This is a genomic window from Phaeodactylibacter luteus (genome assembly GCF_007993045.1).
GTDB lineage: Bacteria > Bacteroidota > Bacteroidia > Chitinophagales > Saprospiraceae > Phaeodactylibacter > Phaeodactylibacter luteus.
Window position 1 is genome coordinate 1 of sequence record NZ_VOOR01000021.1, and the last position, 105,161, is coordinate 105,161.

83 protein-coding genes and 1 other RNA gene are annotated in these 105,161 nt (G+C 54.2%); 64 read left to right on the top strand and 20 right to left on the bottom strand.

All coding sequences use genetic code 11. From position 1 onward, the window contains the following. Window positions 1-51: 51 nt before the first annotated feature. The 7 genes from FRY97_RS11250 (at window position 52) to FRY97_RS11280 (ending at window position 8,536) form a co-directional block, all read left to right on the top strand. A complete protein-coding gene (locus FRY97_RS11250; RefSeq protein WP_147167633.1) occupies window positions 52-930 on the top strand; it encodes a pirin family protein in 879 nt (292 codons plus the stop codon). A 582-nt stretch (window positions 931-1,512) separates the two neighbouring features. After that, window positions 1,513-2,385: a dTDP-4-dehydrorhamnose reductase gene (gene rfbD / locus FRY97_RS11255; protein ID WP_147167634.1), complete on the top strand. Its 873-nt coding sequence runs from the start codon at window positions 1,513-1,515 to the stop codon at window positions 2,383-2,385. Between the two features lie 190 nt (window positions 2,386-2,575). Then, entirely contained in the window at window positions 2,576-3,637 is a 1,062-nt protein-coding gene (locus FRY97_RS11260) for a VOC family protein (protein ID WP_147167635.1), read from the top strand. A 6-nt stretch (window positions 3,638-3,643) separates the two neighbouring features. Beyond that, the gene (locus tag FRY97_RS11265; protein WP_246141693.1) at window positions 3,644-4,045 is read left to right on the top strand and encodes an SET domain-containing protein; all 402 of its coding nucleotides are present in this window, start codon (window positions 3,644-3,646) and stop codon (window positions 4,043-4,045) included. A 110-nt stretch (window positions 4,046-4,155) separates the two neighbouring features. Next, window positions 4,156-4,851 (top strand): hypothetical protein, encoded by a 696-nt coding sequence (locus FRY97_RS11270; protein WP_147167636.1) that lies wholly within the window; start codon window positions 4,156-4,158, stop codon window positions 4,849-4,851. Window positions 4,852-4,855: 4 nt separating this feature from the next. Beyond that, window positions 4,856-5,365: a hypothetical protein gene (locus FRY97_RS11275; protein ID WP_147167637.1), complete on the top strand. Its 510-nt coding sequence runs from the start codon at window positions 4,856-4,858 to the stop codon at window positions 5,363-5,365. A 24-nt stretch (window positions 5,366-5,389) separates the two neighbouring features. Next, on the top strand, window positions 5,390-8,536 hold the full coding sequence (locus FRY97_RS11280) for a hypothetical protein (protein ID WP_147167638.1): 3,147 nt from the start codon (window positions 5,390-5,392) through the stop codon (window positions 8,534-8,536). A gap of 74 nt (window positions 8,537-8,610) precedes the next feature. On the opposite strand, the gene ssrA is transcribed toward FRY97_RS11280, so the two are convergent. Then, window positions 8,611-8,989: a transfer-messenger RNA gene (gene ssrA, locus FRY97_RS11285) on the bottom strand. A 194-nt stretch (window positions 8,990-9,183) separates the two neighbouring features. On the opposite strand from ssrA, the gene FRY97_RS11290 reads away from it, so the two are divergent. From FRY97_RS11290 to FRY97_RS11310, 5 genes are all read left to right on the top strand, one after another. Further along, window positions 9,184-10,152: a ketoacyl-ACP synthase III gene (locus FRY97_RS11290; protein ID WP_147167639.1), complete on the top strand. Its 969-nt coding sequence runs from the start codon at window positions 9,184-9,186 to the stop codon at window positions 10,150-10,152. Between the two features lie 615 nt (window positions 10,153-10,767). Continuing rightward, entirely contained in the window at window positions 10,768-11,973 is a 1,206-nt protein-coding gene (locus tag FRY97_RS11295) for an NAD(P)-dependent oxidoreductase (RefSeq protein WP_147167640.1), read from the top strand. A 208-nt stretch (window positions 11,974-12,181) separates the two neighbouring features. Then, a complete protein-coding gene (locus FRY97_RS11300; protein ID WP_147167641.1) occupies window positions 12,182-12,412 on the top strand; it encodes a hypothetical protein in 231 nt (76 codons plus the stop codon). Window positions 12,413-12,843: 431 nt separating this feature from the next. Further along, the gene (locus FRY97_RS11305; protein ID WP_147167642.1) at window positions 12,844-13,611 is read left to right on the top strand and encodes a hypothetical protein; all 768 of its coding nucleotides are present in this window, start codon (window positions 12,844-12,846) and stop codon (window positions 13,609-13,611) included. Window positions 13,612-13,679: 68 nt separating this feature from the next. Then, window positions 13,680-16,244: a hypothetical protein gene (locus tag FRY97_RS11310; protein ID WP_147167643.1), complete on the top strand. Its 2,565-nt coding sequence runs from the start codon at window positions 13,680-13,682 to the stop codon at window positions 16,242-16,244. Between the two features lie 180 nt (window positions 16,245-16,424). Here the strand turns inward: FRY97_RS11310 and FRY97_RS11315 are convergent, their stop codons facing one another. Next, window positions 16,425-17,375, bottom strand: coding sequence for a phosphoribosylaminoimidazolesuccinocarboxamide synthase (locus FRY97_RS11315; RefSeq protein WP_147167644.1), 951 nt, complete (start codon window positions 17,373-17,375; stop codon window positions 16,425-16,427). A 210-nt stretch (window positions 17,376-17,585) separates the two neighbouring features. On the opposite strand from FRY97_RS11315, the gene FRY97_RS11320 reads away from it, so the two are divergent. The 4 genes from FRY97_RS11320 (at window position 17,586) to FRY97_RS11335 (ending at window position 23,709) form a co-directional block, all read left to right on the top strand. Continuing rightward, complete coding sequence (locus FRY97_RS11320) at window positions 17,586-20,903, top strand: hypothetical protein (protein ID WP_147167645.1); 3,318 nt, start codon at window positions 17,586-17,588, stop codon at window positions 20,901-20,903. Window positions 20,904-21,480: 577 nt separating this feature from the next. Continuing rightward, entirely contained in the window at window positions 21,481-22,203 is a 723-nt protein-coding gene (locus FRY97_RS11325; protein ID WP_147167646.1) for a 5-oxoprolinase subunit PxpA, read from the top strand. Further along, entirely contained in the window at window positions 22,193-22,834 is a 642-nt protein-coding gene (gene pxpB / locus FRY97_RS11330; RefSeq protein WP_147167647.1) for a 5-oxoprolinase subunit PxpB, read from the top strand. Before FRY97_RS11325 ends, pxpB begins: the two co-directional genes overlap by 11 nt. 2 nt (window positions 22,835-22,836) lie before the next feature. Continuing rightward, window positions 22,837-23,709 carry a 5-oxoprolinase subunit C family protein gene (locus FRY97_RS11335; protein ID WP_147167648.1) on the top strand — a complete coding sequence of 291 codons (873 nt, stop codon included), beginning with the start codon at window positions 22,837-22,839 and terminating at the stop codon, window positions 23,707-23,709. Here the strand turns inward: FRY97_RS11335 and FRY97_RS11340 are convergent. After that, window positions 23,672-25,357 carry a right-handed parallel beta-helix repeat-containing protein gene (locus FRY97_RS11340; RefSeq protein WP_147167649.1) on the bottom strand — a complete coding sequence of 562 codons (1,686 nt, stop codon included), beginning with the start codon at window positions 25,355-25,357 and terminating at the stop codon, window positions 23,672-23,674. The two genes, FRY97_RS11335 and FRY97_RS11340, sit on opposite strands and share 38 nt — an antisense overlap. An 18-nt stretch (window positions 25,358-25,375) precedes the next feature. Between FRY97_RS11340 and FRY97_RS11345 the strand changes: the two genes are divergently transcribed. Beyond that, complete coding sequence (locus FRY97_RS11345; protein WP_147167650.1) at window positions 25,376-25,690, top strand: hypothetical protein; 315 nt, start codon at window positions 25,376-25,378, stop codon at window positions 25,688-25,690. Between the two features lie 160 nt (window positions 25,691-25,850). On the opposite strand, the gene era is transcribed toward FRY97_RS11345, so the two are convergent. From era to FRY97_RS11360, 3 genes are read right to left on the bottom strand one after another with little or no spacing between them, the layout of a single operon-like run. Next, the gene (era, locus tag FRY97_RS11350) at window positions 25,851-26,741 is read right to left on the bottom strand and encodes a GTPase Era (RefSeq protein ID WP_147167651.1); all 891 of its coding nucleotides are present in this window, start codon (window positions 26,739-26,741) and stop codon (window positions 25,851-25,853) included. Window positions 26,742-26,759: 18 nt separating this feature from the next. Further along, the gene (locus tag FRY97_RS11355; RefSeq protein ID WP_147167652.1) at window positions 26,760-27,353 is read right to left on the bottom strand and encodes a hypothetical protein; all 594 of its coding nucleotides are present in this window, start codon (window positions 27,351-27,353) and stop codon (window positions 26,760-26,762) included. Window positions 27,354-27,367: 14 nt separating this feature from the next. After that, a complete protein-coding gene (locus FRY97_RS11360; protein ID WP_147167653.1) occupies window positions 27,368-28,342 on the bottom strand; it encodes a sterol desaturase family protein in 975 nt (324 codons plus the stop codon). 526 nt (window positions 28,343-28,868) lie between these two features. On the opposite strand from FRY97_RS11360, the gene FRY97_RS11365 reads away from it, so the two are divergent. Continuing rightward, entirely contained in the window at window positions 28,869-29,885 is a 1,017-nt protein-coding gene (locus tag FRY97_RS11365; RefSeq protein WP_147167654.1) for a hypothetical protein, read from the top strand. A 78-nt stretch (window positions 29,886-29,963) separates the two neighbouring features. Here FRY97_RS11365 and FRY97_RS11370 read toward each other — a convergent pair whose 3' ends face one another. Beyond that, a complete protein-coding gene (locus tag FRY97_RS11370; RefSeq protein ID WP_147167655.1) occupies window positions 29,964-30,398 on the bottom strand; it encodes a cytochrome B in 435 nt (144 codons plus the stop codon). Between the two features lie 175 nt (window positions 30,399-30,573). Here FRY97_RS11370 and FRY97_RS11375 point away from each other — a divergent pair, with 175 nt between their 5' ends. The 17 genes from FRY97_RS11375 to aceK all read left to right on the top strand — a co-directional run bounded on the left by FRY97_RS11375 (window position 30,574) and on the right by aceK (window position 51,616). After that, window positions 30,574-32,940, top strand: coding sequence for a S9 family peptidase (locus FRY97_RS11375; RefSeq protein WP_147167656.1), 2,367 nt, complete (start codon window positions 30,574-30,576; stop codon window positions 32,938-32,940). A gap of 25 nt (window positions 32,941-32,965) precedes the next feature. Continuing rightward, on the top strand, window positions 32,966-33,862 hold the full coding sequence (locus FRY97_RS11380; RefSeq protein ID WP_147167657.1) for a hypothetical protein: 897 nt from the start codon (window positions 32,966-32,968) through the stop codon (window positions 33,860-33,862). A 42-nt stretch (window positions 33,863-33,904) separates the two neighbouring features. Next, entirely contained in the window at window positions 33,905-34,459 is a 555-nt protein-coding gene (locus tag FRY97_RS11385; RefSeq protein WP_211356854.1) for a GNAT family N-acetyltransferase, read from the top strand. Window positions 34,460-34,540: 81 nt separating this feature from the next. Continuing rightward, complete coding sequence (locus FRY97_RS11390; protein ID WP_147167658.1) at window positions 34,541-35,269, top strand: metallophosphoesterase; 729 nt, start codon at window positions 34,541-34,543, stop codon at window positions 35,267-35,269. Window positions 35,270-35,538: 269 nt separating this feature from the next. Next, window positions 35,539-35,676, top strand: a complete 138-nt coding sequence (locus FRY97_RS23145; RefSeq protein ID WP_246141695.1) for a DUF4177 domain-containing protein — start codon at window positions 35,539-35,541, stop codon at window positions 35,674-35,676. A gap of 126 nt (window positions 35,677-35,802) precedes the next feature. Then, entirely contained in the window at window positions 35,803-36,276 is a 474-nt protein-coding gene (locus tag FRY97_RS11400) for a DUF4112 domain-containing protein (RefSeq protein ID WP_147167660.1), read from the top strand. A gap of 118 nt (window positions 36,277-36,394) precedes the next feature. Continuing rightward, entirely contained in the window at window positions 36,395-39,373 is a 2,979-nt protein-coding gene (locus FRY97_RS11405; protein ID WP_147167661.1) for a SusC/RagA family TonB-linked outer membrane protein, read from the top strand. A gap of 13 nt (window positions 39,374-39,386) precedes the next feature. Beyond that, entirely contained in the window at window positions 39,387-40,856 is a 1,470-nt protein-coding gene (locus tag FRY97_RS11410; RefSeq protein WP_170254604.1) for a RagB/SusD family nutrient uptake outer membrane protein, read from the top strand. After that, window positions 40,843-41,397, top strand: coding sequence for a hypothetical protein (locus tag FRY97_RS11415; RefSeq protein ID WP_147167663.1), 555 nt, complete (start codon window positions 40,843-40,845; stop codon window positions 41,395-41,397). Before FRY97_RS11410 ends, FRY97_RS11415 begins: the two co-directional genes overlap by 14 nt. Before the next feature lie 3 nt (window positions 41,398-41,400). Next, on the top strand, window positions 41,401-42,324 hold the full coding sequence (locus FRY97_RS11420; RefSeq protein ID WP_147167664.1) for a hypothetical protein: 924 nt from the start codon (window positions 41,401-41,403) through the stop codon (window positions 42,322-42,324). 67 nt (window positions 42,325-42,391) lie between these two features. After that, window positions 42,392-44,716, top strand: coding sequence for an ELWxxDGT repeat protein (locus FRY97_RS11425; RefSeq protein WP_170254605.1), 2,325 nt, complete (start codon window positions 42,392-42,394; stop codon window positions 44,714-44,716). 536 nt (window positions 44,717-45,252) lie between these two features. Continuing rightward, window positions 45,253-46,368 (top strand): cytochrome-c peroxidase, encoded by a 1,116-nt coding sequence (locus FRY97_RS11430; RefSeq protein ID WP_211356855.1) that lies wholly within the window; start codon window positions 45,253-45,255, stop codon window positions 46,366-46,368. 84 nt (window positions 46,369-46,452) lie between these two features. After that, a complete protein-coding gene (locus tag FRY97_RS11435) occupies window positions 46,453-47,049 on the top strand; it encodes a hypothetical protein (RefSeq protein ID WP_147167666.1) in 597 nt (198 codons plus the stop codon). 121 nt (window positions 47,050-47,170) lie between these two features. Further along, window positions 47,171-48,370, top strand: coding sequence for a TolC family protein (locus FRY97_RS11440; RefSeq protein WP_170254606.1), 1,200 nt, complete (start codon window positions 47,171-47,173; stop codon window positions 48,368-48,370). 213 nt (window positions 48,371-48,583) lie between these two features. Beyond that, on the top strand, window positions 48,584-49,132 hold the full coding sequence (locus FRY97_RS11445; protein WP_147167668.1) for a heme-binding domain-containing protein: 549 nt from the start codon (window positions 48,584-48,586) through the stop codon (window positions 49,130-49,132). A gap of 1 nt (window position 49,133) precedes the next feature. Further along, complete coding sequence (locus FRY97_RS11450; RefSeq protein ID WP_211356856.1) at window positions 49,134-49,862, top strand: VIT1/CCC1 transporter family protein; 729 nt, start codon at window positions 49,134-49,136, stop codon at window positions 49,860-49,862. Between the two features lie 11 nt (window positions 49,863-49,873). After that, entirely contained in the window at window positions 49,874-51,616 is a 1,743-nt protein-coding gene (gene aceK / locus FRY97_RS11455; protein WP_147167669.1) for a bifunctional isocitrate dehydrogenase kinase/phosphatase, read from the top strand. On the opposite strand, the gene FRY97_RS11460 is transcribed toward aceK, so the two are convergent. Then, on the bottom strand, window positions 51,613-52,017 hold the full coding sequence (locus FRY97_RS11460; protein ID WP_147167670.1) for a DUF983 domain-containing protein: 405 nt from the start codon (window positions 52,015-52,017) through the stop codon (window positions 51,613-51,615). The genes aceK and FRY97_RS11460 overlap by 4 nt on opposite strands. 343 nt (window positions 52,018-52,360) lie before the next feature. On the opposite strand from FRY97_RS11460, the gene FRY97_RS11465 reads away from it, so the two are divergent. The 3 genes from FRY97_RS11465 to FRY97_RS11475 all read left to right on the top strand — a co-directional run bounded on the left by FRY97_RS11465 (window position 52,361) and on the right by FRY97_RS11475 (window position 55,740). Then, window positions 52,361-53,221, top strand: a complete 861-nt coding sequence (locus FRY97_RS11465; RefSeq protein ID WP_147167671.1) for a DUF1641 domain-containing protein — start codon at window positions 52,361-52,363, stop codon at window positions 53,219-53,221. Between the two features lie 30 nt (window positions 53,222-53,251). Continuing rightward, window positions 53,252-54,445, top strand: coding sequence for an NAD(P)/FAD-dependent oxidoreductase (locus tag FRY97_RS11470; protein ID WP_170254607.1), 1,194 nt, complete (start codon window positions 53,252-53,254; stop codon window positions 54,443-54,445). Window positions 54,446-55,113: 668 nt separating this feature from the next. Continuing rightward, window positions 55,114-55,740, top strand: coding sequence for an outer membrane beta-barrel protein (locus FRY97_RS11475; RefSeq protein WP_147167673.1), 627 nt, complete (start codon window positions 55,114-55,116; stop codon window positions 55,738-55,740). A 547-nt stretch (window positions 55,741-56,287) separates the two neighbouring features. Here the strand turns inward: FRY97_RS11475 and cysM are convergent. From cysM to FRY97_RS11490, 3 genes are all read right to left on the bottom strand, one after another. Then, window positions 56,288-57,172, bottom strand: coding sequence for a cysteine synthase CysM (gene cysM / locus FRY97_RS11480; protein WP_147167674.1), 885 nt, complete (start codon window positions 57,170-57,172; stop codon window positions 56,288-56,290). 110 nt (window positions 57,173-57,282) lie between these two features. After that, window positions 57,283-59,112 carry a UbiD family decarboxylase gene (locus FRY97_RS11485; RefSeq protein WP_147167675.1) on the bottom strand — a complete coding sequence of 610 codons (1,830 nt, stop codon included), beginning with the start codon at window positions 59,110-59,112 and terminating at the stop codon, window positions 57,283-57,285. A gap of 68 nt (window positions 59,113-59,180) precedes the next feature. Continuing rightward, window positions 59,181-59,828: an START domain-containing protein gene (locus FRY97_RS11490; RefSeq protein WP_170254608.1), complete on the bottom strand. Its 648-nt coding sequence runs from the start codon at window positions 59,826-59,828 to the stop codon at window positions 59,181-59,183. Between the two features lie 148 nt (window positions 59,829-59,976). Between FRY97_RS11490 and thyA the strand changes: the two genes are divergently transcribed. From thyA to FRY97_RS11570, 16 genes are all read left to right on the top strand, one after another. Continuing rightward, complete coding sequence (gene thyA, locus FRY97_RS11495; RefSeq protein ID WP_147167677.1) at window positions 59,977-60,882, top strand: thymidylate synthase; 906 nt, start codon at window positions 59,977-59,979, stop codon at window positions 60,880-60,882. 268 nt (window positions 60,883-61,150) lie between these two features. Next, window positions 61,151-62,572 (top strand): c-type cytochrome, encoded by a 1,422-nt coding sequence (locus tag FRY97_RS11500; protein WP_147167678.1) that lies wholly within the window; start codon window positions 61,151-61,153, stop codon window positions 62,570-62,572. Between the two features lie 42 nt (window positions 62,573-62,614). Continuing rightward, window positions 62,615-65,941 carry a TAT-variant-translocated molybdopterin oxidoreductase gene (locus tag FRY97_RS11505; RefSeq protein ID WP_147167679.1) on the top strand — a complete coding sequence of 1,109 codons (3,327 nt, stop codon included), beginning with the start codon at window positions 62,615-62,617 and terminating at the stop codon, window positions 65,939-65,941. 66 nt (window positions 65,942-66,007) lie between these two features. Continuing rightward, window positions 66,008-67,417: an NrfD/PsrC family molybdoenzyme membrane anchor subunit gene (gene nrfD / locus FRY97_RS11510; protein WP_147167680.1), complete on the top strand. Its 1,410-nt coding sequence runs from the start codon at window positions 66,008-66,010 to the stop codon at window positions 67,415-67,417. Between the two features lie 32 nt (window positions 67,418-67,449). After that, window positions 67,450-67,980: a DUF3341 domain-containing protein gene (locus tag FRY97_RS11515; RefSeq protein ID WP_147167681.1), complete on the top strand. Its 531-nt coding sequence runs from the start codon at window positions 67,450-67,452 to the stop codon at window positions 67,978-67,980. 22 nt (window positions 67,981-68,002) lie between these two features. Beyond that, the gene (locus FRY97_RS11520) at window positions 68,003-68,932 is read left to right on the top strand and encodes a c-type cytochrome (RefSeq protein WP_147167682.1); all 930 of its coding nucleotides are present in this window, start codon (window positions 68,003-68,005) and stop codon (window positions 68,930-68,932) included. A 53-nt stretch (window positions 68,933-68,985) separates the two neighbouring features. Then, window positions 68,986-70,275, top strand: a complete 1,290-nt coding sequence (locus FRY97_RS11525; RefSeq protein ID WP_147167683.1) for a hypothetical protein — start codon at window positions 68,986-68,988, stop codon at window positions 70,273-70,275. 130 nt (window positions 70,276-70,405) lie between these two features. Beyond that, window positions 70,406-71,581, top strand: coding sequence for a cytochrome c oxidase subunit II (locus FRY97_RS11530; RefSeq protein ID WP_147167684.1), 1,176 nt, complete (start codon window positions 70,406-70,408; stop codon window positions 71,579-71,581). Between the two features lie 84 nt (window positions 71,582-71,665). Beyond that, complete coding sequence (locus tag FRY97_RS11535) at window positions 71,666-73,522, top strand: cytochrome c oxidase subunit I (protein WP_147167685.1); 1,857 nt, start codon at window positions 71,666-71,668, stop codon at window positions 73,520-73,522. A 93-nt stretch (window positions 73,523-73,615) separates the two neighbouring features. Further along, window positions 73,616-74,512, top strand: coding sequence for a heme o synthase (cyoE, locus tag FRY97_RS11540; RefSeq protein ID WP_246141697.1), 897 nt, complete (start codon window positions 73,616-73,618; stop codon window positions 74,510-74,512). Window positions 74,513-74,517: 5 nt separating this feature from the next. Beyond that, window positions 74,518-75,099 (top strand): cytochrome c oxidase subunit 3, encoded by a 582-nt coding sequence (locus tag FRY97_RS11545; RefSeq protein ID WP_147167686.1) that lies wholly within the window; start codon window positions 74,518-74,520, stop codon window positions 75,097-75,099. 64 nt (window positions 75,100-75,163) lie between these two features. Next, window positions 75,164-76,105: a cytochrome c oxidase subunit 3 gene (locus FRY97_RS11550; protein ID WP_147167687.1), complete on the top strand. Its 942-nt coding sequence runs from the start codon at window positions 75,164-75,166 to the stop codon at window positions 76,103-76,105. A 47-nt stretch (window positions 76,106-76,152) separates the two neighbouring features. Beyond that, a complete protein-coding gene (locus tag FRY97_RS11555; protein WP_147167688.1) occupies window positions 76,153-76,590 on the top strand; it encodes a cytochrome C oxidase subunit IV family protein in 438 nt (145 codons plus the stop codon). A 143-nt stretch (window positions 76,591-76,733) separates the two neighbouring features. Next, complete coding sequence (locus FRY97_RS11560; protein ID WP_147167689.1) at window positions 76,734-77,366, top strand: hypothetical protein; 633 nt, start codon at window positions 76,734-76,736, stop codon at window positions 77,364-77,366. Window positions 77,367-77,373: 7 nt separating this feature from the next. Then, window positions 77,374-77,952, top strand: coding sequence for a DUF420 domain-containing protein (locus FRY97_RS11565; protein ID WP_147167690.1), 579 nt, complete (start codon window positions 77,374-77,376; stop codon window positions 77,950-77,952). 89 nt (window positions 77,953-78,041) lie between these two features. Beyond that, the gene (locus tag FRY97_RS11570; RefSeq protein WP_147167691.1) at window positions 78,042-78,314 is read left to right on the top strand and encodes a hypothetical protein; all 273 of its coding nucleotides are present in this window, start codon (window positions 78,042-78,044) and stop codon (window positions 78,312-78,314) included. 608 nt (window positions 78,315-78,922) lie between these two features. On the opposite strand, the gene FRY97_RS11575 is transcribed toward FRY97_RS11570, so the two are convergent. Further along, entirely contained in the window at window positions 78,923-79,561 is a 639-nt protein-coding gene (locus tag FRY97_RS11575) for a porin family protein (protein ID WP_170254609.1), read from the bottom strand. 439 nt (window positions 79,562-80,000) lie between these two features. Continuing rightward, window positions 80,001-80,420 (bottom strand): DUF423 domain-containing protein, encoded by a 420-nt coding sequence (locus FRY97_RS11580; RefSeq protein WP_147167693.1) that lies wholly within the window; start codon window positions 80,418-80,420, stop codon window positions 80,001-80,003. Between the two features lie 146 nt (window positions 80,421-80,566). Between FRY97_RS11580 and FRY97_RS11585 the strand changes: the two genes are divergently transcribed. The 6 genes from FRY97_RS11585 to FRY97_RS11610 all read left to right on the top strand — a co-directional run bounded on the left by FRY97_RS11585 (window position 80,567) and on the right by FRY97_RS11610 (window position 87,847). Further along, window positions 80,567-82,984 (top strand): hypothetical protein, encoded by a 2,418-nt coding sequence (locus FRY97_RS11585; protein WP_147167694.1) that lies wholly within the window; start codon window positions 80,567-80,569, stop codon window positions 82,982-82,984. Between the two features lie 456 nt (window positions 82,985-83,440). Further along, the gene (locus FRY97_RS11590) at window positions 83,441-83,650 is read left to right on the top strand and encodes a hypothetical protein (protein ID WP_147167695.1); all 210 of its coding nucleotides are present in this window, start codon (window positions 83,441-83,443) and stop codon (window positions 83,648-83,650) included. After that, window positions 83,643-84,101, top strand: coding sequence for a PIN domain-containing protein (locus FRY97_RS11595; protein WP_147167696.1), 459 nt, complete (start codon window positions 83,643-83,645; stop codon window positions 84,099-84,101). Before FRY97_RS11590 ends, FRY97_RS11595 begins: the two co-directional genes overlap by 8 nt. Before the next feature lie 172 nt (window positions 84,102-84,273). Then, window positions 84,274-84,954 carry a hypothetical protein gene (locus FRY97_RS11600; RefSeq protein WP_147167697.1) on the top strand — a complete coding sequence of 227 codons (681 nt, stop codon included), beginning with the start codon at window positions 84,274-84,276 and terminating at the stop codon, window positions 84,952-84,954. Between the two features lie 530 nt (window positions 84,955-85,484). Continuing rightward, window positions 85,485-86,696: an acyl-CoA dehydrogenase family protein gene (locus FRY97_RS11605; RefSeq protein ID WP_147167698.1), complete on the top strand. Its 1,212-nt coding sequence runs from the start codon at window positions 85,485-85,487 to the stop codon at window positions 86,694-86,696. Continuing rightward, complete coding sequence (locus tag FRY97_RS11610; RefSeq protein ID WP_147167699.1) at window positions 86,696-87,847, top strand: phosphotransferase family protein; 1,152 nt, start codon at window positions 86,696-86,698, stop codon at window positions 87,845-87,847. Before FRY97_RS11605 ends, FRY97_RS11610 begins: the two co-directional genes overlap by 1 nt. Window positions 87,848-88,205: 358 nt before the next feature. On the opposite strand, the gene FRY97_RS11615 is transcribed toward FRY97_RS11610, so the two are convergent. The 3 genes from FRY97_RS11615 to FRY97_RS11625 form a co-directional block, all read right to left on the bottom strand. Beyond that, complete coding sequence (locus tag FRY97_RS11615) at window positions 88,206-88,790, bottom strand: YceI family protein (RefSeq protein ID WP_147167700.1); 585 nt, start codon at window positions 88,788-88,790, stop codon at window positions 88,206-88,208. Window positions 88,791-88,865: 75 nt separating this feature from the next. Beyond that, window positions 88,866-90,182: a hypothetical protein gene (locus tag FRY97_RS11620; protein ID WP_147167701.1), complete on the bottom strand. Its 1,317-nt coding sequence runs from the start codon at window positions 90,180-90,182 to the stop codon at window positions 88,866-88,868. 92 nt (window positions 90,183-90,274) lie between these two features. Further along, window positions 90,275-90,865, bottom strand: coding sequence for a YceI family protein (locus FRY97_RS11625; RefSeq protein ID WP_147167702.1), 591 nt, complete (start codon window positions 90,863-90,865; stop codon window positions 90,275-90,277). A gap of 240 nt (window positions 90,866-91,105) precedes the next feature. On the opposite strand from FRY97_RS11625, the gene FRY97_RS11630 reads away from it, so the two are divergent. After that, a complete protein-coding gene (locus tag FRY97_RS11630) occupies window positions 91,106-93,538 on the top strand; it encodes a S9 family peptidase (RefSeq protein WP_147167703.1) in 2,433 nt (810 codons plus the stop codon). Window positions 93,539-93,598: 60 nt separating this feature from the next. Here the strand turns inward: FRY97_RS11630 and FRY97_RS11635 are convergent, their stop codons facing one another. The 4 genes from FRY97_RS11635 to FRY97_RS11650 all read right to left on the bottom strand — a co-directional run bounded on the left by FRY97_RS11635 (window position 93,599) and on the right by FRY97_RS11650 (window position 101,435). Continuing rightward, window positions 93,599-94,732: a hypothetical protein gene (locus FRY97_RS11635; protein ID WP_147167704.1), complete on the bottom strand. Its 1,134-nt coding sequence runs from the start codon at window positions 94,730-94,732 to the stop codon at window positions 93,599-93,601. Window positions 94,733-94,815: 83 nt separating this feature from the next. Then, on the bottom strand, window positions 94,816-97,092 hold the full coding sequence (locus FRY97_RS11640) for a gliding motility-associated C-terminal domain-containing protein (RefSeq protein ID WP_147167705.1): 2,277 nt from the start codon (window positions 97,090-97,092) through the stop codon (window positions 94,816-94,818). Window positions 97,093-97,285: 193 nt separating this feature from the next. Continuing rightward, window positions 97,286-99,847 carry a DUF6923 family protein gene (locus FRY97_RS11645; protein WP_147167706.1) on the bottom strand — a complete coding sequence of 854 codons (2,562 nt, stop codon included), beginning with the start codon at window positions 99,845-99,847 and terminating at the stop codon, window positions 97,286-97,288. Between the two features lie 73 nt (window positions 99,848-99,920). Beyond that, a complete protein-coding gene (locus FRY97_RS11650) occupies window positions 99,921-101,435 on the bottom strand; it encodes a lipopolysaccharide biosynthesis protein (RefSeq protein WP_147167707.1) in 1,515 nt (504 codons plus the stop codon). 145 nt (window positions 101,436-101,580) lie between these two features. Here FRY97_RS11650 and FRY97_RS11655 point away from each other — a divergent pair, with 145 nt between their 5' ends. From FRY97_RS11655 to FRY97_RS11665, 3 genes are all read left to right on the top strand, one after another. After that, complete coding sequence (locus FRY97_RS11655) at window positions 101,581-102,672, top strand: DegT/DnrJ/EryC1/StrS family aminotransferase (RefSeq protein ID WP_147167708.1); 1,092 nt, start codon at window positions 101,581-101,583, stop codon at window positions 102,670-102,672. Between the two features lie 577 nt (window positions 102,673-103,249). Further along, window positions 103,250-104,392 (top strand): hypothetical protein, encoded by a 1,143-nt coding sequence (locus tag FRY97_RS11660; protein WP_147167709.1) that lies wholly within the window; start codon window positions 103,250-103,252, stop codon window positions 104,390-104,392. Window positions 104,393-104,443: 51 nt separating this feature from the next. Beyond that, the coding region (locus tag FRY97_RS11665) for a sulfotransferase (protein ID WP_147167710.1) at window positions 104,444-105,161 on the top strand (718 nt) is incomplete at its 3' end.

Below are 105,161 nucleotides of genomic sequence, written 5' to 3' on the forward strand. Positions count from 1 at the left end.
TAATATCTTTAGGGTAACACCCCATTGTAAAAGCACTCAACAAAACATGACATGGCCAACAACAAACTCATCGTAGACGAACGCCAGAAAGACCTTGGCAACTTCATGGTCGGCCGGCTGTTGCCCTTCCGCAAGAAACGGCAGGTAGGCCCCTTTACGTTCATCGACCACATGGGGCCTGCCCGGATCGGCGATGGCAGTTATGTGGATGTGGACCAGCATCCGCATATTGGCCTAAGCACGCTCACCTATCTTTTTGAAGGAGAAATTGAACACCGGGATAGCATAGGGAGTGTGCAAGTCATCAGACCGGGAGATGTAGGATTCATGACTTCAGGCAGGGGCGTGACGCACACCGAAAGGACCCCACAAGATGGGCGGGGGAAGATGTCCACCCTGCACGGGTATCAGATCTGGGTAGCCTTGCCTAAAGCGCAGGAAGAAATGGAGCCCCGGTTTGATTATTACCCAAGCACAGATATCCCTTCCTGGACACAAGGACCGCTGCAGATCAAGCTGGTAGCCGGAGAGGCTTTTGGCCAATCGGCTCCACTGAAGGGCTACTCCCCCCTTTTCATGGTGGATATTTTCACAGAAGAAGAAACGACGCTGGACCTGAGCGGGCACCTCAAAGGCGAAGTCGCATTTGTTATCGTAAAAGGATCGATCACCAGCCAAGGGCAAAAGGTGGAGGCGGGCCAAATGCTGATCAGCAAAACGGACGAGGAATGTGAGGTTTGCCTTGATGCCAACTCGCAAATCCTGCTCTTCGGAGGCGAGCCGCTACCTGAGGAGCGGTTCTTAATGTGGAACTTTGTTTCGCACAGCAAGGAGCGCCTGAAGCAGGCCAGAGCCGAATGGGTAGATAAGCAGTTTCCCAAGGTGCCGGGGGATGAAACCTACATCCCCTTTCCTGATTTTATACGATGAAATGCGCATTATTTGGATATGGTGCAGCATGTACCGCTAGGGGCAATAGCTAGGTCACCTAAAGCCGCAGCCTTTACCCTGCGCCGTTAGGTGCGGAATGTGATCTTGTCAACATTAAGCGAACCCTGTTTGACCAGGAACGAGCAACAAACATAACCAATACACGCCAAAGCACAAGGCAATATTTTTAGCCGCCCGCGATCAAAAACAAACCATCGATGTTAACAACGCAGGGGTAATTTCTTTCCCTTTCTAATCCTCATATTGATCATCGGCACCCTGCCGTTAGGCGGGGGCGGCCCCCACAAAAACGGGCGCAAACCAGATTGTCGTTTTTTTTTGGGGGCCTGCCCCTGCCCGATGGCAGGTGCCGCTATGCTACGGGGCTCGCTCTTCGCTCGGCCTTATCAGGCCTGCCGCCCCTTCGCAGCGCTAGGCCAATGCCAGGCTAGAGCCCCAAAAGCATAAACGCCTGCGACATTTTGGTTCACGCCCACAAAAACGGGGTTAGGCTGGCGCCCACAGCCGCTGCCTGCCCCACAAGTTTTGTTATCTTTGGCCCATTCAAATCAAAAACCGCCCATGGCAAAAATACTCGTCACCGGTGCGAACGGGCAGTTGGGCAAAGAATTTCAGGTGCTGGCTACCACCGCCCCCGGGCATCAGTTCCTCTTTGCGAACCGTGCTATCCTGGATATTACCCAAGCTGCTGCTGTAAGCCGGCTGTTCAAGGAGCAGGCGCTCGATTACTGTATCAACTGCGCTGCATACACTGCGGTGGACAAGGCGGAGTCTGAGCCTGCGCTAGCAAAAGCCATCAACGAGGACGCGGCCCGCAACTTGGCAGAGGCCTGTGCGGCCCACGCTGTGCGGCTCATTCATTTTTCCTCCGACTACGTCTACCATAACGGCCTCAGCCGCCCGCTGCGCGAAGACGACCCCACCGAGCCCAAAGGCGTCTATGCACAGACCAAGCTGGCCGGGGACGAAGCTGTGCTCAGTGCTCATGACGCCACGATGGTGCTGCGCACCTCCTGGGTCTATTCTTCTTTTGGGCACAACTTCGTCAAGACGATGCTCCGCCTGGGAAAGGAGAAGGATGAGCTCAGGGTTGTGGACGATCAGATCGGCAGCCCGACCTATGCCCGTTCACTGGCGGATGCCTGCCTCCGGCTTATCGCTACCGATCAGCTCGGGGGGCTGCCCAGGGAGCTGTGGCATGGGGTCTATCATTACAGCAATGAAGGGCAGTGCAGCTGGCATGGGCTGGCCTCAAAGGCCTTGCAGCTGGCCAGCGTGCCCTGTACGGTGCGGCCTATACCTACGGCCGGTTACCCCACGCCTGCCCGCCGCCCGCCTTACAGCGTGCTGGACAAGAGCCGTTTCCGGGAGGCCTTCCGTTTTCCTATCCCGCATTGGGAGGACGATCTGAAGCGCATGCTGGCCCTGCTCTAGGGCAGCAGGCAAAACCGCTTGCAGATTTTCCGCCCCCTTGCCCGTGCCATCCAAATTTTTTCTGTTAATTTCCCCCTCCCGGACAGGGGGTGCGTGCTATTGTGCTCATCCCATTATGGAGACCAAGCATTTGAAACGCCAGCCTGCTGCGGCCGGGCTGTGCACCAAACATTAGAATACTACGAGCGATATGAGTTATGTCATCAGCGGGATTCAGCAAATTGGGGTAGGTGTCAAAGATGCGGACGAGGCCTGGAAGTGGTACCGCCGTTTTTTTGGAGCAGATGTGCCCGTCTTTACAGAAAAAGCAGAAGCTGGGCTGATGCTCCCTTATACCGGGGGGCAGCCCCGCAGCCGTTATGCCATCCTGGCCCTCAATATGCAGGGCGGCGGCGGTTTTGAAATCTGGCAGTACACCAGCCGCGAGCCACAGCCTTCCTCCTTCGATATTCAACTAGGCGATTATGGCATCTTCTCCGGGAAGATCAAGAGCCCGGACGTGAAGCGTACTTATGAGTACTATCAGAGCCAGGGCGTGGCCTGCCTTTCGGAGATACACAGGGTAGGGCAGGGGCCCCTCAATTTCTTTGCCCGCGACCCCTACGGCAATATCTTCCAAGTGGTAGAAGCTGCCGATTGGTTCCAAGACCGCAAGCAGTTGACTGGGGGCGTATACGGGGCGGTCATAGGCGTGTCTGATATCGGTAAAGCCCTGACCCTCTACCGGGATGTGCTCGGCTACGATGAAATGGTATACGACGAAACCGGCACTTTCGAGAGCCTTAAAGCGCTGCCGGGCGGTACGGTGCCGGTGCGCCGGGTATTGCTCCGGCACAAAGCTGAACGGGCAGGCGCTTTTGCCCCTTTGCTGGGGCGCAGTGAGCTAGAACTGGTACAGGTCACCGGCGGGCGCGAGCCCCGGAAAATATATGATGGCCGTTTTTGGGGCGACCTGGGCTTCATCCACCTCTGTTTTGATGTCAATGGCATGGACGAGCTGAAGGCCCGCTGCGAAGCCCATGGCTATCCCTTTACGGTAGACAGCAGCAACAGCTTTGATATGGGCGAGGCCGCCGGCCGCTTCAGTTATATTGAAGACCCCGACGGCACCCTCATTGAATTCGTGGAGACCCATAAAGTCCCGATTATGAAAAAGCTCGGCTGGTACCTCAACCTCAAAAAGCGGAAGCCCACCAAGCCTCTGCCAAGGTGGATGATCAAGGCGATGAGCCTGAGCCGCGTTAAAGACTAAAGCCTCATGCCCCTGCAGCGCCTCGAATCCGTGTTCTATGCCCCGAGCCCTTTAGGCGGGCGTGGGGTCTTCACAGCAGCCCCTATCCCTGAAGGGGCCATCATCGAGATTTGCCCGGTCATTGTCATGCCGCGCGAGCACCTGAAATACCTGGACGAAACCGGGCTGTACGATTATTACTTCCTGTGGGGGGAAGAGGACGAGGAATGCGCAGTGGCCCTGGGCTATGGTTCCCTCTACAACCACTCTTATGAGCCCAATGCTATGTACCTGCCCGATTTTATGGGCAGCACCTTGCTTTTCACTGCCCTGAAAGATATCGAAGCGGGCACGGAGATCACCGTCAATTATAACGGCGACCCTGAGGATGACGAGGAGGTCTGGTTTATGGCCGGCAGGGACCGGTAGCGGGGGCAGCAGCTGAGAATCGAGCAGGAAGGGGCTTGCAATTGGCGGCTTTTCCTTACCTTAGGTGGGAAAGCAGGGCTAGTGCCCTTTCGGAAAAAACTCCCAACCCCATGCCTACCCAAAATGAAGCATTGATTGCCCTCTTGCAGGATGCGCATACGACCTGCCAAAACCACTTGAGCACTGCGCAGGAAACCGAAGCGCTAGGGGCAGATGAAATTGAAGCGGCCAGGTCGGAGCTGGCATCGGTTTTCCGCGACTTTAGCGAGCCAGCCCTATGGGTGCAGGAGGCTGCCTACGACAAAACAGCCCTCTTGCACAAGCTCATCGCCCTGAAGCGCGCAGCGGAAGGCCCCACAACGCCTTTTCTGGAACACATGGACAAGCTGATCCGCTATTTGCGGGAGGAGCTCCTCTCGGCCATACAGGACAACCTGCAGGCTACGGACACCTCCGCCTGGAACCTCAAAATGCTCGACGAGCTGTTGAAGATCCGGCGGGTGCTCCGGGACACCAAGCGCAAGTTTATAGAAGCCGGGCACCCTCTTGATACGGACGAAGCCTTTCTTGCTGTACAGGACCGGTTCACGGGCCTTTTGGCGGATTACCGCAAGCTATTGCGCGAAAATGCCGTACAGGCCAATGAGGCGGACATCGGCATTATGCAGCTGCTCTACAGCCTGATACAATCTGCGGCTACCGTAGCGGCTTTTGTAGAAGCGTACACCACCCTCAATGATGTGGTGGCCGAGCATTGCAGCCGGGCAGCGCCCCTGCCCGAGCCCGAGCCCGAAGAAAAGTCTTGAAACCATGAAAAAGAGCACCCTTATCTCGGCCTTGCTACTGACAGGGCTATTGGCTTACACTTGCAGCAATCAAAATAATAGCAAAGCCTCTGAAAACAGGGCGCCCGAGGAAGCAGGGCGCGCGCCCGGACTGGAAGAGCTTGTAGATTCGATGGTAGTTACAGCCCCCCTTCCGGCCTGGAACCTCGCTGCGCTCGATCAGCTGTCCGATTTGCGCGTGGCCTGGCGGGAGGCTGAAGGGCGCCTGGCTGCGGCCGACTCCCTTTGGCTTTCGGATATGGCTATAGCCGCAGACCGCGATTTCTCTCTCGCCCACCTGCGGGCCTACCGGGAGCAGGTGCTAGGCGAAGCTTTAGCGGTAAACGAGTCCCACACCTTATTCTTGGAGACATTGACAACACTGATGGAGGATGCCCAAACGCCACAAGAGCTGCAGGCGCTCTGCCAGGTCTTGAATGCATGGCTGCTCGAGCAGGGCGTTCAGGCGCTCCCGCAAGACACCCTACTTCAGTAAGCAGATGCCTTAAACCTATTACAGATGATGGAAAAGAACCCCATAATACTGATTGTAGCCCTGTCCCTGATAGGGCTGGCCCTGCCCGGGCAAAGCCTCTTGGAGGACGCCCACCGGCTGGTGGCTGCGAAAAAGCAATTGTTGCAGCAGCCCTCACAGCTCGATACGCTGGGCATCAAGCGGTCTGAGGCTTACGCCGAAATGCTTGCTATCCTACAGCTTTACGACGCCAAATTTGATGCTCCAGCCCCTTCGGCAGCACAGCTGCAGGCCCTGCCGCAACGCTATTCGGGCAACGCGCTGCTGTCGGATTGGCTTCCGTTGAAGGCGCTTTCTGACGCATCCCAAGCGTTCGATAGCCTCACCCTTGCTGCTTATCGGAGCAAAGATGCGCTGCTGCAGCACGCCCCCCGGCAGCGCATAACACAGCTGATGAAAGGGGTGTACGGCGGCAGCCCGGCGGAATACCTTTCCGTTTCTCGTTCGCTGCAGCGGTACAGTGTGCCCCCCGTTGAGAGCCGGGTACAGCTGCAGGTAGCAGCAGAAGAGAGCAACCAAAACATACAGGCGGGGCTGGTCAATACGCAAGCGCTGCTCGAAGGCGTGTTCCGTTTCGTATTGGAGCGGGCACAGCAGGAGGTGGCCGTCAACTTTATGGACCGCTTCCTGGAAGACGACCTGCCGCCGGTCAAGGTCTTGTTCCCTACCGTTTTCGAGCAGGTCAGCAGCACCGGCTTCAGCTACTCTCACAGCTACCTGGACCGCATCCGCACCGCATTTTATGAGGATTTGCAGCTGCTCAGCGTACGCCTGCCGGTCATTCTGTTGGATGATGAGCGGTTTCAGTCCCTGCAGGCAGACCCCCTGCTTTATAACCTCCTGACTGTTTACACCATTGTCGGGATGGCGCAGCAGGATATGCCGCCTGAGGAAATTATTGCTATTACCCACCGGACGATATACGAGAACTACGGAGAACAGGAAAAGGCCCTCAACCTGGCCCTGGCCAAAAACGGCCAAGAGCAGGCCGGCTATCAGGAGCTGGTAGGGCAGGCCCGGGCGGTGGTCAATCAGCTGGTGGGCATATACCTGAGCTTGAACGAAGCAGAATTTGTACTGGAAGACAGCCTGCAAGCCATCACTGCCCGTTCGGGGGCGCCTGAAGTGCCTGCATTCGACAATCTGTTCCAGCCAGCTTATCAGCTGGATGCCCTCTTGGGCGAGAGCTCGGACGAGGACCCCTACCGCCTCAATTTTCTGCCTTTCCTCCTGGAAGGGCGCTTAGATAGTGCCTATCTGATGGGCCTGAGGGAACTGGCCTCTTACGACCGCTATTTCGCAGAAGACCATACCCCTGAGGAGTACAGAGCAGCCGGGCTGGAGCTGGCGCGCAAGCTGAATGGCACTTGGTACGGGGAGCAGACCCTGCTCAGCCTGCTACGCGACTGGGCAGCTGATTTGCAGCAGTACCACCGCAGCCTCAACGACTGGAAATATGAGGTGCTGCCCGGAGAGCTGCAAGCTGCGGTCTATGGGCAGTTGGAAAACCGCAGGCAGGCCCTGAAGGCTAGCATTGCGCAGGCCCGCGCTTATTGGGCAGGGCGGGACAGCCTCTCTTATCAGCAGGGCCTCGCTTTTGGTGTGCTCGCCAATATTGTGGCAGACCAGTATGACCCCAATAGCCCAGCAGTGCGGGTGCGCCGGCTGAAGGACCCTGCTCTCACCCCGCTGGCCTTGCTGCGGGAATGGGAGGAAAAGCTGAATGGGGCGGAGTCCCGGTTCCTAACGCTCAACCGGCGCATTGCTGGCGATTCGGTCAGTTTCCCGCCTGCCCACCCGGTGCAGATGTACCTGATGAGCCAGGAAACAGCAACGCCCTATGCAGGCATCCTTTTGCAGATCAACACCCTGCAAGAACAGCTGCAGGGGTTGAGCCGTCAGTTGGAAGACATAGATCGGCAGCATGCGGCCTTGGAGAAGAAGCTGCTCCGCAATGCAGAGCCTATGCTCTTCCTTACGGAATCCCTTTCTCATTTGATGTACTGCCTGCGCTCTGCTTCTCCGGATCACTACTGGGTGCAGCCTGCAGAGGTGGACAGTGCGCTGAACGACCCCGAGCTGCGGCCCGCTTTTCTGGGGCTGATGTATCAGCGCATGCAGCAAGTGCGCCACAGCGGCCGCATCTCCCCCGATGGCCTGGCGCAGTTGGTACAGTTGACTGTGCAGGACTTGCCAAAGCTGGAGGTAGCGGCAGATACCGCCTCGGCAAGAGATTCCCTGGCTTTTTTCCGGAAGGCATCCTTTGTCGTGCGCACCCTTAACCGGGTGCTTGAGCTCCCGCTGCTGGCCAGCCCCAGCGGGCGGCTGGAGCCCTTGACGGCGCAGCGCCCTGCATTATCGGGCATACCTGCTGTAGCAGACAAAGCGCTTGACCTGGTCTTCTACCTCAATCAAAAGGACCATCAGCAAGCTATTGGCGCTACCCTTGGGCTTTTCAGTGCTATTTTGCCTGCCTTGCAAAATGACCAGGCCGGGCAGCAGGAAATGGGGCAGTTCCTGACCTTCCTCAATGAATATGGCTACTTCGTAGCAGGACTGGTAGATGCAAAAACATCTTATGAGGTGCAAAGCCTTTTGGAGGGGATTTCGGACCCGCCGGGCAGTTCCCGCCTGAAGCGGAAAAAGAAAGTGACGGTAGCGGTGAACGCCTACCTGGGCGCTACAGCAGGGCAAGAGACTTGGTCCCGTACTTCCACTGGAGAAGAGGAGACTTTTGAGAACATCATGCCCACTATGCCCATTGGGTTTTCCATCAGCCGCCGGCTGGGCAAGCCACGTACACGCATATTTGAAGACGCCTCCCGCCCGCCCAAGCAAGTAGGCGGGCACTCTGCTACGCTTTTCCTAGGCTTATTGGACATGGGCAGCCTGTTTTCTTATGTACCAGGGGGCACCGCTTTCGGGGATACGGAGCTGACAGTCAAAAATGTGTTCAAGCCCAGTGCGCAGCTGCACTATAACTTCCCTAAGGTGCCATTTTATGCTGGGGTAGGAGCACAGTACGGGCCACATTTCCGTGATATGGACGGTGAGCAGCTCAGCCTGCAGTCTACGCGCTTTTTCATCAGCTTGGGCGTGGATGTGCCGATCAAGACCCTCTTTGTCCGTTAGGCCCGGGCTTAGCTTCCGGGCAAAAAAAAAGGGCTGCACACTAGCAATTCTGCTGCGTGCAGCCCTTTCAAGGCTGGTGGAGACGGCGAGAGTCGAACTCGCGTCCAGCGAAAGCACTCATAAGCCTTCTACATGCTTAGTACCGCATTGAGGTTTTCGAGTTTGGGGAAGGTCGCGTTACCCACCTGTGTCCAAACCTTAGCTCCTTAATTTCGCAGCCTGCACGGAGCGGGGCAGCCTGCTATCCTGAAGGGTTGGTTGATATGCGGCACGCTGTGTATCAGGAGTCAAGCGTACGGCACAAAGGCTTTCTAAGACCTAGTCTTAGGCAGCCATGGCATACTGAGTATTGCCATGTGAAATTGTCAATAGCCATTTGTTAACGGAGTGAACTATCGTGCTCCGGCATGCTTACTTATCAGTTGACTTCCCTGTCGATTCCATTACGTCCCCAATGGTTGGAAAGCTGCTGAAGGTTAGCTTTCAAAGAACTTACAATAGGGTAAACACCTGCAGCCCCCCTAATGGTTCGCCCGAAGGAAATATTTTTAAAAAAGCGGGGAAGGTCTATTTTTGCACCGCCTGTTCAGCAAGCAGGCTGAAAAAGTAAAGGGGGATATTCCCCCGTCTTTCTGAATATCCAGCACATGCAAGCAAAACTTACTGCGCTCAGCGGCTACGCCCCTGAGCAGGTAGTGGACAACCACTATTTTGAAAATTTCATCGAGACTTCCGATGAATGGATCCGTACCCGCACGGGCATACGCGAAAGGCGTTTTGCCAAAAGGAATGAGTACACTAGCGATATAGCCGAAGGCGCCGCCCGCGCCCTTGCCCGGGATTGGGGCCAAGACCTCGCTGATGTAGACTTTATCTTGTTGGCCACGGTCTCCCACGATCATGTGATGCCGAGCGTAGCTGCCATCCTGCAGCACCGCTTGGGCATACGCCAAGCCGGCGCGCTCGATATTGCCGCTGCCTGTGCTGGCTTCGCCTATGGCATTGGCCTGGGCAAAGCCATGGTAGAGTCGGGCATGCACCGGAAAGTCTTGGTCATTGGGGCGGAAGTGCTCTCCAAAGTGCTCGACTATTCCGACCGTACATCCTGTATCTTGTTCGGAGATGGCGCGGGCGCTGCTTTGGTAGAGGCAGCCGAAGAGGGCAATATAGGGGCGTGCATGCAAGGTGCAGAAGGGGAAGGGGGGCAAGACCTTTACCTGTCCCATCAGTCTACCATGATCAACGGGGAGCCGGTCAAGGCGAGCGGCCGCATCTACCAGAATGGCCGGAAGGTGTTCAAATGGGCCGTCAGCCGGATTTCCGCAAAAGTGCAGGAACTGCTAGCGCTCAACCAAATGACAGTGGACGATATCGACTGGTTTGTGCCTCACAGCGCAAATATGCGCATCATAGAGGCCATCTGCAAAGGCAGCGGCGTGCCTATGGAAAAGGCATTGGAAAGCGTCTCCATCTATGGCAACACCTCGTCTGCTTCTATCCCTTTGGCCCTACATGAGGGCGTGCGCGCAGGCAAAGTCAAATCTGGGGACAAAGTGCTTATGATGGGTTTTGGCGGAGGCCTGTCTTATGCCGGTACCATCGTGACCTGGCCATAGCATTTTTTCAAAACCAGCGCTAAAAATTGCCCCGGGCAGCCTAAGCGGTACTTACAACTGCTCGCCTTCTTGGGCACTGCCAAGGGGGCGCAGACCATATTGTCGTTTTTGGGGCCTCCCCCTGCCAGAAAGCAGGGGGCGCTATGCTTCGGGGCTCGCTATCCGCTCGGCCCTGCCGGGCTTATACCCCTCCGCAGCGCTAGTCCGGTTCCACCCTGATGCCGGTAAGGCCTAAACGCTTGCGGCATTTTGATGTAGGCACTGCCAAGGGCGGGCGGGGGATGGCGGCAAGCAAAAAGGCCCGTTGGCCGCTTTGGGGCCAGCCCCATCAGGAGGTGCCGGTTGCTGAATCCTTTTGTATTTTTTTGGAACCTGCCCAATTTGGCTATTTTTACCCCAGCCAAAATCAACGCGCTCTGTACCACACGCCATTCTTGACGGAATAGCGGCAGGGCTTTCGAAAAACCAAGCTAATCGAACCGCGCTGAAGCAGACCGGTCAGGGGCAGCCCTGCTGTGGGGGGCTGGGATAAAGCCTTCCGTAGGGCAAGCCCGACAATGCTTAGCGGTGAGCGGCTTTGGGGGCTCCTTTATGTCACCAAAACTGTCAAGAACCATGAAAATCGGTATCATCAGAGAAGGGAAAGTACCGCCCGATTCCCGCGTGCCTTTGATCCCCGAACAATGCGCTCAAATCCTTCAGGAATACCCAGATGTTGCCATCACCGTCGCGCCTTCCCCCAACCGGTGCTATCCGGATGAGGCCTACCGCCACAGGAGCGTCCCTTTGCGGGAAGACCTGAGCAGCTGCGAGGTGCTCATGGGCGTCAAGGAAGTGCCCATCAGCCAGCTTATCCCCAATAAGACCTACTTCTTTTTTTCTCATACCATAAAAGAACAGCCCTACAACCGGGATCTGCTCCGTGCAGTGCTCGATAAAGGCATCCGCCTTATCGATTACGAAGTGCTCACCGACAGCCGGGGCAAGCGGCTGATCGCGTTCGGCAAGTTTGCAGGCATGGTGGGCGCTCATAATGGGATTATGGCTTATGGGCAGCGGACGGGCTTGTTTTCCCTCAAACGGATGAAAGACTGCCTCGACTATGCTGAAGCCCGTAGCATCTATAAAACTATGCAATGGCCAGCCATGAATGTCGTCTTGACCGGCGCAGGCCGGGTAGGGCAGGGCGCTGCTCTGGTTTTGCGGGACATGGGGCTGCAGGAAGTTGCCCCAGAGGAGTTCCTGCACACAACAGCCCGGCAAGCCCGTTTTACCATCCTCAATTGCAAGGATTACGCCGGGCGCAAAGACGGGGGGCCTTTCGACAAAAACGACTTTTATAGTAACCCAACCGCCTACCAAAGCCTTTTTGCCCCTTATGCAGCCGTAGCCGATGTGATGATCAATGGCATCTATTGGGACAATGATGCCCCTGCTTTTTTTACGAAAGCAGAAATGAGGGGAGAGGGCTTCAACATCAAGGTCATTGCAGATGTCACCTGCGATATCGCCCCGGTTTCGTCTATCCCTTCTACCCTGCGCCCGTCCACGATAGCGGAGCCGCTGTTTGGGTACGACCCCGTAGCGGAGGCAGAAACGGAGCCCCACCTCCCCAATGTTGTCGATATGATGACGATAGACAACCTCCCCAACGAGCTGCCCAGGGATGCGTCCAAGGCTTTTGGCCAACAGTTCATAGACCATATCCTGCCGGAGCTTTTGAAAGCCGAAAGCGCCGTTATCGAGCGGGCGACTGTGGCTGCTGCCGGGCAGCTGGGGCCCCATTTTCAGTACCTGAAGCCTTACGTGGAAGGGAAGTAAAGAGCAGATCAGCGGAGCTTTAGGCAACGGGCGGTGTACGGCTTATGGTACACCGCCCGTTGGTGTTGGGGGGGATTGCTGTAGCAGAGTGTTAAAAAAATGTTAAAAAAATAAAATAACAAATAAAATAACAAATAAGATAACAAATAAAATAACAAATAAAATAACAAATTGCATACATTGTTAACACATCTAAAAACACCACGTTATGAAAGGCTTACTATTAATTTTTAGCCTGTTTGCAACCATTTCACTTCCATTTTCATCTTCCAGTACTGAGGGGGCTGACCTCAAACCTGAAAAGGAAGAGACCAGGATAGTCATTGTAAGCGACAATGGCTTTTACAGCGTTGGCTGGTATGATGTCAATGATGGGGCTGATTGTACGATTTATGTTTACGATAGCGGCCATACTGTAGGTTATGGAGATGATTGCTGATCCTGATCAGTACAAAAATTGATCATTTTCACAGGTGCTTACTATCCCCAATCGGGGCTGGTAAGCACCTCAGAGTGCTTGTTTGGAGTAGGTTCGTTTTGAAAATCAAGGGTTGATGTCCAGCTGTTGGGGCGTGAACCAAATTGTCGCAGGCGTTTATGCTTTCCGGGCTTTAGGCTGGCTTTGGCCTAGCGCTGCGCAGGGGGGGCGAAGGCCAGACCCGACGCCTGTAGGGCGAGGGGCCGAGCGGACAGCGAGCCCCGCAGCATAGCGGCACCTGCCCGCTGGCAGGGGCAGGCCCCATCAAAAAAAACGACAATCTGGTTGGCGCCCAGCTATTGTTCCTATGTGGCCGGTAGGGTTCTGGCGGACGATAAAGCATTGATTGGCATAGGGGCGAGCTCCGAACGTGCGCTTAATTGACTTGAAAGATGAAACACCTGAAACTCACGCTCATTACTTTTTTGTTAGGGGTGATGGCATCCGGGCCACTTGCAGGGCAGGGAGCCCCCTTAATAAGCATCGTGTACGAAGACAAAGATTATTTCAATCTCTGTGAGTCCATAGATATGCCCGGAGGGAGCAAACCATTAGCTATAGTGGACTTTACGTATGCCCTGCACATTTATCCTACCTATTCGGTGCGTACCAACGAGGCTTACCGTTTGCGGTCATCGGCAGAAGGGCAGTCTATTGCACTGCTCCCATCTTTGGTTTTTAAGGACTATCGTGGCAAGAAGGTATGGCAGCACCACTTGCTGCATGCCCGTGGAGAGGCAGAGCAGAAAGCTCTTGCGCCAAACCTTCCTGGGCGATGGCAAATAGACGAGGCTGAGCGTAAGGAGATATTGGGGATCAGCTGCCAATTGGCCGTGCTACAAACCCCAGGCTGCCAATTGAGAGCTTGGTTTACACCTGATATCCCCTTTCCTGACGGTGCCACTGTTCAAACTACCGGCCTCCCTGGCCTTACCCTTAAGCTTGAGGTGGGCACCGGCGGAAAAGGTTACGAAGCTGTCCGGCTCCTGCTTTCTTCCCCAGAGCCTTTGCCGCTGCCCAATTTCACCCCTTCGGGCCTTTCTGGCTCGGAAGCAGCCCTGCAAGCCAGGCAAGATGATCAGACGCCTAAAATTGACGGTAGCACGGTAGTGGGGCAATGGCTCCCAATGCCAACCCTGCTTGATCGTTTTGAAGAATGAGGGCACAGGGGCTTTGGTTGGTATTAGGGTTTGTCTTTTTGGGGTTAAAAGGGCACACACAGCAGGTTTTGCAAATAGACGTCCAATTGTCAAATGGCGAGGCTGCTGAGGCTGCTGCTGTACAGTTGTTGGATAGGGAACGGAAAAACCTTGAAGATTTTTGTTTGTACGAAAAAAGGAGTAGCTGCTTTTTTCAGCTCAACGAAAAAACCGCCTACGAGGTACGCGTCCGCTATTTTGGCTATCGGGATACAAGTGTTCAGGTCACAACACTAGTTCAGGATACGCTAAAGTACCATTTTATTCTTGAGCCTATCGCCTATGAGCTTCCTGGCGTTTCGGTTGTCGATAAGCTTATCGGCCTCAAGCGGGCTGGAGATACCCTAAAGTACAATTTGCATGCGTATACTTTAGGTACAGAACAAACACTTGGCGAAATATTGCAGCGCTTGCCAGGGATTGAAGTGGACGAAAACGGGGATGTACTTTTCATGGACGAGAAGGTGGATGCCCTGTTGTTGGATGGCAAGGACCTCGTTAGAGCAGCGCACCAACTAGCCGTCGATGGCGTGCAGGCAGAGGTCGTTGAGGGGGTAGAAGTGATTGAGCGTTTCAGCCGTGGGGCAGATCAGTTAGCTGGAGCTGAAGGTGATGGGCAGACTGCAGTGAACATTCGCCTAAAACCAGAAGCCAAAGGCGCGTGGCGGGGGAATGTGAAAGCTATGGCTGGGCACCCCCAACGTTTGCTCGTTTCGGGTACGCTTTTTCGGGTTACATCAAAAGACGGCATGGCGGTATTCCTTCGGCAGAACAACACCGCCGAAGCGTTGACTCCTGATACTTCTCCCTTTGGCAGGCGCCTAACTTCTAGAGAAAGGAAGGTAAAAAACATTGGTTTTGAACTCTACCCACAAGAGATGGCCATTGCAGGCCATGGGATAACAACAGATGGGCTTCTCCGCAATGACGATTATTTACTGTCGATAAATAAAGATGGAAGCCTAGGCACAAGGGTGGATCAGCAGTTGCATTTGACAGCAGTAGCTGGCAGCCGTCTCAATCAAAGAGAGGAGCGGAGGGTATACTTCAATGGAGGTGTGGAGGAAGAGCGATCGGCAGCTATTCGTTCTTCTTATTGGAGAGGAGGTTTGGAGAATGCCTGGGCCTTTAAAGTCAGAGAGGGCCAAGTATTCGAGGCTTCCATTCAAGGTGCTGTTGAAGCAGAATTATACCGGCAATCTGACCGTGGGGCGTTTGCCGGGGAGCCTTTTGAGCAAAGCCAAAAAATAAGGACAGGTGATTGGCATCTTAGCCCCGAGCTGCGCTACGTATCTCGAGCCAAACATGGGGTCGTCTTTGAGTCTAGTCAGGCGCTTGGCATTCGTAGCCATACAAGCGCAACGGGCTTCAATTCGGGGAGCCTTTTACCAGCATTGGATTCCTCTTTTACTTTTCATCAGACAGCAGTTTTAGCTCAGCAGTGGTCTGAATCAATGTTGTCCTTGCGCTGGGAAAAAGGCAGCCATTCCCTGAAATGGGCCGGAGGTGCACGTTGGCAAAAGGGGCAGTTCAAAGCTAGTGCCCGTGCAGCGGAGCCACTAGGGAGCCCCTTATCTGATGGGCAAACGTTATTGGCCCGGTCCTTCATGCACGCGCTTCGCAGTGAGCACGAATGGAGGAAAACTGATTTAAGGGTCAAGCTCGGGCAGGTTTACTTCGGGCAAGGCAAAGCAGCAGGAGGAGGAGAGGAGCCGGCCCATACCTTTTTGCCCGCTATATTATTTAGGTGGAAGTATAAAGGTGCTCACCGGGTAGGGGGCAGCTTTGAAAGGAAGCTGTTCTGGTTCGGGAGCAGTCAGCTTTTTAAGCCTCATTTGGCTGCAGAGCCTCAAGTCCGTTTTTCCTCTGCATTGCAAAATGGGCATGTACAGTTGCAAAACCAATGGGCACTTACTTTTTCAAGGGATTTTTCGGCATCTGGCTTGAAATATATTGTCAACTTTGGTTTCTCCCAATTAGATGGGGCCATCGCGGTGGCGTCTATCCCCACTAACGGGATCATCCTAAATGAATGGCGGCAGACTCAGCGCACGCATCAGTACAGCTTACAAGCTTTTACGATCTGGCAAAGCGATAAATCAAGGCTTATTGCCAACACATTCATCGCCAAGGATAATGGCTGGGCAATCTTTGGAGCTCAGGAGGCCCCTTTGGCCCGTACGCTGGTCCGGTCAGGAGGGAGCTGGACTTGGACAAAGTGGCAAAAATGGGAGCTGATAAGCCGATTTGATTTCCAGTTGGTCCGGCAAAGCATCTTAGGGCAGGAGCTTAGCTTTAAAACTTTTGAAAGCTCGCTGAAAACGGTCTACAGGTATAATAGTTGGAGTGCGAGTACAGCCTTTGCACATCGTTGGCAGGGCGCAGGGGGCAACCGGACAAGCTGGCTGGCTTGGGATGTTGACCTTTCTTTCAGGATGAATGCAAACTGGAAGTTGGCAGTTCAAGGCCGTAATTTGCTCAATTTAGCAAACCGCGAAAGGATGGAAGCCACCTACATGCCTAATGGCTCTATCGAACGGGCCTACCCTGTGTTCCCCGGATACGCTGTCGTTGGTTTCACCTGGTACTTTTAGCAGCAGTAGCGGGATGGGGCCTGCCCCTGCCTCGCGGCAGGTGCCGCTATGCTGCGGGGCTCGCTATCCGCTCGGCCCTATCGGGCTTCCCACCCCTCCGCAGCGCTAGGCCGGTCTCCCCCTAAGCCGATGAAGCCTGAATACTTGCGACAGTTTAGTATGCGGCCCTTTGGCACAGGCTTACCCTTGGGCTAAATAGCTCATCACATTCCCTTCAATACGCCGGGCTATGGCGGAGGTGTCCGCCCGTTCGAAAGGCTGGCCGGTAATGTGCTCAAAGAGCTCAATGTAGCGCTCAGAAACCTCCTCTACGAAAGCATCTGGCATATCTGGCATCGTCTGCCCTTCAAGCCCCTGAAAGCCATTGGCCATCAGCCATTCCCTTACGAACTCCTTACTGAGCTGCTTTTGGCGCTCCCCGCGCTGCTGACGCTCCTCATACCCTTCTGCATAAAAGTAGCGGGAACTGTCTGGGGTGTGGATCTCATCGATGAGGAAGATTTCTCCGGCTTTGAGCCCAAATTCATACTTGGTGTCCACCAAAATAAGCCCCTGCCGGGCTGCCATAGCCGTACCGAGCTCGAAGAGGGCCCGGGTATATTTTTCGAGCTGCACATAGTGGGCTTCGTTTACAATCCCCTGCGCCAGGATATCCTCGCGGCTGATGTCTTCGTCATGCCCCTCTTCTGCTTTGGTAGCCGGGGTGATGATCGGCTGGGGGAAGGGGTCGTTCTCCTTTAAGCCTTCCGGCATGGGCACGCCACAAATTGCCCGTTTGCCAGCTTTGTACTCCCGCCAGGCATGGCCTGCTAAGTAACCCCGGATGACCATTTCTACCTTGAAGGGCTCGCATGCGTGCCCGATAGCCACGTTGGGGTCGGGCGTGGCTTCTAGCCAATTGGGGACGATGTCTGCGCTGGCACGCAAAAAATGCGCTGCAATCTGGTTGAGGACTTGCCCTTTGTAAGGGATAGCCCGTGGCAGCACATGGTCGAATGCGGAAATACGGTCTGAAGCGACCATGATCAGGCGGCCGCCCACGGTGTACACATCGCGTACTTTGCCCCGGTAAAAGGCGGTTTGCCCGGGCAACTGAAAGTTGGTTTCTGCTATAGCGTTGGCAATCGGCATGAGAATCTGTATTTTGCTGTAAAAGTACCGCCTGCAGTTTAAAATGGCCGCATAAGGGCAAGGGCTTTTGTTATTGAATTTTTGCGTATCGCAACGGGCCTTGCCATTTTCGGGCTCATCGTCTGGCCAGAAAAAAGCGGGAAGGGCTTACCTTCAGTCCATAAATGGGCAATGCCCAACCCCATCATCATTATCAAAATATCGATTGGTATGAAAATGAAATTTAGCTTCCTTCTCTTCTTTGCCTGTTGCTTATGGCTTTCTGCCTCCGCTCAGGTTCAATCTTATCCGGCAGAGGCCGGGCAAGCCCAGTTCCTCGGCACAAGCCGCCCCCTCTCAGTGCTGGCCGGCGAGCATGCCTTCACGCGCACCAGCAAAGCGAAGCTCCGGCAAGTGGTCCCTAAAACCATCCCCAACTTCACGCAGCGGCAGCGTGTGCCGCGCCATGCAGAAGCCTCTGCCCGGCCCTTTGGCCCCGACCCCTTAGCGGTAGAGGCGGGGCAGCGCTCACAAAACCTCTTGGTCGAGCCCCGCATCGTCGCGGAAGGTGTAGACCGGGACTTGGTGGGCGGCGTCTCTCCTCCCGACCCCTGTGGCGACCACAACGGCGAGCATTACATCCAAATGGCCAATGCCAGCGGCGGGGCGATCCTCACTATTTACGATAATGAGGGCAACCTGACTTTCACACTGCCTTCCTTGAATATGCTGTGGTCCCAATTTGGCGCTAGCGGATTGGGCGACCCCATCGTCCTTTGGGATCAGGCGGCCGGCCGCTGGCTGATTTCTGAGTTCCAGGATTTTGGCGGCAACTCTTTGCTTGTGGCCGTTTCACAAACGGCTGACCCCACTGGCAGCTGGTACGCTTACCGCTTCCAAACGCCTTCCTTCCCGGATTACCCCAAATACTCCATCTGGCACAACGCCTACCTGGTAACTACCAACGAAGGCGGCGATAACATCCCCATCTATGCTCTTGAGCGGGCCGCTATGTTGGAGGGGGAAGAAGCTGGCGTGCAGCGCCTGGGCATCCCAAAGTTCAGCGGCGGCGGCTTTCAGGTGGCCACCCCAGTTGACTGGGACGGCAATACCCCTCCACCGCCTGGCAGCCCTGGCCATGTGGTGCGCATGTACGATGACGCCTGGGAGGGCGGACAAGATAAAGTAGAGATCTGGGATATCGTGCTCGACTGGAACAACCCCGATAACAGCTTTGCTTCTGGCCCTACCGATCTCATTGGGGGGGCGTTTGATTCCAACATTTGCCCCAATGGGGCTTTCTTCGATTGCATAGAGCAGCCCAATGGGCAGCGCGTCGACGGGCTGCAGGAAATCATTCTGCACCGGGTGCCTTACCTCAACTTTGGCTCCTATGAGTCCATTGTCCTCCATTTTGCAGTGGATGTGGATGGGGCCGACCGTGCTGGCCTGCGATGGATGGAACTGCGCCGCGACAGCCCTGAAGCTCCTTGGAGCCTATACCAGGAGGGGACATTCAGCAAAGACGATGGGCTGAGCCGGTTTGCAGGTGGCATCGCAATGGATTTCAACGGCAATATTTTCATGGCTTACTCCGTAGGCGGGCCGGGCCGCGACCTTTCCCTGCGCTACACTGGCCGCCTGGCAAACGACCCCCTAGGGCAAATGACCATCGAAGAATATGAATTTGCAGAAGGCTTGAGCTCACAGCAGGGCGCCCGGTGGGGCGACTATGCTTCTATGTCAGTAGACCCCCTGACCGGAAACAGCTTTTGGTTCACCGGCGAATACATGCGCGCCAATGGCGACTGGGGCACAAAGATCATGTCTGCTACCATTCGCCGCGATTCCAATGACGTAGGCGTAGCAGCCCTTGCTGCTCCCCGGAATTCTGGCTACCTGACCGCTACGGAGGAGGTACAGGTAGTGGTCCGTAATTATGGCTACAAACCGATGTCAGATATTCAGGTTTTCTACCAGTTCGAAGATGGCCCTTTGGTGGAGGAGCTCATTACAGATACGATCCCTGCAGACAGCACCTATCTGCATACCTTTGCCCCTACCGTTGATTTATCTGCCTTGGGCAATTACGAGTTTACGCTCATCACCGCCCACCCCCTGGATACCGCGCTGTTCAACGACACCCTTCGCACTGTGGTCACACAGCTGCCGCGCAACGATGTGGGCATAGCGAATATACAATGGCTGGGCAGTGTCGTTTGCGATTCCTCTGTCTTGACTACCCTGTCCATTATCAACGAAGGCGTGGATACCCTCACCTCTGCTTTCATTTCTTATGGGCTGAACGGTGAGGTGCAGCCCGATATCAATTGGTCTGGCAGCTTGGCGCCGGGGCAGACCGCAGACATCGTAGTAGAGGTTGGGCCGCTGCTGGATGGGCCAAATGAGCTGGCGTTCAGCGTTGGCTTCCCCAATGGGGTAGTGGATGAAAACCCTGCCAACGATAGCCGGGAACTGACCTTTGAGGCAGCGCTCTCCGGGCAAGGGGTAAGCTTCCTGCTCAATACCGACGTTTACCCAGAAGAGACGACTTGGGCCCTGGTGGACGAGAACGGGCAGGAGGTGGCTACAGGCGGGCCTTATTTCACGGATCTCGTATTGGAAACGGCTGATTTCTGCTTGCGCGATGGCTGTTATACCCTCCGTTTGTTTGACAGCTTCGGAGATGGGCTTATCGGCCCTCCCCCCGGCAATGCACAGATTGTAGATGAAGAGGGCAACGTCTTGGCGCTTTTAGGCGAAATCAATTTTGGGGCCTCCACAACCCTCCCTTTCTGTCTCCCCTTTGAGTGTACCCTGGCATTGGAAGCTTCCGCAGAGAACGAGTCGGAGCCGGGGGCAGAAGATGGCCGCATTATATTGAGCGCAGACAATGGCATAGGCGATTTTGAATACAGCATCGACGGGGGCGCTTCATTCCAGAGCAGCCCGGTTTTCAACAACCTTGCAGGTGGTACTTATACTTGCCTTGTGCAAGACCTCAATGGCTGTACCGCTGAGGCCGAGATATTGGTGCCCACCTGCGCGATTCAACTGACGGCAGAAGTCACTCCGGATACCGATGAGGACGAGAGCCCTACAGGCAGTATCCTGGTCAATGTTTCTGGTGCTCAGGGCGGTATTTCTTACCAGCTAGACAATGGGCCGGTACAGGAGTCCAACCTTTTTGAAGGCTTGGCCCCCGGTAGTTATGTGATTACGGTACGTGACGATTTGGGCTGCGAACGGGAGCTGCTGGTAGAGGTGGATTTTGTTTCTGATGCCCGCTCTGTATTCTATGGCACTTCGGTAAAGATTGCCCCCAACCCCACCGAGGGGTTTGTGGAGGTCTCCATTAAGGGCTTGAAGGGCGTTAGCTTCTTGCCTTACCGGATTGTCACAGCTCAGGGGCAGGTGGCACGTCACGGGCAGCTCGTGACTTATGGAGAGACGACCCGAGGGCCGGTCTCTTTCTTTAACCTGCCTGCGGGCACCTATTACCTTTGGTTTGATGGCCTACAGACACTTTACCCTGTTGTCAAGAAATAACCGGGTTTGATCTTGAGATAAGTAAGGGGGGGGCGCAGAGGTATAACTGCTGCTCCCCCTTACTTTTTATAAGCTGATCAGAAGCTGCTGCGAGTGCCAGGCCCGTTTCCTGAAACATTGCCCGAGGCACATCGCCATAGCGAAGGGGAAGAACTCAGCACGTATTGGGCTTGTTAGCCATTGTCGCCCCATGCTTTATGAGCATAGCCCCTCGCTAAATTTTAATTTAGCCCGCTAAACTCAACTATATCGGCTTCGATAGAACCCTGCCGGCCATGCTGGCAGAGCAAGCGGGCATAAACCCTTGATATTCAAAAGAGCCTGTTTGGGGTTCTGGCCTTCTGGGCGGAAAATTGCAGTTTTTTGTTTTTAAGCTAGTTTACAAGGGCGGGGCCTGCTCCTGCCAGCGGGCAGGAGCCGCTATGCTACGGGGCTCGCTATCCGCTCGGCCCTATCGGGCTTATACCCCTGCGCAGCGCTAGGCCGATGGGCAATTTTTTTGGCTCTTAACTACTTATCTTATTTTTGGGGGGCACACACGCTTTATGAGCCTTTCAACCTTCAGAAAATCAAGACGATGGCTATTTCTTTTGATTTGAACGCAGACGTTGGGGAGTCTACCCACGAGCATCCGGTGGGGCAGGATGAAGCCCTGATGCCCTACCTGACTTCTTGCAATATTGCCTGTGGCTTCCACGGTGGCGACCCGGTTTTTCTGCAAGAGGCCATCCGTTTGGCCATTAAGCATCATGTCCGCATCGGTGCTCACCCTTCTTATCCAGACCGGGCCAACTTTGGGCGCAGCCCTATGGCTTTGCCGGAGGGAGAGCTCATTGCGCTCGTGCAATATCAGGTCAGTGCCCTTGGGGGGATGGTGGAGGCAGCCGGCAGCCGGTTAGCTTACGTAAAGCCCCACGGCGCGCTCTACCACGCTGTATCTTTTGAGGAGGAAGTGGCCCTGCCATTTCTGGAAGCGCTGCGGTCATTGCCCCGGGCGCGCCTGCCGGTGATGGGGCTGGCTGGCAGCCCGCTAGAAGGCTGGGCTGCCGCTGCAGGTATAGGCTTTATCCCGGAAGGTTTTGCCGACCGCCGCTATACCCCGGAAGGCCGGCTTGTGCCCCGTACAGCACCAGGTGCGGTATTGTCTGAGCCAGAGGAGGCGGTACGGCAAGTCCAAGCGCTGCAAGGGCAGGGCATAGAAAGTTATTGTGTTCATGGCGACAACCCGGCCGCGCTGTCCATCCTTCAGGCTTTGCATAGCGCACAGGAAAGGGGCAATCCGCTTCCTGATGGCGATTGAGATCACCCCCTATGGCCAAAGGGCACTGCTCATCAATTGGCCGCAGCGCATTTCTGCTGCCCTGAACGGGGAAGTCCACCAAATGGCAGAGCTGATCTGCCGTTGGGCCGGCGTGGAGGGCTGTACCCCTGCTTATTGTACCCTGTTGGTCCGCTTTCACCCACGGCAAAGGCAATTGCATGAACTGTCAGCGGCCATTCATCAGGCTTACAGAGAGCTGGGCAGCACTGTGCCACGGCCTTCCCGGGAGGTGGCCATCCCCGTAGATTATTCCATGGCCGCTGCCCCCGATATGGCAGAGGTCATGCGCCTGACCGGGCTGGCTCACCGGGAGGTGGTCGCCCTGCATACCGAGCAAACTTATCAAGTTTTTATGCTGGGCTTCCTGCCCGGCTTCCCTTACCTTGGGCCTTTGCCCAGCGCTCTGCACTGCCCAAGGAAGGCCATCCCCCGTCAGTCGGTGCCGCCCTTGTCTGTAGCTATTGCCGGTGGGCAGACCGGAATATACCCGGTAAGCGCCCCCGGTGGCTGGCAGTTGATCGGAAAAGCTCAGCTGCCGGTCTTCGACCCTGCTGCTGACCCCCCGTTTTTGCTAAAGCCCGGCGACCGGGTGAAGTTTAAAGCAGTTTAGAGATGGAGGTGACTATCCTTTCTACGGGCTTGCAGACCAGCTATCAAGATGGTGGCCGGCCGGGCTACGAAGCCTTTGGCGTGCCTGTCGGAGGGGCGTTGGATGCCCGCTCTGCTATGCTGGCCAATCAGCTAGTCGGCCATGCACCGGGCGCGCCCTTGTTGGAGATAACCGTGCAGGGCCCCCGGCTGTACTTTTCAGCTCCGGCTCAGGTAGCTCTCACGGGCGCAGATTGCCCCTTGCTCCTCAACGGGGTGCGCATGCCTGCCTGGCATACCGTGGATGTGCCTGCGGAAGGGGTGTTGTACATTGGCCGTGCCCGGCAAGGCTGCCGGGCTTATCTGGCTATCCGAGGGCATTGGGAAGTGCCGCGTTGGCTTGGCAGTGTCTCCCGCCTGCCTGGGGCTGAAGGGCTGCTCCCGGCTGTTGAGCGGGGCAGCACAATCCGTATAACCCCAATGCCAAGGATGGCCCCCCGTGCCATCCCTGTCTACCTGCAGCCCCGTTTCCATAGCCCAGCAGCCCTGCGCCTGTTGCCTGGGCCAGAGCATGGTATTTGGGCTGAGGCTGTGCTTCGTCCCTTTTGGGCTTCGTCCCACCGGGTGAGCAAGGTGGCAGGCCGTATGGGCTGCCGGTTGGAGTCGAGCCTTCCCTGGCCAGCCGGTGTGGAAGAGCTTATTTCTTCGCCAGTGCTGCCGGGCACCCTCCAGGTTACACGCAGCGGGCAGCCGATATTGCTGTTGGCGGATGCTCAAACGACAGGGGGCTACCCTCGGCTTGGGCAGCTGCACGAAGCCGATATACCGCTGGCTGCTCAGTTAGGCCCTGGCGCCACTTTTACTTTTCACCCGGAGGGCTGGCCCAGCCAAAAGTGACGTAGGCCCCTTTTTTCAGGGCTTGCCCATATTCATTGACGATGCCCTCTCCGATAAACTCGAATGCTAGTCTTTGCTGCTCTGCGCCCTGCTGGGGTTGGGCCGTCAGGGTCACGGGGAAGGTCCCTGTCTTTGGGGTGACCCGGCTAAACCCCTCCCCCCCGGTAAGCCGCCAATTGCCATTGGGGGCGAGTAGTAGGAAGGTGAATTGCCCATCTGCGGTGTCCCTGAGCACGGCTATTGGCCGGCGGAAGTCATAGGGCCCCCATTTTCCGGTCAGGATGAATGCCTGCCCACTGCGCAGGGGCGGAGCGAGGTGGAAGGGCGGCCTGCCCGGCAAGGGCGCTGGCCGGTAGCCATCCTCTTCCATTGCCCTCCATTGCTCGGCTTCCAGCGTACCTGCAAGGCTTTTGATACGGGGGTTGCTGCGAGCAAATGGCGCAGCCTGCCCTAAGCTGCCTGGCCCAATCCGGTTTTTGACGAGCACCAGCCCTTCATTGGGTGCAGGGGCGGACAAAAGCACTTCAAAGCCCCAAAAGAGGTTGTCGTCGTTGATGGCCAAGCCGCTGCAAAGGCCTGCTGAGAGGGGGTACTGCACAGCTGTAAACCGATTGTGCTGCAAGTGTTCTTCCCGGCAGCCATCGAGCTGCACGCCTGTGCCGCCTTCCTGAAAGGTATTATAGCGCAGGGTATTGCCTTGGGCCGAGCGCAGGGCGATGCCTGTGCCACAATTCTGGAAGCTATTGGCAGCCAATAAACTCTGAGCGGTGCTGTCGCCTGTGATGCCATACTGGCAGTTGTGCAGTTGATTGGCGGCAGCGATATGCTCTTGCCCATTGAGGGCGATGCCGCTGCCGAGGGCAAAGGAGCAGTCGTTGCCATAAATGATATTGCGGCTACAGCTGCCGGTGAGGGCGATGCCTTGTTGGTTGTGGGTGGCGGAGTTGTAGGCCAGGGTGTTGCCATGGGAAGGCCCGCTCAGCAGTATGCCTGCGCTGAGGGGTGCGCCAACGTTCCAGTCGAGCAGATTGTGGCGGATGTGGTTGTTGCTGCTCTGTTGAAGCCCAATGCCGATGCCTGAATTAAAGCGGATGTCGTTATCGGAGAGCTGCCCGTTGTGGCAGTCTTCGAGCAGCAGGCCATGCTGCCCGCCTGTCACGGTAAGGTGTTGGAGGGCAGGGGCTTGACAGTTGTATAGGTAAACAGCAGCGGCTTTCTCAGGCCACGCTTTGCCGCCCTGTGCGGGCAAGGCAGGGCGGTAGTTGTAGCTGAGGTTGGAGTGTTCGATGGTGAGGCTGTCGCAGTTTTCGGCCAAGATGGCCATCTGATAGCCTCTGGCGTTCAGGTTGCGAAGGGTGATATTTTTGCTGTTGCGCACCCTTATGGCCAGGCCGCTGAAGCTGTCGGGCAAGCTGTCGTTGGCCGATCCGATGAGGAGGGCGCCCCCGAAGTCAACGGTGATGCCGTCGCCTTCGATGGTGAGGACGGGCTGGCTGAGGCTTCCGCTGCGGGCCAGCAGGGTATCTGCCTGGAAGGTCATAGATTGGTTGATGGCCATGCCGGGGCTGAGCAGGGGAGGGCTATCGGTTTGGCAGGCGGCAAGCAGTAGGGTGAACCCAAAGAGGGGAAAAAGGTTTTGTAAAGACATTTAAAAAACGCTTTTGTGATGTACGTTTCGATTTCAATTGGAGAAGAGGATTTAGAGCTGATCATGGGCAAAGCTTATGGCTCTGCTTACCCGGCGGCTTTGCAGTCGGCCCACTGCCCCCGCTGCCGGCTGCCGGATAATGCTGAGCTGCTGCCAGAACGGCTTTGGCTGAACCCGGCAGGCGATGTATTGGTGCAGGGGGCTTGCCGGCAGTGCGGTGGGGCTGTAGAGAAGCTGATAGAGACGGGCATAGACCCTGTACAGTTCGATCAGGCTATGGCCATACGCGATTACAAGATAGAGATTTCTAAAGATTATGAGGTGAAAGTGTGAACAGGCACTTGCCTGGCCGCGCGAGCGATGCGGAAGGGTGCGGCCCTATGGCCGCAGACAGCGCGGGCAGCGCTGGCCGGGCCCTGTAGCGTAGCGGCCCCGCTGCCGGGGTGCTGCCTTGGGCGGGGTGCGCCCTAATCAACCAAGAACGGCTTGTGCATCAATAGCCAAAGTGTTTGAGTGAGCGCTCGTCGTTGCGCCAGTTTTCTTTGACTTTGACGTGGAGCTCCAGGAACACTTTGCTTTCGAGCCACTCTTCCATGTCTTTGCGTGCTTCCATGCCGAGCTTGCGGATGGCGCCGCCGCCTTTTCCGATGATGATGGACTTTTGGGTTTTACGGGCGACGAAGATTTCGGCTCCGATGCGGATGAGGGGGTCGCCGTTTTTGGTCGTATCTTCTTTGAAGGAAGTGACGATGACTTCGCAGGAATAGGGGATTTCCTGTTGGTAAAGGAGGAGGATTTTTTCGCGGATGATCTCGCTGATGAAGAACCGTTCGGGCCGGTCGGTGAGCTGATCTTTGGGGTAGTAGGCGGGCCCTTCTGGCAAGTGCTGCAGGATGACCTGAAGGAGCCGATCGGTATTGGTCTGCTGCATGGCAGATACGGGGAGGGTTTCTGTGAAGGGGATGCGCTGATTCCACTCTTGGATGAGCTGCAGCAGGGCTTCATCGGCGAGGGTGTCGATTTTGTTAATGACAAGGAAGAGGGGGACCTGCACTTCGCGGAGGCGCTGCAGGATGGGGTCTTCGTCTTCGTATTTTTCGGCAGGCTCGGTAACGAAGAGCATGATATCGCCATCTTCGAAGGTGGAGTGGGCGAAGCGGTTCATGGCTTCCTGCATGAGATAGGAGGGGGTATCGATGATGCCCGGCGTATCAGAGAAGACGGCCTGGAAGTCGTCTCCGCTGACGAGCCCGATGATGCGGTGGCGGGTGGTCTGCGGTTTATTGGTGATGATGGACATGCGCTCCCCGACGAGGGCGTTCATGAGGGTAGACTTGCCGACGTTGGGCCGGCCGATGATGTTGACGAATCCAGATTTATGCATGCAGGTGCGGTTGTTGCGTTAGGCTTCTTCGGGCAAGTAGCGCCGGAGTTCGCCGTTGACCAGGGCGTCCACTGCCTTGAAAAAGAGTTGGGGCTTGTGGGGCCGCCAATTGAGGCTGTTAAATTCTTCCCCAAAGTTAACAAACTGTTGCAATTGGGTCTCTTTCATTTCATCAGCTACGTGGGGCAGGGTATTGACTACACAGACCCAACCGCCTTCATCGGCCACATCTTCGTACCACTCTTCGTAGTAGGCATCGTCTGAGCCATGGAAATTCAGGACGTTCTCAACGATAAGGATGAACTTGTGTAGCCCTTCCTTGATCATAGGGTCGATGACATCGCGCTTGAGGAACATGATGTCGTTGTCTATGCAGTCGTTCCATTCTCCGATGAGCTCTATGATGACGAACCCCTCCTCATAGTCGGCAAAAAGGACCTTGAGGTAGAGGGTAGCGGAGCCGAATTCGTCCCATTGAGGGTGGATGTAATAGTTGTAGACTTTATTGGTGAAGGTAAACTCGCTGTAGGTCCGCCCATAGAAAGGCGAGCGGCTGTCGCGGGCTGCGATGTATTTATTGCGCCATTTGTAGTAAGGCTCGATATCATGCATAGCGGTTGGTCCCTTTATGTTTTTTTGGGTATAACCGTTGAGCTTCCGGAAAGTTGGTGGGGCGATTGGTTTGTTGGGTTTTGCCCGTTGAGGGGCTGCTCTGCTTTAGGGGGCTGGCTTGCGTAGGCTTGTTTGTCGAGGGTGAGGTTGGGGCTGCCGAAGAGGATGCGCCGCCAGGCGCGGGGGGAGCGGTAGGTGCGCAGGTCGCGCGCAATGTCTAGTGCTTCATGAAAAACAAGGTATACGGGGTTGTAGGAGTTGACGGGCTTGAGGATGCCGTAGTCCGGGGCCTCTTCTTCTTCTTGGAAGGTGCCGAACAAGCGGTCCCAAATGATAAAGGTGGAGCCATAGTTCTTGTCGAGGTATTTTTCGTTGGTGGCATGGTGCACCCGGTGGTGGGATGGAGTGGTGAACAGGAATTCAATGGGCCGGGGCAGCTTGCCGATCAGCTCGGTGTGCAGCCAAAACTGGTACAGCACTTCGATTTGATGCACGATAAAGAATACGACAGGGTGGACGCCCATGAGGGCTACGGGCAGGAAGAAGACGACCTTCAGCTGTTGTATCCACGACAAGCGGAAGGCTACCGTGAGGTTGTACTGTTCTGAGCTGTGGTGGGTGACGTGGGTGGCCCACCAAAAGCGCTGCTCATGGGCGAGGCGGTGGGCCCAGTACCTGCAAAAGTCTAGCACAACGAGGCAGAGCAGGAAGGACCACCAAGTCACGGGCAGGCTCCAGGGCACGAGGTTGTAGCAGAACAAGACCACGCCAAAGGTAGCCGCTTTGGTCAGGGCAGAGGAAATGATGTTGCCGATGCCGACGGCAGTGGCGGCCCAAGCGTCTTTGGTGTCGTAGGGGCCTTTCATCTTCCGCAGGCGGATGTAGTATTCGGCAAAGACCAGGGCGAACATGATAGGGGCGGCGTAAATGATGATGGGCGGGAGGTCCATGGCGAATACCTGCTCCAGGGTGAGCTTGGGGTGGTCCATATTGTACAGTGTGCTTTTGCGTAATCTGTGCTAATTACGGGTTTTCTGCTCCGATCCCCAAGCTACAAGGGTATTCCCTGTCCTTCTTTTTATAATTTGACGTATTTGTGAATTTTTGTTTGGTATTTATGCTGTTCTCTGTCTTTTAAAAAGGGCAGTTGTTTTATCTTGATTTTTAAATTTGGGCAAAGCTAAATGGCTGGCCACTATTTGGTTACCATACTGTTAAAGCGGTGCCAAGCCCTGCAACCCGTAAAAAACAGCGCCCTCTTTGCTAAGGCGGGCCAGTTTGAACGAGAATCCATCCAGGCTTGTCTAAGAAATTGGCAATTCACGCCCAATCCCAGCTCTTTTGCCGTAACAAAACCACAACGCCCCTCGTCATGCACAAAAGGGGCGGGCGAAATCCAATATCCTGTCCTGCTCGTATAAATAACTGATAGACAAGGCGTGAACCATATCCGCTTTCCCTTGTCCAAAGTAATAAGCTGAACCCCGGGACACCCGAATCACAACTGACTGACTGATGAACACGATTGTTAAGACCCTTGCTTTGATCATTATGCTCTTGCCCTTATCTGCTCAGGCAGAGCAGCCTTCCCTCTTCGATATGTTTGGGCATACAACAGTCCTTGAGATTGAGCTGCAGCTCAATATGGACACCTTGCACGCCAATGTCTCGAACAACCGGGAGCAACCGGCGCTGTTCCGTTTCAAAAACAGCGACGGCTCTTGGGTGGAGCTGCTCAGTGAGGTCCGCGCCCGCGGGCGTTTCCGCCGCCGTACCTGCGACTTCCCGCCCTTGCGCATCGATTTTTCCAAAAAGGACTTGCGCGAACGGGGGCTGGAGGATTTTGATGACCTCAAACTTGTGACCCACTGCATGGAGGGCGAAAGCGGCAAAGAGGCGGTGCTGCGCGAATACCTCAGCTATGAGCTTTACAGCCAACTGACTGCCTATGCCTACCGTGCACAGCTTGTGCAGGTGACTTATGTGGATGCATGGACTGGCAGCCGCCTGACCAGCTATGGGATTTTGCTGGAAGATACAGATGAGCTGGCGGCCCGCATGGGCAGCAAGGAATGCGAGGAATGCTATGGTATGTCTGCTGTAGATTTTGATGCTCAGAACCTGCACATCCACAGCCTTTTTCAATATATGATCGGCAATATGGACTGGTCGGTCCCTATGGTGCGCAACATCAAGGTGATGAAGCCCGCAGATGGCGGAAAATATTGGCTGGCGCCTTACGATTTCGACTTCTCCGGTATAGTAGATGCCCCCTACGCTATCCCCAATCCGGATATTGGGCAGCGCACCGTGGGCGACCGCGTTTATCAGGGGCCTGTGCTGACTGCTGCCGAAATGGAGGAAGTGGCCAGCCATTTCAAGCAGCAGAAAATTGCCCTTCTGGAAACCGTGAAGCAGTTCGACGAGCTCAGCAAACGTTCGCGCCGGGAAATCTGGCAGTACCTGCGCGATTTTTACGACGACCTGGAGAGCGGGGTGCTGCACAATGAGATTACGGCCTCTACCAAATAAGATCAGGCAAAGGCACACAAAAAAGCGCCCCGGCAATCCTGCCGGGGCGCTTTTGAGGTTAAGGCGGTAGCTGCACCGCTAAAACCAGCCGGCACCGAGCCCTCGGAAAGGCCAAGGGATACCGAGCAAAATCAGGAACAGCCCAATGAGGTAAAAGGTGAAGACCGATTTGCCTGCATCGGCATCGTTGCTCTTGCGCTTGCCACGGCTGTACCCAACGGTGATGAGGATGATGGCCAGCAGCATGATGGCCAAGTGCTCAACGGTATAAAAGCGGGTCACGCTGTTTTTCATAAACCCCTCCCCAAAAGAGACTAAAGGGCTGAAAACGCCATAAAGCAACAGCCCGATCAGCAGCTGCACGTGGGTGAAAATCAGCCCGAACAGGCTGGCTTTTTTGGAAAAGCCCTGCCCGCCTTTCCAAGCTTGGTAGCCTTTGATGATAGCAAAAATCAGCGCGAGCAGCAGCACCCACCTCAGGCCAGAGTGTGCGTGTTTTAGCATATTGTACATACAATCAAGTTTTGGTTCGCAATGGAAGCAGCAGCCCCTGCAACTGCAAGGGCAGGAGTGGGCAGGAACCCCTTTTTTATACTGGGATACTAGAGATTTCTTTGTGCCCCTGCCGTTGCAAAGCTAAGAACTCCCCGGCAGTTTTACGGACTTTATTACCTTTATCGGAAAAACGATGGCCCGCTTTCCCCTTACGCTCTTTTTAGGCCTTGCCGCCTTTACGCTTTCCTTCGCTCAGCCCGTCCCCAATCGTTCGCCTCTGACCGTCGAGCAGATCATGCAGGGGGAGCGCTTTGTCGGTTTCCTGCCCGAAGATATCTCCTGGCACCCCAATAGCCAGGAGGTTCATTTTTCTTGGAACCCAGGCATGGATACCCTGCGGAGCGGCTACCGCACCACAGCTCAAGGGGCGGAGCCCAAACCACTGAGCCTGCAGGAGCAGATGGCCCTGCCACGGCTTGGCGCCTACAACGAAGACTACTCCCGCATGGTGTACAGCAAAAACGGTGACCTCTTCCTCTACGAAGTAGGGGCTGGCCTTGCCCGTCAGCTGACGAACACCCTGGGCGGGGAGTACAGCCCGGCTTTCGCCCCCGGCGGGCAGGCCGTGGTGTACCAATCTGGCGACAACCTCTTCCAGCTCTCCCTCCAAGACGGGCAGCTGGAGCAGCTGACCAACTTCCGGGAAGGGGCGGAGCGCAAAGAAGGAACGCCTGGCGGACAGGACAGCTGGCTTGAAGCACAACAGGACGAGCTGTTTGAGGTGCTCCGCTGGCGTGCGGCGCAAGACCGCCTGCGCAAAGCCGAGCGGGAGGCCTTGGAGCCCAAGCGCCCCGCTCCGTTTTACCTGAAAGGCCAACGCCTGTCCAACCTACAGCACACCCCCGATGCCCGCTACGTCACCTTCCGCCTCACCCAATCTGCAGAGGCTAAACGGACGCAGGTCCCCGCATTTGTCGATGGCTCAGGTTATCTGGACATCAGCAAGGCCCGCCCAAAGGTAGGGCACCCGCAGGATACGCATGAGATGGGCATTTACGACCGCGGCCGGGACACTTTCTATATGGTAAGCACCGAAGCCCTGAGCGGCATCCGCCAAAAGCCAGCGTACAAACTGGAAGTCTATGGAGATACGGCACGGGCTTATGACAACCCCCGAGCAGTCATCATACATAGCCCCGTATTCAGCGAAGAGGGGCAGGCTGTAGTGACGGTACGCGCGCAAGACAACAAAAGCCGTTGGATTGCCCGCCTAGACTTGGCTACAGGCGCTTTGGAGGAGATAGATCATCAGCGGGACGAGGCCTGGGTCGGTGGCCCTGGCATCTCTGGCTGGAACTTTTCCACTGGCACGCTAGGCTGGCTCAATGAAGAGGAAGTGTACTTTCAGTCGGAAGCTACAGGTTATAGCCACCTTTACGTCCACAACCTTTCCACCGGCGAGCGCAGAGCGCTCACGAGCGGCCCTTTTGAGGTGAGGGAAGCAAGCCTTTCCCGGGACAAGGAGACTTTTTTCCTGACCGTTAACGCAGAAGGGCCCCACGAGCAGCACTTTTACCACCTTTCGGTAAAGACAGGGGAGCTGCAGCGCATTACCACGGCTCCCGGCAAACACGAAGTCAGCCTTTCGCCCGATGAAAAACACCTGGCTATCCGCTATTCCTACAGCAATAAGCCCTGGGAGCTCTTTGTCATGCCCAACCGCGCAGGTGCCACGCCCAAGCAGGTGACCTCCTCTACTACGCCTGATTTTGACGCTTACCCCTGGCGGGAGCCCAAGGTCATTACCTTCTCTGCAGCCGATGGCGCAAAAGTGCCTGCCCGTTTATATCAGCCTAAGGGCGGGAGCAAGGGCGGCCCCGCCGTAATCTTTGTCCACGGGGCCGGCTACTTGCAAAATGTGCACCGATGGTGGAGCAGCTATTACCGGGAATATATGTTTCACAACCTGCTGGCAGACAACGGCTATACCGTGCTCGATATCGACTACCGCGGCAGCGACGGCTACGGCCGCGACTGGCGGACAGGCATTTACCGGTATATGGGCGGCAAAGACCTGAGCGATCAGGTGGACGGCGCACGCTACCTGGCAGAGGAGCTAGGCTGCGACCCTTCGCGTATGGGCATCTACGGCGGCTCTTACGGCGGCTTCATCACCCTTATGGCCTTATTCAACAGCCCGGAGACTTTTGCCTGCGGGGCTGCCCTGCGTTCCGTTACCGACTGGGCCCACTACAATCATCCTTATACCTCCAATATCCTGAACACCCCACAGGAAGACAGCATCGCTTTCCGCCGCAGCTCGCCCATCTATCATGCGGAGGGCTTACAAGGGCACTTGCTCATCCTGCATGGCATGGTAGACGACAACGTTCAGTTTCAGGATGTGGTGCGCTTGTCCCAACGCCTCATCGAACTGGGCAAAGACAACTGGGAGATGGCCCTCTTCCCGATGGAGCCCCACGGCTTTGTGGAGCCGAGCAGCTGGGCCGACGAGTACAAGCGCATCTTTAAATTATTCCAAACCCAGCTCCGCAAGTAGCCCTAGGAGCACAAACTAAAATCCTATGTTAGGTATGCTACAGGTTGTGATCGGCCTGGTTTTCGTCCTCCTCCTGCTGAGCCTCCTCGCCACCACGCTGATGGAGCTCATCGCTTCCCTTTTTGCACTGCGCGGCCGCAACCTTGAGAAAGCCTTGCGCAATATGCTGGCAACGACTGATGTAGACGACCGCCTGCTGTCTGCATTCAAAGACAATGCCCTTTACAAGCAGCTGTCCTACAAATACGGCAAGCGGCGGTATGCTCCATCCTACCTCAGCGCCCGCTCCTTTCAGTCTATCCTCATGGATGTTGTCCTGGACGGCAAAGCTTTTGATGAGCTGGAAGGCCGCATTGAGACCCTGCCAGACGACGACCTCAAGAAGGTGCTGCGGCAGTTCCTCAGGGAAGCAGAGTCAGATGTAGACGTATTCAAGGGCAAGGTGCAGACCTGGTACAACGATGTCATGGACCGGGCCTCAGGCTGGTACAAACGTTACACCCAAAAAATATTGGTGGGCATGGGCTTCCTTATCGCCATCGTCTTCAATGCCGATACCCTGGCCATCTACGAACGGTTGGAATCTGACCCCGAGACCCTTCAGCAGGTCATTGCCCTGGCCGAGGATTATGCGGACGGGCAGAGTGGGGCGCAGATCGATCCGGTGCAGCTATCGCCTGAATTCAACGCTTCCCTGGCCAAACTCGAAGGCCTGGTGAACAATCAGATTGAAACCGTGAGCTCTCCCCTCGGCCTGGGCTGGAAAAACGTCATTTGGTCAGAGGTGACCCCTTACGATGCCTTGCTGAAGCTCCTGGGGTGGACCGTGACGGCCCTGGCGGTGTCCCTGGGCGCCCCGTTCTGGTTCGACCTGCTGCGCAAGCTGGTCAACATACGCAGCTCCGGCAATAAGCCGGAATAAGCGCGTTCAAGCGTTTCAAACATGCTTTAAACGATTACCCTTATGCCTGCCCACCTTTACCCTTTGCTGGAGACCGCCCGCTTGCGCATGGCAGCAACGGATGTGCACCACGCCCCTTTTATCCTTGAGCTGCTCAATACCCCCAAATGGCTGCAATACATCGGCGACCGGGGCGTGTACGATGTGGCCGCTGCAGAAGCCTATATCCGGGAGCGTATGCGCCCCCAATATGACCGCCTGGGCTTTGCCAATTATACACTGGCGCGGCAGTCAGATGGCGAGCTGATTGGCTGCTGTGGGCTCTACGAACGACAGGGGCTGGAAATAGTGGACCTGGGGTTTGCCCTGCTCCCTCAGTACGAAGGGCAAGGCTATGCGCGGGAAGCCGCAGCCCGCCTGCTTGAGCTGGCTTTCGGCCCCTTGCAAATGCCGCAGGTAGCTGCTATAACAAGCGAAGGGAACGAAGCTTCGCAAGGGCTGCTGAAGCGCCTTGGCTTTGTGTTCGACCGTATCCGGTTCCTGCCCAACGATCCTGAGCCTGTGCGCTACTACCTCGTCTCCCCCGCACAGTTTAGGCAGGCGGCCACTGCCGGGTAAGGCACAAACCCTGCCCTGCTTGAAATTTTCGGCAGGGGAAGGGCGTTCTACCCTCCCACAGCACGAAGAGAACCCCATACTATGAGAATTGTACAACTTACAGATCTGCACATCGGCCGGGAAGGGGAAGATACCTACGGCGTGGATGTGCGCGGCAACTTTTTAAAAGCCCTGCAAGCGGCTAGCGATCAAAAACCGGACCTGCTTGTCATTTCTGGCGACCTTTGCTACCGCGACGGGGACGTGGAGATCTACCGCTGGATCCGCCCCAAGCTCGACCAAACAGGCATCCCTTACGAGGTCATGTCTGGCAATCACGACGACCCCAGCCTACTGGCCCAGGCATTTGGGGTGGCCGCCCGGCTAAAAGACGGTGCCCTTTACTTCAGGCAGGACTATGGCGGCCTTTCTGCCTTTTTTTTGGATACCACCTACTACGAGCTGCCAGCCAGCCAACAAGCATGGCTGAAGGAAGAACTCTCTGCCTTAAGGAGGGAAGCCCTCATTTTCATGCACCATCCGCCCCTGCCAGGCGGCGTACCATTTATGGATTCGAAGCACAGCCTCCGCAATATGGAAGAGGTGCAGCGCATCCTATTCGCCCATCCTTATCCGGTACATGTCTTTACCGGGCATTACCACGCTGAGAAGACCGTCTCCATGCGCAATACCTCGGTCCACATTACCCCTTCCTGCTTTTTCCAGATCAGCCAGGCCTCTGAAGTATTTGGCGTAGATCACTACCGCCCTGGCCTAAGGGTCATAGATTACAATGAAGAAGGGCTGATGCATACAGTCCGTTATTTTTGATACCTTGTTCTAAAGCCTGGCACAAAATCAGGCTGCCTTTGGGTGTGGCCTCCCCCTGCCTAGCGGCAGGGGTCGCTATGCTCCGGGGCTCGCTCTTCGCTCGGCCCTAACGGGCTGCCACCCCTGCGCAGCGCTAGTCCGGCTATGCCCTGGCACTAAAGCTTGCAGCATATTGGTTCATCCCCCTAAATTTTACCCCCGATAGGAAAGAATACCATCTGGAATCGCTGCTGTACTTCAGCAAGATCACCTTCGACAGGGAGCACATCTTGAAAGCCTCTTCCCAAGACATCCAACAGAAGCTCAATGAGTACGCAGCTGAAGGCTGGCGCTTGGCCTCTACGGATGTGGAAGATTTTGGCGAAGGCATGTACTTTTACCTTTATTTCGAACGCGATAAGCAATAGGCTCGATGCGTCAGGGGCGTGGAGCAGGAAAAATGAGCTATTTTTAACCACGCTCAGGCATAGCGTAGGCGGGGAAGCAACGTTATACCCCTGCAATAACCCTTAGCGCATCAAGTTTGGTAAATCATGGAGCAACCACAGTACCCATCACAGCCTGATTTTGGCTGGCTTGATACCTTGTCTAACCTCATGGACAGCCGTTTCCGGGTGCCGGGCACGTCTATCCGTTTTGGGCTGGATTTCATCATAGGCCTGTTCCCTGGCGTGGGGGACTTTGCCGGGCTGGCCATATCTGGCATTTTAGTCATCGGCATGGCCAGGCAGGGCGCTAGCGGTAGGGTCGTGGCCAAAATGCTCGGCAATATCCTTTTGGACACCCTGGCCGGCCTCATCCCTGTATTGGGCGACCTGTTCGACTTGAGCTTTAAGGCCAACCGGCGCAATATCGCTTTGCTGCGGGAGCATTATCAGGAAGGGCGGCACCAAGGCAGTGCCTGGAGCGTACTGATCGGTGCAGCCCTGCTCGTCCTAATAGTGCTGTCTGCTTTTGCGTGGCTGGCCGTATGGGCCGTGGGCAGTGTTTTGGGCTATATTTTTTGAATGCCGTGGTAAAGTTGTGCCTACACCGAGTTAGGTATATTCTGAGTATTCTGCTCAATCGTGGCACAGCATCCGGGATTGCCTATTTATCTTTACCTTAAGGTAAAAAAGCAGGCTTATGGGCAGGTTCGCTACAGTGGTTATGTTTCTCTTTTGCGCTTACGGGGGCTGGTCTCAGGTGCAAACCGTTTCTGGCACAGTGCGCAGTACTTCGGGAGAGCCCCTCATCGGTGCAACGATACTGCTCAAAGGCACTGGGCGGGGCACAGCTACCGATTTCGAAGGGCGGTACAGCCTTGCCCTGCCGGACAGCAGTGCCGTACTGCTGTTCTCTTATACGGGCATGCAGCCTCAGACGATAACGGTGGCTGGGCGTTCCCGGGTGGACGTGCTACTGCGGGAGGACGTACAGATGATAGACGAGGTCGTGGTCACTGCCTACACAGGGGAGCAGAAGCAGAGGGACATCGTGGGCAGCTATGAGCAGGTGAGCGGAGACGAGCTGCTGCCGCAGCGCCCTGTGGAAAGTTTTGATAAAATGCTCGATGGCCAGATAGCGGGCGTACAAGTTGAGCTCAATACCGGGGAGCCGGGGCTGCCCGTGCAGGTGCGCATACGCGGCAACAACTCTCTGCCTCCGGTCAATTCCAATGACGTAGTAGCATCCGGGCAGCCGTTGTTCGTTTTGGACGGGGTGCCCCTGTACGATGTGTCTGAGACGAACACCGCCAATACCCCTTTCAGCACCACCCTGGACCAACAGCTCAACCCACTGATGTTTGTCCGCCCGGAGGACATTGAGTCGATCACCGTTTTGAAGGATGCTTCGGCTACAGCCATTTATGGGGCCAACGCAGCCAATGGGGTCATCCTGATTACCACCAAGCAGGGCAAAGCAGGGCGTACCAAGATCACCGGGGGGGTGAGCACGGGTTTTTCCCGCCTGATCAACCCTGTACGCTACCTGGATACAGAAGAGTATATCTCTCTGGCCAGGGAAACCCTCTTCAACTCTGGCGGCAACCCGGAGGATGCCGGCCCTATTGATGTAGAGACCGATTGGCCGGCACTGACGCAGCGGCAGGGCTCCGTGACCAATGCCAGCCTTTCCCTGAATGGGGGCAACGACAAAACAAAGTTTTACTTGTCGGCAGGCTATTTCAAAGAGAATGCCATTTCAAGGGGCAACGGGCTGGAGCGCATCACACTGCGCTCCAACCTCAATACGGGCCTGAGCGATAAGCTGAGCCTCCGTTTTGGCTTTTCCGGCGGCTATGTGTACAAAGCTTCTTTCAGCGACTTTGGCGCTTTCACTTATCCGCCCAACCAATCCCCTTTCAACGCAGACGGCTCCTTCAATAACGGCGGCTTTTTCATCAACCGGCCCAACCCGTTGGCAGCTTTGGCTCAGAACGAGTTTTTTCACCACGCTTATTCGGTCAACAACAACCTGCAGCTTACCTATGAGCCAGTGCCGGGCCTGCAGCTCAGGGCCATGGGGGGCATAGACGGCTACCTTCAGCTGCAGTATCAGTACTTCTCTGCTCTTAATGGCTCTGGCCGCACCGTCAACGGGCGGGGGCGGCGGTTCACCCGCGGCAACCTGCAGTGGGTGGCCAACGCTCAGGCCAGCTATCAAAAAGCCTTCGGAGAGCACCACCTCAGTGCACTTGCTGGCACAGAGGCTAATCAGCAGACGACCTACAGGCAGCGCATCACGGCCTCCAATTTCCCTTCCGATCAGCTGAGGGAGTTCTGGACGGTGGATGTGTCAGACATTGATGCTGACGAGTCCAACTACCAAGATGCTACGCAGTCGTTTTATGCTCAGGCTTCCTACGACTATGCCTACCGTTATTACTTTACCGTGAGCGCCCGGCGGGATGCTTCCTCTATATTTGGGGGCGATGTGCAGGCGGGCAACTTTTTCTCTGCCGGCCTGGCTTGGGCTTTTTCCGAAGAGGCAGCCTTGGCAGAGGCCGGCTGGCTCAGCTTTGGCAAGCTCCGCTTTTCTTATGGCCTTACCGGAAATTCCCGTTTGGGCACCTACAGCGCACGGGGGCTGTACGGCTATAGCCCCGCCTACCTCTATGGTGGCAACATCGGGCTAGCCCCCACCGCCCCGGCCAATGAATCCCTTACTTGGGAGCTGGTGCGCAAGTACAACTTCGCTATCGACCTGGAGTTTTTGCAGGGGCGGCTCAAAGCTACGGTAGAGCATTACCGCAATTTTACAGAAGATGCCATTTACACCATACCAGTGCCTTTGGAGAGCGGCTTCGCTAATATTGTGACCAATGCTGCCGATCAGCGGAACGTTGGCTGGGAAGCCAGCATACAGACGGTGAACATTCAGGGAGAGCTGAGGTGGTCCACCCGGTTCAATATTGCCCGCAACCGCAATCAGCTGACCCGCATTGATGCAGAGCGCTTCCCCGCAAGCACGTTCAACAGCCGCGGGCTGGTCGTTGGCGAAAATTCGAGCGTGCTGTACGGCGTCCCTTTTGCTGGCATTGACCCCTACAACGGTAAGCAGCTCTTCTTCCTGCCCGATGGCAGTATCACAGATGACCACCGGCTGCTCAACGAGCCTGAAAATTGGGTGCCTGTGGGGCAGTCTGCGCCCGATTGGTACGGAGGGGTGTCCAATACCTTTTCTTACAAAGGGCTTACCCTGGACGTCTTGGTCAGCTACTCTTATGGCGGGGATGTACTGGTCGACCCCCTCACTTTTACCGACGGGCGGCAAATCCTGATCAACAACCAAAGTGCCAATCAGCTGGACCGCTGGCAGCAGCCCGGTGATCTGACCGACACGCCCCGCCTGCATCAGAGCACGCCCATACAGCGCAACAACACCCGCTATCTGTTCGACAACGACTTCCTGCGCTTAGCCAATGCCAGCCTGCAATATCAGCTGCCGGCCAGATGGCTGGATGCCATTGGTATCACCCGGCTTTCTGTGCAAGCGCAAGCCAACAACCTGGGCTATCTGTACAGCACCCGCGCCCGGGCAGGCCGCAATGGGGTAGCAGCTTATCGTTTCCGTTTCCCCGAAGCCCAGGCTTTTATGTTTGGGCTCAACCTGACCCTCTAAATGACAAATGGTTATGAGATCTCTCACTTTGTTTTTTAGCGCTACCCTACTACTGGGCACAGCTTGCCAAGGCCTGCTCGATGTCGCCCCACAAGACCAAATCTCCAATGAAGAAGCATTGAGCAGCCCGGAGGGCATTCAGGCAGCGATGGCTGGCGCTTACAGCACCCTGGGGGAGAGCGGTTATTATCTGCGGGCCATGGTAGCTTACCCGGAGCTGGCCGGCCATCTTGCCCCCAACCCCGATGCAGTCAGTTCAGGCGATTTTTCTGGCAACCTGGCCACGCCTATTGTCGACTTAAGGGATGCTCATTCTTTCGCATTGCAGCCCACTTACGAGGACAGCAGCCTCGATGAGTTTTACCGGGTTTTGTACATCTTGCTGGGGCGGGTGAACAACATCCTCGAAGCGCTCCCCGCTGTAGAAGGGCTCACGGAGGCGGAGCGGAACAGCCTGCAAGGGGAGGCGCTGGCCCTCAGGGCCCTAGCTCATTTTGACCTCCTCCGGCTGTATGCACAGCCTTATCGTTTCACTCCCAATGCGGCCCATCCTGGAGTGGTCTTATTGGATGCTCCGTTGCCGGTGACCGCCCGCCCTGCCCGGAGCACAGTAGCGGAGGGGTTCAGCTTGGTCGAGGCCGATCTGCTGCAGGCCATCACCCTGCTCAATTCATTTGCGCAGCGTACTACTGAAGCAGTCTGGCTGACGCCTACTGCCGCGAGGGGGCTCCTGGCCCGGATATACGCTTACCGCGAAAATTGGGAAGGGGTGGTAGAACAGGCGAGCCGCGTGATCGAAAGCGGAGGCCTTGCCCTGCTCAACCCCGGGGAGTATGTCGATACCTGGGCACAGCAATTGCCCAGCCCGGAGGCCATCTGGTACGTTGACTTGCAGCGCCACCGCAATGCAGATCCTAGTTCTACCGGGCTTATCTTCTCCATGGCCCGCGTGGCCGGCGTGCCCGAAGACCTGGAAGTAGTGCCTTATGCGCGGGTGAGCAATGACCTGCTGTCTTTGTACGGAGAAGAAGACTTGCGGCGGGAGCTCTTCATAGAAGTTGGTGGGCAGGCCTACTGCCGCAAATATAGTCTGCGCCCCAATTATGTCAGCAACTTCCCAATACTGCGCCTCTCCGAGCTTTTCCTGCTGCGCGCAGAAGCCTACGCGGCCCTTGGGCAGGATGCCCTTGCACAGGCAGATTACAACCTCATACACCAAAGGGCTGTAGATGATGCCCCTGCTATTGGCCTGACTGGGCAGGCGCTTCGAGATGAAATCTTCAAGGAGCGCCGCAGGGAGCTCGCCTTAGAAGGCCATTTGCTATTTGACCTGGCACGCACCGGAAGGGGAGTGGAGCGGCAGGACTGCCTGCCTGGCAATTTGAACTGCAGCCTTCCTTTCCCAGATTTCCGCTTTGTGCTGCCTATCCCCCAATCGGCCTTGAACGCTAATCCAAATTTAACCCAGAATGAAGGTTATTAATACCAAAGACATGGCACTTTTCTTTGCCCGAGGCGCTGCCTTTGGCCCCATCCTGGCTATAGCATTGGCGCTGTCGGGCTGTGAAGACCCTCGGCCGACGCAGCGGGAAGGCAACCTCTTTGACCCCGATAACGCATTTATCCGTTTTAACTACGACAATCAAGTGAATGAGCCGGCGAAAGACAGTGTAGTGCTGAGCAGGTCATCAGCAGAGGATACCCTATTGGCCATCCCGGTTGCACTTTCTGCGGCCCCTCAGGAAGAGGAAGTGCTCTTTTCGCTTTCTGTCACTGCTCCCGACAGCCTGGCGCCTGGCCTGTTTTATACGCTGGCCGGGGAAGACGGGGAAGCTGTCATCGGGCGCAACCTGAGCCTGCCACCGGGCACATTTGATTATGAAATCACCTTTCACCGCGCAGACACCCTGCCCTTGAGCGGCCGGGCCACCTTGCAGCTGGAGCGTGTCAGCCCTGATTTTATCCACCTAGGGTTCCCCGGATCGGGCAGGGGGCGTACTTTCGAACTTATTTTTAAAGATTAGCCTATGAAGACCGTCAATATGTTTGCTTGCTTATGTTTATTGTTGGGCTGGCTGGGCTGTGAGCAAGAGCAGCCCCTTGGCAATCCTGCCCCGCCAACAGCCGGCTTTGGCAACCTAACCGCGGCGGTAGTAGTCGATAGTTTCTTGGATGTGCAGCTGCTGTTGAGCAAGCCGTTGGAGAGGCCGCTGGAAGTAGAGGCCGCTGTAGAAGGGGATGCAGTAGCCGGAGAAGATTTTGTCTTGGAAGGGGGCAACCGCTTTGTCTTGGAACCTGGGCAGCTCAACGGCGTGGTCCGGGTGCGGGCTTTGCCCAGCGACGACCCTACCCGCCTAGACCGTATAGTGCAGTTGCGTTTGCTGCCTACCGAAGGAGTAAGGCTTGCCGAAGGCCGGGAAGTGCTTACGCTGGTATTCTCTTTGGGCGGGCAGGTCAACCTGGAGCTTTGGGCGCCCAATGAGACTTTCCCGCAATTGTTTGGGTATACCTCTTTTGGCCCGGAGCCGGTAGCTACTGGCCGTACCAACGAGTTTTTCGCTTTCGCTTTCGCCAGCCGGACTACCCCGGATGTCATCGGCTTTTACCACCCCAACCCTGATTGGGGGGTTAATGCTTTCAATATGATACGGATATACAGCGACTTTAATGTCTCCTCTGCTTCCGCTTTCATCCGTATCCCGGAAGCCCTCAAGTTTTCCCCCGACAGCCCCGGGGCATCCTTCGGCACTGTGGAGGTCATCCCGCAAATGGTGACGGTGACCCGTATGGAAAGTTCTGGACTGCCGCCCTTTGAAATTGGCATTAGCGGTGGCGGGGCCTACGATGAGCGCACCGGCACTATACAGCTGGACGTGTTTTTTGATGAGACGGCCATAGGCGGAGCAGAAAATGTATTACGCAAGTACGTCTTGGAGGCGGAGCGCAGATGACTATGTATATCTATCTCTTTGTTTAACAGCGGCAGGGCGCAGGCCGGCCGCTATAAAAATCAATTTGATGAAATCTTTTTTCACACTTTTTCCCATTTTTTTGGCGCTTGGGCTTGCGGCACAGCCAGTCTTGGTCAAAGACATTTATCCGGGCGACGATGCCGGCCCGCGCAATTTCACCCCTTTTGGGGATATGCTCATCTTCCGGGCAGAATCCCCTGATGCAGGGGTGGAGCCTTGGATTACAGATGGCACTGAAGCAGGTACCTTTATGCTGGGCGACCTCAACCCGGACCCAGAAGTAGCCAACGGCAACTCCAACCCCAGTGATTTTACCATCTACAATGGGCTAGTCTACTTCAAGGCGGATGATGGGGTGTTGGGCGATGAGTTTTTTGTCACCGATGGCACCGTAGCGGGGACGCAGTTTTTCCTGGACATCCAGGAAGGCGATGGCAACGGCAACCCATTTGACATCGTCCTTTACAATGGGCTCATGTACTTTACGGCCAACGACGGGGAGGTCAGCTCTGAGCTCTGGTCCTCAGATGGCACTGCTGCGGGCACTAGCCTGGTCATCGACATTCAAGAGGGCAGTGGCCCGGGCAACCCCAACTTCAAGACCGTATTCAACGGGGAGCTCTTTTTTACGGCCAATGACGGGCTGGTTGGCTCTGAGCTTTGGAAAAGCGACGGCACTGCTGCGGGCACGGTCTTGGTAAAGGACATCCGCGATGGCGGCAACTCCCTGCCTTCTCAGTTTACAGCGGTAGGCGACCTGCTGTTCTTCCGTGCTAAAGATGGCGTGAACGGGACCGAGCTTTGGGCTACCGATGGCACCACCGAAGGGACCTACCTGGTAAAAGACATCAACCCGGGCAGTGGCAGTGGCTCTCCGGGCAACTTGTTCAGCTTTGGCGGGCTGCTCTTCTTCGAGGCCGATAATGGCGCAGATGGCGATGAGCTGTGGGTCAGCGATGGCACCGAGGCAGGCACGATGATGGTGCTGGACATCAACCCGGGCAGTGATAATAGCGATCCTGGGCAGTTTACGAATATCTTGGGCATCCTGGCTTTATTTACAGCAGACGACGGCGCTGCCGGCGAGGAGCTATGGGAATTGTCTGTGGAAGAGGAAGGCAACCCTGCTTCTGTAGTAGTCGGGCTGCTCGATGATATAAACCCTGGACCGGAAGGCAGCGATCCTGAAGATCTAGTTTTTAGCGGCTCTGCGATCTACTTCAGCGCTACCACTGCCGATTTTGGACAGGAGCTCTACGAGTACGCCGTGGATATGGATAGTGCCGTCCGTATTTCAGACATCAACACAGCTGGCGATGCTGACATAGACGATATCGTGCGGGTGGGCAACCGGCTGTTTTTCGAAGCTACAGACGGAACCTCGGGCGATGAGCTCTGGACTTTGGAGATACCGATCGCTGAGCTGACGATAGCTAGGGATGGTGCCGATCTTGTTTCAGGAGATACGCTCGATTTCGGTCAGGTTTTCATCAGTGAGGCCGGTGCTGCGGAGCTTCAGTTGAGCAATGCGGGCAACGGTGTACTAGTCCTTTATGATGGCGACCTCACTGGGGGGCTGCCTTTGCCGTTTACGATACAGGAACTGGAGGAAGAGCTCGAGCTCTTGGGCAGCGGGGAAAGCCTTTCGCTTACTGCTGGCTTCCTGCCTACCGAGCCAGGCACTTTCGTGCAAAACCTGCGCATCCTCAGCTCTGACCCCAATGCCCCGGTATTTGAACTGGTGCTGAGAGGGGAAGCGGTGGTGCCCGCTGCTGTCCTGGAAGTCTCACTGGATGAGATGCCCTTGGAAAGCGCATTCAGCTATGATTTTGGCACGGTACTGCTGGGCGGGCAGGCCACTGAGGAGTTTGCCATTTCCAACTTGGGCAACATCCCCCTGAACATCGCGGGCGTTACGCTCAGCGACGAGGTGCAGTTCTCCATCACTGAGCTGGAGAGCCCGCTGGCGGCAGGGTCACAGGACACCTTCCTGCTCGCTTTTGCGCCTGCATCTATAGGGCTTCAGCAGGCTACGCTGGCCATTGCTACAGATGCTCTGGAGGGCGGTGAATTCACCTTTAACCTGTCTGGCACAGGCGAAATGGAGTCGGGTACGCAAGAGCTGAATCTATTGGAAGCATTGGTATTCCCCAACCCCGCTATGGAGGCCCTTCAGGTGCGTTTGGAAAGAGGGCTAGATGGGGCACAAGCCCGCGTGTTCGATGGGCAGGGGCGTCTGGTTTGGGCTGCTGAAGTGCCTGCGCAGGCACAGCTGTTGCAAGTGGCAGTGGGCAATCTGCCGGCTGGTGCTTACGTTCTGGATATCCGCAATGCCGCCTACCGAGGCACTTATCCTTTTGTAAAGCAGTAAGCCTCTCGTTTGTCGGGCTGGGCAAGTCTTTTGGCTCTTACCCGGTTTTTGGCAAAAACTGCGTAAATTGAAAGCGGGGGAACAGCGCTTGAGTAGGGCTGTCTCCCGCCTTCTTTCATTTGACGTGATGCGCCGGGCAGTACAGTGGGGCGGAATGGGGGCAGACACAAGCACTTTTTCTAGGCGCTAAGAGATGCTATGTTATTATCCTAATAAGCCCTTAGCTCAAGCTGAGCGACTGAAAAAGGATAGTATGGAAAGGGGGGGATAGCGATTCCCGCCCATACTGTAATTATCTGCGGAGGCGAAAACCGAAACACCGCAGGCGTTCATACCCTTCGTGCCTTAGGCTGGCATTGGCCTAGCGCTGCGCAGGGGCGGCAGGCCCGATAGGGCCGAGCGGATAGCGAGCCCCGGAGCATAGCGGCACCTGCCCCTTGGCAGGGGCAGGCCCCCATCCTTGCGGCAGGTCCAAGAAAATGAGAATTTGGTTTGCGCCCAACTCCGGGGCATTAATTCATTTAATACAGGCAGTTATGAATAGGCTCCTTTTGTTTGTTGTCCCTTTACTGTTGATGTTGGCCCTGATGGCCCTCAGCGCTACCACACCTGGCCCTGAAGAGCTGAGAAGCGCCTATGCTAAGCCGCCTTCGGAGTGGCCGGCAGCAACGGTAGACGAGGGGGTGGATTTTAAGGAGCTGGGCACTTTGCCGCCTGTTGCATACCCTGCCCACAACCCCTACAACAAGGCCAAGGCGGCTTTAGGGGAGATGTTGTTTTTTGACCCTCGGCTGTCTGGCTCCAACCAAATAGCATGTGCTTCTTGCCACGATCCTGAAGTAGGGTGGGGGGACGGCCGCCGTACTTCCTTTGGGCACGGCAGGCAGCTTGGCCCCCGCAATGCTCCAACCTTGCTCAATGTAGGCCATTGGCTGGCTTTTTTCTGGGACGGGCGCGCCCAATCGCTTGAAGAGCAGGCGCTCTTCCCCATAAAAGACCCCCTGGAAATGAATCAAGATCTAGGCTCCCTCCCGTCAGAGCTAGAGGAGGCTGAAGGCTATGCCGCCCACTTTGCCGAAGCTTTTGGCGACAGCAGCATCACGGTAGAGCGTATTGCCCAAGCCCTGGCTACCTATGAGCGTGGGATCCGCAGCAGGAAGAGCCGGTTCGATCAGTTTGTGGAGGGGCGCTATACTGCGCTGACCGACGATGAACTGGCTGGGCTTCACTTGTTCCGCACCAAAGCACGGTGCATCAACTGCCATCATGGGCCATTTTTTACCGATCAGGCTTTTCATAACAATGGGCAATCTCACTTTGGCCGCCCTGGAGAAGACTTGGGGCGGTTTGCCATTACTGGCGATACACTAGATATGGGGCTGTTCCGTACGCCAACCCTGCGGGATATCGCCTTCACCGGGCCCTATATGCACCACGGCAATATCGCTGAGCTAGAGGAGGTGCTCTTTATGTACGATCAGGGCATGCCACAGATTATCCCCCGCAGTGTGAAGTCAGCCCGCAGGCCTGTGCATGACCCCTTGCTGAAGCCACTTGGGCTGACCGCCCGTGAGCGGGCGCAGCTCCTTAGCTTCTTGCAGGCGCTGTCGACCCGGCCTCGCCCTGTCAACCCGCCCGGCTTGCCAATTTAGAAGGGTTTAACCCCATGTTAACACTTTGGGTGATCTTGGTCACTTTGCAACCTAGCATCAGGGCGCTACCTTCACAAGAAAAACATGATGAAGTACGCATGGGCGCTGATCGCGCTATTCTCTCTCGCGGGCCAGGCCATGGCCCAAACCCCTGCAGTGCTCGAAGCCAGCCTCAAGGCAGAACGTGCCGATTTGGCTCTTTTTGAGGCTGCTGCCCAAAAGTGGGGCACACAGGTATTCGTACAGGCCGCTGCTGCTGCTCAGGAGCGGTCAGCTATTTTGGAAGGCCTCTACCAAGGGGAAGCCCCTGCTGTTGCTGTCAAAGGAATGCCAGGAACTACGACACTTTCTGCAGCCCTGGAAGCGGCGGCTTTGCGTTCGGAACACGCCTGGCAGCGTTATCAGGAGGGCTGGGCAGCAGAGCTGCAAGCCTCAGCGGGCAGTAGCCTGAGCGCTTTCGTGCGCAGCCTCAGCAAGCAAGGCGTAGCCTACACCCCGCAGGCCCTGTCTGCCGAAGATTTTAGCGCAGCTACTCAGGCCGGCCAAAAAGCGGACTGCGGGAGCAAAGCCGGTAAAGGCTGTGGGGACAAAGCTGGACAGGGCTGTCAGCCCAAAGCCGGTAAAGGCTGTGGGCAGGGTGCTGGCAAAAAAGGCGGCTGCTGCAGCGGCCCAAAATCTTAAAACACCTGCTGCAGGCCTCTTTTATGCCCCTTTTTGAGCTTAAGCTTGAAAAGGGGCATAATTTTTGGCGGTAATGGATTGGCCATGATTATTTTGTGGCGGCATGCACAACCCATTTACCATGAAAACTACCATTGCTATTGCTTTCTTCCTGGGCTGTACCTTCGCCCTTTTGGCACAGCCGGTGCCCTTGACCTTGGCTGAAGCCTTTGACGTGGCAGCCCGCAACTACCCTCTGTTGGAGCGCGAGCGCTTGAGCATTGCACAACAGGAGGCCCGCCTCGGTCTGCGCAGCCCGCTCTCCCGTACGGATATTTTTTTGGCCGGCGCCCAGGTAGACCCCTCGAATCCGGCCATAGGCATTCACGGTGCCGGCTTCATTCAGCGCTTCAACTGGCCCGGCTCCGCCCGTTACCGCGAGCCTGCCCTGCGCGAGCAGCTGCTGTCTGGCAATGCGCGCCTTCAGCTGACGGCTTTCGAACTGAAGAACCTGGTGGCAGAAGCCTACCTTCAGCTGGTCTATGCGCAGCATTTGCGTAAGCATTACCAAGAGGTGCAAAACCTGATGAGCGAGCTCGTCTCCTTTGCCGAGCTCCGCTTTGAGCTAGGGGAAACGGGCAAAATACCTGTCCTGTCTGCGCAGGGGAAGCAAAAGCTGGCGAGCCTTGGGCAGCAACAGGCACAGCAGGCTTTCGAAGTGGCGTACACGGTGTTCAACAATCTCATGTACTCGGATACCGTCTATCAGTCGGTGGCGACAGAGCTGCCCGGGCTTACACCGGAAGGCCCATGGTTTGTGAATGCAGGCCACCCACGGCTGCTTGCCGAACAGCAGGACATTAGGGTGGCGGAAGCCGAGGCCCTCTATGTTCAGAGCCAATACCTGCCCCAAGTTATTGCCGGTGCACAGCTGCAGGTCATCAATGAGAGCCTGCCCTTCCTGGCGTATCAAATCGGGCTGAGCGTGCCCTTGAGCCGCAAGCCTTTGAAAGCACAGGTGGAGATAGCGCGCCGGGAGGTAGATATCCAACAGGCCGAGTACGATGCAGCGCAGCGGGAGCTGGAGAACGAGCGGCGGGAAGGCATCGCCCGGGTCAATCAGGCCCGGGCAAAAGTCCGCTTCCTGCTGGAGGAATTGCTCCCGTTGGCCGCCGATCAGATCGAGTCTTCCAGGAAAGCTTATACACAGGGCGCTGTGGGGTATCAAGATTACTTGGTCAATTTGGAGCAGGCCATCGAGAGCCGCCGTCAGTACATCGATGCGCTGTATGAGTACCACGCTGCCCGGGTATGCCTCGAGCTGCTGAGCGGCCGACGTTGAGGCGGCAGGTTGTCAGGGAAACGGCCCTGATTTCCGTTTTCAAAACTGGGCCTATTGCCCAACACCGCTTTGTATCCCATCCAATAGGGCTGTTGAGCAGCAGGCTGTAAATTCAGATACTGCCCAAAAAGAGCTATCGGGCAGGTAGAATTTTTATTAAATTAGCACGGGTAATCTACAGCTTTGAATGGCTGTGCCCAAAAAACATTAGCTATGTCCACTCTCGTGAAACGCGCCCTTGGCGGCCTGCTGGGCGTATTCGTACTGCTTCAGTTTTTTCAGATTGACAAAACCAATCCGCCCATAACTGCGGGGCAGGACCTGCTGCAGTTGACAAGCCCGCCCTCCGATGTGGCTGCCCTCATTAAGAGCGCTTGCTACGATTGCCACGCACATACTACTGCTTACCCTTGGTATGCTAGCATTCAACCGGTAGGGTGGTGGCTCAAAGGGCACATTGAAGAAGGGCGGGAGCACCTCAATTTTTCCGATTGGGGGAGCTACCCTGCTGACAAACGTGCGCACAAGGCAGAAGAGTGTGCAGAAGAGATCCGGGAGCAGGAGATGCCCCTTAAAGTTTACCCCATCACACATCCGGAAGCACGGCTTTCGCCCGAACAGCGGGATCGCCTAGCTGCATGGTTCGAAGTCTTGCAGGCATCGGCCGGGCAGGACACGCCTGCTCGCCTGCGCAAGGATATGCCAATGGACAAACTGCCCAAGGCGCCTCAGCCTGTAGGGGCCGACAACCCCGTGGAATAGGTTGCTGCCTGCAACGGAACATAGGCAGCCATCTTGGCTCTCCCGCTATCAGGAAGACCTGGGCGAATTCGTCTACGGCGGCATAGACGGCAGCGTCACGACCTTTGCTGTTGTGGCGGGCGCAGTGGGCGCGGGGCTTGACAGCTCTGTGATCATCATCCTTGGGTTTGCTAATTTGCTGGCCGACGGCTTCTCTATGTCGGTAGGCGCCTACCTGTCTGCCAAATCGGAGCAGCAGAACTACCTCAAGCATTGCCGCACCGCCCGGCAGGGGCTGAGGATGGCCCCGGAGCAGTACCGGCAGATGGTGGAGCAGGTATACGCTGCCAAAGGGTTTACAGGGCCTTTGCTTTCGGAAGCTGTACAGGCCATCACCAAAGACGAAAAGCGCTGGGCAGATGTGGTCGTGCAGGAAGCTGAGGGCCGCCCGATGCCCTCCCGGGCGCCCTTGCGCATCGGTATTGTGACGTATTTTGCATTTCTGATTATTGGGTTCATCCCCTTATCGCTCTACCTCTTTGATTACATTTGGGGGTATGCCGGCAATTTGTTCCTGGCGACTTCCCTGCTGACCGGCGCTGGGTTCTTCCTCGTTGGCTGGCTCAAGGCTTACGTGACGGAGTCCTCTCTCTGGAAAGGCATCCTGGAGACCGTTGCCTTGGGGGCTCTGGCCGCCGTGGTCGCTTATTTTGTCGGTGACATACTGGAACAGATGATTACCAATGGCTAAACCCCACGGCTATGTTCGAGAAGCTCATCCCCTACGATACTGCCCACCTCATACTGCGCGGCTATCAGAATTATTATTACGTCTACAAGCGTATTACTAAGCGCGCTCAAATCCGCTTTGAGCGCCGCGATTGGCGCGGGACACAGGCCGATGCACGAGAACGCCTCACCCTCTACCGGGATCAGGTGGCCCACACCACTAAAGAGGTGACGGGCCTGCTCGGCGGCCTGCACAAAGACGATTACACCTGGAAAAAAATCAAGCAGTACTACTTAGAGGAGGTCGCCAACTTCAATACCCGCAATATCGCGGAGACCTTCTTCAACTCCGTTTTCCGCCACAGCCATAGAGGGCTCAGCGTAGACCGTGACCTGATGTTCGTCCTCGCAACAGGTACCTACCGGGAATTCCGCTCTACGGTCCCTATTTTTCAGACTTTCTTTCTGGTAGAACCGCTTGAGCACATTTTCCGTCAGGTTTTTTCCTACTTCATCTTTGATGCACCTTGGGAGGACATGGAGCGGGACATCCGCTTCATCTGCGATACCTTAAGGGAGAAATTGCCAGACCGGGAGCTGCCCCGTCATGCCCGCATTGAGCTGCTGAACTCTGTGTTTTACCGGAACAAAGGGGCCTACATCGTTGGGCGGCTGCAACTGGAAGACCGGACCTATCCTTTCATTCTGCCGTTGCTACATCAGGAAGGGGGCATTTTTGTGGACGCCCTTTTGCTGGACTACAACGATGTCTCCTCCATCTTCAGCTACAACCGCTCCTATTTCTTGGTAGATGTAGACATTGTCAGTGAGACTGTCGACTTCCTCAAGTCCATACTTCCTACCAAAAGCCTCGGCGAGCTGTACAATTCTATTGGGTTTGAAAAACATGGCAAGACGGTGCTTTACCGGGACTACCTCCGGCACATGGAGCGCACCTTGGATAAGTTTGACCATGCACCGGGCATAAAGGGCATGGTGATGGCGGTGTTCACCCTGCCTTCCTACAATATGGTCTTCAAGGTTATCAAGGATAAATTCGCAGCCCCAAAGCAGGTTACGGAGCAGGAGGTGAGGGAGAAATATGAGCTGGTCTTCTTCCACGACCGGGTAGGGCGTATGGCAGACAGCCATATGTTCGAGAACTTCATCTTTGAGCGCAAGCGCTTTTCAGACGAGCTGCTGCGCGACCTGCTCGAGGATGCCCCAAGCAAGGTGCGTATTGTGGGCGATACCGTTGAGATCCGCCATTTGTATATTGAGAAAAAGATGATCCCGCTCAACCTCTACCTCGAAGAGGCCACTCCTGAAGAGGCAGAAGAAGTCATCAACGACTACGGGAAAGCCATCAAACAGTTGGCCGCTGTCAATATCTTCCCTGGCGATATGCTGCTGAAAAATTTCGGGGTCACCCGCCTCAAACGTGTTGTTTTTTACGACTATGACGAAATTGGCTTCCTGACCGATTATAAGTTCCGCCGCATACCGGAGCCGAGGGATTACGAAGACGAGTGGGCTGCTGAGCCCTACTATTCCGTAGGGCCAGATGATATCTTCCCGGAAGAATTCCCCAAATTCCTTATTGGCAGGCAGGATATCCGATCGATCTTCCACCGCCTGCACGGCAACCTTTACGATGTCAAATTTTGGATTGACACCCAAAAGCGCCTGAGGGCAGGGGACCTATTTGACGTCTACCCTTATCGGCAGCGGTTGCGCTTTGCCAAGAAGTACCGGCATCAGCACCCCGGCCCCTAAAAGATGGTCTTATCGTACTTAGAGCTGGAGTTTTCAGAATCTTCCAGGCTTTTGTCGTAGCGCATGGAAAAGTGCAGGTAGAGGGAGCGCGACAGCCGCATGATCTTGAAATAGGTCAGCCCGGCAAAAGCCAGCGTGAAGCCCATAGCAGCCATCACCGACCATTTAAAATACAGCACCAGGGCCAGCGCAGGCAGCAGCAGCATCCAAGAAGAGATGCCGTACGAAATGATCAGGGCACCAAAATAGAAGCCCGGCTCTGGCTCAAAGTCGAGCTTGCAATTGGAGCAGTGGCTGTTCATAGCGATGGGGTCCGTCCATTTGAACGGCTTTTTGAACATATCGCCTTCCCCGCAGCGCGGGCACTTATAGTTCCATATCCCTTTCCAAGAGAGTTTCATAGTATTGGATTTTCAACGGCAGGCTTCATGTCCTGCAAAATAAAAAATTAGCTCGGCAAGTTTGCAGCAGCCCCAAGTGGGCTGTTTGGGTTTCGCTATGCGAAGAAACACGGTTTTATCCCTCCAAACATAGTCTAATTCCGGGCAATTATGGCACTTTTTACAGGAATCCTCAACCTTGTTTTTATTTATGAACATAATTTCATAGGTTTGAAGGTAAATCAAAATTTAGATTTGGGGTTGGGCTTGTTTTAGAAATAAAAAACCGGCAAACGAATCTATGCTTTGTGTTCGTGCTGCTTGATTGGCTATGTGCCCCATTACATTTAAATCCTAGACCAATATGGAAACCAATGGTAGCGTGCATTGGGCGCAGACGGAGGCTGGGCATCAGCTTCAGCAGCGGCTCAATGACGAACGGACCCTTAGGTCCCTCGATCACTTGCTGCAGCGGATAGAAACGCTAGAGCAAGCCGTCGACCGCTTGGCCACCGCACTAGAGCAGGGGCCTGGGCTGGCCAGCATGGCTGCCGATGCGGCGGACGAAGCCGTGGCAAAGGCTCAGCAGCGTGGGGTAGACCTCGAGGAGCGTCTTGGCAATGCCCTTCACTTGGCAGAACAGCTGACTTCACCAGCTATGGTGGCCCGCATCGATCAGCTCAATGGGCTGGCCGAGCAGCTGCCCGGGCTGGCCAGCATGGCCGCCGATGCGGCGGACGAAGGGTATCAGCAGGCTGCGCTCAAAGGCATAGACCTTTCCGAACGCCTTGGCATTGCCCTTGGGCTAGCCGAGCAGCTCACCCGCCCGGAGACCGCCGGCCGCTTGGGCCAATTGCTAGCGCTCAGTGAACAGCTCCCTGGGCTGGCAGCGATGGGCGTCGATATCCTGGACGAGGGTGCACGTCAGGCTGCAGAGAGCGGCATTGACTGGTCTGTCCTCAGTGGGCGGGGCGTCGAAATGCTGGGGCAGCTGTCCACCCTGCTCGCATCCGAAGAGTTCAAGGCCCTTATGCAGAGCGGTGTGCTTGACCCCTGCACCCTAAAAGTCATCGCCAAAGCGGGCGAGGCTATGGTGGACAGCAACCGCGAGGACATAAAGCCTGCTGGCATGTGGGGCGCCCTGCGGGCCCTGGGAGATAAGGACCGCCAAAAAGCGCTCGGTTTCCTGCTTTCTTTCAGCAAGCATTTCGGCAAAAGATTCTGATCTTCTAATCCTATACAACCTTACTATATTATGGCACATTTCCAAGTCGTCATCGTCGGCGGTGGCTCCGCCGGCCTCACTGTGGCTGCTCAGCTCATGAACAAGCCCAACCCACCCCAAATCGCAATTGTAGACCCCGCAGAAAAGCACTATTATCAGCCGCTGTGGACCCTCATCGGGGCAGGGGTCTTCCCCCGCGAAGAATCTGAGCGCGATCAGGCCGATTTTATCCCGGATGGCGCTACTTGGGTCAAATCGTCCGTTACAGGTTTTGACCCGGACAACAACGCCCTCTCCCTCAACAGTGGCGAATCACTGACCTATGATGCCCTCGTGGTAGCCGCTGGCATCCAAATCGACTGGGGCAAGATCCCTGGCCTTAAGGAAAGCGTGGGCAAGCCCGGCACCGGCGTCTGCAGCAACTACGATTACGAAACGGTAGATTCTACCTTCGAGAACATCAAAAACCTGAAGGGGGGCACTGCTATTTTTACCCACCCCTCTACCCCTATCAAGTGCGGGGGCGCGCCCTTGAAGATCTGCTTTTTGGCCGAACATTATTGGCGCAAGCACGGGGTCAGCAACAGCATCAATATCAAATTCGTCAAAGGGGGGCCAGGCATTTTCGCAGTCAAAAAATATGCTGATGCCCTGACCGAGGTGGCTGACCGCAAGCATATAGACCGCGTCTGGATGATGGACCTTGCCGAGCTCCGCCCGGATAAGAAAGAAGCCATTTTCCGGCATATAGAGACTGGGGAGGAGCAGGTCATGAGCTATGATATGATACACGTCACCCCTCCAATGAGCGCCCCAAAGTTCATAGCCGACAGCCCGCTCGCGGCTGATTCTGGCTGGGTAGAGGTAGACAAATCGACCACGCAGCACACCCGTTACCCCAATGTCTTTGCCTTGGGCGATTGCAGCAACCTGCCTACCTCCAAGACAGGGGCGGCTATCCGGAAACAAGCCCCGGTTACTGTGGCCAACCTCCGGGCCTACCTGGCCGGGCAGGCGCTGGGCAAAAAGTATGATGGCTACACTTCCTGCCCGCTCGTGACCGGCTATGGCAGCCTCATCCTTGCCGAGTTCGACTACGACAAACAGCCTATGGAGTCCTTCCCTTTCAATCAGGCCCAAGAGCGTTACAGTATGTATGCTTTAAAAGCTTACGGCCTGCCCCGTATGTACTGGCACGGCATGCTCAAAGGGCGGGAGTTCTAGCCTTTTGCGGATGGAGCGGTGATCGCCTCTCAGTGGCAGGAGGTGTTCCAAGTGCAGGAAACGGCTCTGCAATTCCGGCTAGCCCACTAAGTATTTTCTATTCATAGCGTAAGGGCAGCCCCCTGTATTGGCTAGAGGCCGGCCCTTTATAGAGATGCAGCTGCTTACGGGCGGCTGCATTTTTGTGTCAAAAGGGCAGAGGGAGTGGAGCGGCTACATTGCGCGGCTCACTGTACTGCCCGGCCGCTGTCTATCATTCCCCTCTTCACCGCTCGTGCGGCACGGCGGTGCTGCTGTTGAAACCTCTAAAATGCAGTTTGCCCCAAACCACCTGTCCCACAGCGGCTGTTGTGCATGAAATAGCGGCCGCCCCCGTCTTCGCGTTAAAATAGGGATGCTCCAAAATGGGCAGCCCCACCGGGCGTTTAAAATACACCTGTAACTTGTCAGGCTTGATGCGCTGGGGATCATTGCAGGGTTAAAAAGGCGTTTTTCTGCCCACGCTATGCTTTATTCGATCATTTAGCTTAAGCTGAGCTCCTGAAAAAGCCGGCACATGGTTGAAAACAGCTCCTTTTCCCAATACGCTAGCCCAATACATCAAGCCGATTATAAAGTTGAGGCGTTGAATACACAATTTCCTGCCCAGCTACGACCCAAGGACGCTCATGAAAATACACCTTACTGCCGCTTTGCTGCTCTTTTTTTCCATCCTTTGCCCGCGCCCAGCCACTGCACAGTGGTCCTGGGGCCCAAGCGTTGGCCTCAATGCTGCTGGCATGCAGACGGAGACCATCCCCAACCGTGTTGAGTCTGCCATAATCTTAGGCGGCCAAATGGGCGGGCAGGTTGGGCTTGCCGCGCGCTACGCCTTCGGCCCTCGCATCGCAGTACGCCTGGGCGGGCAGCTGCAGTTCCGGACCAACTACCTTGAGCAGGATACCTTTTTCCTAGAGGACGCCTTCGCCTATCAGCTTTGGTCGGTGCAGGTGCCCCTTACCTTCGAGCTCACCCCCACAGAGCGGTGGTTCATCCTTGCCGGGCTGGAATGCGGCTCGCTCCTTGGGCCACTGCCCAACCGGGAAGACTGGCAGCGGTTAGACTTTGGCTTCACCTTTGGGGCGGGCTTTGCTATTTCCCCCAACCTGCACCTGCACTTCAACTACCTTGTCGGCCTGCCCCGGGTAGCTGAGGGCCGCTTCCGCGATGAGGAAACCCAGGTTCAAGGCGTTTACTACTTCCGCTCCCGTACCTTGCAGGCTGGCCTTACGTTCTACTTGCCCACCGAGCCGTAGGGGATATCGTGCCCGGCTGTGTTGAATACATTGCCCGGCTTGGAGCGCTGCGCCTTTTTTGCCCATATTGGTGTCTATTTGGGCTGCACTTCAGAGGCGAAATCCAGATTGTTGTTTTTTAGGAGCCTGCCCCTGCCAGCGGGCAGGTGCCGCTATGCTACGGGGCTCGCTCTTCGCTCGGCCCTATCGGGCTTATCACCCCTTCGCAGCGCTAGGCCGGAGCCATCATAGCGCTAAGGCCTGCGGCTGATCGTGCTGCAAACAACATTTTCCTTCCGGCAGGCAGGTAGTGCTTACCGGTACAGATGAAACCCCTGGGCGCTGCGAGCAGCACAATAGCGTTCTGTTTTCGGTAGAGGCCAAGTTTTCAAAGGCAGCTTCTAGTCTGGCCAATCTGGCTTGGCGTTGAAAGTGTAGGGCACTGCCGGGGCTGCGCCAGCGATGCGGAGCAGTGCAGGCGCAGCCTGCAGCCCGCAGGGCCGGGAGCTGCGTAGCGTAGCGCCCCGCCGTCGGGGGAAGGCAGATAGGGGCGGGGGGCGCCCAGCAGTTATTCAAAGATGCCAGAAGAGAGGTAGCGGTCGCCCCGGTCGCAGATGATGCATACGATGAGGCCTTCCTCCAGCTCTTGGGCGAGCCGGATGGCAGCAGCTGCGGAACCGCCGCTGCTCATGCCTGCGAATATGGCTTCTTCGGTAGCGAGGCGGCGCATGGTTAGGGTAGCTTCCTCCTGGGATACATCCAAGGTGCGGTCTACCCATTGGGGGTCATAGATTTTGGGGAGGAAAGCGGGAGACCATCGTCGGATGCCGGGAATGCTTGAGCCGTCGGTGGGCTGTACGCCTACAGATTGCACGGCTGGGTTTTGGGCTTTGAGGAAGCGGGAGGTGCCCATGATGGTTCCCGTGGTGCCCATGGAGGAGACGAAGTGGGTGATTTGGCCCTTAGTGTCCCGCCAGATCTCGGGCCCGGTGGTGCGGTAGTGAGCGCCCCAGTTGTCGGGGTTGGCAAATTGGTTGAGCATGAAGTGGCCGCCCTGAGCAGCCATTTCTTCAGCAGCCTGGCGGGAGTATTCTATGCCGCCTTTGCTGGCGGGGGTTAGGATGACTTCAGCCCCGTATGCCCGCATGGCCTGGGCCCGTTCGGCGGTGGAGTTGTCGGGCATGAGCAGGGTAATGCCAATGCCAAAGCTTCGGGCGATCATAGCGAGGGCGATGCCGGTATTCCCGCTAGTAGCTTCTACGAGCTTCATGCCGGGCTTGATTTCCCCTCTTTCCACAGCCCCTTTGATCATGCCGTAGGCTGCGCGGTCTTTGACACTGCCGCCGGGGTTTTGCCCTTCTAGTTTTCCAAAGATGCGGACATTGGGGTTGGGGTTGAGGGCGGTAAGCTCTACCATTGGGGTATTGCCGACGAGGTCGAGGATAGCAGCCATAGGTTTCAATTTCGAGTAAGAGATCGAAGTGCAGCCCAAAGCTAATGCAATGGGCTGCAACCGGCAAACTTTGCCTGGCACTTTGTGCTGTGGGCTAGCCTTCGGCCCTGCTACCCCCACTTCTCGAGCGCTCCCCCGCGCTTGAATAAGCGGTCGGCTTTGGCGGTGGCTGCGGGGTCTTGTACCAGTGGCGGTGCGTGGTGGGGCTTGATGCGGGCATCGATGATCATTGGCCCTCGGCAGCCCCAGTGTTTATGTTCGGTAAACGCCCGTACCCCATGGATGTCATGGGAAGGGTTGGCCCTGGTGAAGGTGGCCCAAAGGAAGTTGTTGAGGGTTTGCCCAAGGAATTGGCTATCATCGCACAGGACGACCAAAGGGATGCCCGGCCAGTCGTATTGTTCGAGGTGGCGGGCCAACAGTTGGGGGTCATCGTAGGCGTCTGGCCCGGCAAATGCCGGGCCTTGGATAGCCAAGACGCCCGGTTGTGCCATTTGAGGAGCGGAGAACCCGGCAGGCAAGGCAATGCCGGTTGGCAGCTCGGTAGCGAGGCTTCTGATTTTCTCTCCACAGCAGGCGATGGTGACTTTAGAGCCTGCATTCCAGCCAGAGCCGGAGTAGTCGAGCGTATCGATGGTGGTATTGGTCTGGAAGTGCAGGTCGCGGGCAAGGTCTACCCGTTCGAGCACATGGGAGAGGAAAGCGGGGATATCGTGGGTGGTCAGCCCGGGGGCATCGCCCTCAGCGGCGATAAACAGGAACTTGGCGAGGGAAGTCTGGCCAGACCCCAGGATGCGGTTGGCCTGGGTAAGGATCTCCTCAGGCTTCCGTTCCCGGAATGGCATATAGCGTTCGCTGCCGATGGCGAGCAGGAGAGGATGGACGCCCGCTGCGTCTACGGCGTTGATCTCTCGGATGCCGGGGAACTCCTGCGGGGTCAGCAGTTTGACGAGCTGGTGTATGAGGTAGCCGAAGCTGGAGTCTTCCTGCGGCGGCCGGCCGACTACGGTAAAGTGCCAGACCGCATCTTTACGGTGGTAGACGCGGTCTACGTCCATGACAGGGAAATCGTGTTGCAGGCTGTAGTAGCCGAGGTGGTCTCCAAATGGGCCTTCGGGTTTTTTCTCCCCTTTGCGTATGGTGCCAGTGATGACGAAGTCGGCATCAGCAGACAGGACATGCCCGCGGTGGCGGAGGTATCGGAACCGGCGCCCGCCGAGCATGCCGGCGAAGGTCATTTCGGAGAGCCCTTCTGGCAGGGGCATGATGGCAGCGAAAGCATGGGACGGGGGGCCGCCTACAAAGATGGAGCACCGGAAGGGCTCGTCGCTTTGGTTGTACTGAGTGTGGTGCACACCGATGCCCCTATGTATCTGGTAGTGCATGCCTATTTCTTGGTCGGGAAGGTATTCATTGCCAGAGAGCTGTATGCGGTACATACCGATATTGGACTGCATGACGCTGGAAGTGCCCGGCGGCAGGGTGAGCACTTGGGGCAAGGTAACGAAGGCCCCGCCGTCCATAGGCCAAGATTTGATCTGAGGCAGCTGGCTGATGGTGGTCTGCCCGTGCAGTATGGGCGCGGAAAGGCGTTGCTGCATAGGGAGGGCAGAGAGGGCGGTGAAGGGGGCAGAGAGGTATCGAGCAGGGTTTTTGAAGAAATTGGCCGGGTCGGCTTTCAGCTCGATGACTTTCTGCACTTGGGCGATGGTATGCCGGAAGAGGAAGTCGGTCCGTTCGTAAGTGCCATAGATATTGGACACAGCGGGGAAGGGGCTGCCTTTGACCTTTTCGAAAAATAGGGCAGGCCCTTCAGCCTCGAAAATACGGCGGTGGATTTCGGCCATTTCGAGGTCGGGGTCTACTTCTTCCTTAATGCGGACGAGCTTGCCGTGCTTTTCGAGGTCGCGCACAGCGTCCATCATACTGCGGTAGGCCATAGCGGATAGTATTGTTTTGTACCCCAACAGCGGGGAGTGGCCAAAGTTGGTAAGGTTTAGGCCATGAATTACTTCAGGTAGCTGAGGCTGGCCTGGCGGTAAGCATCTTTTTTGAGCATTTCGCGCATTCCTTTTACCGTGTTGAGCGGCCCGTTGTCGACGACCATATTGACGAGCCAGGTGGGGATGTCCCCTGCTGGGTCAGAGTGCAGGATGTAGGTCATCTGAACCTGTTCATTCGGCAGTGGCTTCAAGGCATAGGAGATTTTTAGTTCTGGGATGCGCACCACGTCCTGTACAGGCTCGCGGTCATTGGGCAGCCCTTCTACCTCGATATAGACCGTGCGGTCGTTTTCGTCTTGCCAGAGCTTGCTCTTTGCGATGAAGTCCCGGTCGCTCATAGGCCAGGGGAAGTCGACGCGGCAGTAGTAGTGGCTGGAGTTCTGTGTGGAAGGCTGCAGGCGTTTGGCAGACTGGCATTTGTAGATCCATTCTTGGTAGGCATCAATGTCTTTCAGCACAGAGACTACTGCGTCGAGAGAGGCATTGAGGGTAGCCTCGATTTTGATCTGCTTGATGGGAGAGCCGGGCACGTCCCTGAGGTATACCTGCATGCCGTCGGTATCGCGTTTGAGGGACCAATCCTGTGCTTGTGCGAAAGCTGAAGGGGCAGCTGTACAGACAGCCAAGAGGAGGTAGAGCAGTTTGAAATTCATGTTTCGGGTTATGAGGGAGTTACAGATTTGCGAGGAAGCGGGCGTTGCAGAATGAGCCAAATATGACATCCGGGCGCTCCACTTTTTGTATCTTTAACACCTTTTGAAAATCTAGGTTGCCGATTTCTAAAAGTTTATCGGTTTTATTATGCAGCAGTACCAGGAGTTATTACAGCACATTTTGGACAAAGGCCTGCGCAAGGAGGACCGTACCGGCACCGGCACCCTGAGTGTTTTTGGCTATCAGCTCCGGGCCGATTTGGCCGAGGGCTTCCCTTTGCTCACCACCAAGAAGGTTTATTACAAAGCCATCATACACGAGCTGTTGTGGTTTTTGCGGGGCGACACCAATATCCGCTATCTGGTGCAGCACGGCGTGAAGATTTGGAATGAGTGGCCTTTTCAGCATTACTTGCAGGCCAATGGGCTCGAGGAGCGGTTCCCGAAGTACAGCGAGGCCTGGAAATCTGAAATGAAAGTTTTTGTTGCGCGCATTATCGAAGAAGAAGCCTTTGCTTTGGAGTGGGGTGAGCTGGGCCCCGTCTATGGGCGGCAGTGGCGCAACTTTGGAGGGGTGGACCAAATGCAGGAGGTGGTAGAACAGATCAAGCGGAGCCCCGATTCCCGGCGGCATATCGTGAGTGCTTGGAACCCGCCCGATATCCCTGCTATGGTGAAATCAGGGCTGCCGCCCTGTCATGTCCTTTTTCAGTTTTATGTAGGGGAAGGCAAGCTGTCGTGTCAGCTGTATCAGCGCTCGGCTGATGTTTTCCTGGGCGTGCCCTTTAACATCGCTTCCTATGCCCTGCTGACGATGATGGTGGCGCAGGCTTGTGGCCTACAGGCTGGGGAGTTTGTGCACACTTTCGGAGATGCGCATTTGTACCTCAACCACTTGGAGCAGGCCCGCTTGCAGCTGTCGCGTGAGCCCCGCCCACTTCCAATGATGAAAATCAACCCGGAGGTCACCGGGCTGTTCGATTTCCGTTTTGAAGATTTCGAGCTGCAAGGCTACGACCCTCATCCGCCTATACGCGCACAGGTGGCGGTTTAGGTACTAAATTTGCAGGAAGGCGCATATAGAAATTTAAATTTGTTCATATATTTGAAGATAGATCAAAAATTGGGCAGAACGCCTTGGGCGCGGTTTTTGAAAAAGGCAATGATAATAAGGGGTTTGACCTCTTGTTTAGAAGAAATCTAAATAATTGAACCTTTCCTTAATTTATTGTTAAAAACAGTGTACCGCATTCTATATTTGCGCTGACAATAGAATGACACAGTTGAAAATTGTCGATTCATAAAAAATCAAGCATCAGAAGATGATATATAAGCAGTTCATTAGCCGAGTCTTTTTGCTCCTGACGGTGGTAGCTTTTGCGCTGCCTGCTGCAGCTCAGGAAGGCGGACAGGTCAACTTGGATGAGGGCAAGACCCTTTTCCGGAACTATTGCGCGACCTGCCACAATAAAAACATGGTTGATAACCTCACGGGCCCTGCGCTGGGCGGCGTGGAGGAGCGTTGGGCCGATTACCCGCGGGAAGACCTGTACAAGTGGATCCGTCAGTCTCAAGCCATGATCAGTGAAGGCCACCCTAAGGCGGTAGAGCTTTGGGCGGAATGGAAGCCTACGGTCATGAACAACTTCCTCAACCTTACGGACCAGGAAATCGAAAATGTACTGGGCTATATCGATGCCGTGTACAAAGGCGAGCTGGGCCCCAAGAAGCCTGCAGGTGATGAGGCTGGTGTACAGGCTGTGGCTGAGAAGCCGAATAACACCCCGCTCTTCATCGCATTGGCGGTTATTTTGGGCATCCTGGCGATTGTCTTGGCTCGCATCGTTAGCAACCTGAACTACATGATGCAGGTGCGGGAGGGCAACGAGAACGCCCGCAAGAAGAGCCTGGTGGAGACTTTGACGAGCAAGGGGCTGATCGCCTTCGTTGTTTTCGCCTTGGTTGTACTGGGCGGTTACACTACGGTCAATAATGCCATTATGCTGGGCCGTCAGCAGGGCTACGAGCCGGAGCAGCCGATCAAATTCTCTCACGCTACGCACGCGGGGCTTCAGAAAATCGATTGTCAGTACTGCCACGACGGCGCCCGCCGTTCAAAGCACTCGGTCATCCCTGCGGCAAATACCTGTATGAATTGCCACCGCGCCATCAAGGTAGGCTCTAAGTACGGGACTGCCGAGCTGACCAAGATCTATGCTTCTATTGGCTATGACCCAAGCACAGACAGCTACATTAATGATTACGAAGAAATGTCTCAAGGCGAGGTGGAGAAAATCTACAAGAAGTGGATTGCCGACACTTACGTAAAAGAGAACGGTTCGATAGACAGCAAAGGGGAAGAGCTGATTGAAGATCAGTGGGACGGCATTGTATCCTCATTGACCAATGAGACTAAGCCTAAGGTGCAGGGCCCGATCGAGTGGGTGCGTATCCACAACCTCCCCGACCATGCTTACTTCAACCACGCGCAGCACGTCACGGTAGGGCAGTTGGAGTGTCAGACCTGCCACGGCCCTGTAGAGGAGATGGAAGTGGTGAAGCAGCACTCTCCGCTGTCTATGGGATGGTGCATCAACTGCCACCGTCAGACAGAAGTGAAATTTGAGGACAACGAGTACTATAAGTCTTACACGCGTTACCACGAGGAGATCGCCAAGGGTGAGCGCGAGAAGGTAACCGTTGAAGACATCGGTGGCTTGGAGTGCCAGAAGTGCCATTACTAATCCTCCACCGCAATTGCTGAGTTGAACTTGAAAAAAGAAGAAATGAAAAATAACAATAACGGTGTTTGGATCGGTGTAGAGCAACTGCAGAATGACCCAAGCTACCAAGAAGCAAACAAAAACGAATTCGCCGAGCTCCCTGTCGTAGATAGCCTTTCCAACGAGAATACTCTTGGTGCCGAGGCTAGCCGACGTGATTTCCTGAAGTACCTTGGCTTTGGCTTGGGCGCAGCTACTTTGGCTGCGAGCTGTGAAATCCCTGTAAAACGGGCGATCCCTTATGTTGTCAAGCCAGACGAGATCGTCCCTGGCGTGGCCACTTACTATGCTTCTTCTTTTGTGCAGGGCGGGGATTATTGCTCCATCCTGGTCAAGACCCGCGAGGGGCGCCCAATCAAGATCGAGGGCAATACGCTTTCTGGCATCACCAAAGGCGGCACAAGCGCCCGTGCGCAGGCTTTGGTCCTTGGTTTGTACGATACCAACCGCCTCGATGGCCCTTACCGTATTGCAGATGGCAAGATTCAGCGCTCTGCCAACCGCAACGACCGCGGTCCGTCTTGGGCTGAAATAGATAAGGAGGTGATGGGCAAGCTTTCTGCTTCGTCTAGCATCCGTATTTTGGGCAACACCATCATGAGCCCAACGACTAAAAAGGCATTGGCGGACTTCAAAGCGGCTTACCCGAACGCAGAAGTGGTCATGTACGATCCGGTATCAAGCTCTGCCCTGCTAGAGGCCAATGAGGCTTCTTTCGGTCAGGCTGTTGTGCCTGATTATCATTTCGACAAAGCCAACGTCATCGTCAGCTTTGACGCGGACTTCTTGGGCACCTGGGTTTCCCCGGTCGAGTTTGCTGCTCAGTATGTCAAGAACCGCAAGGCAAAGAAAGGGGCAAAGATGTCCCGCCACATTCAGGTAGAAAGCCACATGAGCCTTACGGGCTCTAATGCGGACAACCGTATTCTGGTTCGCCCCTCTGAGCAGGGCGCAGCGATTGTAGCCCTTTACAACGCTGTGGCTGCAAAGACAGGCAACGCGGCTGTAAACGGGCCAAAGCTCAGCGGCGATCAGGCTAAAAAATTGCAAAAGGTTGCTGATGAGCTGTACAGCAACCGCGGCGCATCTTTGATCGTTTCGGGCTCCAACAATAAAGGAGAGCAGATCCTGATCAACGGCATCAACAATATGTTGGGCAACTACGGCAAGACGCTCGATTTTGCGCATGCATCTATGCAGCGGCAGGGGCGCGACAAAGCGGTTCAGGACCTGATCAGCGACATGAACAACGGCCGGGTAGATGCCCTGTTTGTTATGGACGGTGCTAACCCAGCTTTCGATCTGCCCAATAAGGAGCAGTTCGCAGCCGCAGCTTCGAAGGTGAAGCTGAAGGTTTCCTTCTCGACTGTACCGAACGAGACCGTGGCCCTATGCGATTATATCGCACCTACCCACCACCTGCTGGAAAGCTGGGGGGATGTAGAAGCCAAGCGCGGGCAATTCAGCTTGGTACAGCCTGCTATAGCGCCTATCTTCAACACTATAGGCCGTGCTGGCACCCGTCAGGCAGAAGAGAGCCTGTTGCGCTGGGCCAATTATGATATGATGGCCGGTATGCCAGCTGACAGTACAGCTGTGGATGCACCAAACGGCTATTACGATAAGCTGCACGCTGATGCGGGCGCTTTCTACTTTGAATACTTGAAGCAGCATTGGCAGGAGGCGATCTTCCCAATGCAGCGCAACTTTGCGACTTTCCAGGCATTCTGGGACAGCGCCCTCCACGACGGGGTATTCGAGGTTGCACAGGAAGCCCCGGTCATGGCCTTTGCTGCAGATGTTAGCCAGGCTGCGGGCATGGTGCGCAAGCCATCAAACGCAGAACTTGAAATCTCCTTTTTTGAGACGGTCAATATGGGCGGCGGCGTTTACGGCAACAACCCGTGGCTGCTGGAGATGCCCGATCCGGTCAATCGTTGTAGCTGGGGCAACTACTTGGCTATCCCTGTAGGCTGGGACGGCGGCAACGAGTTCACTTCCTTCATGGGGCTCAACCCTGATGAGGTGAAAGGCAAGGCGGACATCGTAGAGGTAACCGTAGCTGGCAAAGCTCAGCGCTGTACCGTAGTGCGGCAGTTTGGGCAGATGCCTGGCACAGTCTCTATCGCACTGGGCTATGGCCGCACGGAGACTGGAATGCTCGGCAACGCAGTTGGCAACAACGTAGGGGTAGATACCTACCCTTGGATGTCGCTCGACCAATACGGCAACGTACAGTATTATGCGACGGTAGACAGCGTTTCGGAGCGTGTTGGCGTGGAGGATGAGTTTGCTTGTGTGCAGTATCACCACTCTATGGGCCTGAAGGGCATCGACCCCGAATCTGGCGAAGAGATTAATGTGGACGAAAAGACCGTTATGACTCTGGGCAGCGGTTTCCAGGGTGGACTGACCAACCGTTCCATCATTTACCAAGGCAATATAGCGGAGCTGGATGAACTAGAGCACCACATCGAGGAGAAGCGCTCGGAGGCTCAGAAGCTGAACAGCCATACGCTCTACCCATATGACGAGTACAAAGAGAACGTTTACGGGCAGGGCCATCACTGGGCGATGCACATTGACCTTAGTGCATGTATTGGCTGTGGGGCTTGCCAGGTAGCTTGTATAGCGGAGAACAACGTACCTGTTGTAGGCAAGAAAGAGGTGGCGCGCCATCATGAGATGACTTGGCTGCGCATCGACCGCTACTTCTACGGCGACTATGAGAACCCTAATGTGGTTTACCAGCCGATGATGTGCCAGCACTGCGACAACGCACCTTGTGAGAACGTATGTCCGGTAGCAGCCACAAACCACAGCTCAGAAGGCCTCAACCAGATGACTTACAACCGCTGTATCGGCACGCGCTACTGTGCGAACAACTGCCCGTACAAAGTGCGCCGTTTCAACTGGCTTGACTACACTACCGCTGACCTTTTCGGTGCGAACGAGTACGAGCTGAACGGGGAGGAGGCACTGCCATTTGGCGCAGATAACCTGACCCGGATGGTCTTGAACCCAGACGTGACTGTTCGTTCACGTGGGGTGATCGAGAAGTGCAGCTTCTGTGTGCAGCGCATTCAGGAAGGCAAACTGACCGCCAAGCGCGAGCAGCGTCAGCTCCGCGATCAGGATGTCAAGACTGCTTGTCAGACTGCCTGCCCGACCGGCGCAATCGTCTTTGGCGACAGCAACAACAAGGAAGGCTTGATCGCCGAGCGTATGGAGAGCCCGCTGAACTACCTCGTGTTGGAAGAGATCAACACGCAGTCTGCCGTCCGCTATCAGGCGCGGGTCAACAATAAGAACGAAGAACTTGATGCATAATTTGGAGGGGGCTTGCCCCCTTCATCCTACGCATTTTAATTCCATAACTTTTAACGACTCTATATAATGAGTGCAGTAGTATCTCCGATTCGTGAGCCATTAGTAACTGGGGGTAAGTCTTACCATCAGATTACAGAAGATATTTGCTCGCCCACAGAGCGTACGCCAAGTGCGGCATGGGTGCTGGCCTTCATCGTTGCGGTGACTGGCCTTGCCTTGTTCGTTTTCGGTGTGGCCTGGACCATCTGGAAAGGTATCGGTTCTTGGAACCTGAACCGCACAATCGGATGGAGCTGGGACATTACCAACTTTGTTTGGTGGGTAGGTATCGGCCACGCCGGTACATTGATCTCAGCCATCCTCCTCCTTTTCCGTCAGAAGTGGCGGACCGGTGTAAACCGGGCAGCGGAGGCGATGACCATTTTCGCCGTTATCTGTGCGGGGCAGTTCCCGTTGATCCACATGGGGCGTATTTGGCTGGCTTTCTTTATCTTCCCTTACCCCAACACACGGGGCCCACTGTGGGTGAACTTCAACTCGCCGCTGCTGTGGGACGTATTTGCGATCTCTACCTACTTTACGGTATCCTTGCTGTTCTGGTATACCGGTTTGGTACCTGACTTTGCAACGGTACGGGACCGTGCGAAGGGGATCCGCCGCAAGATTTACAACCTGCTTTCGTTCGGTTGGACGGGCAGCGCTAAGCACTGGCAGCGTTGGGAAGCCCTTTCTCTTGTACTGGCAGGCTTGGCTACGCCACTTGTACTTTCTGTACACACTATCGTATCTTTCGACTTTGCCACTTCTGTAATCCCTGGCTGGCACACCACGATTTTCCCACCCTACTTTGTGGCGGGCGCGATCTTCTCAGGTTTCGCTATGGTACAGACCCTTATGATCATGACGCGCAAAATCCTCAAGCTAGAGGATTACATTACGCTTGCGCACATTGAGAGCATGAACAAGGTAATTTTGGCGACAGGTACCATTGTGGGTGTAGCATACCTGACAGAGTTGTTCATTGCTTGGTACTCTGGCTACATTTACGAGCAGTTTGCATTCTACAACCGGGTGTTGGGCCCTTACTATTGGTCATATATCGGCATGATGTCGTGCAACGTACTGTCACCACAGATTTTCTGGTGGAGGAGCCTACGCCGCAATATTTTCGTCACCTTCGTGATGTCCATTTTTGTAAATATCGGGATGTGGTTCGAGCGCTTTGTGATTATTGCTACCACACTGGCGCGAGATTATCTGCCCTCAAGCTGGAGCTACTACGTTCCGACATGGGTAGAGATCATCATATTCATAGGCTCTCTGGGCTTGTTCTTTACGCTTTACCTCATTTTCGTACGGGTAGCCCCTGTAGTTGCGGTAGCAGAGATCAAGAGCATCCTCAAGAGCGGAGGCGATCAGTATGTTGGCCCTGAGGCTAACCGCACTCATGCTTCTACTAAGGAGGCGGCACACTAACCCCATTGTTGAACAATCGATAATTAAGGATAATGAGCAAGGAAAATAAAGAAGTCCTATACGGCCTGTACGACGATGAGGAGTACCTGCTCAAGGCGGTAGATCAGGCGAAAGCGGAGCATCTGGAGATTTCGGAAGTATTCACGCCATTCCCTGTACACGGTTTGGACCCCAAGCTGGGGCTGGCAGAAAGCCGCCTTCACATTGCGGGTTTTGTGTACGGTGCACTGGGCACGCTGACGGCATTTTTGTTCATGACGTGGGTGTTCACCCGCGACTGGCCTATCATTTTTGGAGGTAAGCCTTATTTTTCTGCACCGGCCTTTATCCCCATCACATTCGAGCTGACGGTATTGTTTGCGGCGGTGGGCATGGTGGTGTCTTTCTACATCGTCTGCGGCCTCGGCCCGGGCGTGGTGAACAAGACATTAGACGACCGGATTACAGATGACAAGTTTTGTATTGCATTTGATGTAACGGGGGCAGAGCCTACTTTCATTGATAAGGTGAAAGGGTTCCTGAGCCAGTCTGGCGCATCGGAGGTCAATACCAAGTCTATTTAAGAGCCATCTCAAACTGAGTATAATGAAAACTTTCAAGCATATCCTGTTTGCATTCGTTGCGGTTGTTGTCCTGCATGCTTGTTCTCCGGCTGAGGGCAACTATCCGGGCAGCGAGTACATGCCTGACATGGGCCACTCGGTTGCACAGGAAGCCAACGTATATTCCTATTACTATTACAATACTTGGGACAGCGCCTCTGTGGTAAAGCTCAAGGATATTGCCAATCCTGGCCTTCCGGTTTCAGGTACGGTGCCCCGTGGCTATGCGGGCGCTTACTTGGCGAGCCAAAGCACGGACGGCCCTTCGGCGCAAGCCGTTATGGCTTCCCTAAACGGGGATGACGAAGTCAATGGGATTTCAGTGCCTGTGAACGGCCACGTGCCTTATTACTATAAGGACACCGAGCCTGAGCGCGAGCGTGCCACAGCGGAGCTGATTGCCAACCCTTACCCGATTACAGCCGAAGGCTTGGAGCGCGGCAAGGACTTATACAATAAATTCTGCGGCATTTGCCACGGCGAGAAAGGCGACGGTGTGGGCTATCTGGTAAGCGAGGAGAACCCAAATGCTGCTTACCCTGCAGCGCCGGCCAACTTCCTGCTCGATCAGTTCTTAGAAGCCTCCAACGGCCGTTATTACCATGCAATCATGTATGGCAAGAACGTAATGGGCGGCTATGCGGACAAAATCTCCTACGAAGAGCGCTGGCAGGTAATCCACTGGATCCGCGCCCTGCAAGCCAAAGAAAAGAAAGCAGAATACACGGCTGAGTCCAACACCCTCAACCCTGCATTTGGCACACCTGCAAGCAAGGTAGCCCCTATTGCACAGCAAGTGACAGACGAGGAAGTGGCGCCTGAGGAGGCAGCTCCTGCAGAAGGAGGCAGCCACGGAGAAGAGGACGGTTCGCACGGTGGCGATAGCCACGGGGGCGGGCATGGAAAGAAGTAAGCGCGAGCTTTCCGGAAACAGTTTTGATAAACTATACAAACTAAAGATATCTAATGGACCAATTCACCATCACTAGCAAGCAAAGGAATGTCCTTTTTGGGTTCATGGGGCTTGGGCTGCTGTGCATGATCATCACCTTTCTCGGGGATGACATGTTCCATACGCGATTCTGGACCAACTTCCTGCACAACTCGGTTTTCTTTACCGGGATTGCATTCATGGGTTTGTTCACCATAGCTGCATTTACAACCGCCATGGCTGGCTGGTATACCCTGATCAAGCGGATCTGGGAAGCGTATTCTATGTTCCTTATCCCTGGCCTTATTCTTATGGGGATTGTTGTCATTAGCGTGGTTGGCCATTTGAACCACCTTTACCACTGGACCGATGCGGAAGCTGTAGCTAACGACACCATTTTGAATGGCAAGTCGGGCTTCCTGAACAGCGGTTGGTACGCTGGCGGCACAGCGGTCATCGTTGGCCTTTGGGTCTTCTTTGCCTGGAAGATGCGCTCCATTTCTTTGGACGAGGACAAGAACGGCACGACTGCTTACACTCACCACAAACAATACCGCATCTGGGCGGCTGCTTTCCTGCCTATCGCTGGCTTTTCAAGCGCAGCAGTGATCTGGCAGTGGATTATGTCCCTTGACGCCCACTGGTATAGTACGCTCTTTGCTTGGTACGCTGGCGCAAGCTGGTTCGTATCGAGCATTGCCCTTACCATCATCCTCATTACTTACCTGAAGAGCAAGGGCTACCTAGAGAAAGTGACCCAAGAGCACTTGCACGACCTTGGCAAGTTCCTATTTGCTTTCAGCATTTTCTGGACTTACTTGTGGTTCTCGCAGTATATGTTGATCTGGTACGGCAACGTCGGTGAAGAGACGGTTTACTTCCAACAGCGCCAAGAGGACTATCCGGTGTTGTTTTACGGCAATCTTCTGCTGAACTTTATTGCGCCTTTCTTCGTCCTCATGCGCAATGATACCAAGCGTAAGTATGGCACTATGGTATTTGCTTCTATCGTAGTGCTCTTTGGCCACTGGTGGGATTTCTTCCAGATGATCAAGCCTGGCGCCCGCATTACGGCGATGGAGGCCATGGCGCACCACGGAGGCGACCACGGTGCACACGAAGCAGGCCACAGTGCAATGGAATTTGCGATGGGCTATAGCCTGCCTGGGCTGCTCGAGATCGGCACGATGCTCGGATTCCTGGCACTTTTCCTTTTTGTTGTCCTGAATCAGCTGGCTAAAGCGCCGTTGGTTCCTAAGAACGACCCGTACCTGGAGGAATCCCTGCATCACCACGTGGAGCTGCACGGAGACGACGGGCACTAGAAGACAGCTTATTTAGACTGATTCTAAACAGCTTGTCTTTGAAATCACAATTTTCCCTTTTCGTGTTATAAGGGTGTATTTTTGATCATACGACAGCACAGATTACAATAATAAATTAAGCGTAGACATAATGACTGCTTTATTAGTTCTACTTTGCGTCATACTAATCGGGATCATTGTCGTTCAAATCGGCAAGGTAACGGAACTGGCGAGCAAAATCCGTGGTGAAGAGGAAGCACAGGAACGCACCAACCGCACTCAGGCCGGATATTCCATGATCTTCATGGTATTATTCCTGATCGGAACGGTTGTATCGGCTCTATATTACAAAGATTCGATGCTGTGGTACGGCCCCAACGAGTCAGCCTCTGCACATGGCGGTAGCATAGACTACATCTTCAACCTTACCTTGTTCTTTACGGGCATTGTATTCATCATTACGCAGATCCTGCTTTTCTATTTTGCTTATAAGTACCGTGCACGCCGCGGTGTGAAGGCAGAGTACATTTCTCACAACAACCGTCTAGAGGTCATTTGGACTGCTATCCCTGCAGTTGTCATGACGTTCCTCGTTGTGGGCGGTCTTGAAGCTTGGAATGAAGTAATGGCTGATGTAGCGGAAGGAGAAGATTTTATTGAAATAGAAGGCACTGGTTATCAGTTTGCATGGCACCTGCGCTACCCTGGTCCTGATGGGAAGCTGGGCGCCCGGGATTACAAGCTGATTTCTGCATCTAATCCGCTTGGGCAGGTTTGGTCTGACGAAAAGAACTTGGACGATTTCCATCCGAGCGAGATTGTCCTGCCTGTAGGCAAAAAGGTACGTGCGCGGATTACTTCGCGGGACGTACTGCACAACTTTTACATTCCGCACTTCCGGGTGAAGATGGATGCTGTGCCTGGCATGCCGACTTACTTTGTATTTACGCCGACGATCACTACGGAGGAGTACCGGGCGAAACTGGGCGCGCTGGATGAAAATGGGCAGCCTAAGTATCCCGAATGGCATCAGCCTTCTGACCCGGATGATCCTGAAAGCCCTGCGAAGTTCGAGGTATTCGATTACGAGCTGGCTTGTGCAGAGCTTTGCGGTACAGGCCACTACGCTATGCGCCGTGTGGTGAAAGTAGTAAGCGAGGCCGAATATCAAGATTGGCTATCTAAGCAGCAGTCTTATTATGAGTCAACCATCAAGGGCACAGACAACGATCCGTTTGCTACTGAAGCCCCGGCGGAAGCAGAAGCCCTTACGGACGCTTCTCAGGATATGGAAGAAGCACCTGCAGAGGAGGCGGCAGCGGAGTAAGCTGTCAACATCTTCAGCAAAACATTGTTAGAACAATTGCATTAGTTTAAGAACTAGGATAACATTAAATAAAATTTTCAGCAGATGGCTAACGTAATAACCGAGCCGGTAGTACACGAAGATGACCTTCTCATAGAGGAGCACGGCTACGATGATCACTTTCACGATCATCACCACGGAGATAAGTTTCAGTCGAACTTTATTACGACTTACATTTTCAGCCAGGACCACAAGATGATTGCCAAGCAGTTCCTGATTACAGGTATGTTCTGGGCAATTGTGGGGGGCCTGATGTCCCTTGTTTTCCGCCTTCAGCTGGGTTTTCCAGAGGAGAATATGGCATGGCTGAAGCCTGTCCTCGGTAAATGGATTACCGTAAACGATGCGGGCATTGGTTCTCTTGCGCCTGAATTCTACTATGCATTGGTCACAATGCACGGTACTATTCTGGTATTCTTTGTATTGACTGCGGGCCTGAGCGGTACGTTCTCGAATCTGCTCATCCCCTTGCAGATTGGCGCTCGCGACATGGCGTCGCCCTTCATGAATATGCTCTCGTACTGGTTTTTCTTCCTGGCGGGTGTTATCATGTTCTTCTCTTTGTTTTTGAACACAGGGCCTTTCTCAGGAGGATGGACTGCCTATCCGCCGCTTAGTGCGCTGCCGCAAGCCTCTACGGGGTCTGGCGCGGGCATGACGCTGTGGATCGTCTCGCTGGTCTTCTTTATCGTATCCGTATTGTTGGGTGGGGTGAACTATATCACTACCGTACTGAACATGCGCACGAAAGGGATGAGCATGTGGCGTATGCCGCTGACCATTTGGGCCTTTTTCATTACTGCGGTTATCGGTCTGCTCTCTTTCCCGGTACTCGTATCAGCCATGTTGCTGTTAACTTTCGACCGCAGCTTGGGCACGAGCTTCTTCCTCAGTGAAATTTTCATTGGGGGGCAAGCCCTTGACCACGTAGGTGGCAGCCCGATCCTGTATCAGCACTTGTTCTGGTTCTTGGGCCACCCGGAGGTGTACATCATCATCCTCCCTGCGATGGGCATTGTCTCAGAGGTGCTTTCTGTACACTCCCGCAAGCCGATCTTCGGTTACAAAGCTATGGTGTATTCTATCCTGGCGATTGCCTTCCTGTCGTTCATTGTGTGGGCACACCACATGTTCATGTCTGGTGTGAACCCTTTCATATCTAATTTCTTTGTGATCTTCACGCTCATCATTGCAGTACCATCTGCGGTGAAGGTCTTCAACTGGATTGCAACGCTGTACGGCGGTAGTATCCGTTTCAACTCTGCGAGCCTTTTCGGCATCGGTTTCGTTTCTCTGTTCATTTCAGGTGGCCTTACCGGTATCTTCTTGGGCAACTCTGCCATCGACATTCAGCTGCACGATACCTATTTCGTGGTAGCCCACTTCCACATTGTGATGGGTGTTGCGGCATTCTTTGGCATGTTTGCAGGCATTTACAACTGGTTCCCTAAGATGTACGGCCGTTTTATGAATGAGACCTTGGGCAAGCTCCACTTCTGGGGCACCCTTATTGGCTCCTACGCAATATTCTGGCCTATGCACTACTTGGGCATGGCAGGGGTGCCACGCCGCTACTATCGCTTTGATAGCTTCGCAGCATTCGGCACCTTCGATGCTATGAATCAGTTCATCACGATTGCTGCGATTGTTACCTTCGGCTTCCAGCTTCTGTTTGTAGTCAATTTCTTCTACAGCATTTGGAAAGGCAAGAAGATGACCACGCGCAACCCATGGAAAGCGACCACACTGGAGTGGACGACGCCTATTAAGCCGGGCCACGGCAACTGGGATGGCAAAATCCCCGCTGTACAGCGTTGGGCCTATGATTATGGCAAGGACGGGAAGGATTACATCTCCCAGATCAAGCCGGTCGGGGCAGATGAGTCCAAGGATGCCCATTAATTGAAAGCTGGGCAACATAGAAAATCATTCAATCATTTTGCAGGAGGTAATGCCTCAGCCGGGGCTTACCTCCTGTAATACAATAGCACTGACGTGTTCACAAAATCCGGACAGCTTAGCTGGCTAGAGCAGATTCTACAGAAGGTACGCGACTACAAGATGCTGGTGAAATTCCGGCTTACAGTTACCGTTGTTTTTTCTTCTGTGGTTGCTTTCCTGATTGCTTCTCAGGCAAGCGATCTGCTTGCTGTAGGTATTTTGGCGGCGGGCGGTTTTCTGGTAACAGGAGCTGCCAACACGCTGAATCAGGTACTGGAGAAAGATTTTGACCGTTTGATGAAGCGTACGGCAGACCGCCCGTTGGCGGCGGGCCGTATGGCTGTATCGGAGGCGGTCTTGTCTGCTGGCATGATGAGCTTGGCAGGGATTACCTTACTGGCTATGTTCAATCCATGGACTGCCTTTTTTGGTACATTCTCTCTGGTGCTGTATGCATTTGTATACACGCCGATGAAGCGGATATCCCCTTCGGCGGTGTTCATCGGTGCTATACCTGGAGCTTTGCCAACCCTGATCGGGGTGGTAGCGGCACAAGGCGGGCTGACCCCTTTAGCCCTCAGCCTGTTCGCGCTGCAGTTCTTATGGCAGTTTCCTCATTTCTGGTCGATTGGCTGGCTGGGTTTTGAGGATTACCGCAAGGCGGGCTACAGTTTGGTGCCGGCATCAGCAGAGGGCAAACCCGACGCTGTGATCGGCAAGCAAGCTCTGTATTATTCGTTGATGCTGCTGCCGGTGAGCATGCTCCCTTACTACTTGGGCACGACCGGCGTGGTTTCTCTAGGAATTGTGATATTACTCAGCCTTTGCTATGTAGCGTTCAGCTGGAATTTTTTCCGAAAGGCGGACCGGCGGTCAGCTTTACAGCTTATGTTTTTCTCTTTTCTGTATATCCCGGTTTCGCTTATCGCCTTTTGGGCCGATAAAATCTAACAACAATGAGTCTGACTGTGGCAACAGAATATAGAAGAAATAAGATTCACCCCAAGAAGTTTGCCCTTTGGGTGGGCTGCGCTAGCATTTTGATGATGTTCGCGGCGTTTACGAGCGCTTACATCGTCAGGCAGGCTGCGGGGAATTGGCTAGAGTTCCGGATGCCCGATGTGTTTTACATCAGCACCGTAGTCATTTTATTGAGCAGTGCTACGTTGCACAGCTCCTATTTGGCTTTTAAGCGTGGGCAGACACGGCTTTACCGAGTATTGCTCCCGATTACTTTAATTTTGGGGCTTGCTTTCTTAGTTTTGCAGTATCAGGGCTGGCTGGCGTTGACTGCGATAGGTGTAGAACTGACGACGAACCCCTCGGGCTCTTTCGTTTATGTGATTTCGGGCATCCACGCGGCACACATCCTGGGCGGCATTGCGGTACTCTTGATCGCTTCGGTACACGCGATGGCCTTGCCGCACAAAGTGACCAACGCCCGTAAGCTCCGCTTTGAGCTGACGCTGATATACTGGCATTTCGTCGACTTCCTATGGGTTTATCTGCTGGTGTTTTTCACGCTGCAGCAGTCATAAAGAACAAAGAACGGGCCGCCTACAGCGGCTTATAAACTGAAACAAACAAAACTTTCGATAACCGATGGCGACAACAGATACCGTAATCGAAAAACAAGGCATGCAGAATCAATCTGGTTCGGCATGGGACGGTGGCAACGAGCCGTTCAAGGCAAGCTACGGCAAGCTGATGATGTGGTACTTCCTGCTTTCTGATGCATTCACCTTTGCAGGTTTTCTGATTGCTTATGGCGCGCTGCGATTCAGCAGCCCGACTTGGCCGGTGCCTGATTTTGTGTTCTCCACAGCCCCTTTCGGCATTCACGATGCCCCATTGATTTTCGTTACCGTCATGTCTTTCCTGCTGATCATCAGCTCTGTCACGATGGTACGTGCAGTACAGGAAGGGCAAAGGGAGAATAAGAACGGCGTAGTATTTTGGATGTTGCTGACGATACTCGGCGGGATCGGCTTCCTCGGTTGTCAGGCTTGGGAATGGACCAACCTGATTGCTACTGAGCACATGACTGTGGACGTCAACCCTTTCGGCACGCACACGGAAGCTGGAGTCTATTTGGATGCTGATGGCAAAGAGACAGAAGAAGTTATCGAGGTGGGCGACAGCTACCTGATCCATAAAGCGGGTGCTGGGCATGGCGAAGGCGACCACGGCGGCGATCATGCTGCGCACGACTATTCCGCAGGCGATCATGCCGGCTACTTTGTGAATGAAGAAGGCTTCATTCAGCGCAAATTCTTGGTTACGGAAGGCCCTGATGCGGGTATGGTAAAGATGGAGAGCTTCGGCCCTAAGGCATTTGGCGCCCTCTTTTTCTTCATCACCGGCTTCCACGGCTTCCACGTGTTCTCAGGAGTGGTGTTCCTCTTTATCATCATGATCAATGCCGGCAGCGGCTTGTACATGGCGCGCAAGAACGGGCACGAGATGGTAGAAAAAATCGGGCTGTACTGGCACTTTGTAGACTTGGTGTGGGTATTTGTGTTCCTGGTGTTTTACCTACTGTAACCCGCTGTGCTGCGGCTTTATAATCACAAAAAAACAAGCAAAAGATAATGGGACATTTAAGTTACGAAGAATCAAAGAAGCTGGTTTACAAGGGGCTGGTGCTGCTTGCAGTCGTTACTCTGGTGGAAGTATTCTTTTCACTCTTAGGCAAAGGGCACATCATAGCTGGCCTGGAAGATTACAACTGGCTAGCCTATGTGGTGGGCCTCATCCTTATAGTGCTTTCGCTTTATAAGGCTTACTTCATAATTTATGATTTCATGCACATGCGGTATGAGGTAAAAGGGCTGGCGGTTAGCGTGCTGCTCCCTTGTGCACTGTTGATTTGGGCGATCATCGCCTTTTTTCAGGAAGGGACAAGCTGGAAAAACCGTCGTGAGCTGATCAAGGAGAAGGACGAACTGCCCGCCAAAGATCAGTCAAAAGAGAACTTGCAAGGTATGATGCTGGAAGGCAAGGTTGTGGAGTTCGAATTCCGCGGCTAAGCTTCGCGCCAGTCATTGGGAATAACCTAAAAGGGCAGGGGGGCAATAGCTTTTCTGCCCTTTTTCAATAGCAACAATTGCCGGGCCGGGGTGTTTCTTTTCCGGGCAGCAGCGATAAGGTTGCATGGCGAATAAAAAAGGATATGGCGATTATTAAAGGTAAAAACTTGGTTCAGATTGCAGGGCTTTTCCTCTTTCTGGTCTTTCTCCCGTTAGGGTCTTGGTATTATCTACAGACTGGGCTTGACTACCGCCTGCAGGCACGGTCAGAGCTTCAGGATATAGCGCCCTTGCCGGAATTCCACCTCAAGAATTACAACGATGCTGTGGTCCATAGCAACCGCTTTGCTGACCTCTTGGTCGTAGGCTACTTTTACAGCCCGGCGCACAAGGCAGCTTACGGGGACGTGCTATCCCGGTTGAAGCAGCAGTTTGATGGCCGTCCGGATGTTTGTTTTGTTGCTTTTTCAGAAGGGCCGCAGCGCAGTGCTCAGGCCTTCCTGCAGGAGTTTGAAGTTGCGGATACCTCGCAGGTCTTCTTCCTGGAGGGCACAGGAGAGGAGCTAGGGCAACTGGCTCAGGCTGCAGCCCTTCCGGAGGCTACCGGAGGGCTGGCCCGCAACAGCCACTTGTTTTTTGCCGATAGCAGTATGATCAGAGGCTACTACGATCTGCTCCGGCCAGATGATTTGAAATTACTTGTAAAGCATATTACCCTGAACTTGCACCCGCTGGAGGAGCCTGATATTATCTTCCTACGGGAAACCGAAAAATAAGCACAACATGGCAGCGAATTTACAACTGGCCCGGAAACTGAATGCGGCAGCATGGGTGTTCACGGGAGTCGTATTGGTTTTGGTAGGGCTGATGCGCCGGGTTAAAATCCCTTTGCCGGAGGGCGTCGATCTCTCCTTCCTTGCCCCTTTCCACGCAGGGGTCAACGCAGTGACAGCGGTAGTGCTGTTGGTGGCGCTATATTTCATCAAGCAAAAGAATATGGAAGCCCACCGGATGGCCATGTACACTGCCTTGGGGCTGAGCGTTTTGTTTTTGCTGTCCTACGTGGCGTACCACTTTACGACCCCGGAGACCATCTTCGGCGATCTGAACCACGATGGGCTGCTCGACGAAGCAGAGCTGGCTGCCGTTGGCAGTGCACGTACTGGCTACCTTGTACTGCTCCTGAGCCATATTGTCTTGGCTGCTGTCAGTTTGCCGTTTATCTTGTTTACGTTCATTAGAGCGTATACGGGGCAGTTTGACCGCCACCGCAAAATGGCACGTTGGGTTTGGCCGGTATGGTTTTATGTAGCGGTGACCGGCCCGGTGGCTTATTTCATGTTAATGCCATATTACCCTTGATCGGCATCTTTTTAGGAGCCTTGGCGGTTAGATATTGTGAACGCTGTGTAGCACAGTGGGGCATTCCGCACGTTTGAAAAATTGAGACAATGAGCAACAAAATCACTTTTTATAGCCGTATTTTGGTATTGAGCCTGGCACTGGCTTTTACTGCTGCCCCTCAGGTGGCTGAGGCACAGTGCCCAATGTGCCGTATGTCTGCTGAAAGCAACCTCAAGAATGGGGGCACAGACGGGCGGGGGCTGAACAACGGGATCCTCTATATGCTCGCGACGCCCTATATGATCATAGGCGTTATTGGTTTTATGTGGTGGCGCAACCGTCGCAGGGAAGGAGAGGACGACCTGATTTTGGAAGATTAAGGCCTGTTTGGAGCCCGTTCCTGTTGCCAATCAACGCCTGATGGGCCCGGCTTCTTTTCTAAATTTTCATAGGCGCAAACTAGAATTCCGTTTTTTCTTGCCTGCCCCCTCCGCAAGGATAGGGGCCTGCCCCTGCCATCGGGCAGGTGCCGCTATGCTGCGGGGCTCGCTATCCGCTCGGCCCTATCGGGCCTGCCGCCCCTGCGCAGCGCTAGGCCAATGCCAGGCTAGTGCCTTAAGTCATAAATCTATGATACTTAAGTTGAAGTTATTTTCCGGCTAATCAAGGCGAAGGTTCGCGACTTTAGCCCGAGCTAAAGGAGCGGTTCTTTAACGAAGAGTAGGCGGAAAAGAACGAAACTTGGGGTGGCAAGGATTTATGGCTTGAGGCACTAGAGCCCGGAGAGCATAAACGCCTGCGGCATATTGGTTTGCGCTCTAAGCGCCTTGGTTTTTGGACGGAACCGCTCCAACCAGCTCCAAGCGCTGCTGTTTACAGTTGGCCTAAGAATTGCTGCCCAATGTATAGCCTTGTGGAACATACAAGCCAAAGCCCTGCCCGGAGACTTCCCGGGCAGGGCTTTTGGCATCCCAAGGCATAAGCTTGGCTAGAGGGGGAAGAGCAAGCCCGCAGAAAGGCTAAGGCCGCGGTTTTTGATCTCTACATCATTATCTTGATTGTCCACATCGTTCAGCCCGTAGAGGTAGCGGGCGTCTGCAAAGAGGAAGCTCTGCCCAAGCGGGAGCTGTAGGCCTGCGCCCAAAGCAAGGCTGAGGTCGCCCCTTTCATAAGATTCCATCCTGTCGAACTCAATTTCGTTAGTCTGGCTTACGTTGCCGACGTTGAAGGTCGTCTCGCCGCTTAGGGCATAGCTGTAGAAAGCGCCCGCGCCCAAGTAGGCGTGGAGCCCTTCGTCATTGGTCTTGACCTTCAAGAGCCCTCCAAAGTCCAGGTAATTGAGCTTCAGTTCTCTAGCGACATTGGCCCCTAGGATTTCGCTTTCCGAAGTATAGCCCCGCACCACATAGTTGACTTCTGGCTGGAGTTTGAGGTGGCGCGTTATGGGCAGTTCAAGTGCTGCCCCGTAAAGGACGGCGGTCCGGTTATCGGAGTCCGGTTCATTTTCCCCATCCCACTTCACGTTGGCAAAGTGAGCGCCAATTCTGGGGCCGAGGTATACGCTCTGTGCGTACAGTGCAGGTGTGGCGAATAAGAGGGCAAGAGCGGCAAAAAGCGTGTTTTTCATAATTCGTTTGATTATTAGGTACGCTGCTTGAACGCCGGCCGGAGGAGGGATGTGCGAAGCACAATTGTTAAAGTGGAGCATAGGGCTTGTTGCCTGGCTGTGCTAGTGGTCTGTCAAGGCTAAAACTAGGGGTTGCCTGCGGCGACTTTTGAGGCTACTCTTCGTTGGACAACCCCTTACGTAGCGCTGCTATGCGCGGGAACATCCGCCTTGATTAGCCTCAAAATTCGCTCCCACTCAACCCATAAATTAACACTCGACAGACCACTAGTCCATGATCAGCCAGGCTGGGCGGTGGGGCAAAATTATGCAGGGCTGGACTAGCGATGCGGAGGGGTGGCAAGCCCGATAGGGCCGAGCGAGAAGCGAGCCCCGCAGCGTAGCGACCCGAGCCGCAGGGCGAGGGTAGGCCCATGAAGGGCAGTACCTGATCAGCGGGTCAGTTTTCGCTGTGCTTTTTGCGGTAAGTTTTCTGGTTGTCCTGAAAGGTCGCAAAGAGGAGGCAGCCCCAGCCGGCGATAAAAAAAACGCCTCCGATAGGGGTGACGGGGCCGATCCAAGATACATCGAGCCCGAGCAGCTCCCTTGCAGAAAGCAGGTAGAGGGAGCCTGAGAAAGCGAGGATGCCGGCGGTGAACAGCCACCCGCCCCAATGCAGGAGGTTGGTTTTGCGCCAGTAGAGGAGGAGCCCAATGGCGATAAGGCCAAGGGCGTGATAAAATTGGTAGCGGACGCCAATTTCGAAGGTATTGAGGGCTTCGGGCGAAAGTGCTGCCTTGAGGGCATGGGCGCCGAATGCGCCGAGCATGACTGCTGTCATCGCAGCGAGGCTGCCTAGGCGGAGAAAAGTTTTTCTCATGGTCTTTAGATTGAGTATCCTGCGCCTGCCCGTGAGGTTCTGGGCCGAATACTGGTACAATTATTTGTTGGGTACGTGGCTGCTCGCGTACATTCGCAGCGGGGCATTTGTGCCGCTTTCGAAGCAAAATTCAAGAAAATAGGGTCATGATAAAGGTCAAGCACTGGGCAGCGGTTGCTGCACTGATGATGCCGGCAGCGGCTGTGTACTACTTTTTTATTTATCCGTTTGATGCCAGGGAGGCGCTGCCGGAGAGCGCGGCCCTGATATGGGCTCCACACGCGGCTAAAAATAAGGATAATCTAGTGGATTCCGTAACGGGGCAGGTGCTTTTCCGGTTGTTCCCGGAGCTGGAGGAAGACCTCACGGCGGTTCAGCAGGTCATAGGCTCTGGCCGTTTGCCCGAGCTGCTGATGGCCAACCGGGTATCTGCGGGCCGTTATGCGCTGGCCGGGGTAGACAGCCGGTGCGAGTGGGCGCCCTCAGGAGCGCCCGTCTCAGTGTACCGTGGCGTAGGGGTATACGCAGCCGGCTCAGGCTGTATGGCGGCAAGGGTGAGGAACCTGGTCCTGTTTGGGCGGATGCCGGCACAGGTAGAGGCGATGATAAAGGAACTGGACAATGGGGGGAGTGTACTTTGGCAAGGCGGTGTGCAGGAAGGGCGTTTTTGGCTGGGCACAGAAAACCTTTTGGCCTGGGGCAGCGGCTTCTTTGGGGCCCCTTGGCGGGAGCTTTTGAAATCAGCTGGAAGGGGCACCGCATTGACCGGTGCCCTCCGGAGTGAAGGCGGGGGCATATATGCGGAGGGGCACACTTTGGGCACTGGGCCAGCAAAAAGCCCCGGGCAAAGCGCGGGCTTTTTGCAGAGCGGAGTGCTGGCACACTTGCCGGTGAACATCGCTTGGGCATCGTGGCGGGCTCAGGGCGCACAGCCAAAGGCAGGGCGGTTTTACGAGCAGTACGTATCGCCTTGGGCAGGGCCACACTATGCGGTAGCGCAGCTGCCTCTGCCGGGGCAGTTGGCCAACAACAGGGTCTTGTACCTACCTGTCGCAGCAGAGGCAGCCCTGGCGGAGGCGCTAGAGCAGGTAAGGGCAGACATAGGGTATTTGAAGGAGTACCCCTTTCAGGTCTTCCAAGTACAGCAAGTATTGGGCGACGGCCTGTTCGAAGAGTATATAGCAGGCGGTTTGCGCAATCCCTATTGGGCAGATTTGGGCAGCTATCTGGCGGTAAGCCCCTCTGCAGTGGCCCTGGAGCAGGCGCTTAGCGCATATTGGCTTGGGCTGACCCTTGGGGGGCGCCCTGAAGCGGCAGCACCGGAAGGCGGGGCGCTCAGCGCCTGGTGGTTTGTCGATGTAGAAAAGTCGGCAGGGGTATGGCCACAAGCTTTTGAGCGCAGGCAGGAAGAGGTTGGCGCATTGCTCAGCGGGTTCTCCTACCTGCAAGGGCATAAGTGGCCGGATGGCAAATGGGCGTTGCAGGCTGGGCCGGCCGGGCAGAAAGGCAGGGCTTCAGCCCTGTCTTTGCTTTGGCAAAAGCCCCTTGATGGGATGGCCGTTTCCGGGCCGTATGTTGTTGGAGATCAGGTACTCCTGGAGCTGAGCGGTGGGCGGGTGCAGAGCATAGGGGCCGATGGCACAGTAAGCTGGGAGGCCAGGCTGCAGGATACGCTGGTTGGCCCGCCCGTGGTACTGAGCAATGAGCAGACGGGGGCCGGGCAGCGTATTTTGCTTACTACCCCCAGGGCAGGTTATCTGTTGGATGAGCGGGGCCGGGCAGAAGCGGGCTTCCCGGTGATCTGGCCAGGGGTATGCACCGCAGCCGCTACAATGAGCGTGCTGGAGAAGCCCGGCGTGCTGGGGATATGGGCACCGCTGAGCAATAAGCGCATAGTAGGGTACGATCAGCGGGGGAGGCTGCTTGAAGGCTGGGGGGATAGGGCTCTAGTTGACACCACGGTGCATAGCCGGCTGCAGCACGCGCAGCGCGATGGGAAGGATTACCTTTTTGCGTTATCGGACACGGGGCTGCTCCACGCTTTCCGCAGGGATGGAGCGCCCCGGTTTTTGCCGGTGCCACTCGGGAAAGGGTTTGGGCAGTCGCTGCAATTGCAAGCCGAGCCCCCTCACTACAGGCTGTTGGCCGGCGGAGCAGACGGGCGCGTTGCCGCGGTCAATTTTGAGGGCGAATTTTTCCGGCTCAGCCTCGGGCAGCAGGCTAAAGGGGCAAGCGGGGTGTTGTTTGTGCCATTGTGGGGAGATGAGCGGTACGATTACCTCAGCTGGGACGGGAAGTACATAAGGCTGCACGGGTACAGTGGGCAGGCGTTTCGGCAGGTATGGGAAACGGCCCACCGCGTAAAGGGGCCGATCGGGGTGTTCACTTGTGCCCTGGGGGTTGGGTGGATAGACAAGGAGCGCAGGAAGGTCTATCTGGCAGATAGCCAAGGGCAGCTGCTGAGCGGGTTCCCGGTTTCAGGCCAATCCCCTTTGGCCGTCGCCGATGGAGTAGCCTATTGCGTGTACGGGGAAGCCCTGTACGCGTATGCGCTGCGTGAATAAAGGAGAAGCCGGGAGCGGCAAGCACAACGTTTTTAGGGGGCTACCCCCGCCTAAGGGCGTGGGTCGCTACGCTACGGGGCTCGCTGCCCGCTCGGCCCTGACGGGCTGGCCACCCCTTCGCATCGCTAGCCCGATGGCAAGGCCTGCACGTGCTCCCGCCGGGCCGTCTATATCTATTGGCAAATAGGTAGCATTGTGGCTTTTTTGTATATTGTAGCATTGCCTGGGCTTTAGCTTGGCACGCCTGGCGCTGCAAGTAGGCAGGCTCAGCCTAGGGCAAAGTGGGAAAAAGAACGACAAATGGGGGGGAAGTGCGTGTATTAGCGAGTTAGATGCCATTTTATCAACTGATAATCAAGGGTATATGTTAAGGTTAGTTGAAACTAGCCTAAAAAATCAACTTGAAGAGAAACCAATCTCTTCAAATAGTTGTAAATTACCTAAAAAGGATAACTTATGACGATTGAAAGGACTGATGGCGAAATTATTATAAGGATACCAGATTCTGTTGAATTTTCAGAGATTCAAAGGCTAATCGATTTTATAACCTATAAAGAGATAACTAAAGAATCGAAAGCTACACAAGAAGATGTAGATAGATTGGCATCAGAAATAAATAAAAACTGGTGGGAAGCAAATAAAGATAGATTTCTGAAGAATGAATAGGTTTATAGTTGATACAAATATTGTTTTCAGTGGGATTTTGAATACCAATAGCTCAATTGGAGATTTACTTCTAAATTCTGAACCTTTCCTGAAATTTTACTCACTTACCTACATGAGAGTAGAAATCGACAAGCATTTAGATAAAATTGTTGAGATGTCAGGAATGTCAATTAATGAAGTTGAATATTGTAAATTTCAGATAACCAAGAAAATAGAATTTATTTCAGAGGAACAGATCCCTTTTAGAATTTGGCACAAATCAGCCAATTATGTAAGAGATATAGATATGGATGACATAGCTTTTGTTGCATTGAGTGAATACATGGGATATAACCTTTGGACTGGAGATAAGAAATTGATGAAAGGATTGATAGATAAAGGCTTTTCTAATTGCATATCTACACAAGAATTGGTGAAACTAAGAGAAGAAATTGAGAAATCAAATAAGTGAACAGGCACCTAACAATGGCTAGCCGACAATACTCCGTTTCACTAGGTACTGCGGCTAGCCGGGCCGTTAGGTGCCATTAGAAAAAAAATAAAAACCCAATGAGAAGGAAAAAGGAACTCGACGAATCAAGATGAGGTTTTTACGGTTATTCAATTAATCCAAATAAACTAACATGAAACCAAATTTGTGGATTTATTCAACCGAAGAAACAATCAATAAAACGGCAGCCTCATTAATAGTTTTTGGGGCAGAAGTATTTCACAGAGCAAAAATCGTTAAAGATTTAGATTTACTTGAAAGAGTGACAAAGGGCTTAGATAATCGGTCTATCCCTCCAAATCATGAAGAATTGCACGAATTCTTTTTTTCGTATTTGACCGATACGATAAAAATCTTGATTTTCTTTGAGAATTATATGAAAGCCGAATTGATGATAAGAGGATATTGTGTTCATCGAATCAAAAAAGATATTCAAGAGTTTAAGGAAATTGCAAAAAGACAATTTAAGGAACCAATTTTAATGAAGGATATAAATTCGATTGAACCGTTTGAGGTCAACCTTGAAAAAGAAGAAATCTTCCATCGAGGAATAAAAGAAACTACGATTGGGATGAAAGAATTGACTGGCTCAGAATCATATTTAAGCAACTATCAATTGAGTGACGAAATACTGAATTTCATCAAAGAACTAACGATATTTCGGAATAAATTACACTTTCACGATTCAATCAATTTTGCGACTTCAATGGAGAAAATAAACAAAATAAAAATAGTCAAAGATTTCGTGAACGAGACGATACAAAACAGAATAAAAAGGCTCTATTCGGATTTGTATGAGTACCATGCCGCCTAAACAGGGGCAGGGCCCAAACAATCAGGCAGGTGCCCGGCAATCTGCCTCTGCCCGGCTGGGGGAGCAGCTTTTTTTGGTGAAAACAAATCAAAAGGGGCGTGAACGAAATTGTCGAAGGCGTTTACGCTTTCCGGGCTCTAGTACCTCAAGCCATAAATCCTTGCCACCCCAAGTTTCGTTCTTTTCCGCCTACTCTTCGTTAAAGAACCGCTCCTTTAGCTCGGGCTAAAGTCGCGAACCTTCGCCTTGATTAGCCGGAAAATAGCTTCAACTTAAGTATCAGAGATTTATGGCTTAAGGCACTAGCCTGGCATCGGCCTAGCGCTGCGAAGGGGTTTAAGCCCGACAGGGCCGAGCGGACAGCGAGCCCCGTAGCATAGCGGCACCTGCCCGTTGGCAGGGGCAGGCCCCTTTCCTTGCGGAGGGGGCAGGCCCCATCCAAAAAAACGACAATCTGGTTTGCCCCCATCAAAAGTTGCATTAATAAACGCTATTTTAGGCTTGAATTCAACAACCAAACAACCGGCAATATGGATCTCACACCAAGTGAAAAAGGCCAGGAGCTACAAGCACAGGCCAGGGCGTTCGTAAAGGAAAAGGTCATTCCCTTGGAGGGTGAGCTGTTGCTGAAAGCGCATAAAGCGCACTTGAGCCCCAATTGGCAGGAATGGGAAGTGCATCCTAAAATCGAAGCATTGAAAAAAGAGGCGCAGTCTATTGGGCTGTGGAATCTTTTCCTGCCCGATATAGGCATTTCAAATCTGGATTATGCGCCTATTGCAGAAGAGACGGGCAGGTCGCTGCTCGCCCCTGAGCTATTTAATTGCAATGCCCCCGATAGCGGGAATATGGAGGTGCTTTGGAAATATGCCTCCGAAGAACAAAAGGATGCCTGGCTGAAACCTTTGCTCGCTGGCGAGATCCGTTCTGCATTTTGCATGACAGAGCCCTACGTGGCTTCAAGCGATGCGACCAATATGCAGGCCACGATTACTTCCGATGGGGAGGAAGTGGTTTTGAACGGCCGCAAATGGTGGAGTACAGGCATTGGGCACCCCAATTGCAAAGTGCTGATTTTTATGGGGCTGTCAGATCCGGAGGCAGATAGGCACCGCCGGCATTCTATGGTCCTTGTGCCGCTTGCTGCCAAAGGGGTCAAGGTAGAGCGTATGTTGCCTGTTTTCGGCACTTATGACCCGCCCTATGGGCATGGCGAGGTAAGCTTTGATCAGGTGCGATTGCCAAAATCTGCTGTCATTGCAGGTTTGGGGAAAGGTTTTGAAATTGCTCAAGGCCGCCTGGGGCCCGGCAGGGTACACCACTGTATGCGCTTGATCGGAGCTGCTGAGCGCGCGCTCGAAATGATGGTCCGAAGAGGGCTTGAGCGGACCGCCTTTGGCAAGCCCCTGGCCAAGCTTGGGGGCAACCTGGATGTGATCGCAAAGGCGCGCATGCACATCGATATGGCCCGCCTGCTAGTCATGAAAACCGCCTGGCTGCTAGACAATAAAGGCATACGGGGTGCGCTGAGCGAAGTGTCTCAAATCAAAGCCATTGTGCCTGAAATCGCTTGCAAGGTTATTGATGACGCGATACAAATGCACGGGGGCATGGGCTTAAGCCAGGATACGGCCTTGGCGGCTTTGTACAATTACGCCCGGGTCATGCGGCTTGCAGACGGGCCAGACGAGGTGCACCGGGCGCAGGTGGCTTATTACGAACTGAAAAAATTCAAGCCCTAATGTCAAGTACGAGCTTAGATCAAGCAGGGAGGGTAAGGCCTGGCGAGGAATTGGACCCGCAAGCCGTCAAAGACTTCTTAAGTGGCCATGTTTCAGGCCTGGCAGGGCTGCCGAAGATCAAACAGTTCAAAGGCGGTGCTTCCAATCTCACGTATCAAATCGACTTCCCTCATCAATCTTATATCTTGAGGCGGCCGCCAATTGGCAAAAAAGCCAAAGGCGCTCATAATATGCAGCGGGAAAGCGATATCATGAATAAGCTCAGGCCCCACTACCCCTACGTGCCCAGCATCATTGCCTACTGTGACGATGAAGCCCTCTTAGGCGGGGAATTTTATGTCATGGAAAAATTTACGGGCATGATCCCGCGCGCTGATTTTCCTAAAAGCTTGAGCCTGTCCGAACATCAGGTGCACGGCCTCTGCCTGTCCGCAGTGGACAAATTGATAGAACTGCACGAAGTAGACTACCGTGCAGCGGGTTTCGAAAGCTACTACAAAGGAGAGGGCTACGTTGAAAGGCAAGTGGCCGGATGGTCGCATCGGTACCGCCAAGCAAAAACACCTGATGTACCGGATTATGAGTACATCATGGATTGGTTGCAGGCTGAAATGCCTGCGGACCTGAAGCCGTGCATCATCCACAACGATTTCAGGTTCGACAATTTGGTTTTCGGCCCCACAGACGACTTCAGCATCATCGGTGTGCTGGATTGGGAAATGGCCACAGTGGGCGACCCCCTGATGGACCTCGGCGGCAGCTTGGCCTATTGGATAGAGGCTAAAGATGCCTACTGCTGGCGCTTGTTGCGAAGGCAGCCCACTCACTTGAAAGGGATGCTCACGCGCGATGAGCTGGTAGACTATTACTTGTCAAAAAGGGGGCTCTCCGTTGGCAACAAAAAATTCTACTTCGTTTTTGGGCTATTCAGGTTAGCGGCCATCATTCAACAGATTTATTACCGCTATTACCACAAGCAAACGTCCAACCCACAGTTTAAATCATTCGGCATTGCTGCCAACATGCTGGAAACCTATTGCCGCAAATTGATCAAAAGCAAAAGCCATAACCTGAGCCAATACCCTTTGAGCATCTGGGACAATTTGAAGTACTCAACGCAGTTTGCCATGAACACAGCCTTGAAAAAGTAGCTTCCTGGACGGTAAGCCCCTGTTCAAAATGATGGGGCCTGCCCCTGCCAACGGGCAGGTGCCGCTATGCTGCGGGGCTCGCTGTCCGCTCGGCCCTATCGGGCTTCCACCCCTCCGCAGCGCTAGTCCGGCCAGTATAGTGCTGCAAGGCTGATGCACAGCAGCATTAGGAGGCGGCATTTAAGAGAGCGTGTTGGGACTTTAGTAATCGGCCTGTCCCGCTAGGCAGCGGGACACTTTTTTGATTATACTTCGCCCCGAAAACCCTTCCCGCTTTTGTGCATAAAAAGCGGGGCTTGGCTAAACTCCGGTTTTCGACTAGAAGGCCAAAATCCAAATACGCTCTGAGCCAAGCGGTCTATGCCTTGATCAAAAGATCGAGGGTGATGGTAATCTGCTCATCTACTTTGATCAAGCCGCCCATAGGCGCAGGAGGCTGAATGCCAAAATCTTCCATATCAAGGTCGTGGCAAGCTTTGATCTGCCATAACCGTTGCCCTTCCTGCTTCGCCAGTGCATGGAGCTGCACCACTTTTTCTACCCCTCCGATACTGATTTTTACCAGGCTGCTCACAGCCTTCCAGCCATCTTTTGCCGGCAGGAGCCTGGCTTCAAGCGGGGTGATGGTGATGTACGGGTATCTTGGGGCGCCTAGCGCCTCGTAAAGGTCGCGGTTCATCAGCCGGTTCCCACAGTCTAGCGCTCGGACAGGGATGGGCAGCCGGGTGCGAGAAAAGTACAGCGCCTGGTTTTCTTCAATACTCACTTGGTAGGGCAGGGGAGGGAACTGCCCTTCGCACCCGCATTGGAACCCCTTGACGTTAGTCTCTCCTTCAAGAAGCAGGGTACTGCCCGGAAGTATGATCAGCTGCTTGTTTTCAGCCGGGGCATGCAGCCCGGCCACCGCATGGAGGAAGTGGACGAAAAAGATGAGGTATTGCATAGCAGCAGATGTTTAAAGCCCGGCCAGCTTTTGCTGGCCGGGCTGTTTGCAAGGCGGGAATCTGCACGGGGGCATCTAGAAGCCTACAACGGCCTCTACCATCATGCCATTAAAGTTGCCGTCAGAGAGCAGGGAGCCCGGAGCAAAGCCTTTGTAATCCTGATTGACATACTCCAGCTTGAACAGGATGTTCTCAGTGACAAACCAGCCGCCGCCCAGTTGGTAGCGGTTGATGGTGACTTCCTGCCCGCCAGCTTCTTCTGCTGTCATGGTGTTGTAACGGGCGCCCAGGTAGAAGTCCTCATTTTTGCCAATGCGGTAGACCAGGTCGCCAGCCAGTTGTGTCATGCTGCGGGCCTCGGTTTCGAACCAGTTGCGGCCGCTGCCCATCTCGTAAGTGCCGAAGAATTCCAGCCCGCCAAATTTGACGAATGCGTTGCCCATAAATGCAGTCACCTGATCGGTAAACCCAGGGCTGTAACGGCCAGAGGAGAATACGCCGCGGTCGCCTGCGCCAGAGCCGGGAGCTGCCATGACGAGGTAGTAGCGGGAGCCGCCCCGGTCGCCACTGTAAAGGTGGTTTACAGCAGAGCTTGCGGTATAGTAGGCAGAGCCGGTCAGGCGGAGGCGCAGCTGCTCAGAGATCTGGCCATCGTATGCGATTTTACCGATGATAGAAGGGGAGCGCTTGCTGTTTTCGTCTACTTCGCTGGTATTGGCCTCTGTGATGTTGCCATTGATCTCCCCTCCGGTAACGGCCAGCATAGCAGAGAGGTCGCCCTGCTTATAGTAGGCTTCTGCACCGATTTCTGTATTGAAGGCGTCTACGATGTAGTTGCCTACAAAGGGGTTGAACATGGCGTTGCCGTTGTCCGTACGGCGGAAATGGGCATCGCCGTAGTTGATCTCCATATGGCCTACCCGGAGGGTCACCTTGTCCATGATGCCATCCACAAAGTCGCTCTCAAAGAAAGGCAGCTCGTCAAATTGGATGTAGCCGCCTTTTACCCAAGCTTCCGGGTGGTGGCGTGAAGACAGGTACGTGATTAGGTTGAGGCGGATGCCCTTTGCCAGCTGCACATCAATATTGAGGTTGGCGGTGGCCAGGTTGAAGCCAGGCTTGAGGGCATAGAGCTCATTGTCAAAAGCGCCATCACCGTCGAGGTCAACAAGGGTGTTGACATGGTCGAGCGCTTGGAACTGCTGTGCGAAGTTGCCGCCTATGCGCACTTTGAGCCCATCAAAGTCGTAGTCGTTCTTTTTCAGGTACTCAAATTCATTGACGCCTGACTGCCCGTATGGACGGAGGTTGGAGATGGTAGGTTGCTGTGCTGCCAGTGTGGTAGCAAGGAATAGCCCAAGCAAAGGCAGTAGGAAAGAAAGCTGTTTCATGTCTAATGGTTTTTGTTTGTTGCCAGGCGGGCTTCCTGCTCACGAGGCTGCCGGCCTGTAGTTTTCTAGTGGATAAACGTTGGTGATCGTAGTTATTTGCCGATGCCCGCTCCTGAGCCGGACAGGCCGAAGGTGACCTTATAGGAAATGAGGACTTCGTTGCCGGTTTTGAGGGTGCCCATCATGGCAGTCGGAGGCTCAATCCCGAAATCGGTCATTTTGATGGGGTAGGTACCCGAAAAGGTGAAGGTGGCATTTGCCCCGGGCACGCCCTTGGCGCTCAGGCTGACCTTGCGGGCCTGCCCTGCGAGGCGGAGGCTGCCGGTAGCTTGTACCCAATATTTCCCTCCTTCTTTGGTAATGTCGGCCCGCTCAAGCTGAAAGGCTATGTTGGGGTGTTGCTCCGCCATCAGTGCATCCCAAGTCTTGCCATCCATTATCCGCCCTTTAGCGCTCTGTATGCTCTTGACAGGGATGCTGACCTGCAGCTGATCGATGCCAGCTAGTGCGCCTTCTTCCCAATGAAGGGCTGCCGTCGCTTCGGCTTGTGTGACATCAGACACCCAGTCGTGGAGCGAAGAGGTGCCCGAAACCGTCATTTCAAATTGCCGAAGTTCGTATTCCTGGGCTCCGCCTGCCAGGGTGAATAAGGTTAAGGCTAGGGTTAAAATGTTGATCTTCATGGTATTAACCGTTTGGTATGCTGCAAATATAGCCTAGTGAACAACTAGGGTTAGTTGACTTAGATCAAAGGGGAGTGTGACCTTTGTCACTTTCCGGGGCGGCATGGAGGGGAGCAATTTTTGCGGGTTTAGGACAGGGGCCCTTTTTGGCAGGCAATATTTGGGGAAGGTGATAGAATCATGGTATTTTTATTCATTACCTGATTAATTTTCCAAATGCACCCTTAATTCACTGTACAGATGAAGCAATTCAAAATTTTCAGCTGTGTGCTCTTTTTTTTCGCGGCAGCCGCCGCAGTGCATGCACAGCAAGGTTACCAAAACCCACCGGAACCCATTGCCAGCCTGGTAGATGCCCCGCTTGCGCCCGGTCTTAGCCTCAGCCCCGAGCGTACGTGGATGCTGCTCATGGAGCGCCCGGGCTATCCTTCAATACAAGAACTGGCTCAGCCAGAGCTGCGGATCGCTGGCTTGCGCCTAAACCCGGCTACCAATGGGGCAAGCCGGAGCTCAAGCTACACGGGCCTGGAGCTGCGCCATATCGAAAGCGGGCGCACTTTCTCGGTCACAGGGCTACCTGCCGCCCCTCAATTGGAAAACATCTCCTGGTCCCAAGACGGCAAGCATGTCGCTTTTACCCATAGCCGCCCGGATGGGATTGAGCTTTGGGTAGTGGATATCGCCTCAAAGGCTGCGCGCCGCCTTACGGAGTCGGATATCAACGACGCTATGGGCGGCCGGCCCTACTACTGGCTGGGCAATAACGCTATCCTGGCCAAAACGGTCCCGGAAGGCCGGGGCGAAGCGCCTGTTGCGAAAGCAGCCCCGGCCGGGCCTGTAGTGCAGGAGTCTGCAGGTGAGAAAACGACCCTGCGCACCTATCAGGACCTGCTGCAGAACCCTCACGATGAGGACCTCTTCGAGCATTACGCTACCGCAGAACTGCAGCGGATCGATGTATCCACGGGCAAGGCCAAGCCCTTCGCCAAGCCGGGCATGCTGGCTGGGGCATCCCCTTCCCCTGATGGGCAGTACGTCTTGGTTGAAACCATCAGCCGCCCCTTTTCTTACCTTGTGCCTTATTACCGCTTCCCGACCGCTTATGACCTGTACACCGCCGATGGGGCATTCGTCCGGCAGGTGGATCAACAGCCCCTTATCGAGCAGCTGCCGCAAGGCTTCGGGGCTGTGCCCGAAGGCAAGCGCCGCATCTCATGGCGCAGCGATAAGCCTGCTACGCTCTATTGGGTAGAAGCAAGAGATGGGGGCGACCCCAAGCGCGATGCGCCGGTCCGCGATCAGCTCTTTTATTGGGAAGCTCCTTTCAAAGATGGGGCGGAGCAGCCCGGGCCGGAATTTGAGCTGCGCTTCAGCGGCGTGGCATGGGGCGACGATGAATTGGCCATCGCTTACGAATATTGGTGGGCCACCCGTCAGATCAAAACGAGCCGTTTCGCCCCCGCTAAGCCCTCGGAAAAAACGGTGCTTTTTGAGCGTTCTTACCAAGACCGCTACAGCGACCCCGGCAGCTTCGTCACTGAGGACAATGAGTTTGGGCAGCCGGTACTGGCCCGTGGGCAGGGGGGCAGCACTTTGTACCTCACCGGGCAAGGCGCTTCGCCTGAGGGCAACCAGCCTTTTATCCGCTCGTATGACTTAAAGTCTGGCGAAACTCAGGAGCTCTGGCGCTCCGAAGCGCCTTACTATGAGATGGCAGTGGATATCCTGGACTTGGAGAAGGGGCTGGCGATTACCCGCCGGGAGTCCCGGGAGGAGCCGCCGAATTACTACATCCGCAATTGGAATACTGGCAGCCTTAAACCCTTGACCAGCTTTCCACACCCTTATCCAGCTCTGCAGGGCATAGAAAAGGAAGTGGTGCAGTTCAAACGGAAAGACGGGCTAGACCTTCAGGGGGATTTGTATTTGCCGAAAGGCTACGATGAGCAGGCCGACGGGCCACTGCCAGTGCTCATGTGGGCTTACCCCCGAGAGTACAAAAGCAAAGGCGATGCAGGGCAAGTACAAGGCTCTCCTTACGAGTTTGTGCGTTTGTACTGGGGGTCTCCTTTGTATTGGGTGACCCGAGGCTATGCGGTTTTCGACCGGGTGGCCATGCCCATCGTTGGGGAAGAAGGGGAAGAGCCTAACGACTTTTTCCGGGAACAGCTGGTGGGCAATGCAGAAGCTGCAATAGATGTACTGGCGGAGCGCGGCATCGCCGACCGGGAGCGGATTGCTGTCGGCGGGCACTCCTATGGCGCCTTTATGACCGCCAACCTGCTGGCTCATTCCGACTTGTTCGCAGCAGGCATTGCACGCAGCGGGGCATACAACCGGACGCTTACCCCCTTTGGGTTTCAGAGCGAAGAGCGGACTTATTGGGACGCACCGGAAGTGTACTATACGATGTCCCCCTTTATGCATGCCGACAAGGTCAATGAGCCTTTGCTGATGATTCATGGCGAAGCAGACAACAATAGTGGCACCTTCCCGCTACAGAGTGAGCGGATGTACCAGGCGATCAATGGCTTGGGCGGCAAGGCCCGCTTGGTCATGCTTCCCCACGAAAGCCATGGCTACCGCGCCCGGGAATCTATAGGGCATATGCTGTGGGAAATGGATCAATGGCTGGAAACGTATGTGAAAAATAAGGGAGAAGCCCGGCCATAAACCGGTTAGGCAAAAGAGGGGGGGGCAGGCCATTGACAAATGGGCTGCCCCCCTTCTTCTTTAGCGCTCGAAGCTAAGGGACAGGTTGACCTTTGCGCTCAGCCCGATGAACGGCCGCACGAGCAGCGTCTTGCTATCGTCACTATTGCTTTGTTCTAGCAGCGTGGCCCCGATATTGAGGTAGACAAACTGGAAGAGCTTATGGTCGAGGCTGGCATAGATAGGGCGCCCAACGATAGGGCCGGTGAGGGTTTCGTCCTTTGCGTTTTCAAAATCCTGAAGGAACAGCCCAAAGCCCAAATAGGTATTGCTCAGGAACCTAGGGGCAAAAGCGCTGTTGCCAAGCGGAAAAGAAAGGCCAGCGTAGGGCGCTGTGCCATAGTCCAGCTCCTTGTCTAGGTTGCCGCTGAAATAAGCCCCGCCAAAACCGGCATTTACGGCAATGGCGCCCCGTTTTTCTTCCGTGGGGCAGTCCTCAAGGTAACGGCTATCCGCCACTTGGTAAAGGCGCGCTCCAATGATCTGCCGAAGCTCCCCTTCCATCAGCTGCTGCAGGGTCTGCTGCTCTTGTGCTTGCAGGGCGGCAGCTTGGGCTGAGTCTGCTGGCATGCGCAGGCCCTCCATTTTTTCGAGCTGAAGGGCGATGAGCGCAGAGAGGCCCGATTGGCTGGCACTGATGCCAGCTCGGTAGTTGGACAAATCTTGGCGGAGCAGCTCGTTCATGCCCTGCAGCAAGCGTTTGGGCTTTTCTTGCCACTTAAAGCCCCGGTTGGCCGGCTCCCGTTGGCTCTCCAAGAACAGGCCCAGCCGGTTTTGTGTGGTTTTGATCAGCTCCTCCCTTTGTGCAGAGGTTACAGAGCGGAAAAACAGCACTTCAATATCGTATTGGCTTGACGGCCTCAGCTTATAATTGACCGGTAGGCTGTACACGGCGGCCGAGTTATCGAGCGGGCGTTGCCAAACGGCAGTATGCAGCGGAGCCTTCGCGCCGCGCCTGGGCAAGATGTTGAACTCAATGCGGTCGATATAGGTGGGGATGGCACCGCTGAACAATAGATTGACCTCAGCGGGCAGGGCGTCGTTCTCGCTAATGTAGGCGCTTTCAAAGTCTAGGTTCACTTTGGTGAACTGCGCCTGAAGGCTTACACTTCCTAGCAACAAAAAAATGGAGAAAAATCGTAATGTGGTGTTCATAATTTGGGTTTGCGTCTAGTAACATAAGTAAAATGGTTCGCTTGTTGTTCATTCAGACGCTACCCCGGTTGTGGGGTCACGGGTCACCTCAGGAGCTGTAGGTCGCCCGTCCGTCTGAACTGTTGCCCAGCCTGCACATATTGCAGCACCCAATTGTATACGCCCATAGGCATTCGTTCGCCTTTCCGTGCCCCATCCCATCCGAGCCCCGGAGCCTGCGCCTCAAATACGAGCCCTCCCCATCGGTCGTACACTTGCAGCATGTAGCCTTCCACCGGGCATAAGTTTACAGGGAGGAAGAGGTCGTTTCGCCCGTCGTCATTGGGGGAAAATGCGTTGGGGATGTAAAAGCAGTTTTCGCAGCCGATGGGCTGTAGGTCTACGCTGTCAGCTACCACGGCACAGCGGTTCTCGGCTGTGGCAACATAGATGCCAGGGGATTTGGCGGTCAGCTCGGGCAGGGTGCTCCCATCAGACCACCGCAGGCTGGCTTCCGGGCTGGTAGTAGCCAGAAGCTTGACTTCACCGCCAGGGCAGAGCGGCTCTGCCCCTTCTAGAAGGAGCAATGGCCCTGTAAGGCTATCGATTTGGAACAGGGTGTCGAGCTGGCCACACCCATTGGTGATGCTAAGCCCATAGCTGCCCCCACCGGTGAGGGTTATACTGTCGCCTACTGCACCGTTGGACCAGGCGTACTGTAGGGCGCCAGCTGAGAAGGCAGTGGCCGTGCCGGTTTCATCCGGGCACAGTGCGGAAGGGGCAGCCAGCTCAATGGCAGGGTCCTCAATGACGATCAGCTCGAAGCTATCTACGGCCGTGCGGCCGCAAAAGTCGGTAATGGTAGCTACGTACAGCCCGGGCTCCACAGCGCTAATGGCAGGGAGGGTGTCTCCGCTAGACCAGGACCATAAGCCGCTTAGGTTGGTGGCCGCCTGTAAGACAGCAGTGTCCCCACGGCAGATGCTTGCCGGGCCAGAAATGCTTGCCGTAGGGGTATCCGCATTTTGGAAGACCTCAATGGTATCGGCAACAAAACCGCATTCAGAGGATACCGTCAGGCTGTATATCCCAGGAGAAGTAACGGTGAGGGTAGGAGAGGTATCTCCTGTCGACCAGAGGAACTCATCGCCTTGGGTTTGGGGGGCCAGGGTAATCGGGCCGTTATTGCAATTGAGGAGGGTGTCCGGCCCAAGGTCGGCAATCAGCGTTTCTTCGGTATTGAAAATATAGTCCATAAAGTTGGGCAGCCCAAAGAAAGGTACGCTTTCAAAGGGGAAGAGCAGCACATTTTCCGAAAGGGTAGCTTGGGGGGAGTTGGGGCAGTTGATGGCATTGAAACTCACATTCTGCCCGTTGGCGGGGGAATAAGAAAGCCAGTAGAGCTTCCCGTCAGGGGCGAGCTGCATCTGCCCTTGTATGGCAGGGCCGAGGGTGGCAAATATGGTACGGGTAGGCAAGGGGTTGGCAGAAAGCGCATCGTAGCGCACAGCCAAGGCCCCGGAAACTGTGGGCTCGATGACATAAAGGTAGCTGCCGTCAGGAGAGAAGGAGTAGGTATTGGAGTTCAGCGTGCCAGGAAGCACTCTGGGGTTGCTGACATTGCCGTTGCTGCTGTTGAGGTTGTAAAGCACTCCGCCAATGAACATGCGGTTGCGGGCCGGCGAGATCTTTAGCGGGCCAGTGATGGAATCAGAGACTGCCCTGGGCTGCAATACCGGGCCGGTAATGCCGCCCGCGTCTACCCGGTACCGGAAAAAGTCTCCAGTATTGTCATCAACGATATAAATCCAGTAATCAGTGCCGTTGGCATGACGGGTAGCGCTCAGCGTTTCATAGGAAGGCACGTGCAGGCGCTCATCGTCAATGATGGTCCCGCCAAGCCCACCATTAAGGGTGCGGTCGAGCAGGAAGTAAGTCAGCCCGCGGCCCTGTGTCTGCCCGGCAGGCAGGCCATCGGAAGCGTATTCCCGTTCTTCCATAGTGAACAGGTAGTACTGATCGGTATTGGCTGGGTTGGGGATGAAAATGCTGGACTGTGTTGCTCCAAAAGCACCGCCCTTCAGCCCTTCCATATCGTAGAGCACCTCGTGGTTGCGGTTCCAGATGCTGCCCTGAGGGGAGGTGGTGGAAATCCGGCCGCCGCCGTTGGTATAGAACAGCAGGCTGCCATCAACATCACAAATAGAGGCGCAGCCCTCGAAGGTGGTCAGTGCCCCATCGGTAATGGCCTCCGGGCTGCCGGAGGCGAAACTTACCCCGTGCTCTTGGCCAAAGTACCAGATGTTGCCTTCCTGTTGGGCAGACAGGCAAGAGGAGGGCAGGAGGGCCAAAAAGAGTATGGCATAGACAAGGGTTCTCATGGGCACCAGTTTTTAGGCTTCAAACTTACGGCATAGGGGCGGTAAAATGTGTTGTGCAGTTGTCCAAACTTTAATCCCAACCACAATTCAGGCTGATGTGTTGGGAGGGAAGTGTAAGCGGTTGCAGTTCATTCTGATTTAAAAATTGCTCTTTGTTATTCGCAGGAGGAATGAATCTTTCTATTGGCTTAAGTTATCGAATTAACATAACATCACCAGTATATTGTTGTCTATTCCCTAAAGGAAGAAGTACATCTAGCACCCAAACAAATATTCCAGGCGTTAGTTGTTTACCATCTAATGTGCCATTCCAGCCCTCAAACTCAGATAAGGGAAATCCTGTTTTTTGAAAAACTAGTCCTCCCCACCTATTGTAAATACTAAATTCTAAAACTTTTTCGACTTCACAATTACTGAATGGTCTAAAGAAATCATTAACGCCATCGTTATTAGGACTAAATGCATTGGGGACATATATAGATTCACTGTTGTCATAATTTACGGTTACGGTAGCTGTATCAGAACACACAGCTTGGGTGTCAGTGATAATAAGTTGATAGTTATTTGTTTCGGCGGATAGTACTACAGGACTCAAACAGTCCATGCAGCTTAAATTAGTTGCAGGGCTCCATACAAATGCATAATTTCCAGTTCCACCCTGAGTAATTGGAGTAATCGATATTGGTGAACATTCAAATGCCATTTCATTGGGTAGCATGACCTTGATAGGCGGCAGTTCTTCCATCCATATGGATGAAGTGTTTACGCAATCGCCATTGTTTGCGCTCACTAGTAGTTGCCCAGAGCTGATCATGTTGGTTTGGACCACTATACTACTGTTGCTTTTGGCAAGCAGCTCATTTGAAAAGAATACTTCATAAGTAACTGAAGGGGGAGGTGAATCTAGTTCGATTTTTATTTCTTGCCCTTGGCAGAACAGAATAGTATCTGGTAAATGTAGATTGGGGGCGTCGTTTATAGTCAAAGTAAGTTCGGCGGAGTCGGAACAAACACCGTCATGAACAATAACAGTATAAATGCCCCCCAAAGTGGTGGAGTCAACACTTAATAATAATGTATCACCATTTACAAGAAAGCCTTGAGGTCCAAACCACTGGATCGAATCTGGGTTTCCTTCAATTGTAGCTGCTAAAAGGGCGGTATCGTTTATACAAATCGTAGCGGATGGGTTGATATTTACACTAGTATTACTGTTTGAAGCGACTTCAAACATCGGATTGTTTGGATAGATACATTCCTCTTCGGATGTTATTAATTGTAGTACATATGAGCCAGGAGCGAGCCCTTGGATGATTATGGAGTTATCATCAGTTGAGATATTGTATTCAAGTAGTTGTCCTGCCTCATTAAGTATGTTTATTTGGTAGGTGCTACCGGGAGAAATAGTTGGCCAGCTTAAGCTTATTGTACTGTTAAAAGGGGAGAAACATGAACTTGGAGATGTATTTTGAATTAATACATCTGTAGGTGAGCCGCCAATAACTATAAAAGGATTGGGGTCGCCTTGGAGTATTGTTTCTGTGTTATTAGACCTCTGCGTGACTCCAAGAGTAGAGGGAAGTTCCTTTATGAACGCTTGATTTTCATAGTTTCCTGCGGGTAGATTAGATACTGATAAAGTAATGTCTAAAAAATAGGCTTGGTCTGGAGCTAATGTGATTGTTGTTATCTCTAAAATATTTGAGGCAGTTGTGCTAGACACAACTCCTGGTAAATTAGTTGAAACTGAAATTATTTCAGATCCTTCAGGGAAGGTATCAGTTAGAATTAGATTGTTTAAAACTTCTTGGTGGCGAGCCTCTATTGAGAACGAGAATGATATTTGGGGCTCGTCGCATGTTTGAATCTCCTGAGTTGTAGTTTGATCAAAGATAATCCCATATGGGCAAGAGCACCCATCGTTACCAGTTGCCCCAGGTCCTGTACCTATTAGGGTAGCATTACCAGTGTTTTTATCAATATGAACTAAACGATTTTGAGTTAGGTTTGGAAGACCATCTAAAGACCCATAACCGAAAAGGTTTCCGTTCTTACCAAAAAATAGTGCTCCAATATGAATTACAACATCGGATGGTACAAAGCCAATTAGGTCGACTTGTCCAGCCTCAGGTGAATCCAAATCTACGTTAATTCTTAAAAGCGCTCCTTGTGTGGATATCGGTCCAGACCCAGACCCTGGGTAGTTACGTTGAAAGGTGTAAGCGACCCCAGGAATGAATGGGTCAAAGGCAATATCGTCTACTCTGGGAGTGAAAGTGCCAGAATTTCCAGTGCTTTCTCCCCAAAAAAGAGGAATACTTGCAACTTGCTCAAAACCATCTACTACATCAAAAAATAGGAGTGTATTGCTTTGATTCTCTTTGAATGCATAGTACCCTTGAGGTGAACAATCACCTGCTCCTGCAGTAGAAGAGCCTAATCCTGGAACCTGACCTGCTACTTCATAGCTGCCATCGCTAAAAAGTCTGAGGACGTTATTAGATTCCTGTTGAAAAGCATACATGTAGTTGTCAATTCGATTGTAGCCTAATGCGTTGAAGAAAAGTCCTTGATATGTTGCAAGATCAGTGAAATTAATTGTTGAACCTTGAACATCAATCCAGTAACTATAATTTGGGGGTGAGTTGGGGGGATAAAGGGAAATGATCAGTCTATCGTCACAAGGGATCTTTTGCTGGGGATAAATTTCAGAAAGACTTAAGAGTATTAAGAATAATATGTGTATAAATCGCATGTTCACAAGTTTTAGGCTACTCTCAAAATGTAGGATTTTCTGGGTGTTTCCGCTCTTAAAGGTAAATGTTTTTTCAGTTTGAGCTCACACCCTTCCACCATTTTTTTGCCTGCTGCAGGGCATTCAGCGCCAGCTCGTTCACATCTGTCGAGAGGCGGCTGTAGAACATCATGGGCAGGAATACCCCAGCGATAAGGGCTGAGCGGAGCACGATGCTGAGCAGGGGGTGAACAAAACTATCGGGTATGAGCTCGCCCGCGCCGTAAGCTAAGGCTGTGATGCCCAGCGCCCAGGCGTGGGCAAGGGTGAAAGGCTGCATTCTCCATTTCCACCACACAAAAAGCATGCGGGCTGTATTGGCCAGCAGCATAGAGAGCACCGTGGCGAGGGCTGCGCCGGATATACCGATGCGGGGGATGAAGTAAAGGTTGAAGGCTACATTGCATACTGCCAGCAATAGGACCGTAACGAAATTGAACCTATAATAGCGTGAATAGTAAATGATAAGCCCGTTGGTACTGCTCGCCATGTCGACAAGCTTGGCCAGAGCGGTAAGAAAGACCACACTCGCAGCAGCGCTCAGGGATTCGTAGTCTCGCGTCAGGCGGAATAAATCGTCTAGGCTGCCCATGACCAGGGCGGTCAGGAAGAGCCCAACAAGGCTGAGGTTGAGGGAGGTCTTTTGGTAGATCATAAGGACTTCCTCATACTGGTCTGCTTTCAGTGCTTGATTCAGGATTGGGCGTACTATTCCATAAAGTGCTCGTTTAGGGATTTCAATAGAAGCGCCAATGAACTGTGCGATGCCAAAAATGCCAGCTGTGCCCAGCCCCAAAATAGTGGAGATCATGATGAGGTCTATCCGGAAGGCGAGCACATTGCCCACAGAGGAGAAAATACCGTACACGGCATACTCCCCCATTTCACGGATCTTCCTCCAGGTAAAGGTCTGCCAGTCTATGCGCATGGCCACGCCCCCGAGGAGGTACAAGTAGGCCGCTATGCCCGCCACGCCCAAAGCATGATAGACGATAACCCCGAGGGTGAAGCCATCCCTGCCGAGCAGCTGCCAGGCCGAAAGCAGTACCAGTACAGGCAGCGCGAGCTTGAACAAAAGGTTGGAAAAGAGCACCGGCACCACAATCCGATGGTAATTGCTGGTGTATTCTGTGAGGAAGTTGATCTGAGTGGTCAAAAAGGTTAGCGCTAATATGGGGCCGATATAGTTGAAGACAAGCTGCGCATCCATATTCATGCGCTCCAGCGCCCAGATTACCCATTCCTGCCCCCAGGCCCCAAAAGTGAGGAAAATTGGGAAAGCCAGCAAAATGCCCAGTTGCAGCAGCCCGAAAAAGCCTTTGTGTTTGCCGTCAGCTGTCTTGAATTCAGGGAAATAGCGGACCGCCAGGCTGGGGATGCCGCCTGACATGATGGTGGACAAAAGGAAGGCGGTATTGGTCAGGAACAAAGCCAAGCCATAGACCTCTTCGTCCAATGGGTAGATAAACAGACCGCTCAATGCCCCTACCGCTGTAGCCGTATACCCGACGATGCTGTGTTTTATCCCTTGCCGCTTAATGACTCCCATGTAAAGTGATTATCTTGCAAACCTAAGGAGAAAACAGGGGATTTGGTACGTTATAAACTGCCCCTTTCCTGAATGGCCTGTGTAGGGTGGCTGTATCTGTGCCCACTCTTAAAAACAAGCGGGCTAACACAAAAGATTAGCATATATGATCCCTGTCACCAAGCCTTTTTTGCCGCCCGAAGAGGAGTACCTCTCCCTGCTCAGGGGAGTTTGGGAGCGCAATTGGCTGACCAACAACGGCCCTCTAGTCAATGAACTGGAGCTGGCTTTAAAGGAATACCTGGGCTTGAGCCACCTGCTTTTCTTAGGCAACGGCACCATCGCCCTACAATTGGCCATCAAAGCTTTGCAGCTCGACGGGGAGGTCATTACGACCCCGTTCAGCTATGTGGCTACCACAAGCAGCTTGGTTTGGGAAGGCTGCAGCCCTGTCTTTGCAGACATAGACCCGGAGACCCTGAATATTTCCCCCGCAGCCATCGAGGCTTGCATCACTTCGAAGACACAGGCCATCCTTGCTACCCACTGCTATGGCAACCCTTGTGATGTGGAGGCTATCCGCCAAATTGCGGACAAGCATGGCCTGAAGGTCATCTACGATGCGGCCCATTGCTTTGGCACAACCTACAAAGGGGAGAGCATTTTTAAGTGGGGCGATATCAGTACAGTGAGCTTCCATGCCACAAAGCTGTTCCATACCGTAGAGGGGGGGGCAGTCATGTCTAATAGCCCTGAACTGATCCGGCGTATGTCAAGGCTGCGCAACTTCGGCCACGATGGCCCGGAGCAGTTTGATGGGGTAGGGGTGAACGGGAAAAACTCGGAATTCCATGCTGCCATGGGGCTGGCTGTGCTGCCTCATATGGAAGAGGTCGCCCGCAGGCGAAAAGAGCAGGCGCTGATTTATGATGAGTACCTGGGCAAGCTCAACTTGGGCAAGCCCGCCGCCTTGCCGGGGGCGGAGCCCAACGCTGCATACTATCCGCTGGTTTTCCCTTCAGAAGAGGTGCTGCTGAGTGTGGTAGATGAGCTCAACCGGGCCAAAGTATTCCCCCGCCGTTACTTTTTCCCTAGCCTCAATCAGCTGCCTTATATCGAGCAGCAGCCGGCTTGCCCTGTGGCTGAGTCGGTCAGCAGGCGGGTGCTCTGCCTGCCCGTTTACCACAGCCTGACCCGGGAAGAGCAGCGGATGGTCACTCGTCTCATTCTGAGAGCTTGGAGGTATTTAAAAAAATAATAATAATTGTATGCTCTTGATGACCAATTTTAAATTTGAAAGGCTGTTCCAACGGTCCTATGTTTTCTTTACTTCCATTGGTAGAAAGAAGAATGCAGCTTCTAAGGCTAGAGCGTTTTGAGGGGCTCTAACCGGAGAGATTTAGTCCACAGTTAAGAGTGTCTTGGGGCGTAAACCAAAATATCGCTTGCGTTTAAGCTTTTGGGGCTTTAGCTTGGCGTTGGCCTAGCGCTGCGCAGGGGTGTAAGCCCGATAAGGCCGAGCGGATAGCGAGCCCCGTAGCATAGCGGCACCTGCAATCGGGCAGGGGCAGGCCCCTATCCTTGCGGAGGGGCAGGCCAAAAGAGCGACAATCTGGTTTGCGCCCGTGTAGGTTCTATTTCAGAATGGCAAGATTTTTATAAAGCTGTGTGCTAGTATCAGATTTGTGTTTACTGTTTTGGACTAGGAAAATATAGAAAACACCAATAGGCTCTATAGCGGAAGTGTTTCAGTTGGTGTGGGGCTGTTAAATTGAGAGTTGCTAGTAAGACATTATTAACATTGAATCTTTTTTATTGAATTTATCTTTTGAATTATGAATGTGCATTTGGTCAATGACGAAAAGTTCGTCAACCTCTCCGTCAAAAGGTTTGAGCAATACTACCCCGGCAAAAATCTGTTCGTAGTAGGGGTGCCCAAAGGGCATTCGGGGCCATTGCAGCATGTAGCGCCCCATCCCCGTGTTAAGGTCTTGAACTTTAACAGCCGTAATGCAGAGAAGAAGATTTTGGAATGGGCCGGCGGACAAGAAAAGATCAATCTGTTCGTGCACTTTCTCATCCCGAGCAAGGCCCGGGTCGCCCTAAGGCTGCAGGGCAGCGGTAGAAGCGTCAAAACGTATTGGATTTTCTACGGTTTCGGGTTGTATAATTTATTGGAGGAAAGAGGAGATTATGAAGTTTTTGACAACAAAAAGCCCCATTCTTGGCAGAGCGTTACCCTAAATTGGCTAAAAAATGCAGCGCTCTCTCTTTTGCTGAGGTGTAATATGTTCACGGTTTGTGAAGAATTTATTCAAAAACTTGATTATTTTTGTTTTTGGAACCACTACGATTACCAGCTCTTGCTACGGCATTTTGAAACGGATGCCAAGTTCAGGTTCTTTCGATATTACGAAATGCCTCTGCAAAAGGCAAAGCCTCAAGCGCCTAAGTCTAAGGGTACGGTCTTCCTCAATCATTCCGCATCGGCCTCCGGCAATCATGACAGCCTGATCCGTTGGCTCCGCCCTTGGGTAGAAAAAGGGGAAGTCAACAGGGTGGTCGCCCCTCTTAGCTATGGCAGCCCACAGGTGGCAGCGGAAGTTTGCCGGCAGGGGGAGGAAGAGCTGGGCAGCACCTTTGAGCCTTGGCTGGATTTTATGCCCAAAGAGGAGTATTTCAGCGCGCTGAACGAAATCAGCGTGGCCTGGTTCGGGCACAATAGGCAGGAGGGCGCGAGTAATATCTTTTTCTTTTTAGCGAATGGGACTAAAGTGTTTCTGCGCTCCAATAATAACCTATTAAAGCTGTTGAAAGATAAAGGATATTATGTTTTTGAATTAGAAGAGTATGTGGAAAAAGCAGATGCTATGGATGTGATGAGTATGGATGAAATGATGCACAATTATCAATTGGTTAAGCAAGAGTTCTCACAAGTTGCTATAGATAAATCATACCAACAATTGATAGAGAGATAGCTTTTTGATTTTAAGGTGTAAATTTAGTCAGTTAAGTCAATAAATATTTATATGGGCCTCCCCGCTCAAGTATTCCGGTATTTTCGTCATCTTGTTAGCTCGCCTAATCCTGAGGCTCTTTGGGTTTTTGGAATGCAAAAGAGCGGGACATCCGTTATTTCTGCTCTATTGGCAGCTAAAACAGGGAAAAGCCTACAGCTTGATACTAAGTATTTATGGGAACCCTTCAGTAAGATGGTGAAAAACGGTGAATTAAGTGTAGAGGAGCTTGCTAATAAATATAGTTATGATTTTTCAAAAGAAATAATTAAAGAGCCTTCCGCAACGTTTTTTATCAAGCACATTGATTCTTTTTTTGAGCTCAATCAATATGTTTTTATAGTTAGAAATCCTTATGATACAATCCGCAGTATTCTCAATCGGCTTGACTTGGCAGGGGATCAACAAAAAATTGAAGTTGAAGATGTTGTGCCTAGTTGGCGGTATTTGTATCGTGAAATGCAAGGACGAGATTATATCGCTGTAATGGCTAGACGATGGGTGCAGGCAAACTATCAGCCCAGATGGATTGAAAGTGATAGATGCGTACTTGTTAAATATGAAGATTTTAATAAGGAGAAAGAACCATTTATTGAGGATTTAGCCGATGTGTTAGGAATGCCAAAAAAGAAGGATATTAGCCATTTATTAGACAAAGACTTTCAGCCTAGAGGCAATAGCAATGTTGATTTAAAGGTGTTTTTTGGGAAGCGGAATTACGATATTATTA

What these genes read in the sequence shown, in the direction of transcription:
- FRY97_RS11250 (WP_147167633.1), top strand. Translation starts at nt 52, where the DNA reads ATGGCCAACAACAAACTCATCGTAGACGAACGCCAGAAAGACCTTGGC.
- rfbD (WP_147167634.1), top strand. Translation starts at nt 1,513, where the DNA reads ATGGCAAAAATACTCGTCACCGGTGCGAACGGGCAGTTGGGCAAAGAA.
- FRY97_RS11260 (WP_147167635.1), top strand. Translation starts at nt 2,576, where the DNA reads ATGAGTTATGTCATCAGCGGGATTCAGCAAATTGGGGTAGGTGTCAAA.
- FRY97_RS11265 (WP_246141693.1), top strand. Translation starts at nt 3,644, where the DNA reads ATGCCCCTGCAGCGCCTCGAATCCGTGTTCTATGCCCCGAGCCCTTTA.
- FRY97_RS11270 (WP_147167636.1), top strand. Translation starts at nt 4,156, where the DNA reads ATGCCTACCCAAAATGAAGCATTGATTGCCCTCTTGCAGGATGCGCAT.
- FRY97_RS11275 (WP_147167637.1), top strand. Translation starts at nt 4,856, where the DNA reads ATGAAAAAGAGCACCCTTATCTCGGCCTTGCTACTGACAGGGCTATTG.
- FRY97_RS11280 (WP_147167638.1), top strand. Translation starts at nt 5,390, where the DNA reads ATGATGGAAAAGAACCCCATAATACTGATTGTAGCCCTGTCCCTGATA.
- FRY97_RS11290 (WP_147167639.1), top strand. Translation starts at nt 9,184, where the DNA reads ATGCAAGCAAAACTTACTGCGCTCAGCGGCTACGCCCCTGAGCAGGTA.
- FRY97_RS11295 (WP_147167640.1), top strand. Translation starts at nt 10,768, where the DNA reads ATGAAAATCGGTATCATCAGAGAAGGGAAAGTACCGCCCGATTCCCGC.
- FRY97_RS11300 (WP_147167641.1), top strand. Translation starts at nt 12,182, where the DNA reads ATGAAAGGCTTACTATTAATTTTTAGCCTGTTTGCAACCATTTCACTT.
- FRY97_RS11305 (WP_147167642.1), top strand. Translation starts at nt 12,844, where the DNA reads ATGAAACACCTGAAACTCACGCTCATTACTTTTTTGTTAGGGGTGATG.
- FRY97_RS11315 (WP_147167644.1), bottom strand. Translation starts at nt 17,375, where the DNA reads ATGCCGATTGCCAACGCTATAGCAGAAACCAACTTTCAGTTGCCCGGG.
- FRY97_RS11320 (WP_147167645.1), top strand. Translation starts at nt 17,586, where the DNA reads ATGAAAATGAAATTTAGCTTCCTTCTCTTCTTTGCCTGTTGCTTATGG.
- FRY97_RS11325 (WP_147167646.1), top strand. Translation starts at nt 21,481, where the DNA reads ATGGCTATTTCTTTTGATTTGAACGCAGACGTTGGGGAGTCTACCCAC.
- pxpB (WP_147167647.1), top strand. Translation starts at nt 22,193, where the DNA reads ATGGCGATTGAGATCACCCCCTATGGCCAAAGGGCACTGCTCATCAAT.
- FRY97_RS11335 (WP_147167648.1), top strand. Translation starts at nt 22,837, where the DNA reads ATGGAGGTGACTATCCTTTCTACGGGCTTGCAGACCAGCTATCAAGAT.
- FRY97_RS11340 (WP_147167649.1), bottom strand. Translation starts at nt 25,357, where the DNA reads ATGTCTTTACAAAACCTTTTTCCCCTCTTTGGGTTCACCCTACTGCTT.
- FRY97_RS11345 (WP_147167650.1), top strand. Translation starts at nt 25,376, where the DNA reads ATGTACGTTTCGATTTCAATTGGAGAAGAGGATTTAGAGCTGATCATG.
- era (WP_147167651.1), bottom strand. Translation starts at nt 26,741, where the DNA reads ATGCATAAATCTGGATTCGTCAACATCATCGGCCGGCCCAACGTCGGC.
- FRY97_RS11355 (WP_147167652.1), bottom strand. Translation starts at nt 27,353, where the DNA reads ATGCATGATATCGAGCCTTACTACAAATGGCGCAATAAATACATCGCA.
- FRY97_RS11360 (WP_147167653.1), bottom strand. Translation starts at nt 28,342, where the DNA reads ATGGACCACCCCAAGCTCACCCTGGAGCAGGTATTCGCCATGGACCTC.
- FRY97_RS11365 (WP_147167654.1), top strand. Translation starts at nt 28,869, where the DNA reads ATGAACACGATTGTTAAGACCCTTGCTTTGATCATTATGCTCTTGCCC.
- FRY97_RS11370 (WP_147167655.1), bottom strand. Translation starts at nt 30,398, where the DNA reads ATGTACAATATGCTAAAACACGCACACTCTGGCCTGAGGTGGGTGCTG.
- FRY97_RS11375 (WP_147167656.1), top strand. Translation starts at nt 30,574, where the DNA reads ATGGCCCGCTTTCCCCTTACGCTCTTTTTAGGCCTTGCCGCCTTTACG.
- FRY97_RS11380 (WP_147167657.1), top strand. Translation starts at nt 32,966, where the DNA reads ATGTTAGGTATGCTACAGGTTGTGATCGGCCTGGTTTTCGTCCTCCTC.
- FRY97_RS11385 (WP_211356854.1), top strand. Translation starts at nt 33,905, where the DNA reads ATGCCTGCCCACCTTTACCCTTTGCTGGAGACCGCCCGCTTGCGCATG.
- FRY97_RS11390 (WP_147167658.1), top strand. Translation starts at nt 34,541, where the DNA reads ATGAGAATTGTACAACTTACAGATCTGCACATCGGCCGGGAAGGGGAA.
- FRY97_RS11400 (WP_147167660.1), top strand. Translation starts at nt 35,803, where the DNA reads ATGGAGCAACCACAGTACCCATCACAGCCTGATTTTGGCTGGCTTGAT.
- FRY97_RS11405 (WP_147167661.1), top strand. Translation starts at nt 36,395, where the DNA reads ATGGGCAGGTTCGCTACAGTGGTTATGTTTCTCTTTTGCGCTTACGGG.
- FRY97_RS11410 (WP_170254604.1), top strand. Translation starts at nt 39,387, where the DNA reads ATGAGATCTCTCACTTTGTTTTTTAGCGCTACCCTACTACTGGGCACA.
- FRY97_RS11415 (WP_147167663.1), top strand. Translation starts at nt 40,843, where the DNA reads ATGAAGGTTATTAATACCAAAGACATGGCACTTTTCTTTGCCCGAGGC.
- FRY97_RS11420 (WP_147167664.1), top strand. Translation starts at nt 41,401, where the DNA reads ATGAAGACCGTCAATATGTTTGCTTGCTTATGTTTATTGTTGGGCTGG.
- FRY97_RS11425 (WP_170254605.1), top strand. Translation starts at nt 42,392, where the DNA reads ATGAAATCTTTTTTCACACTTTTTCCCATTTTTTTGGCGCTTGGGCTT.
- FRY97_RS11430 (WP_211356855.1), top strand. Translation starts at nt 45,253, where the DNA reads ATGAATAGGCTCCTTTTGTTTGTTGTCCCTTTACTGTTGATGTTGGCC.
- FRY97_RS11435 (WP_147167666.1), top strand. Translation starts at nt 46,453, where the DNA reads ATGATGAAGTACGCATGGGCGCTGATCGCGCTATTCTCTCTCGCGGGC.
- FRY97_RS11440 (WP_170254606.1), top strand. Translation starts at nt 47,171, where the DNA reads ATGAAAACTACCATTGCTATTGCTTTCTTCCTGGGCTGTACCTTCGCC.
- FRY97_RS11445 (WP_147167668.1), top strand. Translation starts at nt 48,584, where the DNA reads ATGTCCACTCTCGTGAAACGCGCCCTTGGCGGCCTGCTGGGCGTATTC.
- aceK (WP_147167669.1), top strand. Translation starts at nt 49,874, where the DNA reads ATGTTCGAGAAGCTCATCCCCTACGATACTGCCCACCTCATACTGCGC.
- FRY97_RS11460 (WP_147167670.1), bottom strand. Translation starts at nt 52,017, where the DNA reads ATGAAACTCTCTTGGAAAGGGATATGGAACTATAAGTGCCCGCGCTGC.
- FRY97_RS11465 (WP_147167671.1), top strand. Translation starts at nt 52,361, where the DNA reads ATGGAAACCAATGGTAGCGTGCATTGGGCGCAGACGGAGGCTGGGCAT.
- FRY97_RS11470 (WP_170254607.1), top strand. Translation starts at nt 53,252, where the DNA reads ATGGCACATTTCCAAGTCGTCATCGTCGGCGGTGGCTCCGCCGGCCTC.
- FRY97_RS11475 (WP_147167673.1), top strand. Translation starts at nt 55,114, where the DNA reads ATGAAAATACACCTTACTGCCGCTTTGCTGCTCTTTTTTTCCATCCTT.
- cysM (WP_147167674.1), bottom strand. Translation starts at nt 57,172, where the DNA reads ATGGCTGCTATCCTCGACCTCGTCGGCAATACCCCAATGGTAGAGCTT.
- FRY97_RS11485 (WP_147167675.1), bottom strand. Translation starts at nt 59,112, where the DNA reads ATGGCCTACCGCAGTATGATGGACGCTGTGCGCGACCTCGAAAAGCAC.
- FRY97_RS11490 (WP_170254608.1), bottom strand. Translation starts at nt 59,828, where the DNA reads ATGAATTTCAAACTGCTCTACCTCCTCTTGGCTGTCTGTACAGCTGCC.
- thyA (WP_147167677.1), top strand. Translation starts at nt 59,977, where the DNA reads ATGCAGCAGTACCAGGAGTTATTACAGCACATTTTGGACAAAGGCCTG.
- FRY97_RS11500 (WP_147167678.1), top strand. Translation starts at nt 61,151, where the DNA reads ATGATATATAAGCAGTTCATTAGCCGAGTCTTTTTGCTCCTGACGGTG.
- FRY97_RS11505 (WP_147167679.1), top strand. Translation starts at nt 62,615, where the DNA reads ATGAAAAATAACAATAACGGTGTTTGGATCGGTGTAGAGCAACTGCAG.
- nrfD (WP_147167680.1), top strand. Translation starts at nt 66,008, where the DNA reads ATGAGTGCAGTAGTATCTCCGATTCGTGAGCCATTAGTAACTGGGGGT.
- FRY97_RS11515 (WP_147167681.1), top strand. Translation starts at nt 67,450, where the DNA reads ATGAGCAAGGAAAATAAAGAAGTCCTATACGGCCTGTACGACGATGAG.
- FRY97_RS11520 (WP_147167682.1), top strand. Translation starts at nt 68,003, where the DNA reads ATGAAAACTTTCAAGCATATCCTGTTTGCATTCGTTGCGGTTGTTGTC.
- FRY97_RS11525 (WP_147167683.1), top strand. Translation starts at nt 68,986, where the DNA reads ATGGACCAATTCACCATCACTAGCAAGCAAAGGAATGTCCTTTTTGGG.
- FRY97_RS11530 (WP_147167684.1), top strand. Translation starts at nt 70,406, where the DNA reads ATGACTGCTTTATTAGTTCTACTTTGCGTCATACTAATCGGGATCATT.
- FRY97_RS11535 (WP_147167685.1), top strand. Translation starts at nt 71,666, where the DNA reads ATGGCTAACGTAATAACCGAGCCGGTAGTACACGAAGATGACCTTCTC.
- FRY97_RS11545 (WP_147167686.1), top strand. Translation starts at nt 74,518, where the DNA reads ATGAGTCTGACTGTGGCAACAGAATATAGAAGAAATAAGATTCACCCC.
- FRY97_RS11550 (WP_147167687.1), top strand. Translation starts at nt 75,164, where the DNA reads ATGGCGACAACAGATACCGTAATCGAAAAACAAGGCATGCAGAATCAA.
- FRY97_RS11555 (WP_147167688.1), top strand. Translation starts at nt 76,153, where the DNA reads ATGGGACATTTAAGTTACGAAGAATCAAAGAAGCTGGTTTACAAGGGG.
- FRY97_RS11560 (WP_147167689.1), top strand. Translation starts at nt 76,734, where the DNA reads ATGGCGATTATTAAAGGTAAAAACTTGGTTCAGATTGCAGGGCTTTTC.
- FRY97_RS11565 (WP_147167690.1), top strand. Translation starts at nt 77,374, where the DNA reads ATGGCAGCGAATTTACAACTGGCCCGGAAACTGAATGCGGCAGCATGG.
- FRY97_RS11570 (WP_147167691.1), top strand. Translation starts at nt 78,042, where the DNA reads ATGAGCAACAAAATCACTTTTTATAGCCGTATTTTGGTATTGAGCCTG.
- FRY97_RS11575 (WP_170254609.1), bottom strand. Translation starts at nt 79,561, where the DNA reads ATGAAAAACACGCTTTTTGCCGCTCTTGCCCTCTTATTCGCCACACCT.
- FRY97_RS11580 (WP_147167693.1), bottom strand. Translation starts at nt 80,420, where the DNA reads ATGAGAAAAACTTTTCTCCGCCTAGGCAGCCTCGCTGCGATGACAGCA.
- FRY97_RS11585 (WP_147167694.1), top strand. Translation starts at nt 80,567, where the DNA reads ATGATAAAGGTCAAGCACTGGGCAGCGGTTGCTGCACTGATGATGCCG.
- FRY97_RS11590 (WP_147167695.1), top strand. Translation starts at nt 83,441, where the DNA reads ATGACGATTGAAAGGACTGATGGCGAAATTATTATAAGGATACCAGAT.
- FRY97_RS11595 (WP_147167696.1), top strand. Translation starts at nt 83,643, where the DNA reads ATGAATAGGTTTATAGTTGATACAAATATTGTTTTCAGTGGGATTTTG.
- FRY97_RS11600 (WP_147167697.1), top strand. Translation starts at nt 84,274, where the DNA reads ATGAAACCAAATTTGTGGATTTATTCAACCGAAGAAACAATCAATAAA.
- FRY97_RS11605 (WP_147167698.1), top strand. Translation starts at nt 85,485, where the DNA reads ATGGATCTCACACCAAGTGAAAAAGGCCAGGAGCTACAAGCACAGGCC.
- FRY97_RS11610 (WP_147167699.1), top strand. Translation starts at nt 86,696, where the DNA reads ATGTCAAGTACGAGCTTAGATCAAGCAGGGAGGGTAAGGCCTGGCGAG.
- FRY97_RS11615 (WP_147167700.1), bottom strand. Translation starts at nt 88,790, where the DNA reads ATGCAATACCTCATCTTTTTCGTCCACTTCCTCCATGCGGTGGCCGGG.
- FRY97_RS11620 (WP_147167701.1), bottom strand. Translation starts at nt 90,182, where the DNA reads ATGAAACAGCTTTCTTTCCTACTGCCTTTGCTTGGGCTATTCCTTGCT.
- FRY97_RS11625 (WP_147167702.1), bottom strand. Translation starts at nt 90,865, where the DNA reads ATGAAGATCAACATTTTAACCCTAGCCTTAACCTTATTCACCCTGGCA.
- FRY97_RS11630 (WP_147167703.1), top strand. Translation starts at nt 91,106, where the DNA reads ATGAAGCAATTCAAAATTTTCAGCTGTGTGCTCTTTTTTTTCGCGGCA.
- FRY97_RS11635 (WP_147167704.1), bottom strand. Translation starts at nt 94,732, where the DNA reads ATGAACACCACATTACGATTTTTCTCCATTTTTTTGTTGCTAGGAAGT.
- FRY97_RS11640 (WP_147167705.1), bottom strand. Translation starts at nt 97,092, where the DNA reads ATGAGAACCCTTGTCTATGCCATACTCTTTTTGGCCCTCCTGCCCTCC.
- FRY97_RS11645 (WP_147167706.1), bottom strand. Translation starts at nt 99,847, where the DNA reads ATGCGATTTATACACATATTATTCTTAATACTCTTAAGTCTTTCTGAA.
- FRY97_RS11650 (WP_147167707.1), bottom strand. Translation starts at nt 101,435, where the DNA reads ATGGGAGTCATTAAGCGGCAAGGGATAAAACACAGCATCGTCGGGTAT.
- FRY97_RS11655 (WP_147167708.1), top strand. Translation starts at nt 101,581, where the DNA reads ATGATCCCTGTCACCAAGCCTTTTTTGCCGCCCGAAGAGGAGTACCTC.
- FRY97_RS11660 (WP_147167709.1), top strand. Translation starts at nt 103,250, where the DNA reads ATGAATGTGCATTTGGTCAATGACGAAAAGTTCGTCAACCTCTCCGTC.